This window comes from Chryseobacterium sp. MYb264, from assembly GCF_035974275.1.
Lineage (GTDB): Bacteria > Bacteroidota > Bacteroidia > Flavobacteriales > Weeksellaceae > Chryseobacterium.
Genome location: NZ_CP142422.1, coordinates 3,171,333 through 3,286,675 on the forward strand (window position 1 = coordinate 3,171,333; position 115,343 = coordinate 3,286,675).

Consider the following 115,343-nt stretch of genomic DNA (forward strand, 5'->3'; position numbering starts at 1 on the left):
TAGGTTCTTGTATGGTTCACAAAGGTGACTTAAAGATCGTTTCTCAGATGTTGAAAAACATTGAAAAACAAAATGGTAAAGTAGAATTCCAGGCTCCATTAGTTGTTGCAGCTCCTACTTATAATATCATTGACGAGTTAAAAGCTGAAGGCGACTGGGAATTATTAGAGAAATATTCAGGTTTCGAATTCAACGATGCAGCTCCGAAAGGCGAAGCTCGTACTCAGTATGAAAATATGATGTACCTTGAGCGTCCCGGATGTAACCTTTGTATGGGTAACCAGGAAAAAGCTGAGAAAGGAGATACTGTTGTAGCAACTTCTACGCGTCTTTTCCAGGGAAGAGTTGTGGAAGATTCTGAACGTAAAAAAGGTGAATCTTTATTAGCATCAACTCCGGTTGTTGTTCTTTCTGCGATCATCGGAAGAATTCCAAGTATCGAAGAATACAAAGCAGCTGTGGAAGGTATTGATTTAACGACTTTCGTTCCGTCTATCAAAGAACTGGTTACCGTTGGTCATTAATTGATTTTAGATTAAAGCCGAAAGGCTTTTACATTCAATATAAAAAAGAAAGGTTTTAAGTCCAATGGATTTAAAATCTTTCTTTTTTTATGGAATTAATCTTAGTGAAAAAAGAATATCAATTTCTCCTACTCTTTTATCAATTTAATCGTCGAAATTCCTTTTTCAGATTGAACGGTCACGACAAATACTCCCGAAGCCGATGATATCACTTCAGCCTGGTTTCTTCCTTTCCCAGAACCTATCTTTGCCCCTAACATATTGTGAATATTGTACGTAAATTCTCCTTACGCTTTAATCGTAAAAGTCTGACCGGCAGGATTTGGATAAATCACTGCATTAGCTGATAGTACCTTCTGAAATGCATTTGCTCCCGCAGTAACAATATTGGGCTTTGTTTGCGCTGCCATGTCTACACCTAAATAAAAACTTGGATGAGGAGGCTGGTTGTAAGCTGAATTTTGCCATGCAATAGCCGTTCTATATTGAGTATCGTGCATCAAAGTGTACAATTTATGGGGTGTAGCTATATTGGTCGTATAAATCCTTACGGAAGAATTATCTTCTTTACGAAATATCACTTCCTCCCGCCAATCGCCAAAAATATCAGCACTTAAACATGGGGTAGCTTTTGTGGTGTTGTTTGATGAATACCCTGTAGCAGTAAGTATATTAACGGTTTTTCCATTGGTATAATCCCATTTATCTATTTTATTCGAATCTAATAATTCACGGTTCAAATCTCCATCCCACCAGATAGAAAAATTTTGTGTCGGTTTTTTATTGCTGATTAGATTTCCTTTGCAATCCATTAAATAGTTTACGCCATTTGCACTTCCAAAACATTCATAACCTTTGTAACGTGGGTCAATATCTGCTGCATTAGCACGGCCTATGTCGCCTGTGGCAGGAATTCCCCATATCGTAGCTCCTGTTTTAGCATCTAGAAGCACAAGACCGTTGGTTTTATATTTGCTTTTTTCTTCGAGACACATCCAGATTTCCTGCCCTGGACGATCAGGATCCATATCACTCATGTGTAGAGCGTCCCCATGCCCTAACGTGTTTGCGAATAACTTTCCGCCGTTATCATCTATTGCACTGGAACCATTGAATATTTCATCTTTACCATCACCATCCACATCGCCTATGGTCATTTGATGATTTCCCATTCCTGCATAAGCTGAATTTCCTGAAGTATTGCTATCAAAAATCCATCGTTGTGAAAGTGTATTATTTCTCCAGTCCCAGGCAACACGCACCAGCCTTGTGTAATAGCCCCGTCCCATTATTAAACTTGGTTTTTCTCCATCAAGGTAAGCCACCGCTGCAACAAATCGGTCTACGCGGTTACCATAACTGTCTCCCCAGCTGGAAACTGTTCCACGTGCCGGTAAATAATTGGTTGAAGACATGGCCGCGCCCGTTAATCCATTAAAAACAGTTAAAAATTCGGGACCGGACAAAACATATCCACTTGAATTTCTATAATCTGCATTAGCATCTCCAATAACGATTCCTGTTCCGTCTTTAGTTCCGTCGGCAGTCTTGCATGCAATTTCTGCTTTACCGTCGGAATCTAAATCATAAACCACAAATTGGGTATAATGCGCCCCGGCACGAATATTCTTACCTAAATCTATTCTCCAGAGACGTGTTCCGTCCAAACGATAACAGTCAATATAAACATTCCCTGTGTAACCTGATTGTGAATTATCTTTACTATTGGAAGGATCCCATTTTACAAACAATTCATATTGCCCGTCTCCATCTACATCACCAACACTGCAATCGTTTACACTATAGGTGTAAGCAACATTGTCCGGAGTCGTACCACCAGCCGGTACTTGCATAGGAATATCCAGATATTGATTGGCCCAAACAGTAGCAGATTCTGATGCAGGCTGCTCTACCCCATTAATTATGGCGCGAACGGTATAAGTTCCGTTGGTTGTAATATTATGATTAAAATTGGTAGTCGTTGTAAAAGGGCTTTCCGCCACTTTTACATTATTATAATACAGATTATAGCTTGTATTGGGTTCTTCGGTCCCCAGCATTCTCCAGCCTACGTAAACCTGATTGGCATTTAATCGCATTGCTACGAGACCCCGATTGAGTTTTTCAACGGTTCGTTGTGCATTCATTTGCGAAACCACTCCAAAGAGTAATAAAAACAACAGGCCTGATTTCCGAATTATATCGGCAATAGCAGGTCTAAAATTTACATACGGTTTTAGTTTTTTTTTGTTCATGATATTAATATTTGTTGTTTGGTATTTTTTGCTAGAATAAATTAAAGCAACTACAATTCACTAAAAAGTGATTATAATTATATGTAAATCTACCAAAAAAACTATTTTCAGCTATAATTAAAAAACAAAAAATTCATAACAAAATATAATTATATTACAACAACAACCACCTTATCATTAAAATATCATCAATAAAAAACACAGAATAAGCCCATTAACACATAAGAAGGCAGCCATCACAGAGGTGCTTTATCATTTAAAAACACCTGCGGAAACTATATTTCAATTGCTTTTAAAGATCAAAGAAATACATGATAGTTATACCTAATGATAAAAAATAAATTCCTTTTTTTAGAACGATTCCATTTAAGGCTCTCAGGAATTATTTTGATGTAAATCAACATCTAAAGTTTTATTTTTCCTTAAATTGATAGTTATAAATTATCTTAGTTATTTATCATATTAATGTGCTTGTAAACCTTATAGGAACAGAGTTTGATTACTAAATGATGAAGATTCTTTTGAATTAAAAAACAAAAATTAAACGAAAAATAAATCAGATATGACTTTTGATATTGATATGATCAAAAAAGTGTACGAACGTTATCCTGAGAGAATTGCTGCGGCAAGACAGATCACAGGAAAACCACTGACACTTTCAGAAAAGATCCTTTACACCCACCTTTGGGAAGGAAATGCCACACAGGAACACGAAAGAGGAAATTCTTATGTAGATTTCGCTCCGGACAGAGTCGCCATGCAGGATGCAACGGCGCAGATGGCACTTTTGCAATTTATGCAGGCAGGAAAAGCTAAAGTTGCCGTTCCATCAACCGCTCACGCCGATCACTTGATTCAGGCAAGAGTTGGTGCACAGGCAGATTTACAAGAAGGTCTTAATAAGAACTCGGAAGTTTTTAATTTCTTGGGCTCGGTTTGTGATAAATACGGAATTGGTTTCTGGAAACCTGGAGCAGGGATTATCCACCAGGTTGTATTGGAAAATTATGCTTTCCCGGGAGGAATGATGATCGGAACCGACTCTCACACGGTAAATGCAGGAGGTTTAGGAATGGTTGCTATTGGTGTTGGTGGTGCAGATGCAGTAGATGTAATGGCAGGAATGGCCTGGGAGCTTAAAATGCCAAAGCTGATCGGTGTAAAACTTACCGGAAAAATGAATGGATGGACCTCTGCAAAAGATGTTATCCTGAAAGTGGCCGGAATTCTTACCGTAAAAGGAGGAACAGGTTGCATCGTAGAATATTTCGGGGAAGGAGCAGAGTCTCTTTCTGCGACAGGGAAAGGGACAATCTGTAACATGGGTGCAGAAATCGGAGCTACCACTTCTACTTTCGGATATGATGATTCTATGAGAAGATATCTTTCTGCAACAGGAAGACAGGATGTTGTAGATGCTGCCGATAAAATTGCAGAACACTTAACTGGCGATGCAGAAGTTTACGCGAATCCAGAGCAATATTTTGATCAATTAATTGAAATCAACCTTTCAGAATTAACACCTCATCTAAACGGACCTTTCACTCCGGATTTGGCGACTCCGGTTGCGGAATTCAGAGCAAAAGCAGAAGCCAACGGATGGCCTTTGGAAGTGGAATGGGCATTAATTGGTTCTTGTACCAACTCTTCCTACGAAGATTTATCAAGAGCAGCTTCTATCGTTGAAGATGCGGTAGCTAAAGGTGTGAAACCAAAAGCTATTTTAGGAATCAATCCTGGTTCTGAGCAGGTGAAATTTACCGCGGAAAGAGACGGTTTCTTAGATTCTTTCAGAAAATTTGAAAACGCAAGAATATTTACCAACGCTTGTGGACCTTGTATCGGACAATGGGACAGAGAAGGGGCTGATAAAGGAGAGAAAAACTCAATTATTCACTCTTTCAACAGAAACTTTGCCAAAAGAGCAGACGGTAACCCAAATACGCACGCTTTCGTAGCATCTCCTGAAATGGTGGCTGCAGTGGCTATCTCAGGAAGATTAGATTTTAACCCGATTACAGATACTTTAACCAACGAAGCTGGAGAGCAGATTAAATTGGATGAGCCTAAAGGATACGAGTTACCATCAAAAGGTTTTGCAGTAGATGACAACGGTTATCAGGCGCCATCTGAGGATGGTTCTTCTGTTGTGGTGAATGTAAGCCCTACTTCGGACAGACTTCAGCTGTTGGAAGAGTTCCCTGCTTGGGATGGTAAAAATATCGAAGGGGCTAAAGTTTTAATTAAAGCTTTTGGGAAATGTACCACCGACCACATTTCTATGGCAGGGCCATGGTTGAAATACAGAGGTCACCTTGATAATATTTCAAATAATATGCTGATCGGCGCAGTCAATGCTTACAATATGGAAACCAACAACGTTAAAAATGAATTAACGGGTGAATACGGCGAAGTTCCTGCTGTACAAAGAGCTTACAAAGCTGCTGGAGTTCCAACAATCGTTGTGGGTGACCAAAATTACGGTGAAGGTTCTTCAAGAGAACACGCTGCAATGGAGCCTAGACATTTGGGAGTAAAAGCGGTATTGGTAAAATCATTTGCTAGAATCCACGAAACTAACCTTAAAAAACAAGGAATGTTAGGAATTACTTTCGCTAATGAAGCAGATTACAACCAAATTCAGGAGGATGATACGGTTAATTTCTTAGATCTTGACCAGTTTGCTCCGGGAAAACAATTGACATTAGAATTCGTTCACAAAGACGGAACTAAAGATATCGTTATCGCCAACCATACGTATAACGAGCAACAAATTGACTGGTTTAAAGCAGGTTCTGCCTTGAACTTAATCAAACAACAGGAGAATTAATTGTTAGATTTAATTCATCATAGAAAAAGCAGTTTCGTTTGGAACTGCTTTTTTATTTTGGGAATTAAAGGATGGGAGCTGGATGATGGAGGCGGGAGGTTAATGGGAGGCATAATTAAAAAACTGTAATACTCTTCCAGCCTCAAACCTCCAGCCACTAAACCTATTTTATTTTCGTGAGAAGATTCATTCGGTAACTCTCTCCTATCGGGATTTCCTGTTCGGAGATTAAGGTCACTTTTTTGGTTGAAACATTTTTAATCTGATGTAAATTAATGATAAAAGACTTATGAATTCTTGCAAATGAACTTTCAGGAAGCTGTTGCTCCATTGATTTTAAAGTGTCAAGGACGATATATTCCTGCTCAGAAGTCCTGATATTCACGTAATCTTTGATGCTTTCCACATACAGAATATCTTCAAAGTTGATTCTGTGTTGCTGTCCGGAAGATTTCACAAAAAAATGAGCATCTTCTTTAGTTTCATTTACCACAAATCGTTCCTGAGCTTTTAAAGCACTTTTATAAAATCGTTCAAACGAAATCGGTTTTAAAAGATAATCCACAATATGATGATCGTAGCCCTCTAAAGCATATTCGGAATAAGCGGTTGTTAAAATATATTTCTGTTTATCACCGAGAATTTTCATAAAATTAATTCCTGTAAGTTCCGGCATCTGAATATCCAGAAACACAAGATCCGATTCATTTTTCTGAATATAATCTAATGCTTCAATCGGATTTTCTGTTGAAAAAACCAGCTCTAAAAACGGAACCTTCTGTACATAACTTTCCAGCAGGGAAATTGCCAGCGGTTCGTCATCTACGACAATACATTTAATCTTATTCATTTCGTAAATCAATTTTTAAATCTACGATAAATTCCGTTTCCGAGTTCTGTATGGTTAATTCATGTTTTTTTGGATATAAAATGGCCAGTCTCTTCTTCACATTATCGATTCCTATCCCTGAGACGGCATCTTTCATACGGTCTTTTTTATGGTTTAAAAGATAAAAATGCAGGGTTTGATGGTCGTCAGAGATTTTCATTTCAAAACCTTTATCTTTAAAATCGCCATGTTTAAAAGCATTTTCTACAAAAGGAACCAAAATCATTGGTGAAATATTCAGTTTCGGATGATTGATATTTTTTTCAATAATTAATAATTCTGGTCTTTTAATTCTCAATTTTTCCAGAGCCGTTAAACTATCAATATACCCGATCTCTTTATCTAACGTAATACTATCTTCTCCCAGATCTTTGGTGCTGTATCTCAACAGCTGACTCAATTCTTCCAATGCAGGCAAGGCTTTTTCTGAATTCTGAAACACCAGAGAATAAATATTATTTAACGAATTAAAAATAAAATGTGGATTAATCTGTGTTTTTAAGGCCTGTAATTCTGCTGTTTTTTTAGCTTCAATCAATTCCGTTTTTTCCTGTTCGGCCTGTATAAAATATTTAAAAAACCAAAAAGTGGTGCTGATAAAAATAGTAGTGCTGCTATAAAAAATATTATCGAAGAAATAAAATCCAAAGCTGGTCCCCTCCATATAATTTCTAAAACCAAGAGTGGCAGGCAGCAACATTTCTTCTACAGAATAGCGCACCGTCACAAAACAGGTAACACTCAGCAAAAATGCAATCACCGACTTATAGAGTTTACCTGCATCAAAGAAATTCGGAACCACCAAAAAATAGTTCACATAAAAACAGATAAAACTCGTCAGAAAAAAGGTCATATTCAAAATGATCTTTTCTGAATGAAATACAAAATATGGGATAAGAATAGAACCGATAAGGTAAATTCCCCAGAAAAAAAGGTGCAGGTATATTAGTTTGTTTGTTTTCATATCACAAAAATAGGTTTTCCTTGAAATTCAAATGTTGATTTTCGATGAACGCTTCATTTTCTCCGATGAATTGTAATATCTGTTTATCTAAATTCTTTATTATTAACCATAATACTACGGGACGAATAATAGTGGAAATCGATGGAAACCGGATAGCTACTTCTATTCTCTAATTTTAAGATTCCTTTTTTAGGCAATCTGTATGTAAATTCTGATTTGCCTGATATTTCATTAGGCATATTAAGTGAAGAAACTAGTGCAATCTTTTCTTCTGACAGATTTTTCACCTCTATTGTTGCAGGCGCCTTCACGTGATCAATACTTATACTTTCTCTTGGAGCTATGGTTATTGTTTTCCAAACATCCACTCTATGGTTATGTATACAAGAATACATCAACACTAAACCTGAAAAAAAAATGGTTTTATTCATTTCATAAAAATAAGTAGGAAAATGAAAGCGCTGCCTTGAAAATCTATGAACACCCATTTTTCTCCGACGAAAATATATTAATCCTATAAAAACGACCCTTCATCTAAATGCTGTTTCACAAGGTTTTAAGAGCCATTAATTTTGGAACATCAAAAAACAACAACCATGAAACTACAGTATATCATTATTGCAAGTCTAATTTCAACCTCTATTTTCGGACAGGTAAAAAAAGACAGTATTAAAAACATTGAACAGATCAACCTTTTGGTAAAGAAAAAATTGCTGGAAAGAAAAGCTGACCGATTGATCTTTAATGTAGAAGCTTCCATCGCTTCTCAGGGAATGGATGCTTCGGAAACCCTGGCGAATGTTCCGATGCTGAAAGTGGATGAAAATATGGGCAGCATTTCAATTACAGGGAAAAGCAGCGTCAATGTGATGATTAACGGCAGAATGCTGAACCTTTCAGGAACCGCTCTCTTAAATTATCTGAAAGCTATCCGTTCAGAAAATATTGCTAAAATCGAGGTTATCACCACTCCACCGGCAAAGTATGAAGCACAGGGAAACAGCGGACTGATTAATATTATTCTGAAAAAAAATCCGAATCTAGGTTTTAGCGGAAATATCAATGCGAATTTAATCCAGAGAACCTATTCCGGATTCAGTGATAACGGCACATTGAATTATCAGACTGAAAAATTCAGCAGCAGTTTGAAATTTAATTATTATGATTCTGCAAAACGTACCGATGAAAATTATGATATTATCGGGATCTCAAAAAACTACAGCAATTCTGTAAGAAGAGACATGTGGAAAGAGGTAACTCCCAGCCTCACGATGTCGTATAAAATCAACAAAAATTCAGAAATTGGTGTAGAATATATTTATGCCCACCAAAAATCAGGGATGGATATTGTAAATACCACCAGAAACATCAGTGAAAATCAGGTAGAAGAGCAATTACTCACCAACACATTTCACCGCGAAAAACTTCCGACCCATACGCTGAGTGCTTATTACGATCTTAAGCTGGATTCTCTTGGAAAAAAATTAAGCATTGCCGGGAATTTTTATAAAAATAATTCCGATACGGAAGTAAATTTTTCTACTTTGAAAAGTTCAGATAATTCTGTTCAGGATGTAAAGACCACGTCTTTGATCTCGCCACAAATTTTCTCTGCACAGGCGGATCTGGAGCTTCCTTTTTCATTCGGAAATATCGAAACCGGTGTGAAATTTAATCAGTTTAAAAACGCTTCCGACTTACAATATTTCAATTTAGTCAATAATCAGTACGTTGCAGATCAAGAAAAAGCCAATCTTTTTAATTATCAGGAGGAAAATTATGCGGCCTATTTTAGTTATGCTAAAGGTTTTGGTGAGCATTGGGAAACAAAAGCCGGACTTCGTTATGAAAATACTTTTGCAGAAAGCTTTTCACCTTCTACCAATTCAAAAAATAAGTACAATTACGGACAATGGTTTCCATCTGCTTTCGTTTCTTATAAAAAAGACAAAAATGTATTTAGCCTTTCGTATTCAAGAAGAATCAACCGTCCGAGCATGAGTAATTTGAACCCTTTCCGATGGTATTCTAATCCGTATTCTTATTCTTCAGGAAATCCTTTATTAACACCATCCTATATTAATAATTTTGAACTAGGATATGTTTATAACAGTAAATTTTCTGCCAGCATTTATTATTTAAAACTAAAAAATGCGTTTGGACAAATCTCGTCCATTAAAGATAATGCTGAACTGGATATTATCGGAACTTACCTGAATTATTACAACAATAATTTTTACGGAATGAACTTTTCTTACACCGACACATTTTTTAAGTTCTGGGAAACCACTTTATCCGGAAATGCTTCCTATCAAACTTCTGACGTTTTCAATGTGAATGCCAAAACACAGAAGGGATACTCCGTAAGTTATTTATTCAATAATACTTTTACTTTAAACAAATCAAAAACGCTCGCCTTTTTCCTGAATTACAGCCAGGATTTACCTTACAAAAATGTCAATACTTCTTTCCAAAATTTCTCTAATTTAAATTCCGGAATTAAAATATCTCTGATGGAAAAACAATTACAAATTAATGCTACCGTAACGAATATTTTTGCCCAAAGATACCGCGGAAATATGACCTTTGCTGACAATACGCAATATATGAACAATTACTGGGACGGAAGAAGTTTTCGTTTGAGCGTAAATTATACTTTCGGTGGCAATAAGAAGAAAATCAGCAAGAAAAATATCAATTTCGACGAAAAAGACAGAGTTCAATAATTCATTTGTAACAAAAAATACTTTTCTGCGTCTAACCAAATAGTAGAAAAACAATATGAAGAGAACAATTATTGCGCTATTTTCTATTGGGTCTGTACTAACGTATGCCCAGGAAAAAACTAATAACCAAGAAACGAAAGAGAAACAAATTGAAGAGGTAACTCTTACCAAAACTAAAAAAGCCGTTGAACAGAAAGCAGATCGTACGATCTTCGATTTTTCGGAGCAACCGAGCCTGAATTCCGGATCGTTGATGGAAGGAATTAAAAAACTTCCCGGTCTTGTTGCTTCGGAAATGGTAGGAATGATGTATCAGGGAAAACCTCTGGAAGTGTATATGGACGGAAGGCCGCTGAACATTTCCAGCAATGAGCTGACTGCCTTTATGGAAGGAATGCCCGCCAATTCGGTAGAGAGAATTGAGATCATTACTCAGCCCGGAGCAGAATTTCCGGCCACTTCGGGAAGTGCTATTTTGAATATCATCACCAGTAAATCGGCAAAAAACTATCTTACCGCAGTGTACAACGGAGGCTACCGATTTTCCAATTATGATAAATACAGAAGCAGATTCAACAATTCCATTGCGTTAAACTCAAGAAATAAATGGTTTGGATGGCAGGTGAATTTAGGTCAGTATTATCGTGAAAGCTTATCAGATTCTGAATTTGATGCGTTGAGTAAAAACCATTCCAACTCATTGGGGAGAACGTATTATCTGAATTCAGCTTTTACGTTTGAACTTGGAAAAGACCGATTGTTGGTAAATTATGACATTACGCACAATAACAACGGTTCGTCTATTGTTTCGGATGAATTTGTAAACGGATTCAACAGAAGTAATTTTACGAGTGATACAAAAGGTTTAAGACAGGAAGCTTCGGTAACGTATCAGAAAAAATTCAGTGATAAAAACAGAAAACTGGATTTTAAATTTGTGTATACCAATAATGATTCTGAATTTAATCAGCAAAGCAGCAACAGCCTAAACCTATTGGACAATTCATCCAACTTCAATGTGTATAATTTTAAGGTAGATTACTCACAGCCTTTAAAAATTTTAGATGAAGGAAAAGTAAGTTTCGGAGGTTTGTTTGATCAGCAGGACTTTAAAACAAAAGATCGAAGCATCGTTAATTTAGATTATACAAGACAAACGACTTCCGGATATGTGGAATTTCAGGCAAAGCTTAAAAAGTTTGATTTCATTGCCGGCGCAAGGGCTGAAAACTACGATATTACTGGAGTGACAAGAATGTTCAACACCAATAATGAGGTGGAGCAAAAGGATTTGAATGCATTTAAAAAATTCAAGGTATTTCCAAACGCAAGCATTCAGTATAACCTGATGAAGCAGCTTTTTGTCAATCTTAATTATAATAAGAAAATCAGTCTGCCAAGTGTATCATTATTGAATCCGAATAATACCACTTTACAGAACAATACCCTAACTTCCAACGGAAACCCGAATCTTCAGCCTACCATTTACGATAATGCTGAATTTAAGATCAGTGCATTCGATTATGCTTATATCAGTTACAACACAAGCTGGGTAAATAATCAGATCGTACAGAGAGTTTCCAGAGAAAATAATCTCATCAGAAATGAGCAGGTACAGGTTAACAGTTTGAGAACCCATAATTTCAGCTTTGGAATGCCGATTCCTTTTATGTTGTTTACAAAACCTTTCAGTGAGTTGATGAAGTTTAATGTAAACCCTGATAAAATGAATTTATTATATCTCTACACGGGATATCAACTTCAGGAAATGCCGGATATTAAAGCCAAAGGGTTCTGGATTTTCAGCGTGATGGGACAATTTATTTTACCAAAAGATGTTCGTCTACAGGCTAATTATAACATCATTCCGGCAAGAGGAAACTTCTATTATTTTGAGCTTGAAAAACCGCTTAATAATGCATTGGATATTACCATTTCAAAGAAATTCATGACGGACAGATTAAACCTTTCATTGTACGCGAGAGACATTTTTAATCAGAATAAAAGTGTGATCATCGCCCGTTCAGCAGGAGGAAGCGTTTATACATCCAATAAATTTGATAGCAGAAGCTTCGGAATTTCTGTTAATTATAAAATACCAACCAAAAACAAGCTGGCAAAAGAAGATCCGAATATGATCAAAACGACTACTCAAACCGAGAATAATGGTGGAGTGATGAGCCAAGGACAATAAGTCTTTTTGTTTAAACACAAATTACACTAATGCTTTGCACTAATATTCACTAATTTTTAAAATTTAAAACTCAATACTTAATCAATAGGAGCGGACTTTAGTCCGCTTTTTTTATGATATTTTATGGCTTTTGTCAAAAAATTTGATGGGATTTTTGTGAAACCACCCCGTCAAAAATTCAAAGAATTTTTTACACCCCTCCAAGGGAGGGGAATTTTTTTGGTGGTTGATTTATGTTTAAAATTCAATCGTTTGGAAACGCCAGTTTAGGGTATCGATCAAAGTCAATTGATTAAACTGCAAAGGCAGATCGGTAATAATCTTTAAGGCTAAATTCGCCATCATGCTTCCCACAATTCCAGGCAAAGAACCTAAAACTCCAAGACTGTCGCAATCCGGAAGGTTTTCATCAAAAGGTGGTTCGGGGAAAATATCTCTTAGGTTTTTGCTTCCATTGTAATTGAAAATTGCAACCTGTCCCGAAAAACCCAGAATACTTCCGTAAACCAAAGGTTTTTCCAACTTTACACAAGCATCATTGACCAAATATCTTGTTTTGAAATTATCAGAACCATCGATAATTAAATCAAATTGAGAAATAATTTCTTCACCATTTTCATCATCAATTTTCTTTTCAATTCCAATAAAATTGACATGGTGATTGAGATTTTTCACAAACAATTCAGCACTTTTCACTTTAGAAATACCAACTGATTTTTCATTGTGGATAACTTGTCGGTTTAAATTATGGAGCTCAACCTCATCAAAATCAGCAACGCCTAAAGTACCGACTCCCGCCGCCGCCAGATATTGAATAACAGGGGTACCCAAACCTCCTGCTCCAATGATCAAAACTTTGGAATTCATTATTTTCCGCTGACCTTCTAATCCGATTTCTTCGATGAAAATTTGTCGGTTATATCTTGCGAAGATGTCTTCGTTTTTCATTTTTTTGATTTTTAACGCAAAGGCGCAAGGTTAATTTTTAAAATTGTTATGTGTATTCTCGTTCGCAAGGGCATTTCATTCAGCAAATGATAGCACCATTTAGTTTAATTCAAACCTTTTAAATTTGAATTCCACTATAAACAGCGTCCCAATCTTTCATTATTGGGTCGTACCCAGCTTTTTTAATGATATTTTTCATTTCTTCCATGCTTCTTTCATCACTGGTTTCAAATTGTTCCAGTGATTCTTTATCTACCGCGTAACCTCCAGGATTCGTCTTTGATGCAGCGCTCATCGCCGTTGCTCCCAACGAAATGATATTATTCCTGAATTTTTCATTCTCTCTCGTTGAAATTGAAATTTCCAGATCTTCATTCCAAATTCGGTAGGCACAGATTAATTGTAGTAAATCTTTATCGGACATGATAAAATTCGGTTCGATAATTCCTTCAGCTGGTCTAAGTCTCGGAAATGAAACAGAAAATTTACTTCTCCAATACTGCTTTTGAAGATAATCGATGTGAAGTGCATTGAAAAAACTGTCAATTCTCCAATCTTCAAGTCCCAACAAAACGCCCAATCCCATTTTATGAATCCCGGCTTTCCCGATTCTGTCGGGGGTTTCCAGCCGAAAATTGAAATTCGACTTTTTTCCTTTCGGATGATATTCTTTATACACTTCCTGATGGTAGGTTTCCTGATACACCAAAACTGCATTCACTCCCGCCTCATGCAGTTGCAGATACTCTCCTTCCGACAAAGGCTGAACCTCAATCGAAATATTGGCGAAATGAGGTTTTAAAAGCTTAATCGCATTCAGAAAATAATCAATTCCTACCGTTTTATTGGCTTCACCGCTTACCAACAGAACATGGTTTACTCCCATTGATTTCAAGACCATTGCTTCCATCATCAATTCTATGTTGGAAAGTGTTTTCCTTTTAATTGAATTATCTAAGCTAAAACCGCAATACGTACAAATATTCTGACATTCATTACTCAGATACAGCGGCGCATACAACTGAATTGTTTTCCCGAAACGTTTTTGAGTAAGCAGTTGAGTCATTTTCGCCATGACTTCTAATTTCTGAGCAGCAACAGGTGAAAGAAAATTCAAAAAATCTTCTATGGTTTTATTCTTTTTCTGAAGACTCGTTTCGACATCGTATAATGTCACTTTTTCAAGCTTTATTTTCACTTCTTCCCATTGATATTTTTCAAAAAAATCTTTAAAACTCTTCATAAAATTTAGTTTTAATCAAAATAAATTGCAAACACCACTTATAAATAGGACTTCATCCTATTCTTTATTAAATCATCCCTTCGGGACTCTTCTATTCTGTGTATCAATCAAATAAAAATGAAGTCAACGGACTTGAAGCTTCAGCATGATTTCCAATCGCTCCCAAACCAGATTCAAAAGCTCTTCTTCCGGCAATTACTCCTTCTTTAAAAGCCAACGCCATATTGATAGGATTTTGCGCCACTGCAATCGCTGTATTCACTAACACTGCATCAGCACCCATTTCCATGGCTTTCGCCGCATCGGAAGGCGCACCAATTCCAGCATCTACAACAACCGGAACATTACTCTGAGCGATAATAATTTCTAAAAAATCTAAAGTTTTTAAACCTTTATTCGTTCCGATTGGTGCTCCCAGAGGCATTACCACCGCTGTTCCCGCATCTTCCAAGCGTTTACACAAAACCGGATCTGCATGAATGTAAGGCATGACGATAAATCCTAATTTTGCCAATTCTTCCGTAGCATACAATGTTTCAATCGGGTCAGGCAACAGATATTTTGGATCGGGATGAATTTCTAACTTCACCCAGTTGGTTTCCAAGGCTTCTCTTGCCAATTGTGCTGCCAAAACTGCTTCCTTAGCCGTTCTTGCCCCTGAAGTATTCGGTAAAAGATGAACGTTTGTAGATTGTAAAGAGCTTAATAAATCTCCCTCCGTAGATTCAGAATCGATTCTCTTCAACGCCATGGTTACCATTTCTGAACCTGAAGCGATGATAGATTCTGCCATTTCTGAAAGACTTCCGAATTTTCCTGTTCCTAAAAACAATCGGGATTCAAAAGTTCTGTCTGCTATTCTTAATTCTTGATTTTTCATTGTAATACCTTTTTAAATTTAGTCACAACCGCTGGCTCATTAGTAATTTGTCCAGAAACTGCGACTCCATAAATTCCGATTTGTTGTAATAATTCAATATCTTCCAAAACGACTCCACCAATGGCAAATATTTTTGGAATTTCTGCTGATTTTTCTTTTAAGCCATCAATGATATTTTGATAGCCTTCAAATCCTAAAATCGGGCTTAACTGTTCTTTAGTTGACGTAAATCTTAAGGGACCCAAACCAATATAATCACAAGATTCAGCCATTCTCTGAAGAACATCTGAAATCTTATTTGCCGTTCCACCAATGATTTTATTTTCTCCTAAAATGTGTCTGGCAATTTCAATGGATGTATCTTTTAAACCTAAATGAACGCCGTCGGCATCAATTTCTTTTGCAATTTGAACATGATCGTTGATGATACAAACCGCTTGGTTATCTGCACATAATTTTTTTGAAATTTCACAAAGCCTGATGAATTCATTTTCGGGAGCATTTTTCCAGCGAACCTGAATCCATTTTACTCCGTTGTCAAGTGCTTTTCGGATGTTCAGTTCCTGATCTTCTATGGTAAATCCTTGAGAGAGGTATTGTAATTTTTCCATTAGTATTTTGTTGACTTCATTTTCATTATTTTCCGAAATAACCGTATTGGTGAATCACTTTGCCATACTGCGCCTAAAAGAGCTATCCCATCGATCGTATTTTCAAAAGCTTTAGTGATATTTTTTTCATCAATTCCTCCCAAAGCAATTAATTTTACCTTTGAATTGTCTCGCTTTTTAATATCCCTTAAAATAGTCGAATTTTCACCGTAGCCTTTTTTAGAGATACTCGGAAAGACCGGACTGACAAAAGCATATTCCCAATCTGCATTCAATTCATTAAACGTTTCAATATCGTGAACAGATGTAGACATTATTTTATCTTTAAAAGCTTTAAACAAACCATTTTGTCTATCAATTTCTCTGAAATGAAGTCTTGAGATATTGAAGGTTTCTGCTACATCGTAATGACTATGCAAAACCAATTGAGCATGAAATTTCAAATCTATATTTTGAATAAAACCCGTCATTTCTTCTGAATTGATGAAAGGTTTTCTGACGTGAAGTAAATCCAATCCTTCATGAAATAGTTCATTAATTAACTCAACTTCATTTTTTTTCCGTTCTTCGGGGGTAATGACGATGATCATATATAAATTTCTTTCCCTTTTTCGATAAATTCCTGTGATTTGTCGAACATTCCTTTTTCTGCCGATTCGCGGATTTCCTGAGTAATTTTCATGGAACAGAATTTTGGTCCGCACATCGAACAGAAATGTGCAATTTTTGCCCCATCCGCCGGAAGGGTTTCATCATGATAAGACCTTGCTGTTTCCGGATCCAATGAAAGATTGAACTGATCTTCCCAACGGAATTCAAATCTGGCCTTGCTCAAAGCATTGTCCCGGTATTGAGCTCCGGGATGACCTTTCGCTAAATCTGCAGCATGAGCCGCCAGTTTATAGGTAATCACTCCTACTTTTACATCGTCTCTATTCGGAAGTCCTAGATGTTCTTTGGGCGTTACATAACACAACATTGCACATCCAAACCAACCAATCATCGCAGCTCCGATTCCCGAAGTGATGTGGTCATAACCTGGCGCAATATCCGTCGTTAAAGGGCCTAATGTGTAAAAAGGAGCTTCATCGCATACTTCCAACTGCTTCTCCATATTTTCTTTAATCATGTGCATCGGAACGTGCCCGGGACCTTCAATCATGACCTGAACGTTGTGTTTCCAGGCAATTTTCGTTAATTCTCCTAAAGTTTCTAATTCCGCAAACTGAGCTTCATCATTAGCATCGGCAATCGAGCCAGGACGAAGACCATCTCCCAACGAAAAAGCAACGTCATATTTTTTCATGATTTCACAGATTTCCTCAAAATGCGTGTACAAAAAGTTTTCTTTATGATGGAAAAGACACCATTTTGCCATGATAGAACCGCCTCGGGAGACAATTCCCGTGACACGCTTTGCTGTTAAATGAATATATCTCAGCAATACTCCCGCATGAATCGTGAAATAAGAAACTCCCTGTTCTGCCTGCTCGATCAAAGTATCTTTAAAAATTTCCCATGTTAAATCTTCCGCAACACCTTTTACTTTCTCCAAAGCCTGATAAATTGGAACGGTACCAATCGGAACCGGACTGTTTCTGATGATCCATTCTCTGGTTTCATGGATATTTTTTCCGGTTGACAGATCCATAATTGTGTCTGCACCCCATCTACATGCCCAAACTGCTTTTTCAACTTCTTCTTCAATGCTTGATGAAACGGCGCTGTTTCCAATGTTAGCATTAATTTTAACCAAGAAATTTCTTCCGATAATCATCGGTTCGCTTTCGGGGTGATTGATATTGTTGGGTATAATTGCCCTTCCTGCGGCAATTTCATCTCTTACAAATTCGGGAGTGATTTTATTTTTCGGCGTTTTTGCGCCAAAACTATTTCCCTGATGCTGAAAAGCCATGTCTTTTGAAACAGCATCCAACTGTTCAATTCTTTGATTTTCTCTAATGGCAATGTATTCCATTTCGGGAGTGATGATCCCCTGTTTTGCGTAGTATAATTGAGTAACTTGTTGTCCTTCTTTTGATACTTTCGGTTTGTGGTTGTAAGAAAAACGCAGGTTGTCTAGTTTTGAATCGGCAAGTCTAGCTTTTCCGTATTCGGAAGTAATTCCGTCCAGAATTTCGACGTCATTTCTGTCTAAAATCCATTGTTCACGGATTCTTGGAAGTCCTTTTTCAATATTAATTTCAGAATTTTCATCGGTATAAGCTCCTGATGTATCGTAAACGGTAACTGCAGGATTGTGTTCCAAAGTTCCGTTGGATAGTTTGGTCGGACTTAGTTCTATTTCGCGCATCGCTACACTGATGGGATGAATTTTCCCTTCAACATAGATTTTTTTTGAGTTCGAAAACGGCGAACGGGTGATGTTATGAGCCATATAATTTTTGTTTTTTATGGAAATTAACCGCCCTGAGTGGCAGTAATAATTAAAATTGAATCTTTGTCGTTGAGAATAGTTTCCGCCCAGAATGACTGCGGAACAATGCGGTTGTTGAGTGCTACGGCAATCCCTTTTTTCTTTTCGGGTAATTCCATAGCGATGAGTGCTTCCAGATTTTCGGGAAGTACTTCGAATTTTTTGGTCGTGTGGTTGATTGTGAGCTCCATTCCTAACATTTTTTTAAATGCACCTTAGGAATGGCCATTATTGTACAATAGAATGTACAGCAAAAGTCATCTACTTTTCCCTACGCTAGTATGATCTAGAAATCAGGTTCAAAGGGTAAAATCTCAGCCCGTTTGTTCAACAGACACCCCTAAAGTGTGGGACGAAGTTAGACATTTTTTTAGAATGGGCAAAATTTTTGGGAAAAGCTGGATGGTGGAGTTTTTTTATGGCCACGAATGCACGAATGGTTTTTTATCTCGCTCAAATACTATTGATTTTCATGGACAATGCTATTTTTTGTTGGTGAATCGCAAGGGCGCAAAGATGTTTTTTAATGCACGATGCTTTTAAGGCGCAAGGATTTTATCAGAGATAAAATTTTGGAACGTATTTTTTATGCCACGAATGCACGAATGGTTTTTTATCTTCCTAAGATGCCACGGATTTTCACAGATTATTGCAAAATATTTTTTTAGAAAGGTTTATGAATCTGCGTTATCTGTAAAATCAACGTGAGAATAATTAGTCGCTCCTTAAAAAGCTGTTTTTTGACTTTGAAAATTATATTTGCCTAAAAAGATTCGGAGAACAAGTTCGAGCCAAAGAAGAATTTGTTGTTTGATTTGATTCAATCTCATCTTCAAATTGTATCCAATCCCTGCTAATAATGCATTATTAATATCTCCAGCCACTCCTTTCAGGAAGTTTAATCCTAAGGAGTGGTTTCTTTTTAAATGAGAGATACAAGGTTCTATGGCTGCTCTTGCCCGGAATCTTAATCTGGCTACTTGTTGCCCATATTTTGTTTTTTCTTTTTTTGCGGGAAGCAAAATTGCTGTTCCTTCCACTTCTTTGATTCCTTTAAATCCTCTGTCTGTAGTGGCTTTCGTAGGTCTTGTTCCGCCAACGGATTTTCTTACCCTCTCACTCTGTGCCAATGATTCTTCAAGAGTTTTACTATCGTGAGGATTGCCAGAAAATCTCTTTACCGAGCTGATGATCCCTGTTTTCCGACCTCTTACTACTGCTACTTTTGTCCCAAACTCGTATGCTTTTCCCGATTTTCCTTTCGCAATACACGCAACTTGTGGCTCGTGAAGACTGTAAATTTTATCTTTCGTGGTACGTTCTTGGGTGAGTGCTTTAAGGTAAATTTTAAAAACGTCTTCGTAGCCTTTCAAAACATCTTTAGGAAGTTTTCTTTCCAATTCCCGAAGAACTCTTTTACCAATCGTCCTGAGCTTTTTCCTCGCCATTTTTGCCTTCTTCTGTCTTCTGGGATGATGTCCAAAAAAAGCGTCCCGCAATAATTGTTTGCTCACTCTTCTGTAGCTTTGTCTTTGTACAACGCTCTCTTTTTCTGCTATTTTTCTACAATTGTCGATTACTTTTTTTGCTAATTTGGCATCGGTAGGAAAGGTAATGTTCTTCTCCTGAACCGTCGTATCTACCTGAACTTCATCTTCTGTTTTGGCTTTGGGATGGAGAGAAACGCTTTGTCCCAAAAGAAATTCCAAACCCTTATCTCCAATTCTTTTTCTGAAGTGTACAAAATTGCTCGGATCGAAAGGCTGCTCTGTCTGGAAAAAGGTTTCTCCGGTAAAATATTGCCAATACGCATTCTCAATCCATCTCTCTATTACACTTTCATCACTTTCTTTAAACATTTCCTTGAGCAAAAGCATTCCTGCTATTTTACGGATAGCAATAGAAGGTCTTCCGTTTTCTGAAAATAATTTCTCAAACTCTGACTCCATTTTATCCCAGGAAATCTCCCCAGCTAATTTTACCACCGGATGCTCCATATTAATAAGCTCCGTAAGCCTGGTCTTGAATAAATTCTGCTGTAAATCCTCTCTTATTTTGCCTAACATTTTGCCACTTTTTATATCCTAAAAATACAATTTATTGCAATTTTTTACAACGATTTTTTACGAAATATAAGTGCATAAAAACTGATAATCAAAATATTACTTGGTTTTTAAGGAATGACTAATTATGTCAATATTTAAATACATGACTGAAGCCATAGCCCCGATTGCAATGAAAATCCCGCAATGAAGCGGTGGAGCGAAGCGGAGTCGCGTAATGAGGAATTGTAATGGAAAGCGGGAAATTGCTCCTTAAAATAATTAACAATTCGGTGTAGCCAAATAGCTTCAAATAAAAAAAGGAAACCCAATCTGTTTCAGTTTCCTTTTCTATTTTTGTTATTATTTATTCTTCACAGGCTCTCCAAATCGCATCATTTTGCGGAACAGGAGCGATGATTTCAATATTTTCTTTGGTCACCGGATGAATAAATTCCAGTTTTCTGGCGTGAAGATTGATTCCGCCATCGGGATTGGAACGTGGTGCTCCGTATTTGAGATCCCCTTTAATCGGAACGCCGGTTTTTGACAATTGCGCTCTGATCTGGTGATGTCTTCCCGTTTCAAGATCAATTTCCAATAAAAGATAATTATCCAGCGTTTTGATCACGTTATAGGTAAGAATGGCCTCTTTCGCACCCTCTGTCACTTTCGGAAAAACAATCGCTTTATTATTCTTCTCGTTTTTCTGTAAATAATGAACCAGTCTTTGCGTTTTCGGGATCATATCTTTCGCTACCACCGCCCAATACGTTTTTTTAATCTCACGGTTTTTCACCATTTGAGTTAAACGCGACAATGCTTTGGAAGTTTTAGCATAAATCACCAAACCTGAAGTTGGCCTGTCGATACGATGAACCAAACCGAGAAATACATTTCCCGGTTTGTCATCTCTTTTCTTTATAAAATTTTTGATCAATTCCAACAGAGAATCATCACCCGTCTTATCGCCCTGAACGAGCTGTCCGACTTTTTTATTGATGACCATCAGATGGTTGTCTTCATATACAATCTGCTCCTCCATCATTTATTGTCGATAGTTGGGTCTGTTGGCAATGGAAAGAATAATTCCGCCCAAAAGTCCAACGGTTTTTATAGATTCTAATCTTGTTCCCACTGGAATAAATAATCCTCCCAATACACAAATGGCTGCAGCAGCGTACATGGCATAGGTGAAATTTTGGTTTTTCATTAAAGGAGCCTGTAAGAAAAAGCTTCCTCCAATTAAAACATAGAATACTTTTCGGGAAAGTAATGTATTGATTTCGGGAGAGAAAAGATGAAACCACCCCACTGCTAAACAAAGCAAAGCAATGATTGATAACATTCCCTGAGTAGACTGTTGATTTCTCATGAATTAATAACTTTCATTTTCGTTAGGAAAATCCTGGCTTTTTACATCTTTTACATACTGCGAAACCGCACCCGTAATTTCTGTATATAAATCCAGATATCTTCTTAAAAATTTCGGACTGAAACCTTTGTTCATTCCCACCATATCGTGATACACCAATACCTGACCATCGCAATGAGGTCCTGCCCCGATCCCGATTGTCGGAATGGAAATAGCTTCCGTTACTTTTTGAGCTAAATCTGCAGGAATTTTTTCTAAAACAACCCCGAAGCAACCTAATTCTTCAAGTAATTTTGCATCGTTGATTAGTTTTTCTGCTTCAGCCTCTTCTTTAGCTCTTACTTTATAGGTTCCGAACTGATAAATAGACTGTGGCGTTAATCCCAAATGTCCCATAATCGGAATACCCGCGTTGATGATTTTTTTAATTGATTTTGAAATTTCTTTTCCGCCTTCAATTTTAATGGCATGTGCGCCACCCTCTTTCATCATTCTTACTGCTGACTCCAAAGCCAGATCAGGATTACTCTGATACGTTCCGAAAGGAAGATCCGCAATAACCAAAGCTCTGTCTGTTCCCCTTACCACACTTTGTGTATGATAAATCATCTGATCCAGCGTAATAGGCAATGTCGTTTCAAAACCAGCCATCACATTAGCTGCAGAATCTCCAATCAAAACCGCATCAATTCCTCCTGCATCTACCATTTTCGCAGTGGTAAAATCGTATGCCGTAAGCATCGTAATTTTTTCCTTGTCGAATTTCATTTTACGCAAGGTTTCAGTCGTAACTTTTTTAATTTCAGAATGAACAGACATAATGTATCTATTTTTTAAAGTTAAAAAAGTCGGCACTAGGCCGACTTAAAGTTTTTGTATGATTTTTATAAAACTACGTGACCTAGTTTCATTAATTTATCGTGGTTGAGAATTTTAATATTTCTTCCGTCTACTTCGATGAGCTGATCTCCTTTAAATTCTGATATTAAACGAATTGCACTCTCTGTAGCCGTTCCGATGATATTGGCAATTTCCTCTCTCGTTAAAGAAATTTTGATGAATCCTTCAGGATCTACGCCTAATTTTTGTTCTAAAAGAAGTAAAATTTCCGCCAATCTTTCTCTTACCGTTTTTTGAGCAAGGAAAGTAATGGTATTGGAAGACTCTCCCAATTCGTAAGAAATTTTCTGAAGCATTACAAAAGAAAGCTGTGGATCTACCTCCAAAAGATACATAAAAATATCTGCAGGTAGAAAAGTAGCTTCAATATCCGTCATTGCCTCAGCCTTCGCCTGGAAATTTTCCCCGCAAAGTAAAGAACGATAGCCGATGATGTCCCCTTCTTTGATAAATCTTAAGATCTGATCTTTTCCAAACGCTCCCGATTTTGACAGCTTAGCTGCCCCTTTTTCTAAAACAAAGACCCCTCTTGGTGTTTCTCCGTCTTCGAAAATGGTATCATGTTTCTGAAAACTGAATTTCTTCTTACCATTAATATATTTCTCAAAATCAGCGCTGGAAAGTCTTTCCTTGAATGATTTATCATTAAAAACTCTTGCGAACCTCTCCTCAATTGCAATCTGTTGTTCCTGCGACATTTTATATGACATTTATCACAAAAATAGAACTTTTTAACTCGATAAACAAAAAAAATTGTTATAATTTTGTCGTTCAATAATTTATGGAGGTGAGTGATAACTGTTTTCATTGCGGTCAAGGGATAGAAAAAGAGAGAATTCTATTTGACGAAAAGACTTTCTGCTGCAACGGTTGCAAGTCTGTTTACGAAATTCTGAACATCAACAACTTAACTAATTTTTACGAACTCAATAAAAGAGCAGGAATTCGTCCGGACGACAACTCTTCTCAATACGAATATCTTGATACACAGGAGATTTTTGACAAAATCACGGATTTCTCAGAAGGCGGAACGAGTTTAGTCACATTCAAGATCCCTGTAATCCACTGTTCTTCTTGCATTTGGCTATTAGAAAGCCTTCATACATTAAACCCGAATATTAAATATTCTCAGGTTAATTTCACAAGAAAGACCTTACAGATCTCATTCAACCATAACGAATTAAAATTAAGCGAGTTAGCTAGTTTTTTAACTAATTTAGGATACAAACCTGTTATCAGCCTTGAAACAGCCGATAAAAATGTGGAGCATCTCGACAAATCTTTACTGGTAAAGTTCGCCATTGCCGCTTTTGCTTTCGGAAATGGAATGTTTCTTGCTTTCCCGGAATATATCGGTGGGGAAGACTACTGGATGGAGCATTATAAAGGCCTTTTCAGAGCTCTAATGTGCGTTCTTGCCATTCCTGTTGTGGTATATTCGGCTTCCGATTATTATAAATCGGCTTGGTATGGTTTAAAAAACAAGATCGTTAATATCGATGTTCCTATTGTTTTAGGAATTATTGTTCTTTTCGGACGAAGCTTGTATGAGGTTGCTACAGATTACGGTCCGGGCTATTTCGATACCCTTTGCGGACTGTTATTCTTTATGCTTTTAGGTAAAATCTTCCAGAAAAGAACTTACAATGCGCTTTCTTACGACAGAGATTACAAATCATTCTATCCTATTGCGGTTACCAAGGTTGATTTCGAAGGAAAACAGGATAATATTCTGCTGTCTGAGATTAAAATCGGAGACCGAATTTTGGTAAGAAATCAGGAAATCATCCCTGTGGATGCTATCCTGATCAATGGTGAAGGAAATATTGACAATAGCTTTATTACAGGAGAAAGTGCCGCCATCAGCAAACAGCCGGGAGATAAGATCTTTGCAGGAGGAAAACAAATCGGATCTTCATTAGAGCTAGAAGTTATTAAAGATGTAGACCAAAGTTATTTGACACAGCTCTGGAATAAAGAAGCTTTCAAAAAGCATGAGACAGGATTGGATACGCTCACCAATAACATCAGCAAATACTTCACATTCATCATTTTAGGGATTGCCCTGATTTCAGGAATTTACTGGTCGTTTGTGGATATGGAAAAAATGTTCCAAGTTATTTCTGCCATTTTGATCATTGCCTGTCCCTGCGCCCTTGCGCTGTCAGCACCATTCACATTCGGTCATATTATGAGGATTTTAGGTCGAAATAAGTTTTACGTAAAAGATACTTTAACGATAGAAAAAATCGCAAAACTGGACACCATTGTTTTTGATAAAACAGGAACGATTACCCACAGAAAAAAATCAAACATAAAATTTGAAGGATCTGAGATCAAAGAATTTGATTTACTGAATATTAAAACCCTGTTAAAAAATTCCAACCACCCTCTTTCCAAGTCTTTATATGAATTTATTGAAGCGAAAGACGAATATTTTCCGGTTGAAAACTTCAAGGAAATTTCAGGAAAAGGATATGAAGCGAGCGTGAGAGGAGCTATTTATAAAATCGGTTCTGCACGCTACAATAATCAGGAATCCAAAAATCTTGAAACAGCCGTTTACATCAGCAAAAACAATGAATTTTTAGGGAAATTTATCTTTAAAAACGAATATCGCGAAAACCTGAAAAGCTTATTCAACAAGCTTACGGATTATAAAATTTTCATTCTGAGCGGTGATAATTCTTCTGAAGAAAATCAATTGAAAGAGTTAATCCCGAATTACAAAGGAATGGCTTTCAACCAAAATCCTGAAGATAAACTTAATTACATTAAAGAACTCCAGAATCAAAACATGAAAGTAGCGATGCTTGGAGACGGACTAAACGATGCCGGAGCATTGAAACAAAGTAATGTAGGAATTGCTATTGCCGATGATTCTAACAGCTTTACCCCTTCTTCTGATGTGATTATGAATGGGGAAAAAGTAGTTGATCTGGATAACTATCTGAATGTTGCAAAAGGCTCCATCACTATTGTGAAAATGACATTTATAATCAGTTTTCTTTACAATGTTGTGGGTTTAAGTTACGCTGTAACAGGTCATATGCATCCTCTTTTTGCAGCATTAATCATGCCTGCAAGTTCAATTACAGTGGTTTCATTCACTACACTTTCAACTTGGATATTGGGAAGAAAATATTTCAAAAAACGTGCTTAAAAGCCCTTATTTAGACTGATTTTAAATTAGCTGAAAACCGTATTTCGTGATGAATGTCATTATTTTTCACTAAATTTGAACCCCGAAAATAGGTTAATTTTGTTGTCCAATGGATATTCTATATTTAATGATCTTATGCAGTGTTTCTTTGGCTGCGGTTTTCTTGATCGTGTTTATAGTGTATGCCCGAAAAGGACAGTTTGAAGATGATGAATCTCCGGCTGTCAGAATTCTTTTTGAAGATGAAGTCAGAGAAAAGGATAAGACCGGCAACAAAAAAGATGACGAGAAAGAAATAGGAGAAAATAATAAAATTGAAGAAAAAAGTGAATAGTTGATATGGAAACACAGAAGTTTAGTTATGACAACAGTATTGTTCGGGCATTTCTTTATGCGACCATCGTTTTTGGGATCATAGGGTTTACGTTCGGACTTACGGCGGCATTAATGCTTTTCTACCCTGAACTTCCGGAATTCTTTTTCGGAACAGATGACACAACCATTAACAGTTTGGCATCGGGAAATATCCAAGGGTTGATAAACACACACGGTGCATTTGGTTTTGGTAGAATCAGAATGTTGCACACCAATACCGTAATCTTTGCATTTGTATGTAACATTGTTTACGTTGGGGTATATTACTCTACACAAAGATTATTAAAAACAAGAATGTACAGTGATACCCTTTCATGGATTCATTTCTGGACATGGCAGTTCATGATCGTTGCGACATTCATCACCTTCTTTATGGGGATCAATACCTCTAAAGAATATGCTGAGCACGAATGGCCAATTGATATACTGATTGCAGTATCTTGGATCATTTTCGGGGTCAATATGATTTTAACAATCAAAAAAAGAAGAGTAAGACACTTATATGTTGCCATCTGGTTCTATTTAGGTACTTGGGTTGCTGTAGCAATGCTTCACATCTTCAACAACTTAGAAGTTCCGTTATCTTTCACTGGCTGGAAATCTTATTCAGCATACGCAGGAGCAAAAGATGCGATTGTACAGTGGTGGTACGGTCACAATGCAGTAGCATTCGTATTAACGACTCCGGTTTTAGGTTTAATGTACTATTTCTTACCTAAAGCAGCAGACAGACCTGTATTCTCATACAAGCTATCTATTATTCACTTCTGGTCATTAATTTTCGTATATATCTGGGCTGGTCCTCACCACCTTCAGTATACAGCTTTACCAGCTTGGGCACAGGCAGTGGGAACAGGTTTCTCTATCATGCTTATTGCACCATCTTGGGGAGGTATGTTAAATGGTCTTCTTACATTAAGAGGAGCTTGGGATAAGGTAAGAGAAAATCCTATTCTGAAGTTCTTCGTAGTTGCAGTTACTTGTTATGGTATGGCAACATTTGAAGGACCGCTTTTGGCAACAAAAAACATCAACAAAATTGGTCACTTTACAGACTGGGTTATCGGTCACGTACATTTAGGAGCACTTGGATGGAATGGTTTCATGGCATTCGGGGTTATCTATTACTTGGTACCAATCTTGTGGAGAACAAAATTATATTCTACGAAATTAGCTAACTGGCATTTCTGGTTAGGTACATTAGGGATCATTTTCTATGCGGTGCCAATGTATATTTCAGGATTTACTCAAGGTTTAATGTGGAAGCAATTCAATCCAGACGGAACATTACTATGGAAAAACTGGTTGGATACGGTAACTGCTATTATCCCTTACTTTAAAATGAGATTTGTAGGAGGTTTATTCTACATTTCAGGAGCTCTTCTAATGGTTGTAAACGTTTTTGCAACAGTAAGAAAAGGATCATTCCAGAAAGATGTACCTGCAGAAGCACCAGCTTTGGCAAACATCGGAAACAAAAGAAAAGAAGGAGAAGGATTCCACCTTTGGTTGGAAAGAATGCCTACTCTATTAACAGTAATGTCTTTATTAACAATCTCAATTGGTAGTATGGTGGAAATTATCCCTACGCTATCTCTTAAGAAAAGTGTACCTACAATTTCTGCTGTGAAGCCTTATTCGCCGCTAGAATTAGAAGGTAGAGATATTTATATCCGTGAAGGTTGTAACGCTTGTCACTCTCAGATGGTAAGACCGTTCAGAGATGAGATCGTAAGATTTAACGGTAAAAACGGACAGTATTCTAAAGCAGGAGAATTCGTTTACGACAGACCATTCTTATGGGGTTCTAAAAGAACAGGACCGGATTTACATAGAGAAGGAGGTAAAAACCCAAGTTCTTGGCACTACAAGCACATGTATAACCCAAGATCTACATCTGCAGGTTCTATCATGCCTCGTTACCCTTGGTTGATCGCTACTAACCTAGACAGATCTAAAATGGTAGACAAAATGAAGCTAATGAAGAATACATTTGATGTACCTTACACAAAAGCTCAGATTGATTCTGCTGATACATGGGCAAATAACCAAGCTTCGAAAATTGTAAAAGATATCTTCTCTGAAGCAGCTGACTTAAAAACAGCATATGCTAAGAGACCACAGGGAGAATTAGAGAAAAAAGAAATTGTAGCTTTGATCTCTTATCTTCAAAGATTAGGTACAGATATCAAGACAACGGAAATTAAAACAGCAAGTAATAACTAACATTAAAGGCTCAACATGATTCCTCAGAACTTTAAAGATATATTATCCAATACAGAAAACGCTGGTTTTTACCAGACGCTGGCTCTGATTTTCTTTTTGCTGTTCTTCGTAGCACTTATAGTATACGTTTTTAGCAGGCCTAAAAAATATTATAAAGAAGAAGAAGAAGCGCCTTTGGGGGATGATGAAGATGATTTTAATTTAAAAAATTAAACTACTTATTATGAAACAAAGAACACCGGTTGTTGTAAACATTGCAATAATAATTGGACTTTTAATAGTTTTTTATTATCTGTTTGTACAAAGCTACGCGTTTTTAGGCTCACCATATTTCTGGGGAACTGTAGTGATCGCTGGTATCCTGGCGTACATTCACAGTGCTATCGGAGATTTGATTGAAAATAATAAATTCAAAAAATTATCTCAAGAAGAAAAAGATGCATATTTAGCTGAAAAGAAAATCCCTTTCTTAAAGAGACAATATGATGCAGCTTTCAAAAAGCAATCAGATTCTCATGAGAAAGATATCCTTATCGACCACGGTTTTGATGGGATTATGGAATTAGATAATCAATTACCAAAATGGTGGTTAGGATTATTCTATTTTGGGACTGCTTTTTGTATTGTATATATATGCGCTTACTCTTTCACAGATTTCGCACACCCGTTGAGCGAATATGAGAAAGAATATAAAGAGCAAATTGCAAGCATTGCAGCTTATGAAGCAACTCAACCTCCTGTAACAATTGAGACTGCTAAATATTCAGCAGATAATATCGCAGAAGGTAAAGAATTATTTAAAACAAACTGTGCATCTTGTCACAAAGAAGACGGTAGTGGTGGTATCGGTCCTAACCTGACGGATAACTACTGGATCAACCAGCCAGAGAAAACGTTATTCAAAAACGTATTCCATATGGACTGGAATGGTTCTCCTACTAACCCGGCGATGAGAGCATTCGGTAAAAACGGTGAAGTTTCTGGTGCTGAAATTGAAAAAATTGCAGCGTATGTGTATCACATTAACCAAGAGCAACCTCCAGTTACGCCGGCTCAGGGTGGAGCTGCTCCTCAGGGAACAGAAGCACATTGGGAAAAGGAATAATTTTTAAAAAGAAAAAATAGAACATATGAAAAACATAATTTGTTATTAACTAAAAACTAGTAACGAATTATGTTTTTCTTTTTTTAAACACTTTACAAAATGTCAGACATAGAAGAAATAGAAGTACGCGGCGGACAGGGACAAGTTCTGGATCCTGAGACTTACAGAGATTCTATAGGCACGATGGATCAATCCGGAAAGAGAAGATGGGTTTTTCCAAGAAAACCGAAAGGTAAATTTACCAACTATAGAAACATTGTAAGTTATCTTTTATTATTAGTTTATTTTGCGGTTCCGTTTATTAAGATAAATGGCAACCCCCTGATTTTATTTAACGTCATCGATAGAGAGTTTTTCATCTTCGGACAACCTTTCTATCCTCAAGACTTTTTCATCCTTACTTTAGGAGCCATTGCCTCTTTAATATTCATTATTGTATTTACGATTGCATTCGGAAGAATTTTCTGCGGGTGGATTTGCCCTCAGACAATTTTTATGGAATCTATATTCCGTAAAATAGATTATCTTATTGAAGGAGACCGAAACAGGCAAATGAAGCTTGACCGACAGGAATGGAATTCTGAAAAAATCTGGAAAAGAAGCTTGAAATGGACGATCTTCGTGATCATCTCTTTAATTATCACCCACTTCATGTTCATGTACATCGTAGGATATGAAGAAGTTTTGAATATCGTTTCTCAAGGCCCATTTGCCAACCCTACCAACTTTATGGTAATGATTCTTTTTACTGCCGCATTTTATTTTGTATTCGCGTGGTTCAGAGAGCAGGTTTGTACATTGGTTTGCCCTTACGGAAGATTGCAGGGTGTTTTAATTGATAAAGACACCATCAATGTTTTTTACGATTTTAAAAGAGGTGAAAACAGATCTAAATGGAGAAAAGGAGAAGACAGAAAAGCAGCCGGAAAAGGAGATTGTATCGATTGTCATCAGTGTGTGGTTGTTTGCCCTACAGGAATCGACATTAGAGATGGACAACAATTAGAATGTGTAAACTGTACGGCTTGTATTGATGCTTGCGACGAAGTAATGGAGAAAGTAGGTCTTCCAAAAGGGCTGATTCGCTATGCTTCTGAAAACGAGATCGAGCAGGAAACAAAATTCAAATTTACCGGAAGAATGAAAGGTTTTGCCATTCTTCTTTTAGGACTTGTTGTATTTTTAGGGTATCTGTTATCAAGCCGTGGAGAAATGGAGGCTAAATTCATTAAACCTGCAGGAAGTACCTTCTTTGTAAGAGACGGAAAAATTACCAATACCTACAATTATACTTTCTTAAACAAAACAAACGATAAAAAAATCGTTACCGTTAAAGTTATTTCCCCGGAACATGGTGAAATTATTTACAGCGCATCAAGCAAAATTACGGTAGAAAGAGATAAAATTACGAAAGGAACCATCAATATCAGCTTCCCGGAAGATGATATGAAACTTTCAAAACAAAATATCACCATTGGGGTCTATGATATGAAAGGGAAATTGGTAGATTCTTACCAAACCTATTTCGAAGGACCATTTAAATTACAATTTTAAATTTTAGAAATGAAGAACTTTAGTTGGGGACACGGTGTTGTAATCGCATTATTTGCGTTCATAGTTTTTATATTATCCATGATGTTTCTTTTCCCAAACGGGCAGAAAAACTCTGAAATGGTAACCGATAATTATTATGAAGAAGAACTGCAGTACCAGGATGTAATTGATGCTAAAAAAAGAGCTGACGAACTTCAGGAAAAACCTACGTACAGCCAGGATACAAACGGAATAAAAATTTCTTTTCCAAAAGATTATAATAATTCTAATACTACGGTAAAATTTGTTTTAAACAGAACCGACGACCAAAATCTGGATATTAAAAAATCTGAACAATTGGATGCGAATCAATCGATTTTAGTACCTGCACAGGTGCTGAAAATGGGAAATTATACCTTACGATTGATGTGGACTAAAGGCAAAACAGACTATAGAATGGATTATGATGTGATATGGAAATAGCACTTATTGTTTCGGCAATCGGATTAGGTTTTGCTTCCGGATTTCACTGTATCGGAATGTGCGGACCTATTGCGCTGTCGATGGGATTAACAAAAAAACAGGCTACCAATTTTTACCTTCAGAATCTCACATACCAATTCGGTAGAATTTTCACCTATTCACTTTTGGGCGCGATCTTAGGAATTATTGGCGAAGGTTTTGAAATGGCCGGAATTCAGCAATACCTTACCATTGGTGTCGGTATTTTGCTGATCATTATGGCTTTATTTTCATTCGGAGGAAAAGATTTTGCTTCAAAGATTCCTTTTTTCTCTAAGTTTTTATTTAAAGTTAAATCAAACTTAGGAAGATTACTTCAAAAGGCTGATTACCGTTCAAGATTCACCACCGGTATTTTAAACGGATTTTTACCTTGCGGAATGGTTTATATGGCGCTTACCGCAAGTCTTGCCAGTGGCGGAATTTGGCAGGGAGCTTCTTATATGGCTTTATTCGGATTGGGAACCCTTCCGTTCATGTTTGCGGTAGTTTTGGTGGGAAATCTAATGAATCAGGCTTTTAGAATTAAAGTTTTAAAAGCAATTCCTATAGTCATGATCATTTTGGGCGGATTATTCATCGTAAGAGGTCTTGAATTGGGAATTCCTTATATTTCGCCAAGAGCAGAAGCTATGACGATCTCAAAAGACAATCAGGGCGACTGTCATTTACCGGGAGATCACAGTACGCATCAACATTCGAATACGAATTGTCACTAATCATACATTAAAACCATGAAAAAAACATTCTTTTTACTCATTATCAGCCTTTTTGCTTTGCAGTCTTGTAAGATTAACTCCGAAATAGTTTATCATAAAGATGCAGCATCTACGGCCATTACCGATATTGATATTAAAGATTTTGTAAAAGAGATGAAAGCAATGACACCTGATTCTCTGAAGAACAAAGAGTTTGGTGATATGGATAAACTTCCCTCAACGTGGACGAGTTTTTACGATCTGGAAAAGCAACAGGGAAAACTGAAAACCAAAGATCCGGATTCATTGCGTTTGATGAAGAAAATGTTTTTAAAATCTACAAAGGAAAATAATGAACCGACAGCTTTTGCTTTAAAGCTGGATCATTTTAACCAAAGTGATTACAAACAATTGAATGCTTACACTCAACAGGAAAAATTACCTTTAGATCAAAACATCTATAACAATTGGGACGGGAAAACATTAACCATCGATACCGATAATTTTAATATTAAAAGCATTGAAGATGCAATGAGCAAAAATTCTCCTGCAGGAGGTTCTGAAAGCGAAGGCAGCACCAAAGGAATGCTTATGATGTTCTTAAAACAGGTAGGAACGACCCTAAAATTCGACAGCAAGATAAAATCCATCACCGGAAAACATGATTGGCTGAAGCAGATCGACGATCATTCTGTGAAAATAGAATACGATCTGGAATCGCTTTACGACAAAGAAAAAAAACTAACCAACAAGGATAAAAAAATCATCATTGTTACCGAATAAATGAAGCCACCGAAAATTTCGGTGGTTTTTTTGTTGGATATGTTTGTATTTTTAAATGGTTTGTTTTGGGGTGGGATTACAAATTTCACAATACCTCCAAAACATAAAACTTTTCAACATTATAGTTTTATTTAACTACACGTAATTATTCATAAACTGTAAATCCACAATAGATTCTCGAGGAAATTCCGGATTGTAATACAAAGTGGTAGTTTTCTGCATTTTTAATATAACTTCCGTGCTTTCCTTTGAAAATGGAAAGAATATTTTCTTTTAAAATATTTTTTGATCATAGATAAAAAATGTTTACTCAATTTATTTTTCATGGTATTTATTTTGCGGGATATTGCCTATATGTATTACCTGTTCATCATGGTATTTCTCAAAGAATTTATGAAAATTTATTCGCATAATCTCAGGTTTCATAATTGTTGCTTCTCCTCCTAAAAAAGTTATAAAAAAGTAAAGATGCCCCATGTAGGTCGTCCAAGTATTATCTGCTATAGTTAAATAATCTTTCACTGCAAAATCTTTTCTTCTCATACTTAAGTTTACTATTGTCGGAGTTGGCCATATTCTATCAAGTGCACGTGCAAAAAATCTATAATTTCCTTCTTCATCCTTATGGATTCCAAACTGCCTGTGTCCAGAAAATGGTTGAGTTTTACTTTTCTGAGATTTTGTGTTTGGCATTGCATAAATATACTCAACCAAATAAATATCAATATCTTTCTCATATTAATAGCTATCATAAGGAAATTCTTCTCTCTTAATCACCTTTCCCGTCTGCCCATCCAAAGTAATTTTTACTTCTTTTTCCTGTTTATTTAAAGAAATGATATAAGAAAGCAGCCAGACTTTTTTACCATCTAGCTCATTTTTATAAACACTGGTTTGATAGCCGTCTCTTTCATGATAGCCCTTAGAAAGCTTAATGTTATTTTTTTCACAGTATTTTACAATATCTCTTGGTTTAAATAAATATCCAGAATCGGTATCTTCTTCTTTTATTAGGCTACCTTCTTCATTATAATGATACCAAATTCCAATTGCTGAACCTTCATTAAAGGAAATACCTTTATCCTTAATAATTCCATTCTTATGAAAATTTTTACCTAAATTAAAATATAAGTTTTGTGGATAAAAATATTCTACAAAGCCATTTTTATATGAAAAAGATTTGACTGTACAATCCTCCGTCTTTATTAGGTAGCTATTATTTTTCTTCCGTTTTTGGAAAGTTAATACATCAAATTTTTCAACCTTATTATTAAGTTGCAAAATTGTAGATTCTTCTATGTTTTGTGTTTGGCATTGCATAAATATACTCAACCAAATAAATATCACTAGCTTTCTCATATTAATAGCTATCGTAAGGAAATTCTTCTCTCTTAATCACTTTTCCCGTTTGCCCATCCAAGGTCAGTTTTACTTCTTTTTCCTGTTTATTTAAAGAAATGATATAAGAAAGCAGCCAAACTTTTTTACCATCTAACTCATTTTTATAAACACTGGTTTGATAACCATCTCCTTCATGATAACCTTTGGAAAGTTCAATGTTATTTTTTTTACAATATTTTATGATATCTTCGGGTGTAAAAGCGTAAGCTTCATCTGTATTTTCTTCTTTTATCAATTTTCCATCCTCATCAAAGTGATACCAAACTCCTATAGAAGCTCCTTTAATAAATCCAATTCCTTTTTCTTTTATATTTCCAGACTTATAAAACAAATAATTAAAACAAAAAATATTTTGCTGATAAATCTGTCTTATAAAGCCATATGACTGTATATCCTCAAGAATTAATTGATTTTGATTTTTTAATACTCTACTTCCTCTTACTGCATTATTTTCAAAATCTTTAATATTAAATTTTTCAAAAGAGTCATTAACCAAAGGAATTTTCAATGTATCTCTTTTCTGAGTCTGGCATTGCATAAATATGCTTAACCAAATAAATATTAATATTTTTTTCATATTAATAGCTATCATAAGGAAATTCTTCTCTCTTAATCACCTTTCCCGTTTGTCCGTCCAAAGTAAGCTTTATTTCTTTATCCTGTTTATTTAAAGAAATGATATAAGAAAGCAGCCAGACTTTTTTACCATTGAGCTCATTTTTATAAACACTTGTTTGATAGCCGTCTCTTTCATGATAACCTTTAGAAAGTTCGATGTTGTTTTTTTTACAATATTTTATGATATCTTCGGGGGTAAAAGCGTACCCCTCATCCATATTTTCTTTTTTTACTAATGTTCCTACTTCATCAAAAAAGCACCAAACACCTATAGGTGAACCTTGAATAAATGCCCAGCCTTTATTTTCTATATTTCGTGACGGATTAAAGTTTTTAATGGACATAAAATAACTATCCGTCTCGTAACGAGCTTCTCCAAAACCCACATTAGCAGAAGTGTAGATAATATGCTCTTTCTGATTTATAACATCAATTCTAGATTCATCATCCATTTTTTGATCAAATCTTTCAAAACTACAATCTAAATTCAGCAAGTTTTGTTTTTTGAGATTTTGTGTATGGCATTGCATAAATATGCTCAACCAAATAAATATCAATAGCTTTTTCATATTAATAGCTATCGTAAGGAAATTCTTCTCTCTTAATTACCTTTCCCGTTTGCCCGTCCAAGGTAAGTTTTACTTCTTTTTCCTGTTTATTTAAAGAAGCGAGATAAGAGATTAGCCAAACTTTTTTACCATCTAACTCATTTTTATAAACACTTGTTTGATAGCCGTCTCTTTCATGATAACCTTTAGAAAGTTCAATGTTATTTTTTTTACAATATTTTATTATATCTTCGGGGGTAAAAGCGTAACCTTCATCTGTATTTTCTTCTTTTATCAATCTTCCTGCCTCATCAAAATAATACCAAATTCCGACTTGAGATCCAATATTAAATAAAGCTCCCTTCTTTTCAATATTTCCATTATTAAAAAAAAACTTATTTATTTTAAAAAAAGAATCTAAGCTATAGTTTCTTTCTCTATAACCTGGTGATTGAAAATCTTGAAAAGAACTTATTTTATTATCCTTAAATTCAAGCATTCCTCGTACGGCATTTTTATTAAAATTTTCGATATTGAACTTTTCAAAAGAACTGTCTGTTTTAGGAATCACTTTATTTTGTGTATGACATTGAATAAATAAACTAAGCCATAGAAATATCAATATTTTTTTCATATTAATAATTATCATAAGGAAATTCTTCTCTTTTAATCTCTTTTCCCGTCTGCCCATCCAAGATCAGCTTGATTTCTTTATCCTGTTTATTTAAAGAATTGATATAAGAAATCAGCCATACTTTTTTACCATCTACTTCATTTTTATAGATTCTGGTTTGATAGCCGTTCCTCTCATGATAACCCTTAGAAAGCTCAATGTTATTTTTTTTACAGTATTCTACAATATCTTCTGGCTTAAATAAATATCCGAAATCGGTATCTTCTTGTTTTGTAAGGTTACCTTCTTCATTATAATGATACCAAATTCCGATTGATGAACCTTTATTAAAAGAGATACCTTTTTTTTTAATATTACCATTTTCATAAAAAAACTTATCTAATATAAAATAATCATCATCTTTATATAACTCTTCTAAATAGCCAGGATTTTGTGAGTCTTGCCGAATGGTAAAATTTTCAACTTTAACGACATAACTCCCTCTAATTGATTCTTTTTTAAATTTTTCAATATCAAATTTTTCAAATTTATCATCTATTATTGGTATGATTTTATTTATATTTTGCGTTTGACAATGAATAAATATACTTAACCACAGAAATATTAATATTTTTTTCATATTATTTTTTTTATTGAATTATTTATTATTTTCCATTGCCAATAGTAAAGAGAACATCGTTTATTTTTAGATTCATGTTCTGTATAATCCATTAAATTATCAGTCATTTGATACATATAAGTAAATAATGCTTTAGGATCTGTATATTTATTGGTGAAGATATGCGCTAATCCCATAGAATGTAAAAGCTCATGAGTGGCAGTCTGTTGGTCAGCTCCATTAAATACTACTACAAAATCAGCATCCTCCACAGAATAACCACCTAGATTTTGTGCTCTTCCCCCATATCCTGTTTCAGCAAAATAAAATGCTTTGAAATGATTGTTATATTTCTCCTTATATTGTGTTTTTAACTTCATTTTTAAATAAATTTCCAAATCTAAATTACCTAATCTTTTTTCTTTATTAATTTCATTGTCGACTATAAAATTATAAAAATCTGCATCTGCAGATAAATCCAACATTATTATGTCTGAATTATCCGATAGCTGAATATAGGCTTGTCTTAAATATTGAGTAATATTTTCTTTTTCATTATTTACAATGGGTTTATTTTTTTTACCATTTATTTCAGGAGTTTTTATTTCTATAAATACCACGTCCATTTCTTTCTGTTTAGAAATGTCATTGGCCCACACATTTATTTTTCCTGCTATGGCTTCTATAGTTTCCCCTTTCGCATCTTTTTTAAAAGCTTTTAATTCAATGGTTTGGTCAGTTTCAAATTCTTTCACGCATTTTATGATAATATTTTCTTCGTTTAATGCTACGCTTTTTTTACCTTTAATATCTATTCTGTTTGGAGTGAAGATAAAGTAATCTGAGGAAGGAAATTCTAAGTAATCTGCTTCTTCCTTAATCTCTGCAATAAATGTTATATTAACTTCCTTATCTTTTAAAATACTCATCCAGGGAATAAAATATTCTTCAGCCATGGGCTTTCCGGTTTTAGGATTTTTCGTTGTTTTCCAAGGGATGGTATAAGGCTGATAAACCTGCTTCAGCTGATTGAGCATTTTTTCATCAGGTTTGAATTGCCCGCTATGCATATTAAGACTATCCGGTTTAGAATTATCTACAATTTTAGTGAATTCGTAATCACTATACTGATAAGCGACAATTCTTGTGAAAGCAACATCATGAAAAAGCATGGTATCTGCCAATCGAAACCAGTCAAATCCAAATTCGCCTCTCCAATCTTTATGCGGTCTGAACTGTACAATAATTTTAATAGGTTGGGAAGCCAAAGGGGGAAATTCCGGATCACCAATATTTATCCCTTTATCAGCGGTAAAATGGCTAAACTCTCCGGCATAAGCTTTAAACTCATCAGTATAAACTGTCCAACTTTCACACTCAATACTATTAGTTCCGCCTACTATTCTCGTAATTTTTCCTCTTGCCATAACTTAATGCATTTTAGAATTTTCACCACTATTATTATCAAAAGTACCTTTAGTATGAATTTCATTTTTCTTTTCAGATACGATTTTCTTTTCTTTGGATTGATCGGTGATTTCTTTCGCTCTAGATTTTCGTTCCCCCTGTGCCACTTCCATAATATTAGCAGCCATTAAAGAATAATCTGCCACCGCATTCTGAATCATCATTCCACCTGCAAAACTACTATGGCTCGCTCCTGCAGTTTCAGAAATATTCATGCCTGCATTAGATGTGATATTCATTCCTGCGGTTATCGTTACATTTTTTCCAGCAGTAAACGTAATATCATTCGGCGCATTCACCTCAATATTCCCCTGCCCATCCATCAAATACGTGTTCCCGCTCGGATCTTCAATAAAAACACTGCCTTCACCATCATTTAGAATAATTTTCGTTCCTGAACGCGTGTGAATTACTTTTTTATCATTCCCGCTCGTATGATACGAGCTCGTTTCACTTCCATTATAATGCGTCCCCACCGCAAAAGGCTTTTCCGCATTCTGAGACTCATTCTGTGTTTAACCGAAAAAATAAAATTAATACTTTCCAAATTTAGAAGGCATTAAAAACGAATTTGTTAATTTTTCCTTTTAAGAAAAAAAAAGATATTAAAATTAAAAAGATACTAACTAGTGTCGAATAAATAACAATTATTGTAAAATCATTATCATACTTATAGATATCTGGAACACCATCACCATCTAATTCATCATTTTTGTAAATAGAATATATAAAATAAGCTCTTAAAATAAATGATAGATATAGAAATAATATTATCCCAACTCAGATCCTTAATTTTTTATTTATTATTCCCATAATATACTTTTTGGATCAAAATCAGCAACGGTTTTTACAAACCTTCTAAATTCAGTGATAAACCAATTAATAATAGGACAAATAAATTTATAAAGCCTAAAATAATAGTGGCAATCATTGTTAAGATGATATAAATAGGAAAATTGTATTTTGTTTTATAAACAAGACTATGTATAAAATATGTTTCTATGCAAAATATGAGTACCATAAATATATCTACAATTATTTCCCAAATTTTTGAAGGTAAAGGATTTAAAAAGTATGATATACCTATTATATATAATGACAATGAAACAATTAGAACTTTTTTGAAATGAGCTCCTAAAAAATAGGTCAAACTATAATAACACATAAAAATAAATAGAACCAAGAACTCCATATTATTTCAATTTACTTAGAAATTTATCTAGTCGTTGTAAACTAATGACCTTTCCTTTATCTTGCTTTATCTAATAATATCTATAAACTACTCTCATTTAAACTTCGAATCGAAATAAATAACAATTTTCACAAGCCAGGGGTATCAGTTAAAATACCGAAGATTAATATTATGAAAGACAGTAAAAAGAACCACAAGCTTGAGGCAAAATAAAAAATTAAATTAAACTTTAAGTAATTGTTTTTTATAACTTCATTTTTACTAATCAAATAATTTAGAGTATTTAAACCAATTATGTAAATAAATATACAGACAGCGGAAAATATATAAATATTTAATTTCAAAATTGAAATCAACGAAATTAATATTATCATGAAAGTAAATATATTAATAGAAACAAGTAAAAATACTTTCTTTTTCTTATTATATATAAAAAAGAGAAATGATACTATTAATATTATTATTGAGTAGATTATAAAATTTTGCATAACATGTTTTAATCTAAACTAAAGAATTTTATAATTTTTTTTCTTTGTAAACTTACTCTACATCCCTCGCCAGGGGATATTTTATGGTTTGGATTATTTTTTTTTGCTGTTAAAAATTTCTTTAAATATAAATCTCCTTGTTTATAATATGTTACGTACACAGCTTCTTTTTTACAATCACAATAACCTGAAACATATTTTTCAAATAACCCTTGTGCTTTTTTTATTACTAATGTAGCTAAATGAACTGTTCCTTCATTTGATTGTATATAATTTACAATATCTTTATAGTTTAAGTCACTCCTTTTAAACTCTGATTTGTATTGATCATATAGTTTTTTTGCAGTTTCAAGTTTAATATTTCCAATCCCTAAATCATGTTTTGCTGCATTATTCAATTTTGAAGTTCCGCCTATATATACATCAAATTCAATGGCAAAATTTGGCATAAAATTTACTAAAATATCATCTTGCAACCAATTTATAAACTTTGCCTTGTCACTTTCATTAATAATATTATACTCATCAGCAATTGATCCTGCAACAGCCACTGGTGGAACAGAATATTTATTTGAATAATATTCAACCAAAGGAGCAATTTCCTTAATTTTATTAAATGTATTTTCTGAGTAAGGAAAATTTTCTTCGGGCTTGGGACAATTACATAAACATTTTTTTAGATTTACCAACGTACTTACATTTTCCTCAGGAGATCTAAAATAAGCATAGATTTTAAATTTAGAAAAGTCATTATTTTCCAAGATTTTATGTGTAATTTCTTTATAGCCTTTACAGGAAACATCTTTCAATTCATTAATTGTTTTATCATCATATCTTATTCCCCACCGAAGATTCTGTAATTCATTTTTTGTAGGTTCTCTAGTAAACTGTGCGACTTTATATGTATACCATTTGTTTTTTTCAATTGTTTCAATTTTTTTATTATTTTCATCGAAAGGGCCGTCTATTTTTACAACTCTTAATTCTAAAGATATTTTTCTAGCTCGGTTATTCCCATTATGTACTCCGCTTTCTTTACCACTTTGGATGTGTTTTAATCCTGCTGAGTTGGTCGTTTTCTTACTCTCTTCAAGTATTTCTCCCTTTGCTTTACCAATTATATTTTTGGCAAAAATCTGTATTTTACCTTGTCTATTTTCTGCTTCCATATCTTATGAATTATAGCTTTGTTCTCCTGACAAATTGTGAATAGTTGTCTCACTACTCTGTATAAAATCCTTTCCCGCAACTACGTCAATGTTTTCAGTAGCATTTTTATAAATATCATTCGCTTCATAAGAATAATTCTCAGAGGCAATCTTAGTAATATTTGTAGCATTCAACATATAATCTAAAGTTGCATTCTGAATCATCATTCCACCCGCAAAACTTATATGGCTGACTCCTGCGGTTTCAGAGATGTTCACTCCCGCATTAGACGTGATATTCATTCCTGCGGTTATTGTAACATTCTCTCCCGCCGTAAACGTCATATTCTTCGGTGCACTCACCTCAATATTCCCCTGCCCATCCATCAAATACGTATTCCCGCTTGGGTCTTCAATAAAAACACTGCCTTCACCATCATTCAGGATAATTTTCGTTCCTGAACGCGTGTGGATCACCTTTTTATCGTTTCCGGAAGTATGATAGGAGCTCGTTTCACTTCCATTATAATGCGTCCCCACCACAAAAGGCTTTTCTGCATTTTGAGACTCAAAACCAATCATCACTTCTTCGCCAATTTCAGGAATAAAATGAAAACCTTTTCCACTTCCAGAATGAGCCTGAACTACCCTTATCCACGGCGATTTATCTCCCTTCCTCTCCTGCCACGAAAACTGTACGCGCACTCTTCCGAATCCCATCGGGTCATTATTGTCGATCACTCTTGCCATCTGTTCTTCTCCCAAAGGAACGGCTTCCGAGTCCTGATATGGTGCATTATACAAATCCGGAATGCCCACAAACTCGTTGTAGTATTCATTACCGTCGTGGTAATGCTTGATCTCGATGATCCGGTAGGTTTCCATAGGGTTGTTATTGATGTCCACCAGCTGGGCACGTCCTGCGATCTTCAGCCTCGGATCCCTGCTCCGACCTCTTACCATGACCAGATTTTCACGGTTTTCGCGCTCCCGGCGCACCGATTCCTTCAGCTCCCGCGAGGTGCTGTCCGATATTCCCGTGTGGTTGTAGAACATACCCGATGGTTTCGTATACACCTCATTCGAGGCATTGATTGCCACCGCCTGAAAATGGTTGTCTTTATACTGACGCTGGGCGGTATGGGAAAGATAACCGATCTGTTCACCCGCCTGGACATCATACGCCGAATACCCAAAATGCTGGGGTTTGATAGTCATCTCAAATTCGGCATCGATAAGGTCGATGTTTTCCTCCACCTTAATCATCGCCTCAACTTTATTTCCCAACACCAGCTGCTGCCCGTTGTAATAAAAATATTCCCCGAAGCGCGTGGCCATTCTCTGGAGAAACTCATAATCCGATTCTTTATACTGTACCGTATAGGGAAGAATATAATCTGTATTGGGAAACTCCACAAGCACCCGGGTTTCCTGTGGATGCTCCGAGGTCACTTCCTTTACGATCTGCTCCAGCGTTTTTCTTTCAAAACTCCGGCAGTTTTTACCGCTTTCCAGCAGAATGGTAGGAGAATACCCTGTAATATAAAGGCTTCCGTAACCGTTTTCCTTTCTGTTTCTTACATTGCAGATGATTCCCACAAATACCTGGCGTGTCTTTCCGTAGCGGTGGAGAAGGATGGTCACCGTTTTTCCCAGAATATTTTTAGAATTTTCCATCAGATATCCCGAAAAGCTGTCCAGCGCGTCGTCGGGGACCGTAATGGTAAAACGGTCGTGACCATTGGTCACCTGATCCAGATTCACAGAATAAGAAGATTTTTCCAGAAAAGGTTTTCCGTCCATGCTCAGCAGGCAGTAGACCACGGGATTTTTTTTATCATCCAGAAAATCCTGAAATGTCTTGAAGGAAAAATATTTCTTCATATCGTCAGGATGGTTCAGCCTTCCGAAATCCGAATTGTAATATCTTTCATCGTCATTCTCGTTTTTGCCGGTTTCCTGAGAACCGTTATTTTCGAAATTGCCGTCGTTTTCGTAATCCTCGTTGGGATTGTTGGGATTGTCTTCCATACTTTGGTGTTTTTTTAGAATTAATTTTAAATATCTGATTGTTACCCATCATCAGTTCCAGTCTTTATAGAACTGAAATACCATTCATAAATTAAACAAATCGGCTGCTCTTACCATTTGAGTAAGAGTAATTCGTCATTTAAGAAATTGTAAAATCTGGGCTGATGGGGAAGGAAAAAAGTTTCTTCAAGCAGTTCTCTGAGATCTTTTTCCTCTAGCATAATGGCAATGCTTCCGTCATCGTAATTAATGGAATCACCGACATAGCGCAAAGGATACCGCTTTTGAGACCATCCGCAGGTAAAGTTACTGCCTCGATTGGTCATGATATTGGGTCCGTCACAAAAAATAAGATGATTGGTTTTATTATAGTAAGAAAAGTGCTTTTCGGCAAAATGGTTATAAATAAACATTTGTTCCCCGCGATAAGCCTGAATATTAATTTCCTCCCCCTGATACAATCTGTTATTCGTACGGGTATTATGCCAATGGTATTCTTGATCTTCAATCATGATATGTGTTTTTTATAAGTATTGATTCGGAAAAGTCAGTTTATTTTTCGATTATTAAACCCATGACAATAAACTACTGAATATCAAAATATTTAATTCCCAATCTCTTATCTCAAATATAGGAAATACATTGCAAATAAAAATTTCAGAGCTGACTTTTTTAGGAGGCATTCACTTTTTTACTATTTATTAGGAAATAAATCACAGCATTATTTTCATTTTGATTTTTTATTTTCATCAATAAATGAATAAACCAAAATTATTTTTAAATTAACGTGAATTCAATGAAAAAAAAACTCCCAACCTCCCTCTTCCCTTCCATTAAGCATATTTTATCCATCAAATTCAAGTCATTAAAAAGATAAAATTGCTTAATCACCAACTTTTCATTTAAATTCACCTTAAAATCACCTTATCTTATTCAAAATGAATTGCAAACGCTTTGATATTTCAGTACATTTGAAAAAATAACTGAATGAGAAAGGCCGACAACCAAGATAGAGCCAAGGTCGTAGATATATTGTGTAAAGCATTTATAGATGTACTTATTCCCAATTCGATCAACTTTGTGGTCAAAAAATCGGGAAACCGCGAAAAAAGACTGAAAGCGTTGATGGAATATCAGTTTGATATCTCTATGCTTTTTGGAAAAGTCTTTCTTAGTGATGATGAAAAAGGCTGTGTTTTATACCTTGAAAATAAGGGTTCAGGACTCAAAAAAACTATTCTGGAAGCCAAACTTTTATTTCAGTGTATTGGGGTTGAAAATATCTTCAATGTCTTAACAAGAGAAAAATTATTAAGCCATTACCATCCAAAAGAGAAATTTGTACACTTATGGCTGATGGGAGTTATTCCCACCGAACAAGGAACAGGTATCGGTACGAAGCTACTGCAAGAAACACTGGAACTTTACGAAGGAGAACTTATTTATGTTGAAACAACGACTCCTGAAAACCGGGCATTCTATAAAAAAAATGGGTTTACCATTTTCCACGAGACCTTTGAACTGGACTATCCACTTTATTTTCTGAAATATGTTTAATACTGAAATTTACCTCAGCACATTTATTAATATACTGATCTTTACCGTTCTTCTGATCATTATTTCTGTACAGTTGTTTTTTGTGTGGAAAAGAAGAGACCGGAATTTTTTTCTCAAATTTCTGGGATTGGTCATTTCCGGGATTATTTACAATGTGGTGGAAGGGCTTTTACCGGATGATCGTTTCGGTGTAAATGTTATTTCACAAAATATTTGCGCCTGGATCGTAGGCTTAGCCGTTGCCTTGCATTATTTTATTTACATCAAAAACGAATACGACCTTGTTTTCTTTAAGAGATTCTCTTTAAGTTCTATTGGGATGTTTGCCTGCATCACCCTGATTTTATTGTTTATACTTCCCTACACCATGACGGGATCTCTGGAAATATCGAGAATATTTTTTCTTAGCTTTTTCTTAGCTTTATTTATTTTGGCGGCTATTGTGGTTATTAAACAGCAGGCCATCAAATACAAGACCCGTAAAACCAAAGTATTCAGGTTTCATGATATTGCCGGAATTTTCGCATTTTTCGGGTTAATTTCTCTGCCGGTCACGATTTTAATTTTTGGTGATGATCAGTTTATTGAACAGACTTCTTTCAGCGTTGGTTTTTTTGTCGTTGCTGTGGATTTTTTCCTTTATGGTTTGCGAAAAAAAGAAATGAAAAAACACATTCCTTTCGAAAAGCTTTCTGTTCGCGAAACCGAAATTTTAAAATTACTTTTGGAAAACCCTAACCTGAAATATGCAGAAATCAGCAGTATGCTCCATATTTCGGAAAAGACATTATCCGCTCATTTATCGAATATTTACAAAAAAGCGGAGATCAAAAGCAAGAAAGAAATCAAAGAATTGAGTAAGGTTTACCGGGACTCAATAATTGCATAAAACGCTATTATTCAATTAAATAAAAACCCTTAGAGGCTACCCTTAGAGATTTAAGGTATAGCTTAAGGGTTATAAATTTTAACATTCAGATTTTCCGTGATATGTTTGCGTCAGAATAAAGCACAACACAAAAAATTGGAAATGTTGTAAAGATTTTCTTCGCCTTATCTGGTAATTTTAAACTAAATGAATTGCATCTGCTAATTGTAAGATTCATTGAAAAAAACACAACTATAAATATGGTCTGCCTATTTAGATTTAAAATTTCATCCAAAAAAACTAATAATCATGAAAATTTGTATAAAGAAAATTGCTCATTCTAATCCCGGTTAGAAAAAGCATTTAGAAGAAAGTCAATACAAATAATAAACCCTCTGAATTCAGAGGGTTTATTTTTTATGTAAAGTGATTTAACTAATCACATCAAATCTTGCATATTCAGCAATCTTTTTAGGAAGCCTAATGCCTTCTTCCGTTTGATTGTTCTCCAGCAAAGCCGCCATAATTCTCGGCAAAGCCATTGCAGAACCGTTCAATGTGTGAACCAACTGAGATTTTCCGTCGGCTTTGTAACGGCACTTCAATCTATTAGACTGGAAAGTCTCAAAGTTAGAAACTGAACTTACTTCCAGCCACATTTCCTGAGCAGCACTCCAAACCTCAAAATCATAAGTCATTGCAGACGCAAAACCGGTATCTCCGCCACAAAGTCTCAACACTCTGTAAGGAAGCTCAAGATCAGTCAGAATTTCCTTGATATGCTCAACCATTTCTTCCAAAACGGTGTAAGAATTTTCTGGCTTCTCAATTCTTACAATTTCAACCTTTTCAAACTGGTGAAGACGGTTCAAACCTCTTACATGCGCTCCGTAGCTTCCAGCTTCTCTTCTGTAACACTGAGAAAATGCCGTATTTTTAATCGGAAGATCTTTTTCTTCCAACAAAACATCACGGTATAGATTCGTTACCGGAACTTCAGCCGTTGGGATCAGATATAATTTATCTTCAGTTACATAATACATTTGCCCTTCTTTATCCGGCAACTGACCAGTACCGTATCCTGAAGCTTCGTTAATTACGTGAGGCGGATTTACTTCCGTATAACCTTTCTCTATATTTTTATCCAGAAAATACTGAACCAAAGCTCTTTGCAATCTCGCTCCCTTTCCAAGATAAACAGGGAAACCTGCTCCGGCAATTTTTACCCCCAATTCAAAATCGATCAGGTTGTATTTTTTAGCTAATTCCCAGTGAGGAATGGCGCCTTCTACTAGCCCTTCTACTTCGTGAGACTGGAAAATAATTTCGTTATCATCTGCAGAAGCACCGCTTTTCACCAATTCATTTGGGATATTCGGGATTTGGTATAAGATCTCAAGCAAAGCTTTTTCTTTAACATCCAGCTGAACTTTCAATTCGGACGTCGACTCTTTGTATTGTGCTGTTTTAGATTTCGATGCTTCAGCTTCTTCTTTTTTCCCTTCTTTCATCAACAAACCGATCTCTTTGGAGATTCTGTTGATTTCGGAAAGCTGGGAGTCTAATTCAAACTGAATTTTTTTTCTTTCTTCGTCAGTAGCAATAGCCTCGTCTACCAACTCAAGATTCTTGAATTGTCTTTTTTGAAGACCTTCTAAAACGCGTTCCTTATTGTCGCGCAAAAAATTGACTTGTAACATTTTATTTAGATGTTAGTTATTAGAAAGTTAGCATCAGAATGCCAACAGTTATGCAAATGTATAAAATTATTTTACGATAGTCACGACATTCGGAACATTTGGCTCCTTCGTGAACTTTAGTTCATCGTTATAAAAAACTTTCGAGACCTCAAATAAGGAGGGTGTCCAGTGGTATTGAATTTTAAGCCTGTCGACAATCGAAACGTTGGTTGAATCTGTAAGTGGCCTCGTTAAGGTAACGTCAATCTCCGACTGATAGGTTCTGTCTTCAGGACTGATGGAATCCAGGGTTACCCGCTTTGCGCCGGCAAGATATTCAATATAGTAAATAGAGTCCGTAGTCATTTTTAATGAAAAAGTAACCGGAGCAACATCTGCGGTACCATTTACATCATTCATAGAAATGGTGGTAAAAGAACCCGACTTTTTACTGTTCAGTAAATCCTGTCCTGCGTTGTTTTTCATGTAAAGATTGAATAACTGATCTATTTTCTGCAAAGAGTCATCGTCACTTCTACAGCTTAGAAGTGCGAAAAATATGACCAATATTCCGAAGACTACATTTTTCATTATTCGACAAAGATAAAAACTTATTTTAATTCTTTAAGGTATTTATGAAAGAAGTACGCAAGAATAAACCCTGAAATCAGCAAGGTAAGACCAACACTAATGGTCATTCCCAGAATTTCATATTGCGGAACTAAAATAAAGGCTAAAACAACTAGTAAAATCAGAGAAAACAATGATGTTTTTGTATTCAAAGACATTTTTCCCGCCGCAGAAAGCAAATTTCCATATAAATTTCTGTACAGAATATTCATCAGAAATGTAAACATGAAAAGAATGAATAAAATGTAATTCTCCGAATATTTTTCGTTAAATAAAATTTTCAAAATGAATTTACTTAAAGTCGAGCAGATGATAAAAATCCCGATGCACAAAGGAACAAAAAGCTTATAATACCCTGATATGTAGTTTTTAAGATATATTTTGTCATTATGATTTTTAGCCAAAACAGGAAAATCACTTTGCATGAAAGCCAACGCTAAAAACGTCACATTGGAAGGAATCAAAATGGCAACGCGGTAACCGGCTACTGCATTTTCATTCAATAAAAATCCTAACAGCAAAATATCCGCAGAAAACAACGCATCCGACAAAATAGTGGTGCCTGATGTATGAATGGCATATTGCCAGATTTCCTTAGAATTAAAAACTGAAGGCAGATCTGTTTTTGAAAAATCTGAAATTTTTAGCCAGAATAAAGATAAAAACGGTGCTAAAGCAATGGCTATCAAATATCCTTTTAGCTGAAAATAGTAACTCAAAACAAGTAAAATAGCCAATCCTACAACATTCACCACATTATTAAGCCTCGCAAATTCTCTGTTTTTTTGATTGATTCTTAATTCAGACTGAATAAAATAGAAAAAATAAAATCCAACAAAACGAATAGAAAAAAATAAAAATATCCAGAAAATATCCTCATATTTTTCAATATAAAAAATACTGCATGCAAGGAAAATTAAAGTAAGAATCATCTGATAAATAAAGCCTTTAACCAAAAGATAGCCCGATAAATTTTTCTTGACAATATCACTTTCTGCCAACGATCCGAAACGTAATAAACTCTGATAACTTCCCAACCCTGTGCATGAAGCAAAAGCTGAAAACAAAGCCGCAACAATGCTCATCACACCGAAATCTTTTTCCGGTAACAATTTAATAATGAATAAAGAAGACAGAAAAGCACAAATCTTCCCAATCAACAGAGAAACAAGAACATACTGTCCCTGATTACTGAAAAAGTTCTTTAGAAATTGCCATCCGCCTTTCATTCATTAAAAATACAGCTTAAAAATGGATAAAATATTGATCGCCTGACATTTGTGATAAAATGTTTTTTGAGAAAACAGATCAGAAACCTCCAAAAGCAATTCGGGATAAAATTCTAATCTTCCGATATTTTCATTAAAATAATTCTGATAATACTGTTGAATTCCCGGTGTGGAATCAAAATAATACTGATAAGGATACATGCTCGCTTTTTCAGGAGAACGCAAAATTTTATTAAAGAATGCCAGATATCCGTTCTTCACATATTTTTCTCCAAACTTTACTTTCCAGAATGCATCTGGTTTCATTAAAGTTCTTTCCCAAGTATATTTTTCGGCTTCCTTACAATGTTTTGAAAGCCATTCCAGATAAAATTTGTGACCGAATTTCCATTCTTCAGGAAGGCTTACTGACAGTTTGATAAAATCTTTGGTCATAAAAGGAGAAATAAGATAGCCTCTCGGCTGCAAAACCTGAACGCCCAAAACCGTTCGGTTATAGGCCAAATTCTGAAGTAAAAATATTTCTTCTCTTTCGTAATTTGACATTATATTTTTCAGATCAGACTGAATCTTTGGAAGGAAATTCTGATTGACGACAATTTTATATTCTGATGGTCCTTTTCTTACAGGTTCAGAATTAAATCCCCCTAAAATACCATCCCCAATCTGGCCGCCATGAAAAATATTAAAATCCTGAAAAGAGAGCTGATCTAACGCGTACTGAACGTGAATTCCACCAGAATACAGACTTGTTCCTTCAGAAATGGCCGTAAGCTCATCTATTTGCTTGAGAAAAGTTCCGCTATCCAAAGGAATAAACTCGTAATTCAATTGATAATCCGCTGCAATTTTTCGGGAAATGGTTTCGTCAAAATATCCGGAATGTGAAAAACATAAAGCACAACCTATGTCAAATTTATTCTTAATCGCATAAAACATCGCCATTCTGCTATCCAGTCCCCCGCTTAAAAATGCTAAAGAAGAAGTACCGAGTTCCAAATCTTTATCATATTCCCATCTTACCGATTCTGTAAAGATTTCATGAATATCATCAACAGCATTTTCCTTTTTATTAGTATAATATTCAATCCCTGAAACATTAAAATATTCTTTTTCCGTTAAAGAATAATTTTCACAATTAATTTCTACAAAATGAGCATCTTTAACTTTATAAACCCCTTCAATAGGCGTTCTGTTTTCCAAAAGGTTTCCAATCGCCAACAGCTGATAGACCGAGGTCATATCCGGATTGATGGAAATATCTTTACCTTTAATCGTTTTGCTTAATCGAACCAAATCTGAATCCGCAAAAACCTGATTGTCTATTTTAGCATAGAAAACACGCTGTGTGGACGTGGGATTGGTAAAAATCAAAACTTTTCGGGTATTTTTATCCCAAATACAACCTCTGAATTCTCCTTCTAAGTCCTGAAGAAGCTTCCAACCTTTTTCAGCATATCGTTTCAATACATCATCCTGAAAACTGAGCGATGAATTTTTAAGTAAATCTTTTTTATTCAGAATAATTCCTTCCAGTATAATGGTAACTTCAGGAGTTTCCATAAATACGGAATCGTAAGTTCCCTGCTCAAAATAATGAGTAATTTGAACCTGATCTTCATGAATAAAAACAGAAAAACCTAATGCCATTTATATAACTTTCTGATAAATTTCGGTGAACTGACGGGCAATTGCTTCTCTTGAATAATTTTCCGTAATAAATTCTCTGATCTTCGTATTTTCATTAAAAGAACATTCTTTTTTGTAAATCTTTTCTAATGTTGCATACAATTGATCAATATTATTCTTTTCAACCCCAATACCTAAACCATCCAAAATAAACTCGGCAGCGCCACCTACTCTTGTTGATATAACTGGTTTTCCGCACGCATAGGATTCTAAAATTACGCAACCTTGGGTTTCATTTTCACTGAATAAAATAAAATAGTCGGAATTCTGCATTTTTTCAGCGACTTCCTTATAACTTATTTCATCGAAAATTTTAATATAAGATTCAGCATTTATTGATTTTACTAAATTTCTTAAAGAATCCGTATCGCCATCGCCGCCAATTTCTAAACTGACGGAATAGCCGTTTTGATGTAAAGAATGTATTGTTTTAATAATATCCTGGGGTCTCTTTCGCGGAATAAGACTTGAAACGTGCAAAAATTTTACCGTTTCTGAGGAATCCATAGAAGGTTTAATATCAAAAAGTTCCGTATCCACGACATTTGAAATGACCTTCATCGGAGTTTTTATCCCTAAAATCTCAAGGCTTTCTTTTAAATTATTGCTTACCGGGAGAATATAGCCTGCATTTTTTGCAATATATTTTGCAATTCTCTTAATATTACCTGATGTTTTCGATAAATTATCCTGCTGTAAAGCGGTCCAGTGCTCCGTTAAAACAAACGGAATTCCCAATTTCTTTTTTAGATACACCGCAAAAAGCATATTGTTATGAAGCACATTAGCGTGCACCACATCAGGCTTCTGCATTTTTGAAAAGCCTATTTTATACGCTTTCATCCTCCGTAAAAAATTCTGAACCGGATTTTTTGAATTTTTGTAATAAATGATTTGTGTTCGAATTCCATTCACCAATTTATCATCAAAAACAAATACTTCTTTCTGATTAAAATCTCCTATTACATGCAGAATTTCAACGTCATGCAACAGCGAAACCGCTTCCGCATGACGTTGTACGAAATTACCGTTTGTGGGTTCCAGTTTATTCGGAAACCATGAGGAGATAAAAAGTATTTTCAAAAGATTATTTTATGGATACAGCCCAGCTTTTTTCGAATGGTAAAAGAAAATGACCTAAGAAATCCAGATAAGTATTTTTAGAGAAATCAAAAACCTGAATATCTTTAGATAATTCTCCACTTCTGATCTTATTTTTAAAATCGATAAGTTTCAATGTTTTCACGTCTCCATTTTCTACAAAGCTTGCTTTCATTCGGTCAAATAGGCCCAGTTGATATTGCTCATCAATTTCTCTCATGATTTTCCCTAAAGCATCAATGCTGCAACCAGATGCCGTCTCTTTTTCCTCATCCACACATATAACGATAAATTGATTTTTCTCAATCTTAAAAGACGAGGAAAGCGGCTTTCCGTGAGCTGCCCAAGTGGCTAGGAAATCGAATAATTTTTCGGTGATCGCTTTTGCTTCTTTTGTTTCAAAAGGTCTGGACGCAGGATATATAATGACTCTATAGTCGTTTGTTTCTACAATACTGGATTCTTCAATTTTCATCTTAGAAAAATTTTATATAAAATTACGATTTTTTATTCAAACAAAAGTTTTACAATTTGTGAAGATTACTTGCTATAACTCCTGAAATTCAAAGACAGCATTATAAGAACTTTCGTTTTGACTTAATATTTTTGTCTTATTATAGCCCTTTGCAGTCAATAATGAAATTAATTCCTCTTCACTATGATGCGAGCTTTTTAAAGCAATATTGTTTATTTCTATTACTATTTTAGGCTGATAATGCTCAAGAACGTTACTCATTCCTTTTAAAGCTGCAAATTCTCCTCCTTCGATATCAATTTTAATTAAATCGATCTTAGAAATCTGTTTCTCTCTTACGTACTCATCTAAACTGATGCTTTCCACACGCTCTTTTGCAGTGTATTCCTCCAAAAAAGAAGAAGCCATTCCCACATTGTTGTAGGCATCGTTATACAGAATCTCAATAAAGCTTTTTCGATCTGCAATGGCAAGATGCTCCAAGGTAATATTTTGCAAATGATTGATGGAAACATGATGGTTAAACTGATGATAATTCGGTGTAAAAGCTTCAAAAGCAACTATATTTCCTTCGTTTCCAATAATTTTAGACGCATTTAAAGAGAAAAGTCCAATATTTCCACCAATATCAATAAAAGTATCTCCTTTTTTCAGGTGGGAATAAAGATAATCGATCTCATTTTTCTCGTAATCACCAAGAAAATAAATCTGCTGCTGAATCCAGTCTTCAAGATTTAAATGAAGCTTTATAGAATCGCTGTAGAGCACCTCTTTTTTAACCCCTCTAAAGAGTTGATATGGATTAAAAATATATTTATGAAAGGCAAAATACTTCTGTTTAAAAAAACTGAAACTTAAAACAAATCTAAAAAACGAAGCCAGAATACTTCTCATACCGGATTTTATATGAGGTGCAAGTTAGTTTAAATTTAGCCTTAAAACAATAAAACCCAGGATTACTCCTGGGTTTTACGTCTATTTTTTTACATTGCTTTTCCTACAAATCTTCTGCCTCGGCAAGAAGTTCTACGATATCTTTTACGGCAACTTCTTCATTTTTATTGAAGTGTTTCACCCCATCTGTCATCATCGTGTTACAGAACGGACAACCTGTAGCAATTACTTTAGGTTCAAAAGACAAAGCCTCTTCTGTTCTTTCGATATTGATGTCTTTATTTCCTTTTTCAGGCTCTTTAAACATCTGGGCTCCACCAGCCCCACAACAAAGTCCGTTGGTTTTACAACGTTTCATTTCAACCAGTTCAGCATCCAGTTTTTCCAATAGAAGTCTTGGCGCCTCATACTCGTCGTTTGCTCTTCCTAAATAACAAGGATCATGGAAAGTGATTTTCTTTCCTTTGAAAGCACCGCCTTCAATTTTCAGCCTTCCTTCTTCCATTAATTTCTTCAGAAACTGCGTATGGTGAAGAACCTCATAATGTCCTCCCAAGCTTGGATATTCATTTTTAAGGGTATTAAAACAGTGTGGACAAGCCGTCACGATTCTTTTTACCTCATACATATTCAGAACTTCAATATTGGTAAGCGCCATCATCTGGAAAACGAATTCGTTTCCGGCTCTTTTGGCGGGATCTCCCGTACAGCTTTCTTCCTGTCCCAAAACAGCAAAGTCAACCCCAATATTGTTCATTATTTTGCAAAATGCTTTCGTAATTTTTTTGGCACGGTCGTCGAAACTTCCCGCACAACCCACCCAAAATAAAACTTCGGGCGATTTTCCTTCGGCAGCGAATTCTGCCATTGTTTTTATATTGAAATCCATTTTTTAAACCAATTTAGCAATATACCAATGTAGCAATTTACCAATGATTGTTACATCGTTACATTTTTTGCATTGTTACATTAATTAATCATTTGCCCAGTTCAAACGGTCTGCCTGATTATACTGCCAGGGAGCAGCATTGTTTTCAACATTCGTCATCATCAGATTCAATTCCTGTGGCGCAGCAGACTGCTCCATTACCAGGAATCTTCTCATTTCAAAAATAATAGAAAGAGGATCTAATAACACAGGACAAGCTTCTGTACAGGCATTACAAGTCGTACACGCCCAAAGTTCTTCTTTTGTGATATAATCGTTCAGTAATTTTTTGCCGTCGTCTTCGAACTTACCGTTTTTATCGATATTTCTACCGACTTCTTCCAAACGGTCTCTGGTTTTCATTAAAATTAATCTCGGAGATAATTTCTTTCCGGTAATATTCGCCGGACAAACTGAAGTACAACGCCCGCATTCTGTACAGGAATACGCATTTAACAGCTGAACTTGGTTTAAGTCAAACACATCTTCAGCCCCAAATTTTGAAGGAACTTCTGCAGCATCACCTTCTGCCGGAGCAGCGTAAGGATCTGCATTGGGATCCATCATCAGCTTAATTTCCTTTGTAACTGATTCTAAATTGTTGAATTTTCCTTTCTTCTCCAAATTTGCATACCATGTACTTGGAAAAGCCAAAATGATATGTAAATGTTTTGAATAATAAAGGTAGTTCATGAAGAAAAGAATGCCCACAAAGTGAAACCACCAAGCTCCCTTTTCAACAAACATTAAAAATCCGTTATCAAAACTGAAAATTTCTAAAAATGGAACAAGTGTCATTTCACTGATAGGGAAACTTCCATGCTCAGGAAGGACACCTCTCAATTGCAGAATATGATCAGCTGCATTCATTTTAAAGAAAGCCATCATTAAGGCAAACTCAATGATCAGAATCCAGTTGGCATCATTTTTTGGCCATCCGAAAAGTTCTTTCATGGTTAATCTTTTCACCCCGTAGAAATTTCTACGAATAAAGAAAACAACCACCCCAATCACCACTAAAAGTGCTAACACTTCTAATGTTGCCGTGAAGAAATTATAAAATGTATGTCCGAAAATGGTGGATAAAAAACGATGTGTTCCAAAGATACCATCAACGATGATTTCTACCAGTTCGATATTGATGATCACAAAACCAACGTATACGAAAAGGTGTAAAACTCCGGCTACAGGACGAACCGTCATTTTGCTTTGTCCCATTGCAACCCGTGCCATGGTTTCCCAACGCTCTCCTTTCCTATCGTTTCGGTTGATTTCCCGGCCTAATCTGATGTTTCTATAGATCTTCTGCAGACTTTTTGCAAAAAGCCCAAAACCTGCAACCAATAAAATCAGAAAAATAATATTATCGATATATTGCATGGCATATCAGTTTAGTCTTTGTTATTCTTTCCGAAAACCGAGAAGTTAATGTATCTCTTCGGATTGGCTTTCATATCTTCAATTAATGAATTTAAATTGGTAGATGCAGAATTTAAGTTATTATACAACTGCTCATCCTTCATTAATTTACCTAAACTTCCCTGTCCTTTGTCAATACCGCCAATTACCTGGTTCAATTGACCAACAGTAGCATCTAAATTGGCAATCGTTGCGTTCAGTTTTTTAGTATCAATGCTTTCTGCTAAGTTTCCGTATTTATCTAAAGTGGTTTTACCGCTTTGCATGGTAAGACTCGCATCATCCAAAACTCTCTGAAGTTTCGGATCGTTGTGCCCCACTAATGAATTTACGCTTCCGGCGGTAGTCTGTAAAGCCCCCACTGTTTTATTCAGGTTTGACAATAACAATCTGATTTCTTCTCTGTTCTGAGCATTTACCACCTGGTTTGCGCTGGACATCAAAGAATCTACTCTGTACAAAACATTCTGCAACTGATCTTTCACCGGACCAACCTGAGAAGAAAGGCTTCCCAACGTCCCCAATTTGAAAGCTCCCTTCAATGTATCACCATCTTTTGCTGAAGCTCCCCCGTAAGATAAGTTGACTCTCATTTCCTTGCCACCCATTAAACTCGGTTCAAAGATCTCAACCGTTGAATTTTTTGAAAATTCAAAACTGTTATCAACAGTAATCTTTACGATGAAATCGATATGACCGGTTTTAGAAGTACGAGGGATAATTTTGTCAACCTGCCCTACTTTCAACCCATTAATAGAAACCGGAGACGACTGCGCCAGCCCCTCCACGTTATCATATTTTGCGTAAAATATATTATCGGTAGTAAAAAGGCTCCTGCCTTTCATAAATTGAAAAAGCACGACAAAGCCAATGATGGCAAGAAGTGCTATTACACCAGCTTTTATTTCTTTACTGAACTTCACTTGCTAATTTTTTTCTAATGAGCAAATATAGTACATTTTAAATTAATGTTTTTCTTTATTGCTCTGCGTTAAATACAAAAAAAGCGGCAAAAACTTTGCCGCTTTTCCATATGAATGAAAATTAAAATCTTATTGTTGCTGAGAACCTAGTTTATTCCAGATTTCAATTCTGTAATCATCGATATCAGCATTGTCCTGTAAGCTCTTTAACCAAGCCTGTCCGAACATTCCTGCATTTCTCTGAGTAACAGACTCTGTGAACTGCTTAAGATCTCCAGGCTGTTTGTTTGTTGTTTCGTTTTTCTTCACTAAAACATACACTCCTGTTCCTCCTTCGATTGGGTTAGAAACCTTACCTTTTGCCACACCAAACGCAGCACCGGCAACTTTAGGTTCCATAGCTCCCGCTACTGAAGGGTTTAATAAATTCACCTGAGCAGCCTGTTTTGTTGTGGCAAATTGTTTAGCAATCTGGTCTAAACTTCCTGCTTTACCAATTTTCTCAGAAATTTGTTTTGCAGCCAGTTTATTTTTAACAACAGTTTCAATCTGGTCTCTTACAGATTCAGGATCTGCAAGACCTTTTTCCTGCTTACCGTTAAGATAAACAACAATTTTATCTCCTGTTCCGTCTACTGTAAAGAACTCTGTATCTCCTTTAGATCTTTTCTTATCAAAAGCCCAAGCTAAGATTTCAGCATCTTTATCTGTTCCTAAACCTTGAAGCTGACCATCGAATCTCTTCGCCTGTTTAGGATTTGAGAACTGATAGTTTCCTTTTTTAGCAATATTCACGAAATCGTTGAAAGATTTCCCTTGTACCTGCTGAATAAATCTTCTTGCATTTTTATCTGTAGCTGCCTCTGTAGCATCAGAAGGCTTCACAGCTTTCACCAGGTTAGCCACTTTATAAGCCATTGAACCTGGTTTTTTATCTTCAATATTGATGATATGGTATCCGAACTGAGTTTCTACCACCCCTGTAGCTCCTTTAGGATTGTTCGCTAAATAATGTAAAAATTCAGGAACGAAAGGCGTTTCAGGAGTTGTCCATCCTAAGCTACCCCCTTGTGCCGCAGAACTTGGGTCGTTAGAAAGCTTAAGGAATTCTGTAAATTTAGCCGGAGTCGCTTTTACAATCGCACCAATAGAATCAGCCAATTTCTTAGCTTCTTCTTTAGATCTTGTCACCCCTTCTCCCGCAGGGCTTCCTTTGAAGGCAATAAGGATATGTCTTGACAATGTGGAATCTGAAGTCTTTTTATCCAAAAGTTTAGAAACGACATAGAAGTTTTGCTCTTTATAAGGTCCAAAAGTCTGTCCGATAGCGGCAGATGTAATTTGTCCCTGAATAGATTGTGGCAATTGGTTTGGCTTTACATACTGAGCATTGAAAGGCATGTCAGAATTAGCCATTACGAACATAGAGTCGTTTTTAGTATTTTGGAAGTTTTCAGCTCCTCCACTAGCATCGCTTCCTCCAGAGAATAATTTTGTAATCTCTTTCTGAGTTTCTGCATCATCCGCAGCACTTGGCTGAGATGGAAAGAATACAATTCCTAAGTTTCTGCTTGGTTCAGCTTTAAACATGACAGGGTGCTCCTTAATGTACGCTGCTAAATCTTCAGTCGTAACTTTGATATTATTTTTCTGAAGGTAAGCCGTGTAATCAATCTTAACGAAATCGATATCCGCTAACTGATCTCTTTCTTTCATTAACTCCTCTGCTTCTTTCTTACCCGTCGTAATCCCTGTAGAAATGTTTGCAAATACCTGTCTTGCCATGAGTCTGTACTCAATAGATTTTTTTGTTTTGATCCATTGATTATAGCCTTCCGGACTCGCTTTTTGCAAATCTTCAATCTGCTTCTTCAGCTCCTGAGTTTTAAAGTTCCCTTTTTCGTCAAAGAACTGCTGCTGCTGAGCAAACATCTGATCATACTGAATCTGATTCCAGAAATAATCATCCGTCATCTCAAAGCCCATTTTCTCAAACTGCTGCTTGATAAGCTTGGATTGAACCAATAACTGCCAAGCCTGTTCTTCAAGACCCGCCTTCGGCTGCCCTTGTTGTTCGGCTTGTTGCTGTAATACAAAAAGTTGGTCATTAAACTCCTCACGGGTAATTTTTTCACCATTCACTTTTCCTAAAACATCAGGATTTTTACCAAAAACCTTGTCGATGCTATCCGGGTTTACCAGGAACGCTAAAAGCGCCAGTGCAATTACTCCCATTAATAGCCAAGGTTTACTCCTAATTTGTCCTAAAATTGCCATTATATAAATTATAGTTTTTTATCAGTTTGCGAAAATACACATTTTTAAGAAATTAGAGAAATATAAGGTCTTTTTTTACTATTTAAAATTCAAATAATGCAAAAAAGGAAATTTTGACCATATTTTCTATTGAAAAACAAATGGCACAAGTATTGCGCGATTAGTGATACCCTTATATATAATAGATTTTCAATGTATATTAAGGGATTTCAATGTAATGAATTAAAACGATAATGACAATTTGTCATTCGATTAACTATGACAGAATTTGAAGATATTAATTTAGAGGAAATGATTAGCGATGGATTTGATATTGTAGCAGAGGAGATCAACCTTTCTGATGTATCAGAAACCCAACAAAATTCCGAACAAAAAATATTTCCGATCCTTCCCGTAAGAAATATGGTAATGTTCCCTAATGTGGTTATTCCTATTACTGCAGGGAGAAAAGCATCAATTCAACTTCTTGAAGAGGCTCAGAAAAACGGGGACTTCATCGGAATAATAAGCCAGGTAAATTCAGACCTGGAGCAGCCGACTGAAAAAGATATATTTCAGATCGGAACATTAGCCAAAATCATAAAAATAATAAAGCTTCCGGAAGGAAACATTACTGCTATCACGAAGGGTTTTCACCGATTTAAGGTTAAAAAGTATATAGAAACGCAGCCTTACTTCAAAGCTGAAATAACAAAATTAAAAGATACCAAAGCAAAAGATAAGGAAGAATATGAGGCTCTGCTTGCCAATATTAAAGATTTAGCATTAAAGATCATTGAGCTGGATCCGAGTATTCCAAATGCCGCGAATTTTGCTATTAAAAATATCAATAATAATGATGATCTTTTAAATTTCATCTGCACCAATGCCAGCTTTCAAGCCATTGATAAGCAAAAGCTGCTAGAGGAAAAAAGTCTTCTTGAAAGGGCGAACAAGTGCTATGAAATGATGCATGAAGATTTCAGAAAACTGGAATTGCGAAATAAAATTCATCAGAAAACATCAAAGGATCTTGACAAGCAACAGAGGGATTATTTTCTGAGCCAACAAATGCGAACCATTCAGGAGGAATTAGGCGGCGGTACTGAAAGTGATGTTGAAGACCTTATTGCCAAAGCAGGAAAAAAAACATGGAATGTTGAAGTTGAGGAACATTTCAAAAAGGAAATCAACAGGTTACAGCGCCAGAATCCTAATTCACCCGATTATAATGTTCAGAGAAATTACTTAGATTTCTTTACAGATCTTCCTTGGGAAACCTATACAAAAGACGTTTTTGATATTGCCAAAGCTGAAAAAGTTTTAGATAAAGCCCATTTCGGACTTGAGGATATTAAAAAGAGAATCCTGGAGCATATGGCTGTTTTAAAATTAAAAAACAATATGAAATCTCCGATCTTATTGCTGGTAGGTCCTCCGGGAGTCGGTAAGACATCATTGGGAAAATCAATTGCCGATGCGTTGGGAAGAAAGTATGTACGGCTTTCTTTAGGTGGCCTTCATGATGAGAGCGAGATCCGCGGACACCGAAAAACCTATATCGGAGCGATGGCAGGAAGAATTCTTCAGTCTATTAAAAAAGCGGGAACCTCAAATCCTGTTATTGTTTTAGATGAAATGGATAAAATTGCCCAGGGTCTGCACGGCGATCCAAGCTCTGCCCTTTTAGAGGTACTTGACCCTGAACAGAATAAATCGTTCTATGATAATTTCTTAGAAATGGGCTATGATTTGTCTAAAGTCATGTTTATCGCCACAGCCAATTCATTATCAACCATTCAGACCCCTTTGTTGGACAGAACTGAAATTATTCAGATCGCAGGATATACCTTAGAGGAAAAGATTGAAATTGCCAAGAGACATTTAATTAAAAAACAGCAGGATGAGAATGGTCTGGATGCAAAATCATTCAAGTTGGGAAATCCTGAACTGAAACACATTATAGAAGCCCATACATCGGAAAGCGGTGTAAGAACCTTAGAAAAAAGAATTGCAGCCATAGCTCGTTGGGTCGCTTTGCAAACTGCTCTTGTTAAAGAGTACTCGCCTAAAATCACTATTGAAAAAGCAGATGAAATTCTGGGAGTCCCAAGACCTAAAAGCTTATCAGAGATCACAGGGGTTCCCGGCGTCGTAACCGGCCTTGCCTGGACAAGTGTGGGTGGAGATATCCTATTTATTGAAAGCATTTTAAGCAAAGGAAAAGGAGCTCTGACCATGACAGGAAATTTAGGAACCGTTATGAAGGAGTCTGCTACAATAGCCTTGGAATATATTAAGGCAAAACATGATGAATTGGGCATTTCCCAGGAGGATATTGAAAATAACAACATTCACGTTCACGTTCCTGAGGGAGCAACGCCTAAAGACGGGCCTTCTGCGGGTATTGCCATGCTTACCTCCATGGTTTCTTCTTTTAAAAATAAAAAAGTAAAACCTCATCTTGCGATGACCGGTGAGATTACACTGAGAGGAAAAGTACTTCCTGTTGGTGGAATTAAGGAGAAATTACTGGCCGCCACCAGAGCCGGAATCCAGGATGTTATTCTTTGTGAAGCCAACAAAAAAGATGTAGAGGAAATAAAAAAAGACTATCTGAAAAACCTGACCGTTCACTACGTCAACATAATGGAAGAAGTAGTAGAAATAGCGATAGAAAAGTAATTGACATACATATTAACATTCTCAATAAGAAACACGTCTTAAATTTTTTTGAGACGTGTTTTTGTTTTAAAGCATTCTGATTAAATGTGATACAATTTCACAATAAAAAACATCATTTTCAGTTTTTGACGGAATAGATTTTGCTTTAAACAAAAAGAATTCAGTGTTATCAATGAAAAAACTCTTCAATTCGAAGGGTTTTTATTATTTTTATACAGCAGATTTTGAAATTATGAATATACTTCGACTTCCTTTCCTCGTTAAGCTTACGCTAGTGATTGTTTCCATTATCGGGTTCGGTTATCTCTTAGCTCTGGGGCAAAGTATCCTGGCTCCTTTCTTTCTGGCATTTTTAATGGCCATGCTCTTTTTACCTTTTGCTACTTTATTAGAAAAAAAACTAAGGTTTCCAAGATCTATTTCAACCATGACCTCGGTATTGATGATGCTGGTGATTTTATCGGGATTAATATATTTCTTTGGATCCCAACTCTCAGATTTCAGCAAAGATATTCCACATTTAAGAACCCAGTTTACCACTGTTTTTGAAAATCTTCAGCATTGGATTTCCAGAACATTCAATGTTAAAATCAATGATCAGCTCGATTATATTAATCAGGGGATGAATAAGCTATTGTCATCATCAGGAGTAATTTTAGGATTTACTTTCGGGATCTTCTCCACTGGATTCGGGTTTATCCTTTTCTTTATTCTTTTTTTCATTTTTATTTTAAACTACCGAAGAGTCCTGAATAACTTCATTGTCACTGTTTTTAATGAAAAACACAGAAGCAGTGTACAGGAGGTGGTGAATGAGGTGCGGATTATGACGAAAAAATATATTATCGGGCTTTGTCTTCAGGTTTTTATCGTCTCTATTTTAACCTCCGTAGTTTTAACCGTCTTAGGGGTAAAATATGCCGTTCTTTTAGCAGTTTTAACAGGTTTATTAAATGTTATACCTTATCTTGGGATCTGCATCTCATTGATACTTTCCTGCTTTATCGCTTTCGCTACCGGAGCACCTTCTACCTGTTTTTATGTTGTGTTGGGGTATATTGCCGTACACGCGATAGATGGAAATATCATTCTACCTTTTGTGGTAGGTTCTAAAGTAAAGATCAATGCACTCTTTTCATTTTTAGGAATTATTATCGGGGAACATATATGGGGAATTGCCGGAATGTTTTTATGTATTCCGGCCATTGCCATCATAAAAATAATTTTTGAAAGAGTAGACGGCCTCAGACCTTGGGGGAAACTTCTGGGTGAGGAAGAAAAACCCGATAAAAAGAAAAAAAAATACAAGATATCCAAGAATATCACTCTGGAGGAAATGGATTAAACGTCTTTACCTTCTATTGGTCTTGTCTCTTTTAAACCTGTTTACACTTTTCACCACAAAAGAACGTAACCCTTTTAATTAATTTTGAGTTGAATACTAACATGAAAGAAGAGCAAAGTAATACTGTTTTCTCTTTGAATTTACCTTCATAAACCCCGGAGGAGTTAAATATCAATAACGTCGGGTGAAACCCAGTGTACAAGTATTTAATGATGTTATAACCCTGAAAGGGGTAAATAATTTACAGGAAATTTCAAAGGTAGAATGCTATAAGTGATACAGAAACTTTCATTTTTTTCTTTTGCTGGGGTTTTGAAAAACTTCAAACAAATCCAATGGAACGCTTTTGTTTCTTTTGCAGCCAGATTTAAAATGATTGTAAACAAACTCAGAGCGGGTTTACATTTTACTGTTATTTTGACTAAAATAAAAAGGACTGCCCTAGGGCAATCCTTTTCTATAATATCTTATCCATTATCAATTACTGAACCTGAATATTATCGATCTGAACAGTAGTTGTAATACCGCCTGACGAACCTGAATATTCGAATATCACGAATCCATTTCCAGTAAGTGCAGGGTCAAAGTTATGCTGGCCAGCCGGAGTTAATGTACCATAAGCCGAAGCCGGGCCATCAGGAATAACAAATGATGCGGTAATATCCTTTAGCGTCGCATTGGTGATATCTCCCAGCGGAGTATAGTCAGTAGTGGTATAGACTTTTAACGGTTTTCCGTTGTCATATCCTAAATTAACATCAAACTTTAATGAATTAGCAGCAGTAAAGTTGACAGGAACGGCAAAATAGGTTAAGTAGCTTCCTGAACCTGAATTCGCTCCTAACTGGATATATTTGTTCCCGCTAAAAGTTTTCAACTGCCAGTATCTGTTTCCTAAAACAGGATCGTTCACGTATTTAGGATAAATCTCAAGGTTGGTACCTGAATAACTTTCAAAAGTTTCAATAAAATTACTCAAATACTGGATATCTGTACCTCCTTTTGGTGGTGTGGCATCTACTCTCGTTCCTGCGAAAGAAAGATCAGAAGTCTTTCTTATCAACATCTGCCAGGTAGAGTTATAACGGCTTACAACAAAAGTTATATCCCCGTTTCCTTTAGGTAATAACTTTGAGCCTTCAGAAAAGAACCCTGAATTTCTTAATGTTACAGTACCTCCTGCTGAATCTTCCAGATTTCTATCAGTATCAGTACCGGCACCTGCTACATAGTCAATATACGCTTTATTAACAGGATAAAGATCCCCTAAAGCAAACTGTACATTCGGTACTTTTACCAGCATATTAATATATTGCTCACTTTTTGCTGCCGCAAGATTAGGCAATTCAACCGGTTTAATATTTACAACTTCAAGCCCGTTACCGTTACATACTCCCGCAACATATCTGCTCACCAAAGAAGAAGGAATTCTTCCGATTGCATACGTAGGATCTACGGAACCTATTTTCACTACACCTCTGTCTGTTCCCACTCTTAAACCTTTTGCATTGATTCTGATATGAGCTCCAACGGGGAAATCTGCATAGTTGCTTGATTTATCAACTTCAATCTGAAGCCCCACTGTCGGGTTATCAGGGCTGTCCTGAAAAGAAATGGTCTTATAAAAATTTCCGTTTTCATCTGAAGAAACTACATATCCGTCAAAGATCTGATCTGTTGTAATTAAAACAAATCCTGAAGAAGGAGCCTGTGCCTTGAAGTCTGCCATTGAAATAGTAGCAGCAGGAAACTTATTTTCACATTTGATAGGAGGTGTATCCCAATCGTCTTTTTGTACACAAGAGGTAATAGAAGCTGCTGCAAATGCGGCTCCCGTTACTAAACTTAAGTATTTCTTTATATTCATTTTGTTTATTTTAAAAAGTAATTAGAAGTGATAATTTTAGAATCTGAACTGTAAATTAACAAAGTATGATCTTCCTTGTGTGTACCAGTATTTTGGGGCAAACAATGTATATTCTCTGTCATAATCTGTAGAGAACGTAGGGAATTTAGCATTTCTTGTCTGTTCGAAGCCTCCCGTAATATACCTTCTGTTATTCAGCAGGTTATTAACAGACGCTGATAATAACACATAATATTTACCGAATACCCATGATTTTCCTGCATTTACATTCACAAAGAATGAAGAAGGCAATTTTGAAGGTTCCAATACTCTTCTGATATCAGACTCTGTTAAGCCATAATATGGTGTAGAAGTATTGTTGTTCTGAACAAAAGACTCTGTTCTGATAAGAGAAGCGGGATCAAGGTAATTATCATCAAAATAATTCCAGTTCGCGCCGAACCACCAATATTTAGGAGAATTATATCTGAATCCTAAAGAGTACGCCTGCTGAGGAGTCCCTCCCTGACGGTAATTCTTAATATATGCTTTTCCTACACTTGTATAAGGAAGTCCGTTAGCAAATATTCCAGCCGCATCTGATGCAAAATACGTAGTTGGATCATTCTGATAAGTATATTGCCCTATACTCGCCAGACCCTGTAAAGATAAGGTAGGCAGAACTTTATAATCAATACCCAATTCCATACCCATATTTCTTTTCTTCACATCCGTCATAATCTGTGTTACGAATGCACTCTGAACATTAGTCTGATTACCGTCTGCATCCACACTTGCCAATGGAAGACCATCTGCAAAGAATCTCTGAACAGTAGTTTCATTATTCGTATTCACAAGGAATCCTGTCAGTCTAAGTTTTAAGAACGGAGTAGAAATCACATAGCTCAAATCATTGGCATTCACCTCCATATTCTGAATATTCGGAGCTACAGAGCCATTTACTCTCGGGTTTACGAAAAGATCTTCAAGGAAAGGAGCCTGAGAGAAATATGCTCCGTTATAAACAAAGAAATTTCTTCCATTTAGCTTATAGATCACCTGACCTTTTAAGCCATAGTTCCAGAAATCATAATTCTGTCCTTTTCCTTTAGAGTCTTTATAAAGATAATGATTGAATAAGCCTTCTCTGCTTGAGCTTGAATATCCAGCCATGGCAGAGACAAACAGGTCAAACTTCCCTGTTGTAAGTTTAAGACCAGGATTTACTTTTACCTCCTGTCTTCTGAAGATATAATCATAGGTCATTCTATCACCTACTTTTTTAGTTACATTATCTTCACCTTCATTATAAAGACCTGTCTTTCCGGGTTGGTTAGTAGCAGCAAACGGATCTCTGTTGAGTACAAAATCTGCTCCTAAAAGATCCTTTACTTCTCTGTACTGCTCAGAACGGTAATTCTGATAAGATACATTCAGTAAAAATTTTGTATTATCATTAAAATTATGAACAAAATGCGTAGCGGCATTGAAGATCTTGTCATCACTTACATCATCAACAAGGTAGTATAATGCTCTTTTTCCTGTTTGCCCGTAATAGTTACCGGCAGGCTGCTGCATATTTCTTCTGTATAATTTATCCCAATCCAGTTGTGTTACAGAAGGATCTCCGGATGTCCACCCGTTATAAGCCGTCCTGAAAGCGTCCTGGGCAGTAGTCTGAGCTCCGGTAGGATCTATCACCGATGCATTAGGGTCTAATGAATCAAAATAACTTGGTAAATTTCTGTAATAAGTAGGAGACGGATTCTGTACATTCTGCCAGTCTAAGCGAGAACCTCTGTCTTTTCCGAACTGGTAGGAAACCGATGTCCAAAGATTGGACTTTTTATTGATCTTCCAGAAATCCTGAAGTTGAAAAATAGGCTGAAACCCCTGTCTGACTCTCTCACTTCTCTGTTTACCATCCTGATACCCCCAGTAAGAGTTATAATGAACCCCTCTATAGTCATATACCTCCTGAGTACTAGGGCTTGCAGTAGATCTTCTATATGGAGCCCCAATAACATTGAAGGTTACCGTATGACTGTCATTGATCTTTTTCTCTACCCCGGCATAAAAACCATAGGCATCATAGAACGTCCCCTCCTGGATTCCTTCTTCAGCCCATCTTCGAGCTCCCATTAAAGTAAACGCCCATCCTTTTTTACTCATTCCTGAGCTGTATCTCAACGACGTTCTGTTTCTGTAATTCCTATTTGTAAGAGATTGTGTAAACTGGAATCCTTTTCTATACTCACTTGCTCTTGTATTTTTATAAATAACGGAGTTATTCCCTCCAAAAGCATATTCTGATGGCGAATGATTCGCTGAAATTTCAGGATACCTCGTAATCTCATTCAGCCCACCCCAATTTCCGAAATCAACGTTACCGTTGTCAGATTTAACCATTGAAATACCATTAAGCATAGTTTCCCCGGTTCTTCCGTCAATCCCTCTTGGGCGGAACCAGTAAAATCCTAAGTCAAACGCTGCAATTCGGCTGAAAACATCCTGAGAGGACTGTAGGAGCCCTACTGTAGAAGCCTGTCCGCTGTTTCCTTCTTCATCGCTGTCGCTGTCAATAATCGCAAGACCTTGATCTGCATTTGTAAGAGCAGAATACAGGGTAATAGCCCCTAGGTCTTTTCTTTTTTCGTCACTGATGACGTCAAACTCCATTACTTTTGTTTCGTAATTCGGTTTTGTAATCACAACCTGGTAATGCCCCGGCTGTAAATCCACAAACTGGAAATATCCAATTTTGTCTGCCGTTACATCATTCTCACTCCCTTTTAAATCTACTTGCGCCTTTTCGATAGGCTTGCCGTCTGCATCTTTAAGATACGCAAACACAGTGGTCTGCGCAAAATAATAAGATGCCGGAAGCAAAGTAAATAAAGAGACTAATGATAGCTTTTTAATCATGAGTATATTATTTTTTTTAAATACTTTTTCCCTTAATTTTCAATAGGTTAAATCTTGGGGGGCACAAATTTAGCTAAAATTTAGAATTTAAAGCTTTTTTAACATTATCATTTCTTAACATTACAACCCAAATGACAAAAACCCCAAAGCTCTTCATTAAATTATCATAAATTTACATTTAATTAAAATTGAATAGGTTAAAAAAAAGTAAATTTGCGGATTAATTAATTTTAAGACTCAATGAGAAAATTTTTAAGTTTTTTAACTATTATTTCTACGGTAGTCATTTCTGCACAACAGGGAAAATTGAGAAAGGTAGCCACTGTCGGATTCCTGAATGTGGAAAACCTGTTCGATATCTATAATTCTGCAGATTATATCGATGGAACAAAAGATAAGAAAAACCCGGCCTTTCACAGAAGCATTCCGGTGGACTCCATTCAATTTTTGGAAGCAGAAAAATACGATGGAGAATGGAGCGATGATCTTCTAAAAGGAAAAAAAGTCGTGAGATACCAGGGAAGCTCTAAGGAGTTCACACCTGAAAGTCCAAAGAACTATGACACCAGAATTTATCAGCAAAAACTTGCCAATGAAGCAAAGGTAATCTCTGAACTTGGATCACAATATACCAAAACAGCTCCAGCGGTCGTTGGCCTTATTGAGGTTGAAAACAGACAGGTTATCGAAGATCTTATCAAGCAGCCGGCACTGGCAAAGTACGATTATGGTATTGTTCATTACAATTCCTATGATTATCGGGGAATTGATGTAGCCCTGATCTATCAGAAAAGAAGATTCACGGTTACCAACTCCCTAAAAAAAGAACTAAAGGTCTATGGCAGTGACGGAAAAAGAGAATACACAAGGGATATCTTAGTGGTTACCGGATTTTTAGATAACGAAAAAGTAGCCTTTTTTATGAACCACTGGCCATCAAGAAGAGGTGGTGAAGCGGCTTCTCTACCTAAAAGAAACGCAGCAGCGACATTGTTAAAACAACAAATGGATAGTGTAAGAGCAGCAGACCCAAGCACAAAACTTTTTGCAATGGGAGATTTTAATGATGATCCTGTAAGTCCCAGCCTGAAAGTACATTTACAGGCGGCATCTTCACCGAAAGAGCTAAGCGACAGCAAGCCTTATCTTAACCTCATGTATCCTTTATACAAAAAAGGTGTTGCATCGCTGGCCTATCAGGATGCCCCCAATCTGTTTGATCAGATCATTGTTTCCAAAAATCTTATTTCTGATGAGGTAACAAAAGAATATTCGGTATATAAATCTGAAATTTACGCCCCTTCCTATTTAGTAAACAAAGAAGGAAATTATAAAGGTTATCCTTTTAGATCCTGGAACGGAGATAAATTCACAGGGGGATACAGCGATCACTTTCCCGCATTTGTCGTTCTTCAAAAAGAACCATAAAATTAAGAAAGCACTCATTTTGAGTGCTTTTTTTATGTAAATCCAGGATATAAAAAATTGCTTTCTCATTATTTTTGTGGTTTTTATAACTATTAGCTGCAAGGCCCAAAGTAAATCCAGAAGCGATAAACAAAAGTCAAAAATTACCCCCTCAAAAAATGAGGATAAAAAATGGGATATCACGGTAATTGATACTCAGTTTGATTATTTCCTGAATGCCGTTGCCAAACCCATGAATCAATATTCAGAATCATATTTGAAAACAAAAAAATACGATGCTGGTCACAGAGTGGAATGCTTATTCTTCTTCAGGAAAATACAGAAATGTCATAAAATCCTCCATTGATTATGATTCTAAAGAAAATTACAGATTAAAATTTGAATATAAGCTGTATCAGGTTTGCGTATGTAAACTGGAAATATCGTTTAAAAACGAATAGCTTAACCAGAAGCGACCGTGCAAGATCGTAACGAAAATTCTATCGGACAAATTTCATTCAGGTTGTGACCAATTCACTTGGTCATTTATCTATCGGGAAATTATGCTAAATCCCGAACAAGCAATAATTTTGTGGTCATTATTAAGATTTCAGCACACAAGTTTAATTAGTAAAACAATCTTCATGACCAAAAATCAATCAACAAATTCTACATTCAAAATTTCGCGTTTTATTCTTTTATGCCTTACTTTATTTTCAGTTTTTATGAGTTCAAAAGCATCAGCGAATTCATTATTAAATCCTGAAAAACCTAAAAAATTCTTTTAATTCAGGGCGCTAATATGTCTTATTTGGGAAAAAGAGACCCCAATCATTATGGAAGTACGACCGCAGCTCAGCTGGATGAACTTGTAAAAGCACATGCAAAATCCAAAGGCTATGATCTTGAGATATTTTACACCAATACAGAAGGGCAAGCCATTGATAAAATTTACTCCGCAGTGGAAAAAGGAGTTGAAGGAATTGTAATGAACCCGGGAGGTTTTACGTATAGCGGAGTCTCATTAAGAGATTGTTTAATTTCCGTGCCTGTTCCTTATGTGGAAGTTCACATGCTTAGTGAAAAAGACTGGAGCGGGGAATCTGTAACGATGGCTGCAGGAGATGGGAAGATCAGCGGTTTCGGAACGTATTCCTACATCTTAGGATTAGATGCGATGCTTAATATATTAACAACAGCGAAGAAGTAATTAAAAAAGGTTCAGTATAATTCTGAACCTTTTATTTATCAATAGCTGAAAATTATTTGTTGAATAATTCTTCTACTTTATCCCAGTTTACTACAGAGAAAAACGCTGCTACATAATCAGGTCTTCTGTTTTGGTAGTTTAAATAATAAGCGTGCTCCCAAACATCAAGTCCTAAAACCGGAGTTCCTTTTACGTCTGCAACAGGCATCAACGGGTTGTCTTGGTTCGGAGTTGAAGAAACAGATACAGAACCGTCAGCATTTTTTACCAACCAAGCCCATCCTGAACCGAATCTTGTTTTAGCAGCATCAGAAAAATCAGATTTGAATTTTTCAAGACCACCGTACGCTTCAATAGCCGATTTTACGTTTCCTACAGGCTCATTGCTTCCCCCTGGAGTTAAGATTTCCCAGAATAAAGAGTGATTGAAGTGTCCTCCTCCATTATTTCTTACCGCTAGCTTGTCTGTTCCAGTCTGGCAGATTTCTTCTATCGTTTTTCCTTCTAGGTCAGTTCCTTTAATTGCATTATTTAAATTGTCAATATATGCCTGGTGGTGCTTAGTGTGGTGGATTTCCATTGTTTTAGCATCAATCGTTGGCTCTAATGCGTCGTAAGCATATCCTAGTTTTGGTAATTCAAATGACATAATTTTATTTTTAATGTTATTACCCAAATTTAACCATTATTTAAACTATTTTCAAAAAATGGGGATTACTTTAATAAATCTTTAACATTGATATATTGATTTAGAAGGAATTAAATTTTTAAGTAATGAAGTTGGAGGCTGGAAGATGGAAGTTTTATTCTTGTTAAATCTTAATAAATATTTTTACAATTGGTAATCACAAAGACACAATTTGTATAAAAGGCCACTGCTTTTAAGACGCAAGGATTTTATCTTCGATAAAATTTAATACTGTAGAAATTCGCACTAAAATATTCCACTACTTTTTAATTATTATTAAAAAAAATAAACCACAATAATTAAAAACCTTCCCACCTCCAACATCCATCTTCCTGCCTAAAAAAGCCAAAAAGCACGAACATTACTGCCCGTGCTTTTCATTTAACAAAATTAAATTAATTATTTATTCATAGACATCAGGAATTCCTCATTATTCAGGGTTCCTTTGATATTTTTACTTACAAATTCCATCGCTTCAATAGGATTCATTTCAGAAAGATACTTTCTCAGGATCCACATTCTCTGAGACGTAACTTCATCAAGAAGCAAATCATCTCTACGAGTACTTGAAGCTACCAGATCAATTGCCGGATAAATTCTTCTGTTGGCAATTTTTCTATCTAATTGAAGTTCCATGTTACCTGTTCCTTTGAATTCTTCAAAGATCACTTCGTCCATTTTAGAACCTGTATCAATAAGAGCGGTTGCGATAATCGTTAAAGACCCTCCACCTTCAATTTTTCTGGCTGCCCCGAAGAATCTTTTCGGTTTGTGAAGAGCATTGGCATCAACACCTCCAGATAATACTTTTCCTGACGCAGGCGTCACTGTATTATAAGCTCTTGCTAATCTGGTAATTGAATCCAAAAGAATTACTACATCATGGCCACATTCTACCATTCTTTGAGCCTTTGCCAAAACAAGATTCGCCACTTTTACGTGCTTATCCGCAGCTTCATCAAAAGTAGACGCAATCACTTCTGCATTCACGCTTCTTTCCATATCAGTAACCTCTTCCGGACGTTCGTCGATCAAAAGCACCATCATATATACTTCAGGATGATTGGCTGCAATAGAATTGGCAATATCTTTCAGCAACATCGTTTTACCCGTTTTTGGCTGAGCAACGATCATGGCTCTCTGTCCTTTTCCGATAGGCGCAATTAAATCTACAATTCTCGTAGCCATTGTAGCGCCTTTTCCTGCTAAATTGAATTTTTCTTCAGGGAAAAGTGGGGTTAAATATTCAAAAGCCACACGATCTTTGATGAAAGCAAGATCCCGGCCATTTACTTCTGTTGGTTTTAATAAAGAGAAATATTTTTCACCTTCTTTCGGAAGTCTTACAATTCCTCTTACGGTATCTCCGGTTTTCAGACCAAAATTTCTGATCTGCGCCGTAGAAACGTATACGTCATCCGGCGAAGAAATGTAACTGAAATCTGAAGAACGTAAAAATCCGTAGTTATCCGGTAAAATTTCCAATACCCCTTCAATGCTTACCATTCCGTCGAAACTGAACTCTTTTTTCTGTTCGTGATGTTCCTCCGCTCTTTCAGAATGTTGCTGCTGTTGCTGTCTATTCTGATTTTGGTTTTGATTCGGGTTCTGGTTTTGATTTCTATTTTGGTTTCCGTTGTTATGCGGATTGTTTTGTTGTCCTTTTTGAGGTCTTGCCTGATTTCTTTGTTGAGGAATATTAGACTTTTCTTCTGCGGGAGCAGATTCTTCGGACTCGGTATTTTTAGGAGTTTCCTTTTTCTCCTGCGGTATTTCTGTCTGAGCGGCAGGAGTTACCGAAACTCTTTTTCTTTTAGGCTTGGGCTGTGCGGCAGCGGCTTCCTCCGGAGTCATGACCGGCTCTACCTTTTGCTCCGCTTTTTGTTCTTCAGCAACAACTTCTTTCACTTCCGCCTCAGGCTTTTCATCAGTCTTCAGTTTTATGTCTGCCGGAGCTTTTGCTTCTGCTTTCGGTTTGGCTGCAGTCTTTTTGGGAGCCGCCTTCCGGGCGGTTGCCTTGACTGGTTTTTCTGCCGTTATTTCCTCAGTTGGGGTACTGGTCTCTGTGGTGTTGAAATAATCTTTTGCCACTTTGGGATTTGAGGCCTGAAAGTCAAGAATTGCAAAGATTTTGTCATTTTCATTGCTGTTTCTTGCAACTTTAACGCCCAAATCTTTTAAGATTTTAGTCAACTCCGTTACGGATTTTGACCTTAACGTTTCAATGTTAAACATATTTAATGTAAAAAATGTAATTAATTGTGAATAAGAAAAGTAAGTCCGGTGACTGTTATTTTCAAGTGCATTCGTATAATGCAAATCTACACTTATTTTTGAATTGTGCAAAATTTATATTACTTTTGCCAAGTATTTAATATTCAATGCTACAAAGAATACAGACTATATGGACTTTTTTAGCAGTTTTGGCTGCCGTGTTCCTGTTCGTTACAGGACAGGATGTTATCATATCTGATAGCATTCCGGTGCTGAATATAGGTTGTGTAGTACTTGTTTTGGTGGGATTGCTGAGTGTTTTCAGCTTTAAAAACAGAAAAAGACAAATTTTGCTGAATAATATCAGCATCATTATAAACGCTTTGTTGATTGGTGTATTGATTTACTGGTTACTAAAATTATCCGGAGGAGTGCAAATTCCTGAGAAGGGTATTGAGCCAATTTTCCCATTGATCGCGATTATTTGTTTGATTATTTCAAACATCTATATCAAGAAAGATGAGAGGCTCGTAAAATCTGTAGACAGACTTCGATAACCTTACAACGATTTTTTGAGTGAGAACAGCTTCTTTTTAGGAGCTGTTTTTTTTATTTTATAGCTTGAAAAGTTTTGTCAAACTTTAAAACTTTGACAAAGCTCTGACGTTAAAATCCCAGAAAGATGCAAAAAGTAAAAATTCAAATGCAACATTTCTATTTTAACTGCGACATATTATTTATTAAATTTGATCTAAAATGAAAAAACTTACCTACCTCACCTTTTCACTTTTCTCGATATTCACTTTTGCACAAGAAGTTTCAAAAGAAAGAGTTCAAACTGTACTTTCAACACTGGCCTCAGATGAAATGAAAGGTCGCGAAATAGGAACTCAGGAAAATGAAAATGCCGCCAATTATATTGCTAAACTTTTCAAGGAAAATAATTTAGACTATTGTACTGGAAATTCCTACTTAGTTCCATTCGATTATAAAGGAAAAACAGCGTACAACGTTTGTGGAGTTAAAAAAGGAAAAACTGATAAATATCTAGGATTCTCAGGACATTTCGATCATATTGGCGTTAGCGAAAAAGAAGGAACTGACACTATTTACAACGGCGCAGATGACGATGCCAGCGGAATTACAACTTTTGTAGGTATTGCAGATTATTTCAAAAATAAAAAGCCAGATTTCTCAATGGTTTTTATGGCATTTAATGGTGAAGAGAAAGGTATGCTGGGTTCAAAAGCCATTTCTACAGATAAAAATTTAGATAAAATTTATAATAACATGACTGCTCTTTTCAATTTTGAAATGGTAGCCACAGAATCTGAATTTGGTAAAAATGCAGTTTTCATGACGGGAGATGAATTTTCAGATCTTGCAGAGCTCTTCAATAAAAATGCAGCAAACGGATTAAAAATATATCCCGATCCGTATGCTAAAGAACAATTATTTTACAGATCAGATAATGTAAGTTTCGTGAAAAAGAAGATTATTGCCCATTCTATTTCTACAGCAGATATGAGCAAAATAACGCATTATCATCAACTTAATGATGATGTAAATGTGGTGGATTTTGATAACCTTACAACCCTTATCAACAATTTCGCAAAGACTTTTGAAAAGCTTAACACAAAGAACTTTGCTCCAAAATATAATGATACAGTAAAGTTTTAATAAAATTTAATGATAACCAAAGACCTTCACCTGCGAAGGTCTTTTATTTTATTCATAAGATAAATATTACAATTCCCCTCCTATTTTGATCTAAAACTGTAACAAAAGCAAAAGAATATTCACCTATTATATAAAGTAAAACGTTACACAAAACGTCTTATCATTTAAATTACGTAATTTTGCTATCCAATTTTTTCATTGAATGAATCAATATATTAAAATATTAAAGTTCGCGAGGCCTCATCAAAAATACATTTACGGAAGTTTATTCTTCAACATTATGTATTCTGTATTTCAGATTGCGTCTCTGGGAACGATTCTTCCGGTTTTAGGAATGCTTTTCGGAACCATTGAAGCTAAAAAATACAAAAGCGCGCCCGTATATTCCGGAGACATTTTAGATTTCTTTGATTATGCTAAAGAATATGCCAATTATTATGTTCAGAGCTTAGTAACAGAATATGGCGCACTTAATGTGTTGGCATGGCTTTGTATCATCACGGCATTTATGTTCTTACTGAGAAACCTTTTCAGATATTTGGGATCTTTTTTACTCATCAATTACCGTGTAGGTGTTACCAAAGACCTTCGTGGAGCGATGTACAGAAAAATTCTTTCTTTGCCTGTTTCTTTTTTTACAGAAAGCAGAAAGGGAGATCTTATGTCCCGTATGTCGAATGACGTGGGCGAAGTGGAAGGAAATATTTTAGGAAGCTTGGTTGAATTAATCAACGCTCCTTTTATGTTGATCAGTACTTTAGTGACCTTATTCTGGCTCAGTACAGAAATGACGCTTTTCTCACTTTTGGTATTACCAGTAATGGGAACTATGATCGCTTTGATCGGGAAAAGCCTGAAAAAAGATTCCCACGAAGCACAAAACGAGATGGGAAACATCTTCTCTATTGTGGATGAAACGTTAAAATCGACCAAAGTTATCAAGATTTTCAGCGCTGAAAAAATAATGGACAACCGTTTTATGCAGTCCATGCAAAAATGGATTAACAGTTCCATCAGATTAGGCAGAAAAAAAGAATTAGCCTCGCCTATGAGCGAATTTTTGGGTTCTGTTACCTTCTTAATTATCGCCTGGTACGGAGGAAAACAAATCATCGTAGAGCAAAGTATTTCGCCCGCTGATTTCCTTGTTTTCTTAGGAATTTTCTTCCAGATCCTGCCTCCTATTAAGACTTTATCCTCTTCTATCTCCAACGTTCAGAAAGGAGAAGCTTCTCTGGAAAGAGTATTGGATATATTGGATGCTGATGTGAAAATCGACGAGGTTGCCAATCCCGTTTCTATTACAACCCTTGATCATTCCATTGAATTTAATAATATTGGTTTTTATTACGATAGAGACCACACGATTCTTAAAAACTTTAGTCTAAGCATTCCGAAAGGTAAAACAGTAGCTCTTGTAGGGCAAAGTGGAAGTGGTAAAACAACCATTGCTAACCTTTTAGCAAGATTTTATGATGTTTCGGAAGGTGAAATTTTAATCGATAAAACCAACATCAAAAATTTAAAGCTTAAAGAATATCGCCAGTTATTAGGAATGGTTACTCAGGAATCTGTGCTGTTTAACGATACCGTTTACAATAATATTCTGATGGGTAAACCTGATGCCACGAGAGAGGAAGTAATTGCTGCCGCAAAAATTGCCAATGCAGACGACTTTATTACAAGACTTCCTCAAGGCTATGATTCTAATATCGGAGATGATGGAGGGAAGCTTTCCGGAGGTCAGAAACAAAGGGTTTCTATCGCAAGAGCGGTATTGAAAAACCCACCAATTATGATTCTGGATGAAGCGACTTCTGCCTTGGACACAGAATCCGAAAGATTTGTTCAGGATGCGTTGGAAAAAATGATGGAAAACAGAACTTCCCTGGTGATCGCTCACCGCCTTTCAACCATTCAAAAAGCTGACTGGATCGTTGTAATGGAAAAAGGTGACATCGTGGAACAGGGAACTCACCACGAGCTTATTGCCCAAAAAGGAACCTATCAAAAATTGGTGGAGCTCCAGAATTTCGACTAAAATCTAAAGGTTTGAAGCCAGAAGAAGAAAGGCTGGGAGTATGTTAGCCTCACTATTATCTTTTTGCTTCCGACCAAGTAAAACATAAAAAATGAACCCAATACAAGAGTATTTCTACAGAATCGAAGAGCCTGAGAGAAGTACTCTTCTTTTTTTACGCAAAAAGATCCTGGAATCTGATACAGAATATATTACTGAAACGCTGAGCTTCGGGTTGCCGTTTTTTAAGTATAAAAAGAAAATGTTGTGCTATCTCTATTACAGCAAAAAGCACAAACAACATTACATCAGTTTTTATCACGGTGATCGGCTGGACCATCCTTTACTGCTTCAGGAAGGCAGAAAGAAGTTTAAAATCCTCTTAATTGATATGGAGGAGGATTTGCCGGTGGAATTGATTTTGGAGTTGATAAATGAAGTTAAGAAATATATCAGATAGGTTGCAGATTTTAGGTATTAGATTGCAGTAATTTGAGTGTTTTAGATTTTGGTTAAAGCCAAATCTGATGGTTTTACATTTATTAAACGGGCTAAAGCCCGTTCCTATTGATAAGAATTTCGCATTTTAAATTCAAAGTAATTAGTCGCTCCTTAAAAAGCTGTTTTTTGACTTTGAAAATTATATTTGCCTAAAAAGATTCGGAGAACAAGTTCGAGCCAAAGAAGAATTTGTTGTTTGATTTGATTCAATCTCATCTTCAAATTGTATCCAATCCCTGCTAATAATGCATTATTAATATCTCCAGCCACTCCTTTCAGGAAGTTTAATCCTAAGGAGTGGTTTCTTTTTAAATGAGAGATACAAGGTTCTATGGCTGCTCTTGCCCGGAATCTTAATCTGGCTACTTGTTGCCCATATTTTGTTTTTTCTTTTTTTGCGGGAAGCAAAATTGCTGTTCCTTCCACTTCTTTGATTCCTTTAAATCCTCTGTCTGTAGTGGCTTTCGTAGGTCTTGTTCCGCCAACGGATTTTCTTACCCTCTCACTCTGTGCCAATGATTCTTCAAGAGTTTTACTATCGTGAGGATTGCCAGAAAATCTCTTTACCGAGCTGATGATCCCTGTTTTCCGACCTCTTACTACTGCTACTTTTGTCCCAAACTCGTATGCTTTTCCCGATTTTCCTTTCGCAATACACGCAACTTGTGGCTCGTGAAGACTGTAAATTTTATCTTTCGTGGTACGTTCTTGGGTGAGTGCTTTAAGGTAAATTTTAAAAACGTCTTCGTAGCCTTTCAAAACATCTTTAGGAAGTTTTCTTTCCAATTCCCGAAGAACTCTTTTACCAATCGTCCTGAGCTTTTTCCTCGCCATTTTTGCCTTCTTCTGTCTTCTGGGATGATGTCCAAAAAAAGCGTCCCGCAATAATTGTTTGCTCACTCTTCTGTAGCTTTGTCTTTGTACAACGCTCTCTTTTTCTGCTATTTTTCTACAATTGTCGATTACTTTTTTTGCTAATTTGGCATCGGTAGGAAAGGTAATGTTCTTCTCCTGAACCGTCGTATCTACCTGAACTTCATCTTCTGTTTTGGCTTTGGGATGGAGAGAAACGCTTTGTCCCAAAAGAAATTCCAAACCCTTATCTCCAATTCTTTTTCTGAAGTGTACAAAATTGCTCGGATCGAAAGGCTGCTCTGTCTGGAAAAAGGTTTCTCCGGTAAAATATTGCCAATACGCATTCTCAATCCATCTCTCTATTACACTTTCATCACTTTCTTTAAACATTTCCTTGAGCAAAAGCATTCCTGCTATTTTACGGATAGCAATAGAAGGTCTTCCGTTTTCTGAAAATAATTTCTCAAACTCTGACTCCATTTTATCCCAGGAAATCTCCCCAGCTAATTTTACCACCGGATGCTCCATATTAATAAGCTCCGTAAGCCTGGTCTTGAATAAATTCTGCTGTAAATCCTCTCTTATTTTGCCTAACATTTTGCCACTTTTTATATCCTAAAAATACAATTTATTGCAATTTTTTACAACGATTTTTTACGAAATATAAGTGCATAAAAACTGATAATCAAAATATTACTTGGTTTTTAAGGAATGACTAATTATTTTTCAATTCGTGTTCATTCGTGAAAAAATTTGCGTAATTTGTGTTTAAGCAAAACAAAAAAGACTGTCTCTTCCGAAACAGTCTTTCAATATTTTAAGCTTAAATTTTAGTCTTTCATTTTTGCGATCACATCTAACCCACCTTTGGTAATATCTCCGATCTTACAGATAATTTCAGTGTCTAAAGGCAAAAATACGTCCATTCTGGAACCGAATTTAATAAAACCAAACTCGTGTCCCGCTTTTGCCTGATCGCCTTCATTACAATAGAAAACAATTCTTCTCGCCACATATCCTGCAATCTGTCTGAAAACCACTTTATGATTGGTTAAACTCTGAACAGCAACGGTTGTTCTTTCGTTTTCAGTAGACGATTTTTCATGCCATGCAACCAGATATTTTCCAGGGTGGTATTTTTTATAAATCACTTCTCCTGAAACGGGGTATCTGCAAATATGCACGTTTAACGGTGACATGAAGATGGAAACCTGAATGGCTTTTCCTTTGATGAATTCATCTTCGATTACCTCTTTGATCATCACCACTTTTCCGTCTACCGGGGCGATTACATTTTCTCTGTGCTCCAGAATATTACGATTTGGAACCCGGAAGAACCAAAATACCAAACTGTAAACCACCAATAACGGCATGATGATCAGTAAAGACCACATTTTAAGGAAATAAATAGCTAAAGCACCCAATATCACAAAAAGTATAGTGGCTACGGTAATCGTACCTTTCGATTCTTTATGCAGTTTCATTAAATAAATTTTTCTAAAATAAAGTACAAATATACGACAGGCGCGCAGATTAAAAAACTATCCAGCCTATCTAATACGCCACCATGCCCGGGAATGATGTTTCCGCTGTCTTTTACGGCAAAATTTCTTTTCAGCTGGCTTTCCACCAAATCCCCCAAAGGAGCAAAAGCCGCTACCAGGAAACCTACTACCATCCAGTTTCCACGAAGGTCTTGTTGATATTTTTCGATGAAGAAAGAGAATATCAACGTCAAAACCACTCCACCGATATATCCTTCCCAAGTTTTTTTAGGGGAGATTTTCGGAGCCATTTTATGTTTTCCAAAGAATTTCCCTACCAAGTAGGCAAAAGTATCACTGCTCCAGATTAATATAAAGAGGAACAGCACTTCTAAGGTGAAAGTATTTTCATACGTAGAATACTTTGGCAATCCTAATGCAAAACAGAACGGTAAAGCCACGTAGATTACAGTGAATATCAGCTTTCCGCTATCGAAATATAATTCGTTTGGATATTTAAATAAAGTAACGGCTGCGATTAAAATTAAAAGCAAAGCCAGAATTTCACTCAGCCTGAAGTCAAAGAAAAAATCGTGATGAAAATATCTTTTTGAAAAAATATAAAATATAAACCCGATCAAAGGGAAAACAACCCATTTTTCGTAGCCATTGCCAAATTTCATGATCTTTACACACTCCCAGGAGCCAACAGCCAGTAAAATCGTTATTAAACCATAAAACAGATATTGCTGTTTGACAAGATCCGGAGAAATACTATTCACTAATTGTGCGCCCAGCGGAGTCGTACAAAGAATAATAACTGCAACGTAAATAAGTCCCGAAAGGGTTCTCTGAATAAGATTTTTGTCCAAAATTTAAAATTTAGAAAGTTGATGCTTAGTCTTCAAGCAGCAATAAAAATAGCTTTGTATTACCTTGTGATACGGTATCCATTTTCGACTGCCCACCGCTAATGGAGGTCAGGTTCTTAATATTTCCGTTTCGCTTTATTTTACTCATAGCGTCGTTCAGGTTGCTTACGATTTGCGAGACATTAGCAATAATAATAATTTTTTCGGGAAGCCTTGAAGAGTGATAGTGAAGGATATTATTATGGGACAGCATAATTCTACCATCATAAGCAATAAGGTATTCACACGAGATGAATGCCGCATCGTTTGAAGACTGCAATTCCGAAGTATATGAGGTCTTCACAACATTTAGAAAGTCCTGAAGATCTTTATCCCAACAGAAAAGATTTCTCATCCCCTCGATTTTGATGATCTGGTTTAAAGTCTGTAGAGCCTCCGCTTCATCCGCACAATAATTAAAAAATCCCCCCGAATGCGTAAATAATTGCGCAAACTTATAGTCAAGATCCGCATTTTTCAGCGAGTCCCCTAGCTTCTCCAGGCTCTGTCTATCGTCTTCCTCAGGCTGGTTGGTCAGTTTGCTTACAATCCTCTTGAATAAATTCAACTTAATTTATTTTTAGTCAACTTTATACAAAAATAAAGAATTAATTACAATGCATTCCAACATTTCCCCTTTAAATATTAAAAAACCTGACAATTTTACTGTTGTCAGGTTTTTATGATGTTTAAGTTCTCTGTAAAATTACAGTTGAGTAGGGCTTTCAGGTGCCTGAATTTCGCTTTCCTCTTCTTTATCTTTTATAATAATTTCCTCTGTAGGCTCCTTTGTATCAGGAATTGTATTTGTTACAGGTTTCTCTGTTAACTCAGGATCCCAGGCTCTCTTCCCGAATACCTCTTCGAGATCCTCACGGAAAATAACTTCTTTTTCCAAAAGTTTATGAGCCAGAGCATCAAGCTTATCTTTATTTTCGGTTAAAATCTGAATAGCTCTTTCATATTGATTTTCGATGATTGATTTAATCTCGATATCAATCTTCTTCGCCGTTTCTTCAGAATAAGGTTTTCCGAAAGAATATTCAGACTGTCCAGAGCTGTCGTAATAAGAAATATTACCGATATTAGAGCTCAATCCGTAAATTGTAACCATTGCCTGAGCTCTTTTCGTAACACTTTCGAGATCCGAAAGCGCTCCGGTTGAAATATTATTGAATATCACCTGTTCTGCAGCTCTACCTCCCAGTGTAGCACACATTTCATCCAACATTTGTTCCGTAGTAGTAAGTTGTCTTTCCTCAGGAAGGTACCATGCAGCTCCTAAAGAACGTCCTCTAGGTACAATAGTCACTTTCAACAATGGAGAAGCATGCTCCACCAGCCATGAAATCGTAGCGTGCCCCGCCTCATGATAAGCTACTCTTTTCTTTTCAGAAGGCTTAATGGCCTTATTTTTCTTTTCAAGCCCTCCAATAATTCGGTCTACGGCATCAAGGAAGTCCTGTTTTGAAACAGAGTTATGATTATTTCTTGCTGCAATTAATGCCGCCTCGTTACAAACATTGGCGATATCCGCTCCGCTGAACCCAGGTGTCTGTTTAGCTAAAAATTCTCTGTCTACATTATCGTCAAGCTTAATCTTTTTCAGATGCACATCAAAGATCTGTCTTCTTTCATGCAGCTCAGGAAGGTCTACATAGATTGAACGGTCAAAACGTCCGGCTCTCATCAAAGCTTTATCCAGGATATCCGCTCTGTTGGTTGCAGCCATTACAATAACGTTGGTATCTGTTCCGAAACCATCCATTTCAGTAAGCAACTGGTTCAAAGTATTTTCTCGCTCATCGTTTCCGCCTGAGAAATTGTTTTTTCCTCTTGCACGTCCGATTGCATCAATCTCATCGATAAAGATAATTGCAGGAGATTTAGCTTTAGCCTGAGCAAAAAGATCTCTCACTCTTGAAGCACCTACCCCCACAAACATTTCCACGAAATCTGAACCTGAAAGTGAGAAGAAAGGAACTTTAGCTTCACCCGCTACCGCCTTCGCCAATAACGTTTTACCTGTTCCCGGAGGGCCTACTAACAGCACTCCTTTAGGAATTTTACCTCCCAGTTTAGTATATTTCTCTGAGTTCTTCAAGAAATCTACAACTTCCTGAACCTCTTCTTTAGCACCTTCTAAACCTGCAACATCTTTAAATGTTACCTGAATTCTTTCCTTTTCGTCGAAAAGTTTCGCTTTAGATTTCCCTATAGAGAAAATTTGTCCTCCAGGGCCTCCTCCACCGCCCATCTTTCTGAAAAGAAGGAAATAGAAAATACCTAAGATCGCGATCCAGATCAAAGCAGACACCAATATATCCATAAACGGGCTCTTTCCTGCTCCGTAATCTTTGGTTGTTTTAATCCCTGCGTTTGATGCTTTTACCTGATCAAATTTTTGAAGAAAAAGCTGAAGATCACCATATTTAACAGTATAATCTGCCTTTGGTGCTACTGCAAATGCTGAAAACGGATCATTTTCCTTGGCTTTTTTGTTTACCATTTCCGTTTTAGCAGCTTGTGTTAAGAACACATCCGCCTTTTCAGTGTCTTTGTATATTAAAATGTTCTGAACCTTTCCGGCTTGCATGACTTTGAAAAACTCGTCTTCGTCAATAGATTTTGCACTGTTATCTCCGAAAAAATTCGGGATAAAAAAGAGCAAAAGAGCTATGATCGCAATCGGAAAAAACCAGTTAAATCCTTTATTGTTCATTGATACTTTTTAAAATTTATAATTCATTTTCAATTTTTGTGATTTCTGCATCTCCCCAAAGTTCTTCAATATCATAATATTCACGAGTTTCTTTCTGGAAAATATGCACGACCACTGAAACGTAATCTACCAATACCCACATAGAGTTTTCAGTTCCTTCTACGTGCCAAGGTCTATCTTTGAGATCGTTTCTCACTTTTTTCTCAACACTTCCTGCTAATGCAGAGACTTGTGTATTTGAGTTTCCGCTACAAATTACGAATGTTTCCGCTACAGAATTTTCAATTTTCGAAAGGTCGAAAATCATAATATCTTCCCCTTTTACATCCTGGATTGCCTCAACAATTTTATCTATTAGCGCTTGCTTTTCTGCTGTTTTGTTCATTAAAATATCTATAATCTGCAAATTTATTGTTTTTTCTTTACTTTAGCCTTATTTTTACCCTTTTAAAAGTCTTAAAGTTTTCTTAAATGCCTCATCTGTTCTATTTAAAAGAGTGTTCTTCTACTAATGACGAAATATCTGAGTTTTTACTTTATGAAAATTCCGATTTTATTGGTTTACATACTTTCAATCAAACGAAAGGCCGCGGACAGTATGGAAACACATGGTCTTTCAATGCTGAAAAAAATTTAGCTTACACTTTAGCGGCAAAAATCGGGAATTTTACGTGCTCTGATTTTATGTTCAATTATTATACCGCAATCCTCATCAGGGATTTCCTTGCCAATTTGACTGATAATGATGTTAAAATAAAATGGCCGAACGATATTATCCTTAAAAATAAAAAAATCGTTGGAATTTTAATTGAAAAAAAGAAAATAAATGAAAATAATTATTTTATCATCGGAGCAGGCTTCAATATTCTCCAGGAAAAATTTGAAGAGGTTTCCAATGCAGGCTCCCTTTTGACTCAAACAGGGAAACATTTCAGCCTCAGCCAAACCGCAGCTGATCTTCACCGCTACATAACTGAAAAACTACATAAGATCCCTTCTGATGAACAGATTATGGAACGCTTTAATAACCATTTATACAGAAAAGACCAAGTGTCCGTCTTTGAACTGAATAAAACGCGACAAAATGGCATTATAAAATGCGCGGATGAAAAAGGAGAACTCCTGATTGAACTGGAAAAAGAGGGGTTACGGTCTTTTTATCACAAAGAAATAAAACTTCTCTACTGATTGGCTCTTCTAAGATATAAAACAAGAGCAATCGGAAAAAAGATCATATTGGGCAGCCACATGGCCACCAAGGGCGTCATACTTTTATTTTCCGAAACTACCTTTAAAGCCTCAAATGAGAACACGAAAATAAAGGCTAAAGAAATACCCACCGCCAGATTAACGCCAAGCCCGCCCCGTTTTTTCTGAGAAGCTAAAGAAAGCGCCAAAAATGTCAAAATAATTATCGATACCGGCATGGAAGTCCTCTGATGGAGCTCATTTAAATAAGAGTTCAGATTTCCATTTCCTTTATCCTTTTCTCTTTCAATAAATTTTAACAACTCCGGGGTCGTTTTATTTTGTCCTAACAGTTCATTCGGGAATAACTCTTCAGGAGAATGTCCAAAATTTTTCCTCAACTCAAAACTGTTGACAAGCTTCTGAGAGTCATCTTTATTGATGCTTTTTTCTGTATAATTATTAAGGACAAATTGTTTTTTAGCCGGATCCCAGTAGACCTCGGAAGCTTTCAGCTCATAAAGCAGCCTTCTGTCTTTATCAAATCTCTGGAATACGAAACCGGTTCCCCGTTTTTCTTTCTTATTCCACGAATTAACGAAAATATATTCCGTTTTACTTAACTGAGCCGAGGCAGGTGCCGTACCAAGAATTTTTTCTTTATTGGTCGAATTATAGGTATAAGCCTCAAGCGCATTCTTTTTGATATTGGCCCAGGGCAAAACCATATGATTCACGGTAAGAGAAATCATCGCAATAAAGATCGAAGTCAGCAAATAAGGTCTCGCAAACCGGTGAAAACTGGCTCCGGAACTAATGACAGCGACAATTTCCGTATTATTAGCCATTCTGGAGGTAAAATAAATTACAGAAATAAAAACCAGAATAGAAAGAAATGTAACAATAAGATTCAAAATCCAGAAAGGATAAAAGTGGATCAAAAAGTACATCAGATCCATTTTAGGATCGAGTGCTTTCGCATTTTCAATTCTGGGAATCTTCTGCTGAACATCAATCACCAAAACAACAATAGACAGCAATATCAGCATGAAACTGAAAGTTCCAAGATACTTTTTAATGATATATTTGTCTACAATTTTTAGCATTTCTGCGTATTTTATTCTAATAAATTAAATATGCCAATCAATATTATGTAACATAGGATTCGCATCCTATTCTAATTTAAGTCGTCCCTTCGGGACTCCTTATGTTTAAAGTCTTTGTCTAAGAACGGGAACAACAGAGTTCTTCCATTCGTAGAAATCTCCTGCTAAAATATGTTCTCTTGCCACTTTTACCAAATCTAAATAGAAAGCCAGGTTATGAATTGAAGCAATTTGTTTCGCCAGATATTCTTTGGAAACAAATAAATGTCTCAGATAAGCTTTAGAATATTCTCTGTCTACGAAACTTGTTCCAAACTCGTCCAAAGGTGAAAAATCTTTCTTCCATTTTTCATTCTTCATGTTCATAACGCCCTGCCAGGTAAACAACATTGCATTTCTTGCATTTCTTGTCGGCATTACACAATCCATCATATCAATCCCCAACCCAATAGATTCCAGAATATTCCAGGGCGTTCCTACCCCCATCAGATATCTTGGTTTTTCTTTTGGCAAAATATCGGTTACCTCATCGGTAATTCTGTACATTTCTTCTTCAGGCTCACCTACAGAAAGTCCGCCAATGGCATTTCCTTCTGCGCCGGCTTCAGAGATAACCTCTGCTGAAATTTTTCTTAAATCTGAATATGTTGAACCCTGAACAATTGGGAAAAGCCTTTGTTTATGACCGTATATTTCAGGATTATTTTCCGTCCATTCAATACATCTTTTTAACCAACGATGCGTTAACTCCATCGAAGATTTAGCCTGATTATACTCGCAAGGATAAGGTGTACACTCGTCAAAAGCCATAAAAATATCGGCTCCGATCTGTCTTTGGATCTCCATCGATTTTTCCGGAGAGAACATGTGGTAGCTTCCGTCGATATGAGATTTAAATCTCGCGCCTTCTTCAGTCATTTTCCGGCTGCTTGCCAGTGAGAATACCTGAAAACCTCCTGAATCTGTTAAGATAGGAAGATCCCAATTCATAAATTTATGCAAACCTCCCGCATCCTGCATGGTTTCCATACCCGGACGAAGGTAAAGGTGATAGGTATTACCCAAAATGATCTGGGCTTTTATGTCTTCTTTTAATTCTCTTTGGTGAACTGTTTTTACACTTGCCACAGTTCCTACAGGCATAAAAATAGGCGTTTGAATTTTACCATGATCGGTGGTAATTTCTCCCGCTCTTGCCTTTCCCTCAGAGGTTTTTTCTATCGTAAAAAACTTTTGCATCATAACTAATTTTCCAAATTCGTTGGATTAACTCCGTTATTCTTGGTTTTATCCTGAATATATTTTTCCGCTTTTGGATCTTTTTTTAATAATAATTTTTGTGCTTCCTCCGTAATTCCTTTCATTTTCTGCTTCAGCACATAATATTTAAAACTTTCATTAAAATCGGCAGGTTTTACATTATATGTTTTCAGAACATATCTTGTTCCTGCTTCCATATTGGTATTCTGAAAATTAATGCTTGCCTGATCGTTAATTGACAAATCAGCCAGGATTTCTGACATGGTATCCTCAGAAACAAGATTTTTAGGTTTATCAATATAATCTGTACATGAAAATACAGATATCAACACAAAAAGTAATATCAGCCTTTTCATAATTTATTGATTAATGATTTCCATTTCAAATTCAAAACCCCAAAAACGGCTTCGTGAATAATGCCTCCGTTCATTTTACTTTCACCCAAAATTCTGTTGGTAAAGATAATGGGAACTTCTGTAATTCTGAAACCTTTCTTAAATGTCCTGAACTTCATTTCAATCTGGAAACCGTATCCTTTTAATTTCACATTATCCAAGCCTATTTCTTCCAAAACTTTTCTTGAAAAACATACGAAACCTGCTGTGGTATCATGAATAGGCAATCCTAACACAAATCTCACATATTTTGATGCAAAATAAGACAACAGAACTCTGCCCATAGGCCAGTTGACCACATTTACCCCTTTTGAATAGCGGGAGCCTATTGCCATATCTGCATTTAGGCACGCTTCGTATAACTTCGGTAAATCGTTGGGATTGTGTGAAAAATCGGCATCCATTTCAAAAATATAATCATAGTTATTTTCAAGAGCCCATTTAAATCCGTGAATATATGCCTTTCCCAAACCGTCTTTTACATGTCTTATTGAAAGATGTAAATGATGGGGGAATTCTGTCTGCATTTTTTTTACTATATCTGCTGTACCATCCGGAGAAGTGTCGTCCACAACCAAAACATGAAAATTTTCTTCCAATGCGAAAACCGCGGAAATAATATTTTCAATATTTTCCTTTTCGTTGTAAGTTGGGATAATGACGAGTTTTTTCATTTCAGTTTGCAAAGATAGTTTATTTAACCTTTTTATTTTATACAAAATATTCTATAATTTTGCAAAAAATATTCCTTTGCCGTTATCACAAACCTTCATCAACCATGTAAGAATACCTGAGAACAATGATTGGGTAATCTTTATACTGCTGGGATGCATCTTTTTATTCATTTTTATGATGAATATTGTTGAAAGAGATGCTAATCTAAGAGACTTTTTGCTTCAAAAATATTTTGATGCCAGTAACAACCTTCCCAGCTGGGTTATTACCTCCTGCGTGACAGCCCTTACCATCTCCGTTTTACTGTCACAATATATTCCGATTGTTCCGAAATTTGTCTCAGATCTTCATCTCTTTGGCTATAAGCTGAACAAATTTGGGTTTACATTCATTGCTGTGGTTGCTTTTTATTTAATAAAATCGGGATTAGGCTTTTTATTCTATCAAAGTATTGGCGACGGCAGAAAATGGTCTGTTTTCTATTTTACTTCTACCAAATTTTATTTTGTAATCTCATTTTTGTTAATAATTCTCTGTGTAACTCACTATTATTTCCCTATTGACAGAAATGAAATGTTTTTGTATTATCTGTACTTCGCAGGTTTTGTATTTATTTTTAAGATTTTTTTCTATTTATTTCACAAGAACAAGATCTTACCCGAAAAATGGTATTATAAATTTTTGTATATTTGCACCCTCCAAATTGCACCTCTTATGTTGCTTTGGAAATTATTATTTTTTTAATAAAAGTCAATGATGAGAATAAAGTCTATATTGGTATCACAACCAGCGCCTAGCGAGTCGTCTCCATACCTGGAAATAGCGAAGAAGGAAAAAATAAAGATTGATTTCCGCCCTTTCATCCACGTCGAAGGAGTTGACAACAAAGAATTGAGAACACAGAAGATTGATCTTACGCAGTACACGGGTATTATCTTTACCAGTAAAAATGCAATAGACCATTACTTCAGATTAGCAGAAGAACTGCGTTTTGCGGTTCCGGACACGATGAGGTATATCTGCCAGTCGGAAGCTATTGCGAATTATCTTCAGAAGCATATTGTTTACAGAAAAAGAAAAATCAGCTTTGGGGAGAAGAACTTTGCAGATCTGGCTCCGCTTTTCAAAAAATTCCCTTCGGAAAAGTATCTTTTACCCTCCTCGGATGTATTGAGTCCGGATATTGTAAGAACCTTAGATGCCGCAAATATCGACTGGACCAGAGCAATTATGTACAGAACGGTTTGCAGTGATTTAACCGATATTACCATTACGGATTATGATATGCTGATCTTTTTCAGCCCACAGGGGATCAAGTCGTTACAGCAGAACTTCCCGGACTTCAAGCAGGGGGAAACCAAGATTGGTGTATTTGGTGCAACCACTTCAGCGGCAGCAGAAGAAGCTGGATTAACTATTGATCTGATGGCGCCTACAAAGGAAACTCCATCCATGACCATGGCACTTGAAAAATATATTAAAGCATTACATAAGTAAAATTTAATACAAAAACATATAATAACCGTCTTTTCAACAAAGGAAAGATGGTTTTTTTTTAATTAAATTTGAACAAAAATTAATATTGACTAAAATGTTCTTAAATTTTGCCTCTATTATTGAGTAACATTTTAAAAATATAAAAAGAATTAAAATATTCAAATGAAAGCTCCACAGGCAAAAAAAATAGAAAAAATACTCGAAATACACGGAGATCAAAGAAAGGATCATTATTTCTGGCTGAATGAAAGAGAAAACCCTGAAGTCACAAAATACCTGGAAGAAGAAAATGCGTATGCCGATTTTATCATGAAAGATACTGAGCAGCTTCAGGAAGATCTTTTCGAGGAAATGAAAGCGAGGTACAAAAAAGATGATGAATCTCTCCCCTATTTCTTTAATGAATATTGGTATATCGTCCGGTATGAAGAAGGAAAAGAATACCCTATTTTTTGCAGAAAATACGGGAATTTAAATAGCGAAGAAGAAATTATTTTAGATGTTAATGTTCTCGCAGAAGGTGAAAATTATTTTGAAGTGGGCAGCGTTGCCGTTTCGCCCAATAACAAGCTGACTTCATTTTCCACAGACAATGTAAGCCGAAGAATTTATACCATCAATTTCAAAGATCTGATAACCGGAGAAATTCTTTCCGATAAGATCCCGAATACTACAGGAAAAGCCGTCTGGGCGAATGACAACGAACACGTATTCTATATCCGGAAAGATGAGAGCCTTCGCGCTTTTCAGGTTTACAGACATCGTTTGGGAACAGACACTTCGGAAGATGTTCTTATTTTCCATGAAGAAGACGAAACTTTTGATATTAATGTTTTCAAAACCAAATCATTAGAATACATTTTCCTTGCCAGTTCAAGTACAATCTCTGATGAACACAGATTTATCCCTTCCGACAATGTTTTTGCAGAATGGAAGATCATTCAGCCGAGAATTGATGATCTCGAATATTCTGTGGAACATTATGAAGATGAATTTTACATTATCACCAATGCAGACGATGCGTTTAATTTTAAAATCGTAAAAGCAAAAATTGATCATTGCGGAATCGAAAACTGGGTAGATGTGATCCCTCACCGTCCGGAGGTTTTACTGGAAGGCTTTGAAATCTTTAAAAATTATTTGGTTCTTGAGGAAAGAGAAGAAGGCCTGCTTCAGATTAAAATTATTGACGAAAAAACTCAGAAATCTCATTACTTACCTTTTTCTGATCCCACGTATACCGCTTATATCGGATTAAACCTTGAATTCGACACGGAAGTTTTACGATATGGCTACACCTCTTTAACACAACCCAGCTCGACCTATGAATACAATATGAAAGAACAAACCACCAAACTTCTGAAACAGCAGGAAGTTTTGGGCGGAAAGTTCTTTGCAGAAAATTACATTTCGGAAAGAGTGTGGGCTGATTCAAGAGATGGACAGGTTAAAATTCCGATTTCTCTGGTGTATCATAAAGACACCCAAAAATCTGCAGATACTCCTCTGCTTTTATATGGTTATGGAAGTTACGGGCATACGGTTGATGCAAGCTTTTCAAATGTAAGACTATCGATTTTAGACCGTGGATTTATCTATGCAATTGCTCATATCAGAGGAGGAGAATATCTGGGAAGAGAATGGTATGAGGACGGAAAAATGTTGTCTAAGAAAAATACATTCTTCGATTTTATTGATGCCGGAAAATTTTTAATTAAAGAAAATTACACTTCCTCCAAACATTTATACGCCATGGGCGGAAGTGCCGGAGGATTGCTGGTGGGAGCTGTTATGAACTATGAACCGAAATTATTCAACGGGATTGTAGCACAAGTTCCCTTCGTAGATGTAGTTTCAACCATGCTGGATGAAACAATCCCTTTAACTACTGGAGAATATGATGAATGGGGAAATCCGAACGACGAAGAATATTATCATTATATGAAAGAATATTCGCCCTACGACAATGTAGAAGCGAAAGAGTATCCAAACACCTTAATTACTACCGGGCTACATGACTCCCAGGTTCAATATTGGGAGCCGGCAAAATGGACAGCCAAATTAAGAGCGCTGAAAACGGACGATAATCTATTAATTTTCAAAACCGACATGAGCGCAGGACACGGTGGTGCGAGCGGAAGATTTGAATCATTAAAAGAAGATGCGTTGGAATATGCATTTTTATTAAAATTAGAAGATAAAAAAGATGATTAACGAGGCAGAATACTGGAAAAAAGTACAACATTTTTTCATCGAAAATTTTGATACCGAAAAAGATGCGCCTATTGAAACATATTTGTTCTTAATAGGACTTCAGGAACTGGGAACCGGCCAGCAGAAATTTACGAAAGATGACAAAGTTAACCTTATTCACATTTCCGTTTGCAGACTCCTGGAACCCTTTGGATATTATAAATTTTCGCATTACGATGATGACGGATACCCCCATTGGGAGGAACTGGAGCCACTCCCTGAACTAAAACCGAATGAGCAGCAGATTCTGATGAAGAAGGCAATTATTCAGTATTTTCAGGATGAAGAACTTATATAAAATAAGCCACTCACCCAGAGTCATCTCCCTGATATAATCAACAAAAGACCAGCTAACGAACGTAAAATATCCGTTGAAAAATCTGAGCCCAATTCCTATTTTTAAGATTTTTCAACGGATATTTTAACTTTGAGCTTTTAAACTATTTAGTCGCTCCTTAAAAAGCTGTTTTTTGACTTTGAAAATTATATTTGCCTAAAAAGATTCGGAGAACAAGTTCGAGCCAAAGAAGAATTTGTTGTTTGATTTGATTCAATCTCATCTTCAAATTGTATCCAATCCCTGCTAATAATGCATTATTAATATCTCCAGCCACTCCTTTCAGGAAGTTTAATCCTAAGGAGTGGTTTCTTTTTAAATGAGAGATACAAGGTTCTATGGCTGCTCTTGCCCGGAATCTTAATCTGGCTACTTGTTGCCCATATTTTGTTTTTTCTTTTTTTGCGGGAAGCAAAATTGCTGTTCCTTCCACTTCTTTGATTCCTTTAAATCCTCTGTCTGTAGTGGCTTTCGTAGGTCTTGTTCCGCCAACGGATTTTCTTACCCTCTCACTCTGTGCCAATGATTCTTCAAGAGTTTTACTATCGTGAGGATTGCCAGAAAATCTCTTTACCGAGCTGATGATCCCTGTTTTCCGACCTCTTACTACTGCTACTTTTGTCCCAAACTCGTATGCTTTTCCCGATTTTCCTTTCGCAATACACGCAACTTGTGGCTCGTGAAGACTGTAAATTTTATCTTTCGTGGTACGTTCTTGGGTGAGTGCTTTAAGGTAAATTTTAAAAACGTCTTCGTAGCCTTTCAAAACATCTTTAGGAAGTTTTCTTTCCAATTCCCGAAGAACTCTTTTACCAATCGTCCTGAGCTTTTTCCTCGCCATTTTTGCCTTCTTCTGTCTTCTGGGATGATGTCCAAAAAAAGCGTCCCGCAATAATTGTTTGCTCACTCTTCTGTAGCTTTGTCTTTGTACAACGCTCTCTTTTTCTGCTATTTTTCTACAATTGTCGATTACTTTTTTTGCTAATTTGGCATCGGTAGGAAAGGTAATGTTCTTCTCCTGAACCGTCGTATCTACCTGAACTTCATCTTCTGTTTTGGCTTTGGGATGGAGAGAAACGCTTTGTCCCAAAAGAAATTCCAAACCCTTATCTCCAATTCTTTTTCTGAAGTGTACAAAATTGCTCGGATCGAAAGGCTGCTCTGTCTGGAAAAAGGTTTCTCCGGTAAAATATTGCCAATACGCATTCTCAATCCATCTCTCTATTACACTTTCATCACTTTCTTTAAACATTTCCTTGAGCAAAAGCATTCCTGCTATTTTACGGATAGCAATAGAAGGTCTTCCGTTTTCTGAAAATAATTTCTCAAACTCTGACTCCATTTTATCCCAGGAAATCTCCCCAGCTAATTTTACCACCGGATGCTCCATATTAATAAGCTCCGTAAGCCTGGTCTTGAATAAATTCTGCTGTAAATCCTCTCTTATTTTGCCTAACATTTTGCCACTTTTTATATCCTAAAAATACAATTTATTGCAATTTTTTACAACGATTTTTTACGAAATATAAGTGCATAAAACTGATAATCAAAATATTACTTGGTTTTTAAGGAATGACTATTTATTCTGAAAGAATATAAAAATCGGGAAAACACAGCACACTTCACTGCCAGATATACCCTTCTCTGATTTTTATTCACTTATCGGTTTTATCCTTTCCTCTGGTCCTGCTCTATTTTTTGCCGGTAATAAAACATAGGAATAATCAACAATAAAATGAGAGGCTGGATCACAAACCTTCTCATATAAAAAGAAAACAGATAGCCAATTTCGAACTCTGATGAAATACAGTATAAATAAATGGGAAAAGTAATCAGGAATATAATAAGTATCAGGAAACCTCCCTGGACAGTCCATTGCTTTTTTTTAAATAGATAATGGATAACAACACAGGAAAAAAACAGATTCAGAAAAAACCTGAAAAAATGCCCAATAATAAGTTTACCCCATTGAAAAGAGGGAAAATTCATATTTTTGCTGGCTTCATGGAAATAATCAAGAAAAGGGTCATAGAAGAGGCGATCTTCAAAAACCCTTACCCCTACAAGCCCTATCAAGGCTGCAATGATAAAAAACCAACTAAGTATTTTCATTTTTCAAAGCAAAAAATTTAATCCATACCAGCCAAAGCAACACCACGGTCCCGTAGATGACAGCCGGAAAAATATAGTCATGAAATATTTTATCATATTGCTTAAAGTCTGTCACCACAATATTGAGCCCTACAATCCTTAGCACATTCATAATATACAAGACAATAAGACCTGACAGCGCAAATATAAAAGTTTTACTTCCCTTGTAAAAGGCAAAAACAAAAGCTAAAAAGAGAATCATCACAGAAACTGCATTGCATCCTTCGACCATTCTCGAGGAGTATCCATTTTTCACATAAAACCATACCTGCTCGCCTTTTACATCATTAAAAAGCTGCGTAGGATAACCACAGGCATTCTGCACATGCTGTACCTGGCCTGCAATTAGTCTGGAAAAAGGATCCAGACCCTTTGGCTGAAAAGTATTGAGATAAAACTGATATCCAAAAAGCAGCACCAAATAGATGGCAATAAATCTCAACAAAGTACCCAATACCGGTTTAAAGTCCTTTAGCATATTGCAAATATAAAAATTCAGCTGTAAATTACTATATTTGTTGCTACTATGATTTCCGAATACGCACAACGATTTTTTGAAAATTATACAGGCAAAGAATCTTCTGAATTTATTATTTTGGCTCAAAGCGGCTCCGCAAGGGTAAATTTTCGGGCTAAATGTGACAATAAAGAGTATATTATTACCTATAACGAGAACATTCAGGAGAACGAAAGTTTTCTCTATTACTCAGCAGTTTTCTCCAGTCTTCAGCTCAATACCCCGCAAATTTTTGCAGTTTCCGCTGACCGGAAAATATACATACAGGAATTCCTCGGAAACCACACCCTTTCAGAAGTTATCGCCAATGAGGGGGAAAGCGAAAAGGTGCGGTCTCTGGTCAAGGAAACGTTAAGAAAACTGTATCAGCTGCAAACTGAAACACAAAACAAAATAGACTTTACCCTGACTTTTGAATATGAATCGTATGATGAACTTCCGGTAACTCATGATCTTTATTATTTTAAGAATTTTGTAGCCGATGTACTGGAACTGGAATATCATAAATCTACTCTTCTAAAGGAATTTAAAAGTATCGTCCTTCTCATTGAAAGCCTCGCACCGAAAGGGCTTATGATCCGTGATTTCCAGTCGAGAAATATCATGGTGAATGACCAGCATCAGGTTTCTTTTATCGATTACCAGTCTGCTATGAAAGGACCACTGATGTATGATGTTATTTCTTTTTTATTTCAGGCAAAGGCCAACTTCAGTGAAGATCTGAAAAAAGAAATGTTATATTTTTATATTCATCAGTTTGAGAGCGATACAACCAGGACTCAGCTTCAGCAATCCATAGCTCCCCTGCAGCTGATGAGGTTCCTGCAGGTTCTCGGAGCCTACGGTTTCAGAGGGCTTATCCAAAAGAAAAACCATTTTATAGGAAGTATAGGTAAAGGAATTGACAATCTGACGGCATTTTCAAAGACCTGGGATCAGATGAAAAAATATCCTGAGCTTCAAAAAGTGATCGAACAATTACAGTCTGAAAAAACACGTCTCAAAATTAAAGATATCATTGAACCGGTCTGAAAGACTTCGGTTTTCGGTAGAAAAGAGAATAAAAAAATTAAATAGAAATAAAAAATGTTACACATTGACATCCATAGCTTTTCGTACAAAAAAGGCGGAATTCCAAAAGACGAATCAGGAAACGGAGGAGGCTTTGCCTTTGACTGCCGGGGAATTCTAAACCCAGGAAGAATTGAAGAATACAAAAGTCAGACGGGAAATGATCAAGGAGTACAGGAATATCTGGAAACAAAAACTGAAATGCCAGTATTCCTTAATCTTATTAAGAATATAGTGTCCATCACTATTGATAATTATCTTGACAGAGGTTTTGAAAACCTTCAGATCAACTTTGGATGTACCGGCGGACAGCACCGCTCCGTGTATTCAGCCATTAAAACAGCAGAATTTATAAAGGAAAAATATCCCGAAGGCACGTACATCACGATACACCACGACGAACAGCCACAACTTAATAACCTGTAGCAGGTCTCATTTTCACTTGTGTTGTTACCGGATTTTACGAAGTAAATATTCTTCTTTTACCACTTATACTATTATTCATTATCTATATTATATGAAGGCTCTTATTTTTGCAGCAGGAAAAGGAACAAGATTAAAACCTTTCACAGACCACCATCCGAAAGCTCTCGCGAAGGTAAACGGAATTCCTCTATTGGAAAGAAATATTACTTATCTCAAAAGTTTCGGAATTACCGACTTTGTGATCAACATTCATCATTTTGGAAATCAAATTGTTGATTTTTTAAAGCAAAACAATAATTTCAACTGTAAAATAGAAATCTCTGATGAAAGTCAGGAATTGCTGGAAACCGGAGGCGGCTTGATTTTTGCTAGAAGATTTCTTGATCTTGGAGAAGATTTCCTGATCATGAATGCAGACATCTTAACCGATATTGATATTCATGCATTGGTAAATTATCATAAAAAGATAAAAGATTTTGCTACTTTAGCCGTTTCTGAAAGAGAAAGTTCAAGAAAACTTCTTTTTAATGAGGAAATGGTTTTAAGAGGATGGATGAATGTAACCACCGGAGAACAGAGGCTTGCCGAATTCAATAAAGGTTTCAGGGCACTTGCCTTCAGCGGTGTACACTGCATTAATCCTTCAATTTTTAATAAGATTAAAAGAACCGGTAAATTTTCTGTAATGGAGGAATATCTGGATCTGATGCAAACTGAGCATATCCATGGCTTTGTTCATCAAAGTATCCTTATTGACGTCGGAAGGCCAGAGTCTGTAACAGAAGCCGAAAAATATTTTAAATAAAAACCTATGATGGAAATGAATGAAAGAGATGAAAGTCTGGTAAATCCTGAATTGGACAGCAACGAAACAAAACTACATAACAGTTTAAGACAAAAAACCTGGGACGAGACAATCACTAAGGACAGCTGGATGGTTTTCAAGGTGATGGCAGAGTTCGTAGACGGTTATGAAAAGCTGGCTAAGATAGGCCCTTGTGTATCTATATTTGGTTCTGCAAGACTAAAACCGGAAAGCCAATATTACGAAATGGCCGTAGAAATTGCCGAAAAGATTACCAAGCTTGGCTTTGGAATCATCACCGGTGGCGGCCCGGGAATTATGGAAGCAGGAAATAAGGGAGCATTTAATGCGCAGGGGAAATCCATAGGATTAAATATTGACCTTCCCTTTGAACAGCATTTTAATCCTTATATCAACAAATCATACTCAATGAATTTTGATTATTTTTTTGTCAGGAAAGTAATGTTTGTAAAATACTCTCAAGGTTTCGTGGTCATGCCCGGAGGATTTGGTACCCTTGATGAGCTTACGGAGGCCTTAACCCTGATTCAGACCAATAAAATCGGAAAGTTTCCGATTGTACTGGTTGGCTCAGAATTCTGGAGCGGATTATTAGACTGGTTTAAAGAAACTTTACTGAAAGAAGGGATGATCCACGAAGATGATCTGGATCTTTATCGCGTGGTAGATACCGCAGATGAGGCGGTGGCACATATCAAAGCCTTTTACGATAAGTATTCAGTGAATGTAAACTTTTAATTGGCATATTATTTGACATTTGAACCTAACAAAGATGATTGTAAATCTATTAATTAAGATGAAAAAACTTTTATATATATCAGGAATTTTAACATTTTTTGTGTTAATGAGTTTTATGTATGTAGACTTTTTCTCTTCAATGACAAAAGTGGATTATATTGATGGAAGCAAGACATTGAAGTTTACCACAAAGATGAATACCGGTCACATTTCAGATGCCATCAAGATCAATCCAAATACTGCAGGATTTGAAGCAGAAGTAAAGAAGTACGTTAATAATAATTTTGACGTGTATGTTAACGGTTCTCCCAAAACCATCACTTTCACAGGAAGCCAGGTAAGCGGGGAAACGGTATGGGTATATTTTGAAACAGGTGGTATCTCCGATATCAGTACCCTGAAGATTAAGAACACGATTCTTCTGAGCGCATTTCCTAAGCAGATTAATCTTGTCAATATCGCTTATAAAGGAAGTCAGAAAACCATGAATTTTCAACGCGGGAAAGAAGTGAATGAAGTTTCTTTTTAAGATAATTACATGTTAATAAAGCATGAAGGTAAAAAGCCTGCCTTAGTTTTAAGGCAGGTTTTTCATTGAATTAAATTCAAAGTCCTATCCTTTAAATACAGTACCTTCAAATTTTACCAAACATCAGATACGGAACATTAAATCCATCAAATCTTTTAATCATTTCCTTTATGTGGTTTACCAAAACACTATATCGGTTATAAGAATCAAACCATAAAAAAAATCAACCGAATCATCTGTGAAAATCTGCAGCAACTTACACTGTTTTCTTTTTGAATTTATCTTAAAAAAAACGAAGGGGTTAAATATCAGTAGTGTCGGGTTAAACCTGATCTATAAATATTCAATGATATTATAACCCTGAAAGGGTTAGATAATGTAATGGAAATTTCAAAGATAAAATGGTAGCAGGGAAACCGAAACCCCATGTATTGGTCGCAGTGAAAAACAAAATATTCATCAGTTCATTTGAAGTTCTCAATTGTATCAAGGATACGGCAATCTCTTATTCTTAACACTACTCATTAGAAAATTTTCCTAATTTTTACATTGTAAAATTTCCCACCACCATTTTTATTTGGCTCAATTTATTATAAAAATTCACAATAATTTGATATTTTATTTTATTTTTGCGCTATTGATATTTTTCAATTGTACCGTTTATGAGTCTGCGCCTCTTACAATAGAGCTATGCAGAATATAGCCTTTAAAATTAAATAAAACAGTAACATAATGAATCTATCAATGAAGCATCTATTTAAGTATTTACTACTTGTATCAACATTTACTTTTTCCGTATCCTGCAGCTCGGATAATGATGAAGTGATCACCAGTGAGGTCATCAGTGTATATTATAAAAATGCGGATGAATTTGCAGCTACCTATGATCCTTCAGGAACCGTAAGCCCAACCCTTAGAAGCCAGGCATTTGAGCTCTACAGAGCAGCAAGATGGTCGGAGCTTGAGGCTCTTTTTAAAAATAATGAACTGAACGGAGGGTGGCCACCCGCTAACGGGGGCTATAATATTGTGGACGACATCACATTTTCCGCAGGTCAGAAATATGACAGATACAGCGGGGCTGTAGGCAGCTATAATGGAACGGGAGTTCCCACCCTTGGAGGGAGCTTCACCAGCCCGATCATCAACGGATACACCTATACATTTACCCAACGTGCTTTGAATCAGACCGAAGACCAATATGACTTTTATTATGAAATTGAAGTTCTCAACAATCTACTTCCTTTTAAAGGGCAGACAGCAGATATCATTCCATGGTTTGGACAAACCGGTAAGGGAAAGCAGACGATGTGGAAAATTCCCGTGGATATTACGACAGGATATCAGAAAACCTGGAATAAACTAGCCGAAGAAGGATATATAAAAGTTACCATAAAGAAAAGCCCGAGCGGTAAATACAATAATATTGTCGGGACTGTTATTCAACAATAAATACCTCTATGCACTCTCTTGCAAAAAAAATACAACTCGTGAAGCAGGCATTTCCCACAAAAACAAGCTTCTGCAATGGGGAAACATCTCCTTCTGCCGTTACCTCGTTTGAATGCTGTGAATGCGGCCATCAAAATCCTCTCAAGATTACGCCTTACGAATCCGGATATCCAATCGGACTCCTGTATCACAAGGATCAGGTTATATCAAAAGAGGAACTTCTACGCCACAAACTGGTTACAAAAACCGCAAAAAATTTCCTGCATTTTGGAGAATTTACCGTAAACAATTTACCAACTCTTTATTTTGGTATTTCGTGCACCTTCTGCCGCACAGGTTATATCTGTATATTTAGCTATGGTGAAAAACAGCCCGGGCTTACCCTGCTGACGATCTCTGGGATCTGGGAATATCTGTAGACCATGAAAATGGCTGACTACCCTCCTTTTGTTACGGATTTTCACGAGCAGATAATCCGGAATGATTTAATTATATAAATAAAGCCTTCCATCTGAAGGCTTTTTCTTTCAATTATAATGCACAAATAGGACTCATCCCACTCGGACAACTTTGATCGCAGGGAATGTACGACTGATTATCAGGACAATACCCAACAGGATCACCCGGATTTCCAGGAAAACTTCCTCCACCTCCTAAACATGGATGCCCAGCAGGAATTTTACATGGACAACCTTCAGGGCCGATATCACAGATCTGCTCACGACCACCTCCTTTCAGTTTTCTTAAATCTCCACGATTTAGCTTTTTAAGATTTTTCAACATAATATAAATTGTTTAGTTTGACTTGTTTAACAAATATATAAAATACAAGCGTGCAGCCTGTAAAAAACTCACATTAAATTGAAAAATAGGTAAAAAAAATTAATCTGTTCAAATAAACGAATATCATTTTTGTGTTATATTTAATATAAAATCAACAATATGAAAATCGTAAAATTTATTGTATCCTTACTTTTTGGATTGATGTTTATTAATGCCGGTTTAAACAAATTTTTAAACTATATGCCAATGGAAAAACCAACGCCGGAGCAGATGAAAATCTTTACCGCTTTTGGAGAAATCAGTTGGTTGATGCCATTAGTAGGCGCTGTGGAAGTTCTCGGAGGATTGCTTTTCATTTTTCCTAAAACCAGAGCACTTGGCGCCATTGTTATTTTACCGGTAATGGTAGGAATTGTTGCCCACATTTTCACAATAGATAAATCTACATCAGGTATGTCTATTGCCGGAATTATGTTTCTGATCAATCTTTGGATGATTATTGATAATAGAGAAAAATACAAAGCTTTAATAAGCTGAAAAAGAGAATAGTGAGCTTTAAATTCTGCTATGCCAGTGAATTTTAAAAATTGACAGGCAAAGCGAATAGACAATTCACCATTCACTTCTAATATCATACAAACGCACTGAATCCCGTAATAGATCTTCCGACAATCAGGGAATTGATCTCTTTAGTTCCTTCATAAGAATAAATAGCTTCGGCATCAGCAACAAATCTTGCCACATCATATTCAAGCAAAATTCCGTTTCCACCCAAAACTTCACGGGCTCTGGAAACAATATCTCTGGTTCTTAAGGTACAGAAAACTTTTGCCAGAGAAGCATGCTCGTCTTTTAAAATCCCTTCATCCTGCATTTCCGAAAGTCTGAAAACCATCGTTTGCATCGCTGTTAAATTTGACAACATTTCCACCAAATGCCCCTGAATCATTTGAAAAGAAGCAATCGGTTTTCCAAACTGTTCGCGGGTTCTTGTATACGCTAAAGCACTTTCATAAGCTCCTCTCGCGCATCCTGTCGCCATCCATGCGACTCCGGCCCGGGTCATTCTAAGTACTTTTGCGGTATCTTTGAAGGAATTGGCATTTTGCAAGCGGTTTTCTTCTGTGACTAAACAGTCTTTTAAGGTGATTAAACCATTTTGAACGATTCTCAGCGCCATTTTTCCTTTGATCTTTTCAACAGAATAACCCGGATTATCTTTTTCAACAATAAAACCTTTCACTTCTCCGCTGTCTTCGTCTCTTGCCCAAATGATAATTAAATCTGCAAAGGTGGCGTTACCGATCCATTTTTTCTGACCATTTAAAACCCAGCCTTCAGGAGTTTTCTTACAGGTTACTGTTAAACCTCCCGCGGCTCCCGAACCCACTTCAGGTTCCGTTAAACCAAATGCCCCAATTTTTTCAAATTTCTGCATTTGGGGAAGCCATTTCTGTTTTTGCTCTTCGGAACCGCAAATATAAATAGAACCCATTGCTAACCCTGATTGTACCCCGAAGAATGTCGCAATTGAAGCGTCAATTCTTGCCATTTCCATAGCGATAACACCTTCCATTAAAAAAGGCATCCCAGGACAACCGTAACCTTCATAGGTTACACCGCAAATATTGAGTTTTTGAAATTTTGGGATTAATTCATGCGGAAATTCATCTCTCAGCCAATAATGATTCACCAAAGGCTTCACTTCTTTTTCCATAAATGCCCTTACTTTTAATTGAATTTCCCTCTGTTCAGGGCTCAAGGTGTGATAAATATCGTAGAAATCTCCATCAATTGGTGGAAGTTCTTTTTTCTTCTTATTAGGATCGAGCATTTTCATTAAACTACCCAACTGTTGGTCATCGAGTTTTGAGAAATTATGCATCAATTTGGGAAGATCTACTTTTTGAGAAATAGCACTCAGCTGATCAAAGTCAATGGATCTGAATAATTCTATCGCGTTTCTGATTTTGGAAAAAGTATTTGACATAAGTAATTATTGTGTGTTTGATTTGTAAAAGTTAAGCAAAAATTAATCCGAAAACAAGACTTAAATTTCTGTTTTATTTTACAAAATACTGATATTCATCAGCTTAAATTAGAATTTTTCTTTACAAAATTTTTACTTGCCATTTCCAAACATTACAAATGATTCTGTCTGAACTTTGGGATAAGCAAAACAGTAAAAATCAATATTATGAGAACGACTTACATCAAACTATCAGTTGCAACAGCACTTTTATTAGGAATTTACTCGTGTAAAAAAAGAGAAGCTATCGGCACAGAATACGAAGCTACAGCAGATTCTGCTGCGGTTATTGTTTCAGACAGTGTTTCTTCGGCAGCATCCATGACCGTAAAAGATAAACAGTTCATCAAGACGGCAGATATAAACATGGAAGTTAAGGATGTTTATGACGCCACCATTTCTATTGAAAAATCAGTTCAGCAACTGGGTGGATTTGTTACTAAAAGCAATCTGCAAAGTAATGTTGTCTCTGAAGATACTTATAATACATCCAACAAAAATGCTACTTTGGTTAAAAAATTTCAAACCGAAAATAGGATGCAGGTTCGGGTTCCTACGGATAAATTGGGTGAACTTTTAACCTTGATTAATGATAAAAAACTGTTTTTAAACTCAAGAGTTATCAATGCAGAAGATGTGACCACCAACATAAAATATGCAGAACTTGAAGCTCAGAGAAATAAAAAGACGGATGACAATATTGCTCAGATGAAAGTGAACAAAGACAAAGTAAATATGAGCAATGACAATATGAAAGAGGGGAATCAACAGCAGCTGGAAACGATGGACAGAGCAGATCTACTGAAGTACAGCACGGTGGATATTTACATTAAAGAACCGAAACTTCGTATCGCAGAAATTGCCATCACCAATACGAAAAGCATAGACGACCAATACAGATTTGAGTTCTTATACAGTGCAAAATCAGCTTTTGTGGAAGGATATTATTTAATCCAAAGAATTATTGTGGGATTAATCGTTATCTGGCCATTATTATTAATTGGAGGGGTTGTATTATTTTTCTACAAAAAGAGAAAATCAATTAAAAAAACACATTCGAATATTTCAGAATAGCAATCCTAACCTTTGGTTATTTATATAAATTTTAGATTTTACAAGAAACCTCCGGAATCATTCTGGAGGTTTTTATCTTTAAAATTTCCTTTTTAAAATCTCAGGTTTTGTTTTGTGAAGATGGAGAATCAGTTCACCAAACAAAGTATTTGCCCATGCAAACCAGGATCGTGTAAAGTCTTTCGGGTTGTCAACATCAAATGATTCGTGGATGAATCCAGTCCCTGCGTGCGTTGCTTTCAACATTTTTAAACAGGAAATAATTTCCTCTTCATTATCGGTCGTCAAAGCCTGCATAATTAAACCTAAAGGCCAGATTTTATGCTCTCCAATATGCGGTCCGCCAATACCTTTCGCAAATTTACCTTCACTAAACCACGGATTGGCATGACTTAAGGAAAACTTTCTTGTATTTTTATAGATTTCATCCTCCTTTGAGGCGTACCCCAAATAAGGAATCGATAGTAAATTAGGCACATTCGCATCATCCATAAATAAAGCATTTCCAAAGCCATCAACTTCTAAAGCATAGATTTTTCCGGCGGTCGGATGATTTAAAATGGCATATTTCTGAATGGCTTCATCCACTTCTTTTGCTAAACTTTTAAATTGATTGGATAAATTTTCATCTTTTAAAATCTGAGAAAAAATTTCCGATGTCTCCCGTAAAGAAACGACTGCAAACATATTTGAAGAAATCAAAAACGGATAAAAAGTAGAATCATCCGAAGGTCGGAACATCGAATGAATCAAACCAACTTTCTTCGTCGGATTTCCAAAACCTTTACCAAATTGTGTATCTAAAGGGTTTCCATTCGCTCTCTCAAAAGAATAAGGACCTTTTGAATCCTTTCTTTGCTGTTCTTTAAAGGTTTGTAAAATTAAAAGCATTGCTTTTTTCCAATCTTCATCAAAAACAGATGAATCTCCTGTCGTTTTCCAATAATTGTAAGACAAACGCATCACATAACATAAAGAATCAATCTCCCATTTTCGCTCGTGAATTCCTGGTTTCATATCCGTTACATCATCTTTCCACTCGCTGATTTTGTGAGAATCATCAAAAAATGCATTGGCATAAGGATCGAGAAGAACACATTCAACCTGTTTATTGATAACACCTTTCAGAAGATCTTTTAATTTTTGGTCTTCATTAGCCAAACTTAAATACGGATAAACCTGCGCCGAAGAATCCCGAAGCCACATCGCATCAATATCTCCTGTGATTACATAGGTATAAGCTTTGTTATTTTTCTGATAAAATTTTACCGTTGTATCCAGCGTATTCGGGAAACAATTTTCGAACATCCATGCCAATTCTTCATCAGCAATCGTCTTTTTTATGGTTTTAATTGTTTTTTCAACTGCTTCTGAAGTGAATTTTCTTTGGTTAAGATTCGGTCTTTTTGAAACAAAATCATTCGCAAATAAAAATTTCGCTGAGGAAGGAACTGTGAAAAAACCTAATCCAAGTCCTGATTTTTTGATAAAATCTCTTCTGTTGATCATTGGTGTACTTGTAAAAATTTGAACGGGAAGTTAGCCATTTTAGTAATATAAATATTGATTTTAAACTTTCTGAAAAGATTTTTGATGAAATTTTTCAAAATTTAAATATTTCTTATCATTTTGAGACATTCACCCCATTCATTTTTTCCTTAAATTTGCAGATTGAAATATCATAAACTGAATTTATGAATAAAAACACCATAAATTCTAAATAGTAAAACCCTAATTTCTAAATATATGCTATCGAAAATAAATCCGACTCAAACCAACAGCTGGAAAGCATTGGACGAACAATTTGCTAATAATGATTTTGATCTAAGAAGTCTTTTTCAATATAATCCGAACCGTTTTAATGAGTTTTCAATCAAAAGACCTAATTTTTTGTTTGATTATTCTAAAAATCTAATCGATTCTAAAACGAAAAACCTTCTTTTAAACCTTGCTGAAGAATGCGAATTGAAAGATGCAATTTCAAAAATGTTTTCAGGAGACAAGATCAATGAAACTGAAGGAAGAGCAGTTCTTCACACCGCTTTGAGAGATTTTTCCGATAAAGAAATTTTGGTAGACGGCGAAAATATCAAACCTCAGATCAGAAGAGTTCTGGATCACATGAAATCTTTCTCTGAAAGCATTATTTCAGGATCTCACAAAGGTTTTAGCGGAAAAGAAATTACAGATGTCGTGAACATCGGAATTGGTGGTTCAGATTTGGGACCTGTGATGGTAGTTTCGGCTTTAAAGCATTTTAAAACTAGGTTAAACGTTCATTTTGTTTCGAATGTGGATGGAAATCATATCGCAGAAGTTGTTAAAGATTTAAATCCTGAAACCACTTTATTCATCATTGCTTCTAAAACGTTTACAACTCAGGAGACCATGACGAATGCTCATTCAGCAAAAGACTGGTTCTTAAAAGCTGGAAAACAAGAAGATGTAGCAAAACACTTTGTTGCTTTATCAACTAACGTTCAGGCCGTTAAAGACTTCGGAATTGCAGAAGAAAACATCTTCGAATTCTGGGATTGGGTTGGTGGAAGATACTCATTATGGAGCGCAATTGGCTTAAGCATCGTTCTTTCAGTAGGATACGAAAATTTCGAACAATTATTGAAAGGAGCAAACGATACAGATCAACATTTCCAAACAGCCGAATTTGGAGAAAACATTCCTGTTTTAATGGGATTGATCGGAATTTGGTATCGTAATTTCTATGCTGCAACAACACATGCAATTCTTCCTTATTCTCAATATTTAGACAGATTTCCAGCATATTTTCAACAGGGAGATATGGAAAGTAACGGAAAATGTGTGGACAGAAACGGTGAATTTGTAGAATATGAAACGGGACCAATTATCTGGGGCGAACCTGGAACAAACGGACAACATGCTTTCTATCAGTTGATTCACCAGGGAACAGAATTGATTCCTGCAGATTTCATCGCATATGTTGAAAGTCCAAACAAGATTTCTAATCATCAGGATATCTTATTGGCTAACTTTTTCGCTCAGACTGAGGCATTAGCCTTTGGAAAAACAGAAGAAGAAGTGGAGGCGGAATTAAAAGCTTCAGGAAAATCTGATGAGGAAATTGATTTCTTATTAAATTATAAAGTCTTCCACGGAAACACGCCAACAAACTCTATATTAATCAATGAATTAACTCCTTTTTCATTAGGACAGTTAATTGCTTTGTATGAACATAAAATTTTCGTTCAGGGTGTGATCTGGAATATTTTCAGTTTTGACCAGTTTGGTGTAGAACTTGGGAAAGTTTTAGCAAACAAAATCCTTCCGGAACTTGAAAATAATGAGAACGTTACCTCTCATGATACATCAACAAACGGATTGATTAATTACTATAAAGCGAATAAATAATTTATTGCTGATTTTCATTAATTTTGATTAAAAATACAAAGATATGAGTACCATTACAATCCATCTGAAAGATAAAGAAGAAGAAACTCTAATGGAAAATCTTTTGAAAAGAATGAAAATCAGCTTTGAAAAAAACGAGGATGATTTTGAGTTGACGGATGAAATGAAAAGGGTGATTGATGAAGCATTAAAGCAAGATAGATCTACAGCAGTAGATGGTAAAGAGTCATTAAAAAGAATTAGAGCCAAGTATGGACTTTAATTTTAAATTTTTACCCATTGCCGAAGAAAATATTGAAGAGGCAACAGACTATTATGCTAAAATTTCATTGAAAGTTCTGAGGGATTTTAATAAACAGTTCGATCTTTCAATAAGCAGAATTATCATCAATCCTTATTTTCAGAAAAGGTACAAATCAGTAAGAGATTTTCCTGTAAAGAAATTCCCTTACATCATTTTCTATGAAATAAATGAAGAAGAAAAAATGATTTACATCCTCTCCGTTTTCTGCACTCATCAGAATCCGGAAAAATATCCTTAAAAATCTAATAAAAAGTAATAAAAGTAAAAATGGCAGAAATTCTTGACGGATTAAAAGTATCCAAAGAAATAAAACAGGAAATCAAGTCTGAAGTTGAAAAAATCCTTGCTTCAAAAAGAAGAGCGCCGCATTTGGTAGCAATTCTTGTTGGGAATAACGGAGCAAGCAAGGCTTATGTAAACGCAAAAGTAAAAGATTGTGAGGAAGTTGGTTTTCAATCGAGCTTAGTGAAATTTCCAAGCACGGTTTCTGAATCTGAATTATTGGAAAAAATTGCAGAGCTTAATAAAGATAAATCAGTTGACGGATTCATCGTTCAGTTGCCTTTGCCGGATCAAATCGATCAGGAGAAAATCATCAACGCAATTGATCCAAGAAAAGATGTTGACGGTTTTCATCCTACCAATTTCGGAAAAATGGCATTGGAAATGGATACGTTCTTACCTGCAACTCCATTTGGAATTTTGACATTATTGGAAAGATATAATATTGAAACAAAAGGTAAAGACTGCGTCATCATCGGAAGAAGTAAAATTGTAGGAAGACCCATGAGTATCTTAATGGGAAGAAAAGATTTTCCGGGGAACTCAACGGTTACTTTGACGCACTCTTACACAAAAGATATCGAAGAATACACTAAAAAAGCAGACATCGTAATCACAGCTTTAGGAGATCCTCACTTCTTAAAAGGAGAAATGATCAAAGACGGAGCAGTGATTGTTGACGTAGGTATTACGAGAGTAGACAACGATTCTCCAAAGGGATATTATTTGGCTGGTGACGTAGATTTCGACAGCTGTGCTGCAAAAGCAAGCTGGATCACGCCGGTTCCGGGAGGAGTTGGACCTATGACAAGAGCGATGTTGATGAAAAACACCATCATTGCTTACAAAACTTCAGTCTACAACGACTAATTTTAAAATGAATAAAGAAGAAGATATTTTATTAAAAGAAGGTAAAATGCTCCCTGTGATGGAGCATTTTTACACTCTTCAGGGAGAAGGAGCACACACGGGAAAAGCGGCCTATTTCATCAGATTAGGGGGCTGCGACGTGGGGTGCCATTGGTGTGATGTAAAAGAAAGCTGGGATCCGAATTTACATCCGTTAATGAATGCAGAAGAAATTGCAGAAACCGCAGCAAAACACTGTAAAACCATCGTTTTAACAGGTGGAGAACCGTTAATGTGGAATCTCGACATTTTAACATCCAAATTAAAGGAATTGGGATGTACGGTTCATATTGAAACATCAGGAGCCTATCCTTTAAGCGGACAGATCGACTGGATTACCCTTTCACCAAAGAAAACAGGACTTCCAAAAGAGGAAATTTATCAAAAGGCACACGAGCTTAAAATGATAGTGTTCAACAATAATGATTTTAAATTTGCTCAGGAGCAGGCTGCAAAAGTTTCGGAGCATTGTACATTATACCTTCAAAGCGAGTGGAGCAAACGCGATGAAATGTATCCTAAAATTACAGATTTTATTTTAGAAAATCCGGATTGGAGAGCTTCTGTGCAGACTCATAAATACTTGAATATCCCATAAAATACGTACATTAGCCCTTGTATCCGCTTATACCGTTATAGATGCAGAGAATTCGATACTCAAGATACCTGAAATCGATTATTATAATGCTTGACCTTTTGGTTATTGCATCCATTTTTATATTCTTTTTTATAAGCAGAAATGAAGAATTAAAGTATAATCATGAAAGCTGGTATCAGAATTCTTTTTCACTGGTTTTATTGTTTTTGTTCTGGATGCTGCTGAGCGGCAGGACAAAAATCTATAATATACCGAGAAATTTAACATATACGTTATTTCTAGAGCGGCTTGTAATTCACTTTCTCCTGTTTATTTTAGGGGTATTCCTTATTGGAAAGGTGAGCTATAACGCATTTTTCAATTCTGATATTTATTGGTTGTCATTTTATTTATATTTCTTCGTACTTCTTTCGAAATCAATTATTTATTTCGGAATAAAATATTTTAGAAGCTTAGGGGTAAACCATAGGAATATTATGTTTTTAAATGAAAACAGCTCTACAGAAATTCTGAAGAGTATCTTTAAAGAAAGAAAAGATTATGGTTATAAGATTTTTGAATATAAAAATGAAGATATTCACTCTGGACACATCGTTAAATTTTGGCAGGATCATGGAATTCACACGTTATTCTTACCTACTGACCACTCATTTGAACCCGCCAGCGAAGATTATTTATTCAAACTTGCGGAAGCCAATAAGGTACATATCACGTTAATACCGAATATTGCACAAAGTGATTTTTTCCTTTACGACTTGGCTTATATTCAAACGCAGCCGGTTCTTAATCAGGCAAGATACCCATTAGATTATTATTCAAATTTTCTAATGAAGAGAACATTTGACATTCTGTTTTCGATCTTTGTTTTGGTTGGAATTTGCTCCTGGCTTTTCCCGATCATTGCCATTTTAATTAAATCAACGTCCAAGGGACCCGTTTTTTTCATACAGCAAAGATATGGCTTTCATGAGGAGGTTTTTAATTGTATTAAATTCAGAACAATGGTTGTAAATGATGAATCTACGACCAAGACAACCGACGAAAACGATTCAAGAATCACCAGGATTGGTAAGTTTTTAAGAAAAACCAGCCTTGATGAGATGCCCCAGTTTCTGAATGTTTTAAAAGGCGAGATGTCTGTAGTAGGCCCAAGACCGCACATGCTTGCAGTTGATGATTATTACAAGCCCAAAATTGGCCGCTACAGTTTAAGAAGTATGGCCAGTCCCGGAATTACAGGCCTGGCACAGGTTAACGGACTACGTGGAGATTCGGGAAATGTAAAAGTAGAGATGAAAAAGCGGGTTTTGGCAGATGCTTTTTATGTGAGAAATTGGAGCTTTATGCTGGATCTTGTCATTACTTTAAAAACTATTATATTAGTTCTTGGCGGTGACAAAAATGCGAAATAAGGTTGAACAGCTTAATCTCTCCTTTAGGATTTAGAAGCTTACAACCAACTTCACAATCTGCCTCCACTGTATTGGTATTATTTTGGATGGAGCCTAGAGTCCATCAAAAGGTGCGGCGGAATCACTCAAAAATAAAAAGTAAAATATTCTCTTTAAAGGTTGGAAAGGAGCCCGGGAACAGGAATGGATATTTCTATAAAATTTTAACCGGCTCTTAATCTCAATCTCATAATTAAATAAAAAAAGTCTAATTTAGCAGTATGTTAAAAAAGTTTTTTACAGCAGTAGGAGAATACATCCTCCTTCTTGGTAAATCGATCCAGAAACCTCAGAAAATGAGAGTATTCTGGAAGCTGTTCATGAGAGAAATTAATGATTTGGGAGTCAACTCTTTCGGGTTGGTGATCTTCACTTCTATATTTGTAGGAGCAGTAGTGGCTATTCAGATGTTTAATAACTTTGATGCTTCCTCATTTCCTATCCCCCCTTCATTTGTAGGCTATGCCACCAAGGCAGTTCTTATTTTAGAATTTGCACCCACCATTATCAGCTTAATTCTAGCGGGTAAGGTAGGTTCATATATTGCTTCCAGTATAGGAACGATGAGGGTTTCTGAGCAAATTGATGCGCTTGACATTATGGGAGTAAACTCTCCAAATTTCCTTATCTTTCCAAAGATCATCGCCTGTATGCTCTTTAATCCTTTATTAATTGCCATCAGTATCGTTTTTGGTATCGGCGGAGGTTATATTGCTGGTATTCTGACCGGAAACTGGACGACAAACGACTACATGATTGGTATTCAAATGTATATGCCTAATCTTTTTATTTATTACGCATTTACCAAAACCATTGTTTTTGCCTTCATTATTGCCACCGTACCGTCTTATTTTGGATACAATGTAAAAGGAGGTTCGCTGGAAGTAGGTAGAGCAAGTACGCAGGCAGTGGTCTGGACGATGGTTTTCATTATCCTTTCCGAATTGCTGTTAACCCAATTAATATTAAGCTGATGATTGAGGTAAAAGAATTAAAGAAAAGTTTTGATGGTGTTGAAGTACTAAAAGGAATTTCAACCTCTTTTGATAAAGGTAAAGTCAATTTAATTATTGGGCAGAGTGGTTCAGGAAAAACAGTTTTCCTTAAAAGTTTACTGAATGTTTTCCAGCCAACCTCCGGAGAGATCCTTTTTGATGGAAAAGATATCAATGTAATGACACGGGATGAAAAACAGCATCTCCGTTCTGAAATCGGAACAGTATTTCAGGGGAGTGCTCTGTTCGACTCCTTGACTGTGGAGGAAAATATTATGTTTCCTCTGGATATGTTTACGAATTTATCTTTCAGAGAAAAGAAGAGACGCGTTTTTGAAGTCATCGGGAGAGTACACCTGGATAAGGCCAATAAGAAATTTCCTTCCGAAATTTCCGGGGGAATGCAGAAAAGGGTTGCCATTGCAAGAGCTATTGTAAATAACCCAAAATATCTTTTCTGTGATGAGCCGAACTCGGGATTAGATCCCTATACCTCCAATGTGATTGATGATCTTCTTATTGAGATCACCAAAGAATATAATACAACCACCATTATCAATACCCACGATATGAATTCCGTAATGACCATTGGAGAGAAAATTGTTTATCTTCGGTTAGGAATCAAAGAATGGGAAGGAAATAAAGATGTATTGATCACAGCGGGCAATAAAAATCTGATTGACTTCGTTTATTCATCAGAACTCTTTAAAGAACTGAGAGAATATTTGCTTGAGAATAATAAAACTATTGATAATACAATTACAAAAATAGACGATAATGAAAAAGGCACTTAGTATCGCATTAATAGGATTTTCAGTATTTGCCTCCGCTCAGATTTCACTGGCAGGAAAAGCGAATTTAATATTTCCTACAGGATCGCCATCATGGAAAAATATTAAAGGAACAGTAAATGAAGCAGTGGAAGGAAGCGGAAAAAACAATGCGGGCTTCAATGTTGGTCTTTCATTAAAAGTACCTTTGCCAGGGGCTTTATATGTAATGCCGGAATTGTACTACACGCATTTTAAAAATGAATTTACTACGGAATCCACCACTTTTGATATCAAGAGTAACCGTATGGATTTGCCGGTACTTTTGGGATATAATGTTTTGGGAAATACGCTGGGGGTATTTGTAGGTCCCGTTGCCAGCTATAACCTGAGCAAGGAAGATACCTTTAATGATTTTAAAGAAAACTCCCGGGATAACTTTACAGTGGGATATCAGTTCGGGGCTCAGTTGGAAATAAAAAAACTGATTCTGAATGCCAGATATGAAGGAGCTTTCAGCAAAGATTCCCGAAACTTCATCAATAAAGTTTCCGGAGAGGAAATAAGATACGACAACAGACCGAACCTATTTATGGTTGGGCTGGGTTACAAATTTTAACGTCAAAATATACAATATATAAAATCCTCAAGTCATTAGATTTGAGGATTTTGATTTTGTGCCTGTAGCTCTGCTTCACGTTTTGCTATTTCAGCAGCCTGTTTTTCAAGTTCTTCTTTGTCTTTCTGGAGTTGCTTAAATTCCTTTTTCTTCTGCTCAGCCCGTATTGCGCTCCCTTTGCTTACATATCCCACCATTCCTCCGATAATTAAACCTATACCAACACCTCCCATAATACCCATAACATGGGACATCTGAAGGTCATTGATTCTAAAATTAGGTGAAGTAAGATAAAAAAGCAATACCGAAACGGCTAAGAGAATAAGTCCTGTAAGTGATAAACCTTTCATAATATTGTGTTGTTAAATTAAAATAAAAGCCTTATCAAATTGAACAAAATTTAATAAGGCCATTCAAGATTAAATTCTATTTATAACTTTCCACCTGCTGCTTTATAATATTCCAAAGCTTTAGGAAGGTCTTTATTAATATCTGAAATTCTTGTTTCAGGATTTGGGTGGGTAGATAAGAATTCGGGCTGTCTTGCTCCTGTAGCTGCTGCTTCCATTCTGCTCCAGAACGGAATTGCTTCTCTTGGATCATATCCGGCCATGGACATTAAGTATAATCCCATTTTATCTGCCTCGGATTCCTGATTTCTTCCATATTTTAATAAAGCTACCTGAGAACCGATAGGATATACTTTTTCAAAAACACTTGCCCATTGTCCGTTAGAAATTGTTCCTCCCAATATCTGACCTCCATACTGAGCAACCATAGCCTGAGAAATTCTCTCATTTCCATGTCCTGCTAAAGCATGAGAAACCTCGTGTCCCATTACTACGGCAAGACCATTATCATTTTTGGTAACGGGTAAAATTCCGGTATAAACGGCTACTTTTCCACCAGGCATACACCAGGCATTCAGCTCGCTACTCTGCAAAAGATTAAACTCCCAACTGTAGTTTGCCAAATCTGCACTTCTTCCGATACTCTGGTAATATCTTTCTGCTGCTGATTTTATTCTGTTTCCTATGGTTACCACTTTTTTTGCGTCTGCTGTCCCCGTAATAACTTTACCTTTCGATAAGGTAGTTTTGTATTCTTGTGAAGACATGGTAAGTATTTCGGAATTATTTGCCAACTGTAAAGAAGACCTTCCCGTAATAGGGTTGGTAGTACATGCTGCAACTGACAGAGCTACTGCTCCTATTCCTAATATGTGTGTTATTTTCATAGTTTAGAGGGTTGTTAAATCATCATTTACAATTTCTATTCCAAAATTTTTTCGAAACAGAATTTTTGCATACATTTTGCTATTTAAATTTAATAATTATTTTATTATCATGAAAAAGTATATTTCAATTATATTCATCTTTGCTTTTCTGTTGCTCTTTGAGAATAGTTTTGCTCAAACAAAAGTAGATCCTCAAACCATTGCAGGAATTGTGGGTGCCGAAGATTTTTCATTTCGTGCAGAAAGGGCAACCCCGACCAATTATGATGTGATCAATGTAATGAATTCCCTTCCCAACAGTACCTCAACAAGGATACTTGACCTTGGAGGGAGTAATTATTCTATCGATCTGAGAAAAGATAAGCTTGATGTTTATTTGCCCTATTTCGGAAGAGTATTTAATCCTACTTATGGCAATACAGATAAAAACGGTTATAAATTCACGTCCAAAGACTTTGCTGTCAGTAAATCTCAGGGCAAAAAAGGAAAATGGATTGTTAAGATTAAAGTCAATGACCAAAGCACTGTCGATGAGATCATTATTGAGATCTTTAAGAACGGAAGAGCCTTTACGTCGATCAGAAGCAATGACAGACAGCCTATTTCTTATGACGGATTTATTTCTAACAATATCGAGGAAAAGGAAAAGCTTTAGTTTTCCGGATTAAGAAATTTTTCAACAAATAATTTTGCTTCAGTGCTTGGGTTTGAAACCATGGCTGAGGCATTTTTTTTATGCTCAAGGTAGGATTCTTCTAAGGCTTCGTTTCTCTTCATCATGGCTAAAATATATTCCTGAACCCAATATTCGTATCGTTTTTCAGCCTGTTGGGTTCTAACTTCTTCGAAACTATTGGTTTTCTTTTTTAGATTAATGAAATCTGTTATTTTTTCAAAAATTTCTTCCAATCCTTCATTATGCAACGCAGAACCTAGTAAAACCGGAACTTTCCAATCTTTTTCTTTTGGCGGAATAAAATCGAGGGCACGTTTTA

General features: G+C 36.0%; 111 protein-coding genes and 1 riboswitch (2 of these 112 cut by a window edge). Of the genes, 49 read left to right on the top strand and 62 right to left on the bottom strand.

Features of this window, described 5'->3' with window-relative positions; all coding sequences use genetic code 11:
• Positions 1–524, top strand: the end of a protein-coding gene (locus VUJ46_RS13625; protein WP_326981297.1) for a bifunctional aconitate hydratase 2/2-methylisocitrate dehydratase. 2,257 nt of this gene lie to the left of the window's left edge; 524 of the gene's 2,781 nt are visible here — the last part of the coding sequence; the start codon falls outside the window, past its left edge; the stop codon is at positions 522–524.
• Between the two features lie 128 nt (positions 525–652).
• Here the strand turns inward: VUJ46_RS13625 and VUJ46_RS13630 are convergent, their stop codons facing one another.
• On the bottom strand, positions 653–793 hold the full coding sequence (locus VUJ46_RS13630) for a T9SS type A sorting domain-containing protein (protein WP_326985101.1): 141 nt from the start codon (positions 791–793) through the stop codon (positions 653–655).
• An 18-nt stretch (positions 794–811) separates the two neighbouring features.
• Positions 812–2,779: a rhamnogalacturonan lyase gene (locus tag VUJ46_RS13635; RefSeq protein WP_326981298.1), complete on the bottom strand. Its 1,968-nt coding sequence runs from the start codon at positions 2,777–2,779 to the stop codon at positions 812–814.
• A gap of 562 nt (positions 2,780–3,341) precedes the next feature.
• Between VUJ46_RS13635 and VUJ46_RS13640 the strand changes: the two genes are divergently transcribed.
• A complete protein-coding gene (locus VUJ46_RS13640) occupies positions 3,342–5,609 on the top strand; it encodes an aconitate hydratase (RefSeq protein WP_326981299.1) in 2,268 nt (755 codons plus the stop codon).
• 163 nt (positions 5,610–5,772) lie between these two features.
• On the opposite strand, the gene VUJ46_RS13645 is transcribed toward VUJ46_RS13640, so the two are convergent.
• From VUJ46_RS13645 to VUJ46_RS13655, 3 genes are all read right to left on the bottom strand, one after another.
• Positions 5,773–6,459 carry a LytR/AlgR family response regulator transcription factor gene (locus VUJ46_RS13645; RefSeq protein ID WP_326981300.1) on the bottom strand — a complete coding sequence of 229 codons (687 nt, stop codon included), beginning with the start codon at positions 6,457–6,459 and terminating at the stop codon, positions 5,773–5,775.
• Positions 6,452–7,462, bottom strand: a complete 1,011-nt coding sequence (locus tag VUJ46_RS13650; RefSeq protein ID WP_326981301.1) for a sensor histidine kinase — start codon at positions 7,460–7,462, stop codon at positions 6,452–6,454. The genes VUJ46_RS13645 and VUJ46_RS13650 overlap by 8 nt, the downstream gene beginning before the upstream one ends.
• 83 nt (positions 7,463–7,545) lie before the next feature.
• The gene (locus VUJ46_RS13655; RefSeq protein WP_326981302.1) at positions 7,546–7,893 is read right to left on the bottom strand and encodes a hypothetical protein; all 348 of its coding nucleotides are present in this window, start codon (positions 7,891–7,893) and stop codon (positions 7,546–7,548) included.
• A 165-nt stretch (positions 7,894–8,058) separates the two neighbouring features.
• On the opposite strand from VUJ46_RS13655, the gene VUJ46_RS13660 reads away from it, so the two are divergent.
• Both VUJ46_RS13660 and VUJ46_RS13665 read left to right on the top strand, forming a co-directional pair.
• Positions 8,059–10,188 (top strand): TonB-dependent receptor domain-containing protein, encoded by a 2,130-nt coding sequence (locus VUJ46_RS13660; protein WP_326981303.1) that lies wholly within the window; start codon positions 8,059–8,061, stop codon positions 10,186–10,188.
• Positions 10,189–10,243: 55 nt separating this feature from the next.
• Positions 10,244–12,382 (top strand): outer membrane beta-barrel family protein, encoded by a 2,139-nt coding sequence (locus tag VUJ46_RS13665; RefSeq protein WP_326981304.1) that lies wholly within the window; start codon positions 10,244–10,246, stop codon positions 12,380–12,382.
• Between the two features lie 237 nt (positions 12,383–12,619).
• Here VUJ46_RS13665 and VUJ46_RS13670 read toward each other — a convergent pair whose 3' ends face one another.
• From VUJ46_RS13670 to VUJ46_RS13725, 12 genes are all read right to left on the bottom strand, one after another.
• Positions 12,620–13,330 carry a HesA/MoeB/ThiF family protein gene (locus tag VUJ46_RS13670; protein WP_326981305.1) on the bottom strand — a complete coding sequence of 237 codons (711 nt, stop codon included), beginning with the start codon at positions 13,328–13,330 and terminating at the stop codon, positions 12,620–12,622.
• 118 nt (positions 13,331–13,448) lie between these two features.
• Positions 13,449–14,573, bottom strand: coding sequence for a 2-iminoacetate synthase ThiH (thiH, locus tag VUJ46_RS13675; protein ID WP_326981306.1), 1,125 nt, complete (start codon positions 14,571–14,573; stop codon positions 13,449–13,451).
• A gap of 103 nt (positions 14,574–14,676) precedes the next feature.
• Entirely contained in the window at positions 14,677–15,453 is a 777-nt protein-coding gene (locus VUJ46_RS13680; protein ID WP_326981307.1) for a thiazole synthase, read from the bottom strand.
• Positions 15,450–16,064, bottom strand: a complete 615-nt coding sequence (gene thiE, locus VUJ46_RS13685; protein ID WP_326981308.1) for a thiamine phosphate synthase — start codon at positions 16,062–16,064, stop codon at positions 15,450–15,452. Before thiE ends, VUJ46_RS13680 begins: the two co-directional genes overlap by 4 nt.
• The gene (locus tag VUJ46_RS13690; protein WP_326981309.1) at positions 16,064–16,654 is read right to left on the bottom strand and encodes a thiamine phosphate synthase; all 591 of its coding nucleotides are present in this window, start codon (positions 16,652–16,654) and stop codon (positions 16,064–16,066) included. Before VUJ46_RS13690 ends, thiE begins: the two co-directional genes overlap by 1 nt.
• A complete protein-coding gene (thiC, locus tag VUJ46_RS13695; RefSeq protein WP_326981310.1) occupies positions 16,651–18,462 on the bottom strand; it encodes a phosphomethylpyrimidine synthase ThiC in 1,812 nt (603 codons plus the stop codon). The genes VUJ46_RS13690 and thiC overlap by 4 nt, the downstream gene beginning before the upstream one ends.
• 23 nt (positions 18,463–18,485) lie before the next feature.
• Complete coding sequence (gene thiS, locus VUJ46_RS13700; protein ID WP_326981311.1) at positions 18,486–18,692, bottom strand: sulfur carrier protein ThiS; 207 nt, start codon at positions 18,690–18,692, stop codon at positions 18,486–18,488.
• Between the two features lie 60 nt (positions 18,693–18,752).
• A riboswitch (TPP riboswitch) is annotated at positions 18,753–18,853 on the bottom strand.
• 373 nt (positions 18,854–19,226) lie between these two features.
• Complete coding sequence (locus tag VUJ46_RS13705) at positions 19,227–20,567, bottom strand: IS5 family transposase (RefSeq protein ID WP_326981209.1); 1,341 nt, start codon at positions 20,565–20,567, stop codon at positions 19,227–19,229.
• Between the two features lie 343 nt (positions 20,568–20,910).
• Positions 20,911–21,591 carry an RluA family pseudouridine synthase gene (locus tag VUJ46_RS13710; protein ID WP_326981312.1) on the bottom strand — a complete coding sequence of 227 codons (681 nt, stop codon included), beginning with the start codon at positions 21,589–21,591 and terminating at the stop codon, positions 20,911–20,913.
• Positions 21,592–21,918 (bottom strand): hypothetical protein, encoded by a 327-nt coding sequence (locus VUJ46_RS13715; RefSeq protein ID WP_326981313.1) that lies wholly within the window; start codon positions 21,916–21,918, stop codon positions 21,592–21,594.
• Between the two features lie 3 nt (positions 21,919–21,921).
• Positions 21,922–22,737, bottom strand: a complete 816-nt coding sequence (gene panB / locus VUJ46_RS13720; RefSeq protein WP_326981314.1) for a 3-methyl-2-oxobutanoate hydroxymethyltransferase — start codon at positions 22,735–22,737, stop codon at positions 21,922–21,924.
• A gap of 65 nt (positions 22,738–22,802) precedes the next feature.
• Entirely contained in the window at positions 22,803–23,516 is a 714-nt protein-coding gene (locus tag VUJ46_RS13725; RefSeq protein WP_326981315.1) for a Crp/Fnr family transcriptional regulator, read from the bottom strand.
• An 89-nt stretch (positions 23,517–23,605) separates the two neighbouring features.
• On the opposite strand from VUJ46_RS13725, the gene VUJ46_RS13730 reads away from it, so the two are divergent.
• From VUJ46_RS13730 to VUJ46_RS13770, 9 genes are all read left to right on the top strand, one after another.
• Positions 23,606–25,981, top strand: coding sequence for a heavy metal translocating P-type ATPase (locus VUJ46_RS13730; protein WP_326981316.1), 2,376 nt, complete (start codon positions 23,606–23,608; stop codon positions 25,979–25,981).
• Positions 25,982–26,090: 109 nt separating this feature from the next.
• The gene (gene ccoS, locus VUJ46_RS13735) at positions 26,091–26,315 is read left to right on the top strand and encodes a cbb3-type cytochrome oxidase assembly protein CcoS (RefSeq protein WP_326981317.1); all 225 of its coding nucleotides are present in this window, start codon (positions 26,091–26,093) and stop codon (positions 26,313–26,315) included.
• A gap of 5 nt (positions 26,316–26,320) precedes the next feature.
• Positions 26,321–28,582, top strand: coding sequence for a cytochrome-c oxidase, cbb3-type subunit I (gene ccoN, locus VUJ46_RS13740; RefSeq protein WP_326981318.1), 2,262 nt, complete (start codon positions 26,321–26,323; stop codon positions 28,580–28,582).
• 15 nt (positions 28,583–28,597) lie between these two features.
• A complete protein-coding gene (locus VUJ46_RS13745; RefSeq protein WP_267404623.1) occupies positions 28,598–28,795 on the top strand; it encodes a CcoQ/FixQ family Cbb3-type cytochrome c oxidase assembly chaperone in 198 nt (65 codons plus the stop codon).
• Between the two features lie 10 nt (positions 28,796–28,805).
• Positions 28,806–29,687, top strand: coding sequence for a cbb3-type cytochrome c oxidase N-terminal domain-containing protein (locus VUJ46_RS13750; protein ID WP_326981319.1), 882 nt, complete (start codon positions 28,806–28,808; stop codon positions 29,685–29,687).
• Between the two features lie 99 nt (positions 29,688–29,786).
• Positions 29,787–31,241 carry a cytochrome c oxidase accessory protein CcoG gene (gene ccoG, locus VUJ46_RS13755; protein WP_326981320.1) on the top strand — a complete coding sequence of 485 codons (1,455 nt, stop codon included), beginning with the start codon at positions 29,787–29,789 and terminating at the stop codon, positions 31,239–31,241.
• Positions 31,242–31,250: 9 nt separating this feature from the next.
• Entirely contained in the window at positions 31,251–31,703 is a 453-nt protein-coding gene (locus VUJ46_RS13760) for a FixH family protein (protein ID WP_326981321.1), read from the top strand.
• Positions 31,694–32,461, top strand: a complete 768-nt coding sequence (locus tag VUJ46_RS13765; protein ID WP_326981322.1) for a sulfite exporter TauE/SafE family protein — start codon at positions 31,694–31,696, stop codon at positions 32,459–32,461. Before VUJ46_RS13760 ends, VUJ46_RS13765 begins: the two co-directional genes overlap by 10 nt.
• 15 nt (positions 32,462–32,476) lie before the next feature.
• The gene (locus tag VUJ46_RS13770) at positions 32,477–33,223 is read left to right on the top strand and encodes a hypothetical protein (RefSeq protein WP_326981323.1); all 747 of its coding nucleotides are present in this window, start codon (positions 32,477–32,479) and stop codon (positions 33,221–33,223) included.
• A 315-nt stretch (positions 33,224–33,538) separates the two neighbouring features.
• On the opposite strand, the gene VUJ46_RS13775 is transcribed toward VUJ46_RS13770, so the two are convergent.
• From VUJ46_RS13775 to VUJ46_RS13825, 11 genes are all read right to left on the bottom strand, one after another.
• Entirely contained in the window at positions 33,539–33,916 is a 378-nt protein-coding gene (locus VUJ46_RS13775; protein ID WP_326981324.1) for a hypothetical protein, read from the bottom strand.
• A 45-nt stretch (positions 33,917–33,961) separates the two neighbouring features.
• Positions 33,962–34,582 carry a hypothetical protein gene (locus VUJ46_RS13780; RefSeq protein ID WP_326981325.1) on the bottom strand — a complete coding sequence of 207 codons (621 nt, stop codon included), beginning with the start codon at positions 34,580–34,582 and terminating at the stop codon, positions 33,962–33,964.
• Between the two features lies 1 nt (position 34,583).
• On the bottom strand, positions 34,584–35,201 hold the full coding sequence (locus tag VUJ46_RS13785; protein ID WP_326981326.1) for a hypothetical protein: 618 nt from the start codon (positions 35,199–35,201) through the stop codon (positions 34,584–34,586).
• Between the two features lies 1 nt (position 35,202).
• On the bottom strand, positions 35,203–35,736 hold the full coding sequence (locus VUJ46_RS13790; RefSeq protein WP_326981327.1) for a hypothetical protein: 534 nt from the start codon (positions 35,734–35,736) through the stop codon (positions 35,203–35,205).
• A gap of 76 nt (positions 35,737–35,812) precedes the next feature.
• On the bottom strand, positions 35,813–36,424 hold the full coding sequence (locus VUJ46_RS13795; RefSeq protein WP_326981328.1) for a hypothetical protein: 612 nt from the start codon (positions 36,422–36,424) through the stop codon (positions 35,813–35,815).
• Position 36,425: 1 nt separating this feature from the next.
• Positions 36,426–37,043: a hypothetical protein gene (locus VUJ46_RS13800; protein ID WP_326981329.1), complete on the bottom strand. Its 618-nt coding sequence runs from the start codon at positions 37,041–37,043 to the stop codon at positions 36,426–36,428.
• Entirely contained in the window at positions 37,040–38,449 is a 1,410-nt protein-coding gene (locus tag VUJ46_RS13805; protein ID WP_326981330.1) for a hypothetical protein, read from the bottom strand. The genes VUJ46_RS13800 and VUJ46_RS13805 overlap by 4 nt, the downstream gene beginning before the upstream one ends.
• Before the next feature lie 3 nt (positions 38,450–38,452).
• Complete coding sequence (locus tag VUJ46_RS13810; protein WP_326981331.1) at positions 38,453–38,965, bottom strand: hypothetical protein; 513 nt, start codon at positions 38,963–38,965, stop codon at positions 38,453–38,455.
• 1,212 nt (positions 38,966–40,177) lie between these two features.
• Entirely contained in the window at positions 40,178–41,338 is a 1,161-nt protein-coding gene (locus VUJ46_RS13815) for a hypothetical protein (RefSeq protein ID WP_326981332.1), read from the bottom strand.
• 3 nt (positions 41,339–41,341) lie between these two features.
• Positions 41,342–43,348 (bottom strand): type VI secretion system Vgr family protein, encoded by a 2,007-nt coding sequence (locus VUJ46_RS13820; protein ID WP_326981333.1) that lies wholly within the window; start codon positions 43,346–43,348, stop codon positions 41,342–41,344.
• Between the two features lie 110 nt (positions 43,349–43,458).
• Positions 43,459–43,860 carry a hypothetical protein gene (locus VUJ46_RS13825; protein WP_326981334.1) on the bottom strand — a complete coding sequence of 134 codons (402 nt, stop codon included), beginning with the start codon at positions 43,858–43,860 and terminating at the stop codon, positions 43,459–43,461.
• A 475-nt stretch (positions 43,861–44,335) separates the two neighbouring features.
• On the opposite strand from VUJ46_RS13825, the gene VUJ46_RS13830 reads away from it, so the two are divergent.
• Together VUJ46_RS13830 and VUJ46_RS13835 are read left to right on the top strand one after the other, a co-directional pair.
• Positions 44,336–44,905 carry a GNAT family N-acetyltransferase gene (locus VUJ46_RS13830; RefSeq protein WP_326981335.1) on the top strand — a complete coding sequence of 190 codons (570 nt, stop codon included), beginning with the start codon at positions 44,336–44,338 and terminating at the stop codon, positions 44,903–44,905.
• The gene (locus tag VUJ46_RS13835) at positions 44,898–45,794 is read left to right on the top strand and encodes a helix-turn-helix domain-containing protein (protein ID WP_326981336.1); all 897 of its coding nucleotides are present in this window, start codon (positions 44,898–44,900) and stop codon (positions 45,792–45,794) included. Before VUJ46_RS13830 ends, VUJ46_RS13835 begins: the two co-directional genes overlap by 8 nt.
• 410 nt (positions 45,795–46,204) lie before the next feature.
• On the opposite strand, the gene serS is transcribed toward VUJ46_RS13835, so the two are convergent.
• From serS to VUJ46_RS13890, 11 genes are all read right to left on the bottom strand, one after another.
• Positions 46,205–47,473, bottom strand: a complete 1,269-nt coding sequence (gene serS / locus VUJ46_RS13840; protein ID WP_326981337.1) for a serine--tRNA ligase — start codon at positions 47,471–47,473, stop codon at positions 46,205–46,207.
• A 66-nt stretch (positions 47,474–47,539) separates the two neighbouring features.
• Positions 47,540–48,043, bottom strand: coding sequence for a hypothetical protein (locus VUJ46_RS13845; RefSeq protein ID WP_326981338.1), 504 nt, complete (start codon positions 48,041–48,043; stop codon positions 47,540–47,542).
• 20 nt (positions 48,044–48,063) lie between these two features.
• On the bottom strand, positions 48,064–49,311 hold the full coding sequence (locus VUJ46_RS13850; RefSeq protein ID WP_326981339.1) for an oligosaccharide flippase family protein: 1,248 nt from the start codon (positions 49,309–49,311) through the stop codon (positions 48,064–48,066).
• 3 nt (positions 49,312–49,314) lie between these two features.
• Positions 49,315–50,961, bottom strand: coding sequence for a hypothetical protein (locus VUJ46_RS13855; RefSeq protein ID WP_326981340.1), 1,647 nt, complete (start codon positions 50,959–50,961; stop codon positions 49,315–49,317).
• The gene (locus VUJ46_RS13860) at positions 50,962–52,083 is read right to left on the bottom strand and encodes a glycosyltransferase family 4 protein (protein WP_326981341.1); all 1,122 of its coding nucleotides are present in this window, start codon (positions 52,081–52,083) and stop codon (positions 50,962–50,964) included.
• Positions 52,084–52,087: 4 nt separating this feature from the next.
• On the bottom strand, positions 52,088–52,576 hold the full coding sequence (locus VUJ46_RS13865; protein ID WP_326981342.1) for a hypothetical protein: 489 nt from the start codon (positions 52,574–52,576) through the stop codon (positions 52,088–52,090).
• Between the two features lie 72 nt (positions 52,577–52,648).
• Positions 52,649–53,470, bottom strand: coding sequence for an FkbM family methyltransferase (locus VUJ46_RS13870; protein WP_326981343.1), 822 nt, complete (start codon positions 53,468–53,470; stop codon positions 52,649–52,651).
• Positions 53,471–53,573: 103 nt separating this feature from the next.
• Positions 53,574–54,359 carry a (Fe-S)-binding protein gene (locus VUJ46_RS13875; protein ID WP_326981344.1) on the bottom strand — a complete coding sequence of 262 codons (786 nt, stop codon included), beginning with the start codon at positions 54,357–54,359 and terminating at the stop codon, positions 53,574–53,576.
• Between the two features lie 84 nt (positions 54,360–54,443).
• Complete coding sequence (locus VUJ46_RS13880) at positions 54,444–55,778, bottom strand: (Fe-S)-binding protein (protein WP_326981345.1); 1,335 nt, start codon at positions 55,776–55,778, stop codon at positions 54,444–54,446.
• An 11-nt stretch (positions 55,779–55,789) separates the two neighbouring features.
• Positions 55,790–56,740, bottom strand: coding sequence for an MlaD family protein (locus tag VUJ46_RS13885; RefSeq protein ID WP_326981346.1), 951 nt, complete (start codon positions 56,738–56,740; stop codon positions 55,790–55,792).
• A 129-nt stretch (positions 56,741–56,869) separates the two neighbouring features.
• Positions 56,870–59,017 (bottom strand): peptidylprolyl isomerase, encoded by a 2,148-nt coding sequence (locus VUJ46_RS13890; RefSeq protein WP_326981347.1) that lies wholly within the window; start codon positions 59,015–59,017, stop codon positions 56,870–56,872.
• A gap of 258 nt (positions 59,018–59,275) precedes the next feature.
• Here VUJ46_RS13890 and lon point away from each other — a divergent pair, with 258 nt between their 5' ends.
• On the top strand, positions 59,276–61,681 hold the full coding sequence (gene lon / locus VUJ46_RS13895) for an endopeptidase La (protein WP_326981348.1): 2,406 nt from the start codon (positions 59,276–59,278) through the stop codon (positions 61,679–61,681).
• A 232-nt stretch (positions 61,682–61,913) separates the two neighbouring features.
• Positions 61,914–63,026, top strand: coding sequence for an AI-2E family transporter (locus tag VUJ46_RS13900; RefSeq protein ID WP_326981349.1), 1,113 nt, complete (start codon positions 61,914–61,916; stop codon positions 63,024–63,026).
• Positions 63,027–63,507: 481 nt separating this feature from the next.
• Here VUJ46_RS13900 and VUJ46_RS13905 read toward each other — a convergent pair whose 3' ends face one another.
• Both VUJ46_RS13905 and VUJ46_RS13910 read right to left on the bottom strand, forming a co-directional pair.
• Entirely contained in the window at positions 63,508–64,893 is a 1,386-nt protein-coding gene (locus VUJ46_RS13905) for a DUF5689 domain-containing protein (protein ID WP_326981350.1), read from the bottom strand.
• 36 nt (positions 64,894–64,929) lie between these two features.
• Positions 64,930–67,797, bottom strand: a complete 2,868-nt coding sequence (locus VUJ46_RS13910; protein ID WP_326981351.1) for a carboxypeptidase-like regulatory domain-containing protein — start codon at positions 67,795–67,797, stop codon at positions 64,930–64,932.
• 240 nt (positions 67,798–68,037) lie between these two features.
• On the opposite strand from VUJ46_RS13910, the gene VUJ46_RS13915 reads away from it, so the two are divergent.
• From VUJ46_RS13915 to VUJ46_RS13930, 4 genes are all read left to right on the top strand, one after another.
• Positions 68,038–69,225, top strand: a complete 1,188-nt coding sequence (locus tag VUJ46_RS13915; protein WP_326981352.1) for an endonuclease/exonuclease/phosphatase family protein — start codon at positions 68,038–68,040, stop codon at positions 69,223–69,225.
• Between the two features lie 76 nt (positions 69,226–69,301).
• Complete coding sequence (locus VUJ46_RS13920; RefSeq protein WP_326981353.1) at positions 69,302–69,571, top strand: DUF6146 family protein; 270 nt, start codon at positions 69,302–69,304, stop codon at positions 69,569–69,571.
• On the top strand, positions 69,501–69,665 hold the full coding sequence (locus tag VUJ46_RS13925) for a DUF6146 family protein (RefSeq protein WP_326981354.1): 165 nt from the start codon (positions 69,501–69,503) through the stop codon (positions 69,663–69,665). The genes VUJ46_RS13920 and VUJ46_RS13925 overlap by 71 nt, the downstream gene beginning before the upstream one ends.
• Positions 69,666–69,991: 326 nt before the next feature.
• The gene (locus tag VUJ46_RS13930) at positions 69,992–70,414 is read left to right on the top strand and encodes a type II 3-dehydroquinate dehydratase (RefSeq protein WP_326985102.1); all 423 of its coding nucleotides are present in this window, start codon (positions 69,992–69,994) and stop codon (positions 70,412–70,414) included.
• Between the two features lie 52 nt (positions 70,415–70,466).
• Here VUJ46_RS13930 and VUJ46_RS13935 read toward each other — a convergent pair whose 3' ends face one another.
• Both VUJ46_RS13935 and rho read right to left on the bottom strand, forming a co-directional pair.
• On the bottom strand, positions 70,467–71,063 hold the full coding sequence (locus tag VUJ46_RS13935; RefSeq protein ID WP_326981355.1) for a superoxide dismutase: 597 nt from the start codon (positions 71,061–71,063) through the stop codon (positions 70,467–70,469).
• 438 nt (positions 71,064–71,501) lie between these two features.
• A complete protein-coding gene (gene rho / locus VUJ46_RS13940) occupies positions 71,502–73,337 on the bottom strand; it encodes a transcription termination factor Rho (RefSeq protein WP_326981356.1) in 1,836 nt (611 codons plus the stop codon).
• A gap of 146 nt (positions 73,338–73,483) precedes the next feature.
• Here rho and VUJ46_RS13945 point away from each other — a divergent pair, with 146 nt between their 5' ends.
• From VUJ46_RS13945 to VUJ46_RS13960, 4 genes are all read left to right on the top strand, one after another.
• Positions 73,484–73,873, top strand: coding sequence for a DUF4293 family protein (locus tag VUJ46_RS13945; protein ID WP_326981357.1), 390 nt, complete (start codon positions 73,484–73,486; stop codon positions 73,871–73,873).
• Positions 73,874–74,072: 199 nt separating this feature from the next.
• A complete protein-coding gene (locus tag VUJ46_RS13950; RefSeq protein ID WP_326981358.1) occupies positions 74,073–74,996 on the top strand; it encodes a M28 family peptidase in 924 nt (307 codons plus the stop codon).
• 202 nt (positions 74,997–75,198) lie between these two features.
• Entirely contained in the window at positions 75,199–77,037 is a 1,839-nt protein-coding gene (locus VUJ46_RS13955) for an ABC transporter ATP-binding protein (RefSeq protein WP_326981359.1), read from the top strand.
• 91 nt (positions 77,038–77,128) lie between these two features.
• Positions 77,129–77,476, top strand: coding sequence for a DUF1801 domain-containing protein (locus VUJ46_RS13960; protein WP_326981360.1), 348 nt, complete (start codon positions 77,129–77,131; stop codon positions 77,474–77,476).
• A 152-nt stretch (positions 77,477–77,628) separates the two neighbouring features.
• On the opposite strand, the gene VUJ46_RS13965 is transcribed toward VUJ46_RS13960, so the two are convergent.
• From VUJ46_RS13965 to rsfS, 6 genes are all read right to left on the bottom strand, one after another.
• Positions 77,629–78,969, bottom strand: a complete 1,341-nt coding sequence (locus VUJ46_RS13965; RefSeq protein ID WP_326981209.1) for an IS5 family transposase — start codon at positions 78,967–78,969, stop codon at positions 77,629–77,631.
• Between the two features lie 233 nt (positions 78,970–79,202).
• The gene (locus tag VUJ46_RS13970; RefSeq protein ID WP_326981361.1) at positions 79,203–79,856 is read right to left on the bottom strand and encodes a phosphatidylserine decarboxylase family protein; all 654 of its coding nucleotides are present in this window, start codon (positions 79,854–79,856) and stop codon (positions 79,203–79,205) included.
• Positions 79,856–80,728: a phosphatidate cytidylyltransferase gene (locus VUJ46_RS13975; protein WP_326981362.1), complete on the bottom strand. Its 873-nt coding sequence runs from the start codon at positions 80,726–80,728 to the stop codon at positions 79,856–79,858. The genes VUJ46_RS13970 and VUJ46_RS13975 overlap by 1 nt, the downstream gene beginning before the upstream one ends.
• Positions 80,729–80,753: 25 nt before the next feature.
• Positions 80,754–81,335 (bottom strand): LUD domain-containing protein, encoded by a 582-nt coding sequence (locus VUJ46_RS13980; RefSeq protein ID WP_326981363.1) that lies wholly within the window; start codon positions 81,333–81,335, stop codon positions 80,754–80,756.
• 138 nt (positions 81,336–81,473) lie between these two features.
• Positions 81,474–83,489, bottom strand: a complete 2,016-nt coding sequence (ftsH, locus tag VUJ46_RS13985; RefSeq protein ID WP_326981364.1) for an ATP-dependent zinc metalloprotease FtsH — start codon at positions 83,487–83,489, stop codon at positions 81,474–81,476.
• Positions 83,490–83,505: 16 nt separating this feature from the next.
• Complete coding sequence (gene rsfS, locus VUJ46_RS13990; protein ID WP_326981365.1) at positions 83,506–83,874, bottom strand: ribosome silencing factor; 369 nt, start codon at positions 83,872–83,874, stop codon at positions 83,506–83,508.
• A gap of 86 nt (positions 83,875–83,960) precedes the next feature.
• Here rsfS and VUJ46_RS13995 point away from each other — a divergent pair, with 86 nt between their 5' ends.
• The gene (locus VUJ46_RS13995) at positions 83,961–84,677 is read left to right on the top strand and encodes a biotin--[acetyl-CoA-carboxylase] ligase (RefSeq protein WP_326981366.1); all 717 of its coding nucleotides are present in this window, start codon (positions 83,961–83,963) and stop codon (positions 84,675–84,677) included.
• Here the strand turns inward: VUJ46_RS13995 and VUJ46_RS14000 are convergent.
• The 4 genes from VUJ46_RS14000 to VUJ46_RS14015 form a co-directional block, all read right to left on the bottom strand.
• A complete protein-coding gene (locus VUJ46_RS14000; protein ID WP_326981367.1) occupies positions 84,671–85,783 on the bottom strand; it encodes an LptF/LptG family permease in 1,113 nt (370 codons plus the stop codon). The two genes, VUJ46_RS13995 and VUJ46_RS14000, sit on opposite strands and share 7 nt — an antisense overlap.
• A 105-nt stretch (positions 85,784–85,888) precedes the next feature.
• A complete protein-coding gene (tgt, locus tag VUJ46_RS14005; RefSeq protein WP_267405716.1) occupies positions 85,889–87,022 on the bottom strand; it encodes a tRNA guanosine(34) transglycosylase Tgt in 1,134 nt (377 codons plus the stop codon).
• Between the two features lie 5 nt (positions 87,023–87,027).
• The gene (locus tag VUJ46_RS14010; protein ID WP_326981368.1) at positions 87,028–87,399 is read right to left on the bottom strand and encodes a DUF4296 domain-containing protein; all 372 of its coding nucleotides are present in this window, start codon (positions 87,397–87,399) and stop codon (positions 87,028–87,030) included.
• A complete protein-coding gene (locus VUJ46_RS14015; protein ID WP_326981369.1) occupies positions 87,396–88,112 on the bottom strand; it encodes a polyprenol monophosphomannose synthase in 717 nt (238 codons plus the stop codon). The genes VUJ46_RS14010 and VUJ46_RS14015 overlap by 4 nt, the downstream gene beginning before the upstream one ends.
• A gap of 76 nt (positions 88,113–88,188) precedes the next feature.
• On the opposite strand from VUJ46_RS14015, the gene VUJ46_RS14020 reads away from it, so the two are divergent.
• The 4 genes from VUJ46_RS14020 (at position 88,189) to VUJ46_RS14035 (ending at position 92,161) form a co-directional block, all read left to right on the top strand.
• Entirely contained in the window at positions 88,189–88,857 is a 669-nt protein-coding gene (locus tag VUJ46_RS14020; protein ID WP_442784932.1) for a DUF4271 domain-containing protein, read from the top strand.
• A gap of 12 nt (positions 88,858–88,869) precedes the next feature.
• Entirely contained in the window at positions 88,870–89,610 is a 741-nt protein-coding gene (locus VUJ46_RS14025) for a uroporphyrinogen-III synthase (protein ID WP_326985103.1), read from the top strand.
• A 162-nt stretch (positions 89,611–89,772) separates the two neighbouring features.
• Positions 89,773–91,824: a S9 family peptidase gene (locus VUJ46_RS14030; protein WP_326981371.1), complete on the top strand. Its 2,052-nt coding sequence runs from the start codon at positions 89,773–89,775 to the stop codon at positions 91,822–91,824.
• Positions 91,817–92,161, top strand: a complete 345-nt coding sequence (locus VUJ46_RS14035) for a hypothetical protein (protein ID WP_326981372.1) — start codon at positions 91,817–91,819, stop codon at positions 92,159–92,161. Before VUJ46_RS14030 ends, VUJ46_RS14035 begins: the two co-directional genes overlap by 8 nt.
• A gap of 157 nt (positions 92,162–92,318) precedes the next feature.
• Here the strand turns inward: VUJ46_RS14035 and VUJ46_RS14040 are convergent, their stop codons facing one another.
• The 3 genes from VUJ46_RS14040 to xrtF form a co-directional block, all read right to left on the bottom strand.
• The gene (locus VUJ46_RS14040; RefSeq protein ID WP_326981209.1) at positions 92,319–93,659 is read right to left on the bottom strand and encodes an IS5 family transposase; all 1,341 of its coding nucleotides are present in this window, start codon (positions 93,657–93,659) and stop codon (positions 92,319–92,321) included.
• 209 nt (positions 93,660–93,868) lie between these two features.
• Positions 93,869–94,312, bottom strand: a complete 444-nt coding sequence (locus VUJ46_RS14045) for an exosortase F system-associated membrane protein (RefSeq protein ID WP_326981373.1) — start codon at positions 94,310–94,312, stop codon at positions 93,869–93,871.
• Entirely contained in the window at positions 94,299–94,829 is a 531-nt protein-coding gene (xrtF, locus tag VUJ46_RS14050) for an exosortase family protein XrtF (RefSeq protein ID WP_326981374.1), read from the bottom strand. The genes VUJ46_RS14045 and xrtF overlap by 14 nt, the downstream gene beginning before the upstream one ends.
• A gap of 48 nt (positions 94,830–94,877) precedes the next feature.
• Here xrtF and VUJ46_RS14055 point away from each other — a divergent pair, with 48 nt between their 5' ends.
• The 7 genes from VUJ46_RS14055 to VUJ46_RS14085 all read left to right on the top strand — a co-directional run bounded on the left by VUJ46_RS14055 (position 94,878) and on the right by VUJ46_RS14085 (position 100,329).
• Positions 94,878–95,900 (top strand): aminoglycoside phosphotransferase family protein, encoded by a 1,023-nt coding sequence (locus VUJ46_RS14055; RefSeq protein ID WP_326981375.1) that lies wholly within the window; start codon positions 94,878–94,880, stop codon positions 95,898–95,900.
• A 54-nt stretch (positions 95,901–95,954) separates the two neighbouring features.
• Positions 95,955–96,365 carry a RapZ C-terminal domain-containing protein gene (locus tag VUJ46_RS14060; protein WP_326981376.1) on the top strand — a complete coding sequence of 137 codons (411 nt, stop codon included), beginning with the start codon at positions 95,955–95,957 and terminating at the stop codon, positions 96,363–96,365.
• A gap of 91 nt (positions 96,366–96,456) precedes the next feature.
• Positions 96,457–97,170, top strand: a complete 714-nt coding sequence (locus VUJ46_RS14065; RefSeq protein ID WP_326981377.1) for a nucleotidyltransferase family protein — start codon at positions 96,457–96,459, stop codon at positions 97,168–97,170.
• Between the two features lie 6 nt (positions 97,171–97,176).
• Positions 97,177–97,929 (top strand): TIGR00730 family Rossman fold protein, encoded by a 753-nt coding sequence (locus VUJ46_RS14070; protein WP_442784933.1) that lies wholly within the window; start codon positions 97,177–97,179, stop codon positions 97,927–97,929.
• A 58-nt stretch (positions 97,930–97,987) separates the two neighbouring features.
• Positions 97,988–98,458: a DUF6702 family protein gene (locus tag VUJ46_RS14075; RefSeq protein WP_326981378.1), complete on the top strand. Its 471-nt coding sequence runs from the start codon at positions 97,988–97,990 to the stop codon at positions 98,456–98,458.
• Positions 98,459–99,202: 744 nt separating this feature from the next.
• Positions 99,203–99,910: a hypothetical protein gene (locus tag VUJ46_RS14080; RefSeq protein WP_326981379.1), complete on the top strand. Its 708-nt coding sequence runs from the start codon at positions 99,203–99,205 to the stop codon at positions 99,908–99,910.
• Between the two features lie 8 nt (positions 99,911–99,918).
• Positions 99,919–100,329, top strand: a complete 411-nt coding sequence (locus VUJ46_RS14085; protein ID WP_326981380.1) for a hypothetical protein — start codon at positions 99,919–99,921, stop codon at positions 100,327–100,329.
• Between the two features lie 112 nt (positions 100,330–100,441).
• Here the strand turns inward: VUJ46_RS14085 and VUJ46_RS14090 are convergent, their stop codons facing one another.
• Complete coding sequence (locus VUJ46_RS14090) at positions 100,442–100,693, bottom strand: hypothetical protein (RefSeq protein ID WP_326981381.1); 252 nt, start codon at positions 100,691–100,693, stop codon at positions 100,442–100,444.
• Between the two features lie 159 nt (positions 100,694–100,852).
• Between VUJ46_RS14090 and VUJ46_RS14095 the strand changes: the two genes are divergently transcribed.
• Entirely contained in the window at positions 100,853–101,230 is a 378-nt protein-coding gene (locus VUJ46_RS14095) for a MauE/DoxX family redox-associated membrane protein (protein ID WP_326981382.1), read from the top strand.
• A 94-nt stretch (positions 101,231–101,324) separates the two neighbouring features.
• Here VUJ46_RS14095 and VUJ46_RS14100 read toward each other — a convergent pair whose 3' ends face one another.
• Positions 101,325–102,683, bottom strand: coding sequence for an acyl-CoA dehydrogenase family protein (locus VUJ46_RS14100; protein ID WP_326981383.1), 1,359 nt, complete (start codon positions 102,681–102,683; stop codon positions 101,325–101,327).
• A 207-nt stretch (positions 102,684–102,890) separates the two neighbouring features.
• Here VUJ46_RS14100 and VUJ46_RS14105 point away from each other — a divergent pair, with 207 nt between their 5' ends.
• Positions 102,891–103,796 carry a DUF4349 domain-containing protein gene (locus VUJ46_RS14105; RefSeq protein ID WP_326981384.1) on the top strand — a complete coding sequence of 302 codons (906 nt, stop codon included), beginning with the start codon at positions 102,891–102,893 and terminating at the stop codon, positions 103,794–103,796.
• 78 nt (positions 103,797–103,874) lie between these two features.
• Here VUJ46_RS14105 and VUJ46_RS14110 read toward each other — a convergent pair whose 3' ends face one another.
• Positions 103,875–105,305: a glycoside hydrolase family 125 protein gene (locus VUJ46_RS14110; protein WP_326981385.1), complete on the bottom strand. Its 1,431-nt coding sequence runs from the start codon at positions 105,303–105,305 to the stop codon at positions 103,875–103,877.
• Between the two features lie 237 nt (positions 105,306–105,542).
• Here VUJ46_RS14110 and pgi point away from each other — a divergent pair, with 237 nt between their 5' ends.
• The 9 genes from pgi (at position 105,543) to VUJ46_RS14155 (ending at position 113,111) form a co-directional block, all read left to right on the top strand.
• Positions 105,543–107,183: a glucose-6-phosphate isomerase gene (gene pgi / locus VUJ46_RS14115; protein ID WP_326981386.1), complete on the top strand. Its 1,641-nt coding sequence runs from the start codon at positions 105,543–105,545 to the stop codon at positions 107,181–107,183.
• Positions 107,184–107,226: 43 nt separating this feature from the next.
• Positions 107,227–107,445, top strand: coding sequence for a hypothetical protein (locus VUJ46_RS14120; RefSeq protein WP_326981387.1), 219 nt, complete (start codon positions 107,227–107,229; stop codon positions 107,443–107,445).
• Positions 107,435–107,725, top strand: a complete 291-nt coding sequence (locus VUJ46_RS14125; RefSeq protein WP_326981388.1) for a type II toxin-antitoxin system RelE/ParE family toxin — start codon at positions 107,435–107,437, stop codon at positions 107,723–107,725. The genes VUJ46_RS14120 and VUJ46_RS14125 overlap by 11 nt, the downstream gene beginning before the upstream one ends.
• A gap of 29 nt (positions 107,726–107,754) precedes the next feature.
• The gene (locus VUJ46_RS14130) at positions 107,755–108,639 is read left to right on the top strand and encodes a bifunctional 5,10-methylenetetrahydrofolate dehydrogenase/5,10-methenyltetrahydrofolate cyclohydrolase (protein WP_326981389.1); all 885 of its coding nucleotides are present in this window, start codon (positions 107,755–107,757) and stop codon (positions 108,637–108,639) included.
• Positions 108,640–108,646: 7 nt separating this feature from the next.
• A complete protein-coding gene (locus tag VUJ46_RS14135; protein ID WP_326985105.1) occupies positions 108,647–109,276 on the top strand; it encodes a 7-carboxy-7-deazaguanine synthase QueE in 630 nt (209 codons plus the stop codon).
• 86 nt (positions 109,277–109,362) lie between these two features.
• Positions 109,363–110,688, top strand: coding sequence for an exopolysaccharide biosynthesis polyprenyl glycosylphosphotransferase (locus tag VUJ46_RS14140; RefSeq protein WP_326985106.1), 1,326 nt, complete (start codon positions 109,363–109,365; stop codon positions 110,686–110,688).
• A 260-nt stretch (positions 110,689–110,948) separates the two neighbouring features.
• Positions 110,949–111,701 carry an MlaE family ABC transporter permease gene (locus tag VUJ46_RS14145; protein WP_326981390.1) on the top strand — a complete coding sequence of 251 codons (753 nt, stop codon included), beginning with the start codon at positions 110,949–110,951 and terminating at the stop codon, positions 111,699–111,701.
• Complete coding sequence (locus VUJ46_RS14150) at positions 111,701–112,516, top strand: ABC transporter ATP-binding protein (RefSeq protein ID WP_326981391.1); 816 nt, start codon at positions 111,701–111,703, stop codon at positions 112,514–112,516. Before VUJ46_RS14145 ends, VUJ46_RS14150 begins: the two co-directional genes overlap by 1 nt.
• A complete protein-coding gene (locus VUJ46_RS14155) occupies positions 112,500–113,111 on the top strand; it encodes an outer membrane beta-barrel protein (RefSeq protein ID WP_326981392.1) in 612 nt (203 codons plus the stop codon). Before VUJ46_RS14150 ends, VUJ46_RS14155 begins: the two co-directional genes overlap by 17 nt.
• A 35-nt stretch (positions 113,112–113,146) precedes the next feature.
• On the opposite strand, the gene VUJ46_RS14160 is transcribed toward VUJ46_RS14155, so the two are convergent.
• Together VUJ46_RS14160 and VUJ46_RS14165 are read right to left on the bottom strand one after the other, a co-directional pair.
• Positions 113,147–113,461: a hypothetical protein gene (locus tag VUJ46_RS14160; RefSeq protein ID WP_326981393.1), complete on the bottom strand. Its 315-nt coding sequence runs from the start codon at positions 113,459–113,461 to the stop codon at positions 113,147–113,149.
• Positions 113,462–113,541: 80 nt separating this feature from the next.
• Positions 113,542–114,348: a M48 family metallopeptidase gene (locus tag VUJ46_RS14165; RefSeq protein ID WP_326981394.1), complete on the bottom strand. Its 807-nt coding sequence runs from the start codon at positions 114,346–114,348 to the stop codon at positions 113,542–113,544.
• Positions 114,349–114,457: 109 nt separating this feature from the next.
• On the opposite strand from VUJ46_RS14165, the gene VUJ46_RS14170 reads away from it, so the two are divergent.
• Complete coding sequence (locus VUJ46_RS14170; RefSeq protein ID WP_326981395.1) at positions 114,458–115,003, top strand: DUF4251 domain-containing protein; 546 nt, start codon at positions 114,458–114,460, stop codon at positions 115,001–115,003.
• Here VUJ46_RS14170 and meaB read toward each other — a convergent pair.
• Positions 115,000–115,343 carry the final stretch of a methylmalonyl Co-A mutase-associated GTPase MeaB gene (gene meaB / locus VUJ46_RS14175; RefSeq protein ID WP_326981396.1) on the bottom strand. 643 nt of this gene lie beyond the right edge of the window, so the window shows 344 of its 987 coding nt (coding positions 644–987); its start codon lies off the right edge, out of view; it ends in the stop codon at positions 115,000–115,002. The genes VUJ46_RS14170 and meaB overlap by 4 nt on opposite strands.

Coding starts and splice junctions, on each gene's coding strand:
- VUJ46_RS13635 (WP_326981298.1), bottom strand. CDS start 2,779: ATGAACAAAAAAAAACTAAAACCGTATGTAAATTTTAGACCTGCTATT.
- VUJ46_RS13640 (WP_326981299.1), top strand. CDS start 3,342: ATGACTTTTGATATTGATATGATCAAAAAAGTGTACGAACGTTATCCT.
- VUJ46_RS13645 (WP_326981300.1), bottom strand. CDS start 6,459: ATGAATAAGATTAAATGTATTGTCGTAGATGACGAACCGCTGGCAATT.
- VUJ46_RS13650 (WP_326981301.1), bottom strand. CDS start 7,462: ATGAAAACAAACAAACTAATATACCTGCACCTTTTTTTCTGGGGAATT.
- VUJ46_RS13655 (WP_326981302.1), bottom strand. CDS start 7,893: ATGAATAAAACCATTTTTTTTTCAGGTTTAGTGTTGATGTATTCTTGT.
- VUJ46_RS13660 (WP_326981303.1), top strand. CDS start 8,059: ATGAAACTACAGTATATCATTATTGCAAGTCTAATTTCAACCTCTATT.
- VUJ46_RS13665 (WP_326981304.1), top strand. CDS start 10,244: ATGAAGAGAACAATTATTGCGCTATTTTCTATTGGGTCTGTACTAACG.
- VUJ46_RS13670 (WP_326981305.1), bottom strand. CDS start 13,330: ATGAAAAACGAAGACATCTTCGCAAGATATAACCGACAAATTTTCATC.
- thiH (WP_326981306.1), bottom strand. CDS start 14,573: ATGAAGAGTTTTAAAGATTTTTTTGAAAAATATCAATGGGAAGAAGTG.
- VUJ46_RS13680 (WP_326981307.1), bottom strand. CDS start 15,453: ATGAAAAATCAAGAATTAAGAATAGCAGACAGAACTTTTGAATCCCGA.
- thiE (WP_326981308.1), bottom strand. CDS start 16,064: ATGGAAAAATTACAATACCTCTCTCAAGGATTTACCATAGAAGATCAG.
- VUJ46_RS13690 (WP_326981309.1), bottom strand. CDS start 16,654: ATGATCATCGTCATTACCCCCGAAGAACGGAAAAAAAATGAAGTTGAG.
- thiC (WP_326981310.1), bottom strand. CDS start 18,462: ATGGCTCATAACATCACCCGTTCGCCGTTTTCGAACTCAAAAAAAATC.
- thiS (WP_326981311.1), bottom strand. CDS start 18,692: ATGGAGCTCACAATCAACCACACGACCAAAAAATTCGAAGTACTTCCC.
- VUJ46_RS13705 (WP_326981209.1), bottom strand. CDS start 20,567: ATGTTAGGCAAAATAAGAGAGGATTTACAGCAGAATTTATTCAAGACC.
- VUJ46_RS13710 (WP_326981312.1), bottom strand. CDS start 21,591: ATGATGGAGGAGCAGATTGTATATGAAGACAACCATCTGATGGTCATC.
- VUJ46_RS13715 (WP_326981313.1), bottom strand. CDS start 21,918: ATGAGAAATCAACAGTCTACTCAGGGAATGTTATCAATCATTGCTTTG.
- panB (WP_326981314.1), bottom strand. CDS start 22,737: ATGTCTGTTCATTCTGAAATTAAAAAAGTTACGACTGAAACCTTGCGT.
- VUJ46_RS13725 (WP_326981315.1), bottom strand. CDS start 23,516: ATGTCGCAGGAACAACAGATTGCAATTGAGGAGAGGTTCGCAAGAGTT.
- ccoS (WP_326981317.1), top strand. CDS start 26,091: ATGGATATTCTATATTTAATGATCTTATGCAGTGTTTCTTTGGCTGCG.
- ccoN (WP_326981318.1), top strand. CDS start 26,321: ATGGAAACACAGAAGTTTAGTTATGACAACAGTATTGTTCGGGCATTT.
- VUJ46_RS13745 (WP_267404623.1), top strand. CDS start 28,598: ATGATTCCTCAGAACTTTAAAGATATATTATCCAATACAGAAAACGCT.
- VUJ46_RS13750 (WP_326981319.1), top strand. CDS start 28,806: ATGAAACAAAGAACACCGGTTGTTGTAAACATTGCAATAATAATTGGA.
- ccoG (WP_326981320.1), top strand. CDS start 29,787: ATGTCAGACATAGAAGAAATAGAAGTACGCGGCGGACAGGGACAAGTT.
- VUJ46_RS13760 (WP_326981321.1), top strand. CDS start 31,251: ATGAAGAACTTTAGTTGGGGACACGGTGTTGTAATCGCATTATTTGCG.
- VUJ46_RS13765 (WP_326981322.1), top strand. CDS start 31,694: ATGGAAATAGCACTTATTGTTTCGGCAATCGGATTAGGTTTTGCTTCC.
- VUJ46_RS13770 (WP_326981323.1), top strand. CDS start 32,477: ATGAAAAAAACATTCTTTTTACTCATTATCAGCCTTTTTGCTTTGCAG.
- VUJ46_RS13775 (WP_326981324.1), bottom strand. CDS start 33,916: ATGCCAAACACAAAATCTCAGAAAAGTAAAACTCAACCATTTTCTGGA.
- VUJ46_RS13780 (WP_326981325.1), bottom strand. CDS start 34,582: ATGAGAAAGCTAGTGATATTTATTTGGTTGAGTATATTTATGCAATGC.
- VUJ46_RS13785 (WP_326981326.1), bottom strand. CDS start 35,201: ATGAAAAAAATATTAATATTTATTTGGTTAAGCATATTTATGCAATGC.
- VUJ46_RS13795 (WP_326981328.1), bottom strand. CDS start 36,424: ATGAAAAAAATATTGATATTTCTATGGCTTAGTTTATTTATTCAATGT.
- VUJ46_RS13800 (WP_326981329.1), bottom strand. CDS start 37,043: ATGAAAAAAATATTAATATTTCTGTGGTTAAGTATATTTATTCATTGT.
- VUJ46_RS13805 (WP_326981330.1), bottom strand. CDS start 38,449: ATGGCAAGAGGAAAAATTACGAGAATAGTAGGCGGAACTAATAGTATT.
- VUJ46_RS13815 (WP_326981332.1), bottom strand. CDS start 41,338: ATGGAAGCAGAAAATAGACAAGGTAAAATACAGATTTTTGCCAAAAAT.
- VUJ46_RS13820 (WP_326981333.1), bottom strand. CDS start 43,348: ATGGAAGACAATCCCAACAATCCCAACGAGGATTACGAAAACGACGGC.
- VUJ46_RS13825 (WP_326981334.1), bottom strand. CDS start 43,860: ATGATTGAAGATCAAGAATACCATTGGCATAATACCCGTACGAATAAC.
- VUJ46_RS13830 (WP_326981335.1), top strand. CDS start 44,336: ATGAGAAAGGCCGACAACCAAGATAGAGCCAAGGTCGTAGATATATTG.
- VUJ46_RS13835 (WP_326981336.1), top strand. CDS start 44,898: ATGTTTAATACTGAAATTTACCTCAGCACATTTATTAATATACTGATC.
- serS (WP_326981337.1), bottom strand. CDS start 47,473: ATGTTACAAGTCAATTTTTTGCGCGACAATAAGGAACGCGTTTTAGAA.
- VUJ46_RS13845 (WP_326981338.1), bottom strand. CDS start 48,043: ATGAAAAATGTAGTCTTCGGAATATTGGTCATATTTTTCGCACTTCTA.
- VUJ46_RS13850 (WP_326981339.1), bottom strand. CDS start 49,311: ATGAAAGGCGGATGGCAATTTCTAAAGAACTTTTTCAGTAATCAGGGA.
- VUJ46_RS13855 (WP_326981340.1), bottom strand. CDS start 50,961: ATGGCATTAGGTTTTTCTGTTTTTATTCATGAAGATCAGGTTCAAATT.
- VUJ46_RS13865 (WP_326981342.1), bottom strand. CDS start 52,576: ATGAAAATTGAAGAATCCAGTATTGTAGAAACAAACGACTATAGAGTC.
- VUJ46_RS13870 (WP_326981343.1), bottom strand. CDS start 53,470: ATGAGAAGTATTCTGGCTTCGTTTTTTAGATTTGTTTTAAGTTTCAGT.
- VUJ46_RS13875 (WP_326981344.1), bottom strand. CDS start 54,359: ATGGATTTCAATATAAAAACAATGGCAGAATTCGCTGCCGAAGGAAAA.
- VUJ46_RS13880 (WP_326981345.1), bottom strand. CDS start 55,778: ATGCAATATATCGATAATATTATTTTTCTGATTTTATTGGTTGCAGGT.
- VUJ46_RS13890 (WP_326981347.1), bottom strand. CDS start 59,017: ATGGCAATTTTAGGACAAATTAGGAGTAAACCTTGGCTATTAATGGGA.
- lon (WP_326981348.1), top strand. CDS start 59,276: ATGACAGAATTTGAAGATATTAATTTAGAGGAAATGATTAGCGATGGA.
- VUJ46_RS13900 (WP_326981349.1), top strand. CDS start 61,914: ATGAATATACTTCGACTTCCTTTCCTCGTTAAGCTTACGCTAGTGATT.
- VUJ46_RS13905 (WP_326981350.1), bottom strand. CDS start 64,893: ATGAATATAAAGAAATACTTAAGTTTAGTAACGGGAGCCGCATTTGCA.
- VUJ46_RS13910 (WP_326981351.1), bottom strand. CDS start 67,797: ATGATTAAAAAGCTATCATTAGTCTCTTTATTTACTTTGCTTCCGGCA.
- VUJ46_RS13915 (WP_326981352.1), top strand. CDS start 68,038: ATGAGAAAATTTTTAAGTTTTTTAACTATTATTTCTACGGTAGTCATT.
- VUJ46_RS13925 (WP_326981354.1), top strand. CDS start 69,501: ATGCTGGTCACAGAGTGGAATGCTTATTCTTCTTCAGGAAAATACAGA.
- VUJ46_RS13935 (WP_326981355.1), bottom strand. CDS start 71,063: ATGTCATTTGAATTACCAAAACTAGGATATGCTTACGACGCATTAGAG.
- rho (WP_326981356.1), bottom strand. CDS start 73,337: ATGTTTAACATTGAAACGTTAAGGTCAAAATCCGTAACGGAGTTGACT.
- VUJ46_RS13945 (WP_326981357.1), top strand. CDS start 73,484: ATGCTACAAAGAATACAGACTATATGGACTTTTTTAGCAGTTTTGGCT.
- VUJ46_RS13950 (WP_326981358.1), top strand. CDS start 74,073: ATGAAAAAACTTACCTACCTCACCTTTTCACTTTTCTCGATATTCACT.
- VUJ46_RS13955 (WP_326981359.1), top strand. CDS start 75,199: ATGAATCAATATATTAAAATATTAAAGTTCGCGAGGCCTCATCAAAAA.
- VUJ46_RS13960 (WP_326981360.1), top strand. CDS start 77,129: ATGAACCCAATACAAGAGTATTTCTACAGAATCGAAGAGCCTGAGAGA.
- VUJ46_RS13965 (WP_326981209.1), bottom strand. CDS start 78,969: ATGTTAGGCAAAATAAGAGAGGATTTACAGCAGAATTTATTCAAGACC.
- VUJ46_RS13970 (WP_326981361.1), bottom strand. CDS start 79,856: ATGAAACTGCATAAAGAATCGAAAGGTACGATTACCGTAGCCACTATA.
- ftsH (WP_326981364.1), bottom strand. CDS start 83,489: ATGAACAATAAAGGATTTAACTGGTTTTTTCCGATTGCGATCATAGCT.
- rsfS (WP_326981365.1), bottom strand. CDS start 83,874: ATGAACAAAACAGCAGAAAAGCAAGCGCTAATAGATAAAATTGTTGAG.
- VUJ46_RS13995 (WP_326981366.1), top strand. CDS start 83,961: ATGCCTCATCTGTTCTATTTAAAAGAGTGTTCTTCTACTAATGACGAA.
- VUJ46_RS14000 (WP_326981367.1), bottom strand. CDS start 85,783: ATGCTAAAAATTGTAGACAAATATATCATTAAAAAGTATCTTGGAACT.
- tgt (WP_267405716.1), bottom strand. CDS start 87,022: ATGCAAAAGTTTTTTACGATAGAAAAAACCTCTGAGGGAAAGGCAAGA.
- VUJ46_RS14010 (WP_326981368.1), bottom strand. CDS start 87,399: ATGAAAAGGCTGATATTACTTTTTGTGTTGATATCTGTATTTTCATGT.
- VUJ46_RS14015 (WP_326981369.1), bottom strand. CDS start 88,112: ATGAAAAAACTCGTCATTATCCCAACTTACAACGAAAAGGAAAATATT.
- VUJ46_RS14025 (WP_326985103.1), top strand. CDS start 88,870: ATGAGAATAAAGTCTATATTGGTATCACAACCAGCGCCTAGCGAGTCG.
- VUJ46_RS14030 (WP_326981371.1), top strand. CDS start 89,773: ATGAAAGCTCCACAGGCAAAAAAAATAGAAAAAATACTCGAAATACAC.
- VUJ46_RS14035 (WP_326981372.1), top strand. CDS start 91,817: ATGATTAACGAGGCAGAATACTGGAAAAAAGTACAACATTTTTTCATC.
- VUJ46_RS14040 (WP_326981209.1), bottom strand. CDS start 93,659: ATGTTAGGCAAAATAAGAGAGGATTTACAGCAGAATTTATTCAAGACC.
- VUJ46_RS14045 (WP_326981373.1), bottom strand. CDS start 94,312: ATGAAAATACTTAGTTGGTTTTTTATCATTGCAGCCTTGATAGGGCTT.
- xrtF (WP_326981374.1), bottom strand. CDS start 94,829: ATGCTAAAGGACTTTAAACCGGTATTGGGTACTTTGTTGAGATTTATT.
- VUJ46_RS14055 (WP_326981375.1), top strand. CDS start 94,878: ATGATTTCCGAATACGCACAACGATTTTTTGAAAATTATACAGGCAAA.
- VUJ46_RS14060 (WP_326981376.1), top strand. CDS start 95,955: ATGTTACACATTGACATCCATAGCTTTTCGTACAAAAAAGGCGGAATT.
- VUJ46_RS14065 (WP_326981377.1), top strand. CDS start 96,457: ATGAAGGCTCTTATTTTTGCAGCAGGAAAAGGAACAAGATTAAAACCT.
- VUJ46_RS14070 (WP_442784933.1), top strand. CDS start 97,177: ATGATGGAAATGAATGAAAGAGATGAAAGTCTGGTAAATCCTGAATTG.
- VUJ46_RS14075 (WP_326981378.1), top strand. CDS start 97,988: ATGAAAAAACTTTTATATATATCAGGAATTTTAACATTTTTTGTGTTA.
- VUJ46_RS14080 (WP_326981379.1), top strand. CDS start 99,203: ATGAAGCATCTATTTAAGTATTTACTACTTGTATCAACATTTACTTTT.
- VUJ46_RS14085 (WP_326981380.1), top strand. CDS start 99,919: ATGCACTCTCTTGCAAAAAAAATACAACTCGTGAAGCAGGCATTTCCC.
- VUJ46_RS14090 (WP_326981381.1), bottom strand. CDS start 100,693: ATGTTGAAAAATCTTAAAAAGCTAAATCGTGGAGATTTAAGAAAACTG.
- VUJ46_RS14095 (WP_326981382.1), top strand. CDS start 100,853: ATGAAAATCGTAAAATTTATTGTATCCTTACTTTTTGGATTGATGTTT.
- VUJ46_RS14100 (WP_326981383.1), bottom strand. CDS start 102,683: ATGTCAAATACTTTTTCCAAAATCAGAAACGCGATAGAATTATTCAGA.
- VUJ46_RS14105 (WP_326981384.1), top strand. CDS start 102,891: ATGAGAACGACTTACATCAAACTATCAGTTGCAACAGCACTTTTATTA.
- VUJ46_RS14110 (WP_326981385.1), bottom strand. CDS start 105,305: ATGATCAACAGAAGAGATTTTATCAAAAAATCAGGACTTGGATTAGGT.
- pgi (WP_326981386.1), top strand. CDS start 105,543: ATGCTATCGAAAATAAATCCGACTCAAACCAACAGCTGGAAAGCATTG.
- VUJ46_RS14120 (WP_326981387.1), top strand. CDS start 107,227: ATGAGTACCATTACAATCCATCTGAAAGATAAAGAAGAAGAAACTCTA.
- VUJ46_RS14125 (WP_326981388.1), top strand. CDS start 107,435: ATGGACTTTAATTTTAAATTTTTACCCATTGCCGAAGAAAATATTGAA.
- VUJ46_RS14130 (WP_326981389.1), top strand. CDS start 107,755: ATGGCAGAAATTCTTGACGGATTAAAAGTATCCAAAGAAATAAAACAG.
- VUJ46_RS14135 (WP_326985105.1), top strand. CDS start 108,647: ATGAATAAAGAAGAAGATATTTTATTAAAAGAAGGTAAAATGCTCCCT.
- VUJ46_RS14140 (WP_326985106.1), top strand. CDS start 109,363: ATGCTTGACCTTTTGGTTATTGCATCCATTTTTATATTCTTTTTTATA.
- VUJ46_RS14145 (WP_326981390.1), top strand. CDS start 110,949: ATGTTAAAAAAGTTTTTTACAGCAGTAGGAGAATACATCCTCCTTCTT.
- VUJ46_RS14150 (WP_326981391.1), top strand. CDS start 111,701: ATGATTGAGGTAAAAGAATTAAAGAAAAGTTTTGATGGTGTTGAAGTA.
- VUJ46_RS14155 (WP_326981392.1), top strand. CDS start 112,500: ATGAAAAAGGCACTTAGTATCGCATTAATAGGATTTTCAGTATTTGCC.
- VUJ46_RS14160 (WP_326981393.1), bottom strand. CDS start 113,461: ATGAAAGGTTTATCACTTACAGGACTTATTCTCTTAGCCGTTTCGGTA.
- VUJ46_RS14165 (WP_326981394.1), bottom strand. CDS start 114,348: ATGAAAATAACACACATATTAGGAATAGGAGCAGTAGCTCTGTCAGTT.
- VUJ46_RS14170 (WP_326981395.1), top strand. CDS start 114,458: ATGAAAAAGTATATTTCAATTATATTCATCTTTGCTTTTCTGTTGCTC.